General features: G+C 29.3%; 87 protein-coding genes, 3 tRNA genes, 1 rRNA gene and 3 other annotated features. Of the genes, 82 read left to right on the top strand and 9 right to left on the bottom strand.

Annotated elements, in window-relative coordinates:
- Window positions 1–139: 139 nt before the first annotated feature.
- Together pdxS and FYJ27_RS08535 are read left to right on the top strand one after the other, a co-directional pair.
- Window positions 140–1,009 (top strand): pyridoxal 5'-phosphate synthase lyase subunit PdxS, encoded by an 870-nt coding sequence (gene pdxS / locus FYJ27_RS08530; RefSeq protein ID WP_154484432.1) that lies wholly within the window; start codon window positions 140–142, stop codon window positions 1,007–1,009.
- A 151-nt stretch (window positions 1,010–1,160) separates the two neighbouring features.
- Window positions 1,161–1,913, top strand: a complete 753-nt coding sequence (locus FYJ27_RS08535; protein WP_154484433.1) for a YwaF family protein — start codon at window positions 1,161–1,163, stop codon at window positions 1,911–1,913.
- Between the two features lie 41 nt (window positions 1,914–1,954).
- Here FYJ27_RS08535 and FYJ27_RS08540 read toward each other — a convergent pair whose 3' ends face one another.
- Window positions 1,955–2,965: an ABC transporter substrate-binding protein gene (locus FYJ27_RS08540; RefSeq protein ID WP_154484434.1), complete on the bottom strand. Its 1,011-nt coding sequence runs from the start codon at window positions 2,963–2,965 to the stop codon at window positions 1,955–1,957.
- 94 nt (window positions 2,966–3,059) lie between these two features.
- Between FYJ27_RS08540 and pgsA the strand changes: the two genes are divergently transcribed.
- The 5 genes from pgsA to FYJ27_RS08565 all read left to right on the top strand — a co-directional run bounded on the left by pgsA (window position 3,060) and on the right by FYJ27_RS08565 (window position 9,321).
- Entirely contained in the window at window positions 3,060–3,596 is a 537-nt protein-coding gene (gene pgsA / locus FYJ27_RS08545) for a CDP-diacylglycerol--glycerol-3-phosphate 3-phosphatidyltransferase (RefSeq protein WP_154484435.1), read from the top strand.
- 61 nt (window positions 3,597–3,657) lie between these two features.
- Window positions 3,658–3,875, top strand: a binding site (T-box leader).
- Between the two features lie 43 nt (window positions 3,876–3,918).
- Window positions 3,919–6,570 carry a valine--tRNA ligase gene (locus tag FYJ27_RS08550; protein ID WP_326831062.1) on the top strand — a complete coding sequence of 884 codons (2,652 nt, stop codon included), beginning with the start codon at window positions 3,919–3,921 and terminating at the stop codon, window positions 6,568–6,570.
- 151 nt (window positions 6,571–6,721) lie between these two features.
- A complete protein-coding gene (locus FYJ27_RS08555; protein ID WP_154484437.1) occupies window positions 6,722–8,014 on the top strand; it encodes a bifunctional folylpolyglutamate synthase/dihydrofolate synthase in 1,293 nt (430 codons plus the stop codon).
- A 58-nt stretch (window positions 8,015–8,072) separates the two neighbouring features.
- Window positions 8,073–8,294, top strand: coding sequence for a hypothetical protein (locus tag FYJ27_RS08560; protein ID WP_154484438.1), 222 nt, complete (start codon window positions 8,073–8,075; stop codon window positions 8,292–8,294).
- Between the two features lie 91 nt (window positions 8,295–8,385).
- Window positions 8,386–9,321, top strand: a complete 936-nt coding sequence (locus FYJ27_RS08565) for a YncE family protein (protein ID WP_154484439.1) — start codon at window positions 8,386–8,388, stop codon at window positions 9,319–9,321.
- A gap of 3 nt (window positions 9,322–9,324) precedes the next feature.
- Here the strand turns inward: FYJ27_RS08565 and FYJ27_RS08570 are convergent, their stop codons facing one another.
- Both FYJ27_RS08570 and FYJ27_RS08575 read right to left on the bottom strand, forming a co-directional pair.
- Entirely contained in the window at window positions 9,325–9,852 is a 528-nt protein-coding gene (locus tag FYJ27_RS08570) for a DUF4364 family protein (protein WP_154484440.1), read from the bottom strand.
- A 91-nt stretch (window positions 9,853–9,943) separates the two neighbouring features.
- Window positions 9,944–10,150 (bottom strand): alpha/beta-type small acid-soluble spore protein, encoded by a 207-nt coding sequence (locus tag FYJ27_RS08575; RefSeq protein WP_154484441.1) that lies wholly within the window; start codon window positions 10,148–10,150, stop codon window positions 9,944–9,946.
- A gap of 211 nt (window positions 10,151–10,361) precedes the next feature.
- On the opposite strand from FYJ27_RS08575, the gene pdaB reads away from it, so the two are divergent.
- From pdaB to FYJ27_RS08600, 5 genes are all read left to right on the top strand, one after another.
- Window positions 10,362–11,141, top strand: a complete 780-nt coding sequence (gene pdaB, locus FYJ27_RS08580; RefSeq protein WP_229775515.1) for a polysaccharide deacetylase family sporulation protein PdaB — start codon at window positions 10,362–10,364, stop codon at window positions 11,139–11,141.
- 35 nt (window positions 11,142–11,176) lie between these two features.
- Window positions 11,177–12,244, top strand: coding sequence for a Mur ligase domain-containing protein (locus tag FYJ27_RS08585; RefSeq protein WP_154484442.1), 1,068 nt, complete (start codon window positions 11,177–11,179; stop codon window positions 12,242–12,244).
- Between the two features lie 93 nt (window positions 12,245–12,337).
- Window positions 12,338–13,021 carry a single-stranded DNA-binding protein gene (locus FYJ27_RS08590; protein WP_154484443.1) on the top strand — a complete coding sequence of 228 codons (684 nt, stop codon included), beginning with the start codon at window positions 12,338–12,340 and terminating at the stop codon, window positions 13,019–13,021.
- 142 nt (window positions 13,022–13,163) lie between these two features.
- The gene (locus tag FYJ27_RS08595) at window positions 13,164–14,078 is read left to right on the top strand and encodes a tyrosine-type recombinase/integrase (RefSeq protein ID WP_154484444.1); all 915 of its coding nucleotides are present in this window, start codon (window positions 13,164–13,166) and stop codon (window positions 14,076–14,078) included.
- Window positions 14,078–14,791 (top strand): helix-turn-helix domain-containing protein, encoded by a 714-nt coding sequence (locus FYJ27_RS08600; RefSeq protein ID WP_154484445.1) that lies wholly within the window; start codon window positions 14,078–14,080, stop codon window positions 14,789–14,791. The genes FYJ27_RS08595 and FYJ27_RS08600 overlap by 1 nt, the downstream gene beginning before the upstream one ends.
- Window positions 14,792–14,927: 136 nt before the next feature.
- On the opposite strand, the gene FYJ27_RS08605 is transcribed toward FYJ27_RS08600, so the two are convergent.
- Entirely contained in the window at window positions 14,928–15,146 is a 219-nt protein-coding gene (locus FYJ27_RS08605; protein WP_154484446.1) for a helix-turn-helix domain-containing protein, read from the bottom strand.
- A 247-nt stretch (window positions 15,147–15,393) separates the two neighbouring features.
- Between FYJ27_RS08605 and FYJ27_RS08610 the strand changes: the two genes are divergently transcribed.
- The 38 genes from FYJ27_RS08610 (at window position 15,394) to hpt (ending at window position 47,742) form a co-directional block, all read left to right on the top strand.
- Window positions 15,394–15,555, top strand: a complete 162-nt coding sequence (locus FYJ27_RS08610) for a hypothetical protein (protein WP_154484447.1) — start codon at window positions 15,394–15,396, stop codon at window positions 15,553–15,555.
- The gene (locus FYJ27_RS08615) at window positions 15,555–15,776 is read left to right on the top strand and encodes a hypothetical protein (RefSeq protein WP_154484448.1); all 222 of its coding nucleotides are present in this window, start codon (window positions 15,555–15,557) and stop codon (window positions 15,774–15,776) included. Before FYJ27_RS08610 ends, FYJ27_RS08615 begins: the two co-directional genes overlap by 1 nt.
- A 991-nt stretch (window positions 15,777–16,767) precedes the next feature.
- On the top strand, window positions 16,768–19,842 hold the full coding sequence (locus FYJ27_RS08620; RefSeq protein WP_195839107.1) for an RNA dependent RNA polymerase: 3,075 nt from the start codon (window positions 16,768–16,770) through the stop codon (window positions 19,840–19,842).
- 81 nt (window positions 19,843–19,923) lie between these two features.
- Window positions 19,924–20,199: a hypothetical protein gene (locus tag FYJ27_RS08625; RefSeq protein ID WP_154484450.1), complete on the top strand. Its 276-nt coding sequence runs from the start codon at window positions 19,924–19,926 to the stop codon at window positions 20,197–20,199.
- An 80-nt stretch (window positions 20,200–20,279) separates the two neighbouring features.
- Window positions 20,280–20,459 (top strand): hypothetical protein, encoded by a 180-nt coding sequence (locus FYJ27_RS08630; protein WP_154484451.1) that lies wholly within the window; start codon window positions 20,280–20,282, stop codon window positions 20,457–20,459.
- A 370-nt stretch (window positions 20,460–20,829) separates the two neighbouring features.
- Window positions 20,830–21,012, top strand: coding sequence for a hypothetical protein (locus tag FYJ27_RS08635; protein WP_154484452.1), 183 nt, complete (start codon window positions 20,830–20,832; stop codon window positions 21,010–21,012).
- Window positions 21,013–21,445: 433 nt separating this feature from the next.
- Window positions 21,446–22,846, top strand: coding sequence for a hypothetical protein (locus FYJ27_RS08640; protein WP_154484453.1), 1,401 nt, complete (start codon window positions 21,446–21,448; stop codon window positions 22,844–22,846).
- Window positions 22,847–22,940: 94 nt separating this feature from the next.
- Window positions 22,941–23,108 (top strand): hypothetical protein, encoded by a 168-nt coding sequence (locus FYJ27_RS08645; protein ID WP_154484454.1) that lies wholly within the window; start codon window positions 22,941–22,943, stop codon window positions 23,106–23,108.
- A gap of 1 nt (window position 23,109) precedes the next feature.
- A complete protein-coding gene (locus FYJ27_RS08650) occupies window positions 23,110–23,343 on the top strand; it encodes a DUF5659 domain-containing protein (protein ID WP_154484455.1) in 234 nt (77 codons plus the stop codon).
- A 47-nt stretch (window positions 23,344–23,390) separates the two neighbouring features.
- Window positions 23,391–24,290 (top strand): hypothetical protein, encoded by a 900-nt coding sequence (locus tag FYJ27_RS08655; protein WP_154484456.1) that lies wholly within the window; start codon window positions 23,391–23,393, stop codon window positions 24,288–24,290.
- A 108-nt stretch (window positions 24,291–24,398) separates the two neighbouring features.
- Window positions 24,399–25,523, top strand: coding sequence for a hypothetical protein (locus tag FYJ27_RS08660; RefSeq protein WP_154484457.1), 1,125 nt, complete (start codon window positions 24,399–24,401; stop codon window positions 25,521–25,523).
- A gap of 176 nt (window positions 25,524–25,699) precedes the next feature.
- On the top strand, window positions 25,700–25,927 hold the full coding sequence (locus tag FYJ27_RS08665; RefSeq protein ID WP_154484458.1) for a hypothetical protein: 228 nt from the start codon (window positions 25,700–25,702) through the stop codon (window positions 25,925–25,927).
- 83 nt (window positions 25,928–26,010) lie between these two features.
- Window positions 26,011–26,442, top strand: a complete 432-nt coding sequence (locus tag FYJ27_RS08670; protein WP_154484459.1) for a phBC6A51 family helix-turn-helix protein — start codon at window positions 26,011–26,013, stop codon at window positions 26,440–26,442.
- 200 nt (window positions 26,443–26,642) lie between these two features.
- Window positions 26,643–27,248 (top strand): recombinase family protein, encoded by a 606-nt coding sequence (locus tag FYJ27_RS08675; RefSeq protein ID WP_154484460.1) that lies wholly within the window; start codon window positions 26,643–26,645, stop codon window positions 27,246–27,248.
- Window positions 27,249–27,631: 383 nt separating this feature from the next.
- Entirely contained in the window at window positions 27,632–29,368 is a 1,737-nt protein-coding gene (locus FYJ27_RS08680) for a terminase (RefSeq protein ID WP_154484461.1), read from the top strand.
- An 11-nt stretch (window positions 29,369–29,379) separates the two neighbouring features.
- Window positions 29,380–30,663, top strand: coding sequence for a phage portal protein (locus FYJ27_RS08685; RefSeq protein WP_154484462.1), 1,284 nt, complete (start codon window positions 29,380–29,382; stop codon window positions 30,661–30,663).
- Window positions 30,647–31,522: a minor capsid protein gene (locus tag FYJ27_RS08690; RefSeq protein WP_154484463.1), complete on the top strand. Its 876-nt coding sequence runs from the start codon at window positions 30,647–30,649 to the stop codon at window positions 31,520–31,522. Before FYJ27_RS08685 ends, FYJ27_RS08690 begins: the two co-directional genes overlap by 17 nt.
- Before the next feature lie 13 nt (window positions 31,523–31,535).
- On the top strand, window positions 31,536–31,814 hold the full coding sequence (locus tag FYJ27_RS08695; protein ID WP_154484464.1) for a hypothetical protein: 279 nt from the start codon (window positions 31,536–31,538) through the stop codon (window positions 31,812–31,814).
- A gap of 108 nt (window positions 31,815–31,922) precedes the next feature.
- Entirely contained in the window at window positions 31,923–32,465 is a 543-nt protein-coding gene (locus FYJ27_RS08700) for a DUF4355 domain-containing protein (RefSeq protein WP_195839108.1), read from the top strand.
- A gap of 43 nt (window positions 32,466–32,508) precedes the next feature.
- On the top strand, window positions 32,509–33,342 hold the full coding sequence (locus FYJ27_RS08705; RefSeq protein ID WP_154484466.1) for a P22 phage major capsid protein family protein: 834 nt from the start codon (window positions 32,509–32,511) through the stop codon (window positions 33,340–33,342).
- A 60-nt stretch (window positions 33,343–33,402) separates the two neighbouring features.
- The gene (locus FYJ27_RS08710) at window positions 33,403–33,723 is read left to right on the top strand and encodes a head-tail connector protein (protein ID WP_154484467.1); all 321 of its coding nucleotides are present in this window, start codon (window positions 33,403–33,405) and stop codon (window positions 33,721–33,723) included.
- The gene (locus FYJ27_RS08715) at window positions 33,723–34,025 is read left to right on the top strand and encodes a hypothetical protein (RefSeq protein ID WP_154484468.1); all 303 of its coding nucleotides are present in this window, start codon (window positions 33,723–33,725) and stop codon (window positions 34,023–34,025) included. Before FYJ27_RS08710 ends, FYJ27_RS08715 begins: the two co-directional genes overlap by 1 nt.
- Window positions 34,018–34,344: an HK97-gp10 family putative phage morphogenesis protein gene (locus FYJ27_RS08720; protein WP_195839109.1), complete on the top strand. Its 327-nt coding sequence runs from the start codon at window positions 34,018–34,020 to the stop codon at window positions 34,342–34,344. The genes FYJ27_RS08715 and FYJ27_RS08720 overlap by 8 nt, the downstream gene beginning before the upstream one ends.
- A 6-nt stretch (window positions 34,345–34,350) precedes the next feature.
- Entirely contained in the window at window positions 34,351–34,752 is a 402-nt protein-coding gene (locus FYJ27_RS08725) for a hypothetical protein (RefSeq protein WP_154484470.1), read from the top strand.
- 79 nt (window positions 34,753–34,831) lie between these two features.
- The gene (locus tag FYJ27_RS08730) at window positions 34,832–35,374 is read left to right on the top strand and encodes a hypothetical protein (RefSeq protein WP_229775516.1); all 543 of its coding nucleotides are present in this window, start codon (window positions 34,832–34,834) and stop codon (window positions 35,372–35,374) included.
- A 43-nt stretch (window positions 35,375–35,417) separates the two neighbouring features.
- Window positions 35,418–35,795 carry a hypothetical protein gene (locus tag FYJ27_RS08735; RefSeq protein WP_154484472.1) on the top strand — a complete coding sequence of 126 codons (378 nt, stop codon included), beginning with the start codon at window positions 35,418–35,420 and terminating at the stop codon, window positions 35,793–35,795.
- Between the two features lie 65 nt (window positions 35,796–35,860).
- Window positions 35,861–36,115: a peptide methionine sulfoxide reductase gene (locus tag FYJ27_RS08740; RefSeq protein ID WP_154484473.1), complete on the top strand. Its 255-nt coding sequence runs from the start codon at window positions 35,861–35,863 to the stop codon at window positions 36,113–36,115.
- A gap of 11 nt (window positions 36,116–36,126) precedes the next feature.
- Window positions 36,127–36,480 carry a phage tail tape measure protein gene (locus tag FYJ27_RS08745; protein WP_154484474.1) on the top strand — a complete coding sequence of 118 codons (354 nt, stop codon included), beginning with the start codon at window positions 36,127–36,129 and terminating at the stop codon, window positions 36,478–36,480.
- A gap of 225 nt (window positions 36,481–36,705) precedes the next feature.
- Window positions 36,706–38,787 carry a phage tail tape measure protein gene (locus FYJ27_RS08750; protein WP_154484475.1) on the top strand — a complete coding sequence of 694 codons (2,082 nt, stop codon included), beginning with the start codon at window positions 36,706–36,708 and terminating at the stop codon, window positions 38,785–38,787.
- A complete protein-coding gene (locus FYJ27_RS08755; RefSeq protein ID WP_154484476.1) occupies window positions 38,774–39,460 on the top strand; it encodes a hypothetical protein in 687 nt (228 codons plus the stop codon). Before FYJ27_RS08750 ends, FYJ27_RS08755 begins: the two co-directional genes overlap by 14 nt.
- 15 nt (window positions 39,461–39,475) lie before the next feature.
- Complete coding sequence (locus FYJ27_RS08760) at window positions 39,476–41,863, top strand: phage tail spike protein (RefSeq protein ID WP_154484477.1); 2,388 nt, start codon at window positions 39,476–39,478, stop codon at window positions 41,861–41,863.
- 12 nt (window positions 41,864–41,875) lie between these two features.
- Window positions 41,876–42,148 carry a hypothetical protein gene (locus FYJ27_RS08765; RefSeq protein WP_154484478.1) on the top strand — a complete coding sequence of 91 codons (273 nt, stop codon included), beginning with the start codon at window positions 41,876–41,878 and terminating at the stop codon, window positions 42,146–42,148.
- An 11-nt stretch (window positions 42,149–42,159) separates the two neighbouring features.
- Window positions 42,160–44,331 (top strand): BppU family phage baseplate upper protein, encoded by a 2,172-nt coding sequence (locus tag FYJ27_RS08770; protein WP_154484479.1) that lies wholly within the window; start codon window positions 42,160–42,162, stop codon window positions 44,329–44,331.
- Window positions 44,328–44,513, top strand: a complete 186-nt coding sequence (locus FYJ27_RS08775; protein WP_154484480.1) for a hypothetical protein — start codon at window positions 44,328–44,330, stop codon at window positions 44,511–44,513. The genes FYJ27_RS08770 and FYJ27_RS08775 overlap by 4 nt, the downstream gene beginning before the upstream one ends.
- Window positions 44,514–44,592: 79 nt before the next feature.
- Window positions 44,593–45,021 carry a phage holin family protein gene (locus FYJ27_RS08780; RefSeq protein ID WP_154484481.1) on the top strand — a complete coding sequence of 143 codons (429 nt, stop codon included), beginning with the start codon at window positions 44,593–44,595 and terminating at the stop codon, window positions 45,019–45,021.
- A complete protein-coding gene (locus FYJ27_RS08785) occupies window positions 45,021–45,713 on the top strand; it encodes an N-acetylmuramoyl-L-alanine amidase (RefSeq protein ID WP_154484482.1) in 693 nt (230 codons plus the stop codon). Before FYJ27_RS08780 ends, FYJ27_RS08785 begins: the two co-directional genes overlap by 1 nt.
- A gap of 892 nt (window positions 45,714–46,605) precedes the next feature.
- Window positions 46,606–46,836: a hypothetical protein gene (locus FYJ27_RS08790; RefSeq protein ID WP_326831064.1), complete on the top strand. Its 231-nt coding sequence runs from the start codon at window positions 46,606–46,608 to the stop codon at window positions 46,834–46,836.
- Window positions 46,837–47,220: 384 nt separating this feature from the next.
- A complete protein-coding gene (gene hpt, locus FYJ27_RS08795) occupies window positions 47,221–47,742 on the top strand; it encodes a hypoxanthine phosphoribosyltransferase (protein ID WP_154484483.1) in 522 nt (173 codons plus the stop codon).
- 66 nt (window positions 47,743–47,808) lie between these two features.
- Here the strand turns inward: hpt and dapB are convergent, their stop codons facing one another.
- The 3 genes from dapB to FYJ27_RS08810 are packed head-to-tail and all read right to left on the bottom strand — an operon-like array spanning window position 47,809 to window position 50,469.
- On the bottom strand, window positions 47,809–48,567 hold the full coding sequence (dapB, locus tag FYJ27_RS08800; protein WP_154484484.1) for a 4-hydroxy-tetrahydrodipicolinate reductase: 759 nt from the start codon (window positions 48,565–48,567) through the stop codon (window positions 47,809–47,811).
- A gap of 4 nt (window positions 48,568–48,571) precedes the next feature.
- A complete protein-coding gene (gene dapA / locus FYJ27_RS08805; protein ID WP_154484485.1) occupies window positions 48,572–49,459 on the bottom strand; it encodes a 4-hydroxy-tetrahydrodipicolinate synthase in 888 nt (295 codons plus the stop codon).
- Window positions 49,460–49,476: 17 nt separating this feature from the next.
- On the bottom strand, window positions 49,477–50,469 hold the full coding sequence (locus FYJ27_RS08810) for an aspartate-semialdehyde dehydrogenase (protein ID WP_154484486.1): 993 nt from the start codon (window positions 50,467–50,469) through the stop codon (window positions 49,477–49,479).
- Between the two features lie 134 nt (window positions 50,470–50,603).
- Here FYJ27_RS08810 and FYJ27_RS08815 point away from each other — a divergent pair, with 134 nt between their 5' ends.
- The 13 genes from FYJ27_RS08815 (at window position 50,604) to thrS (ending at window position 60,543) form a co-directional block, all read left to right on the top strand.
- Complete coding sequence (locus tag FYJ27_RS08815; RefSeq protein WP_154484487.1) at window positions 50,604–51,527, top strand: type II CAAX endopeptidase family protein; 924 nt, start codon at window positions 50,604–50,606, stop codon at window positions 51,525–51,527.
- 54 nt (window positions 51,528–51,581) lie between these two features.
- The gene (locus tag FYJ27_RS08820; RefSeq protein WP_154484488.1) at window positions 51,582–51,785 is read left to right on the top strand and encodes a small, acid-soluble spore protein, alpha/beta type; all 204 of its coding nucleotides are present in this window, start codon (window positions 51,582–51,584) and stop codon (window positions 51,783–51,785) included.
- A 36-nt stretch (window positions 51,786–51,821) separates the two neighbouring features.
- Window positions 51,822–52,565 carry an SIR2 family NAD-dependent protein deacylase gene (locus tag FYJ27_RS08825; RefSeq protein WP_154484489.1) on the top strand — a complete coding sequence of 248 codons (744 nt, stop codon included), beginning with the start codon at window positions 51,822–51,824 and terminating at the stop codon, window positions 52,563–52,565.
- A 3-nt stretch (window positions 52,566–52,568) separates the two neighbouring features.
- Window positions 52,569–53,309 (top strand): class I SAM-dependent DNA methyltransferase, encoded by a 741-nt coding sequence (locus FYJ27_RS08830; RefSeq protein WP_154484490.1) that lies wholly within the window; start codon window positions 52,569–52,571, stop codon window positions 53,307–53,309.
- 153 nt (window positions 53,310–53,462) lie between these two features.
- Complete coding sequence (locus FYJ27_RS08835) at window positions 53,463–53,663, top strand: cold-shock protein (RefSeq protein ID WP_154484491.1); 201 nt, start codon at window positions 53,463–53,465, stop codon at window positions 53,661–53,663.
- A gap of 101 nt (window positions 53,664–53,764) precedes the next feature.
- Complete coding sequence (gene hslO, locus FYJ27_RS08840; protein ID WP_154484492.1) at window positions 53,765–54,634, top strand: Hsp33 family molecular chaperone HslO; 870 nt, start codon at window positions 53,765–53,767, stop codon at window positions 54,632–54,634.
- A 50-nt stretch (window positions 54,635–54,684) separates the two neighbouring features.
- Window positions 54,685–54,760, top strand: a tRNA-Phe gene (locus FYJ27_RS08845).
- A gap of 147 nt (window positions 54,761–54,907) precedes the next feature.
- Window positions 54,908–54,982: transfer RNA gene (locus FYJ27_RS08850), tRNA-Gly, on the top strand.
- A gap of 137 nt (window positions 54,983–55,119) precedes the next feature.
- Window positions 55,120–55,193, top strand: a tRNA-Cys gene (locus FYJ27_RS08855).
- A 60-nt stretch (window positions 55,194–55,253) separates the two neighbouring features.
- Window positions 55,254–55,997 carry a DUF6873 family GME fold protein gene (locus FYJ27_RS08860; protein ID WP_195839111.1) on the top strand — a complete coding sequence of 248 codons (744 nt, stop codon included), beginning with the start codon at window positions 55,254–55,256 and terminating at the stop codon, window positions 55,995–55,997.
- Window positions 55,998–56,075: 78 nt separating this feature from the next.
- The gene (ytxC, locus tag FYJ27_RS08865; RefSeq protein WP_195839112.1) at window positions 56,076–56,909 is read left to right on the top strand and encodes a putative sporulation protein YtxC; all 834 of its coding nucleotides are present in this window, start codon (window positions 56,076–56,078) and stop codon (window positions 56,907–56,909) included.
- An 89-nt stretch (window positions 56,910–56,998) separates the two neighbouring features.
- Window positions 56,999–58,312, top strand: coding sequence for a histidine--tRNA ligase (hisS, locus tag FYJ27_RS08870; RefSeq protein WP_154484494.1), 1,314 nt, complete (start codon window positions 56,999–57,001; stop codon window positions 58,310–58,312).
- Window positions 58,313–58,374: 62 nt separating this feature from the next.
- Window positions 58,375–58,579 (top strand) — a binding site (T-box leader).
- A gap of 53 nt (window positions 58,580–58,632) precedes the next feature.
- A complete protein-coding gene (gene thrS, locus FYJ27_RS08875; protein ID WP_154484495.1) occupies window positions 58,633–60,543 on the top strand; it encodes a threonine--tRNA ligase in 1,911 nt (636 codons plus the stop codon).
- A gap of 32 nt (window positions 60,544–60,575) precedes the next feature.
- Here thrS and FYJ27_RS08880 read toward each other — a convergent pair whose 3' ends face one another.
- A complete protein-coding gene (locus tag FYJ27_RS08880; RefSeq protein ID WP_154484496.1) occupies window positions 60,576–62,129 on the bottom strand; it encodes an ATP-dependent metallopeptidase FtsH/Yme1/Tma family protein in 1,554 nt (517 codons plus the stop codon).
- 167 nt (window positions 62,130–62,296) lie between these two features.
- Here FYJ27_RS08880 and pepV point away from each other — a divergent pair, with 167 nt between their 5' ends.
- From pepV to FYJ27_RS08950, 14 genes are all read left to right on the top strand, one after another.
- Window positions 62,297–63,694, top strand: a complete 1,398-nt coding sequence (pepV, locus tag FYJ27_RS08885) for a dipeptidase PepV (protein WP_154484497.1) — start codon at window positions 62,297–62,299, stop codon at window positions 63,692–63,694.
- Window positions 63,695–63,911: 217 nt separating this feature from the next.
- Window positions 63,912–64,451 (top strand): translation initiation factor IF-3, encoded by a 540-nt coding sequence (gene infC, locus FYJ27_RS08890; protein WP_154484515.1) that lies wholly within the window; start codon window positions 63,912–63,914, stop codon window positions 64,449–64,451.
- Window positions 64,452–64,469: 18 nt separating this feature from the next.
- Entirely contained in the window at window positions 64,470–64,664 is a 195-nt protein-coding gene (rpmI, locus tag FYJ27_RS08895) for a 50S ribosomal protein L35 (RefSeq protein WP_154484498.1), read from the top strand.
- A 36-nt stretch (window positions 64,665–64,700) separates the two neighbouring features.
- Window positions 64,701–65,051, top strand: a complete 351-nt coding sequence (gene rplT, locus FYJ27_RS08900) for a 50S ribosomal protein L20 (protein WP_154484499.1) — start codon at window positions 64,701–64,703, stop codon at window positions 65,049–65,051.
- Between the two features lie 136 nt (window positions 65,052–65,187).
- Window positions 65,188–66,537, top strand: coding sequence for a TrkH family potassium uptake protein (locus tag FYJ27_RS08905; RefSeq protein WP_154484500.1), 1,350 nt, complete (start codon window positions 65,188–65,190; stop codon window positions 66,535–66,537).
- Between the two features lie 14 nt (window positions 66,538–66,551).
- Entirely contained in the window at window positions 66,552–67,208 is a 657-nt protein-coding gene (locus FYJ27_RS08910; protein ID WP_154484501.1) for a potassium channel family protein, read from the top strand.
- Window positions 67,209–67,212: 4 nt separating this feature from the next.
- Window positions 67,213–68,010: a 23S rRNA (guanosine(2251)-2'-O)-methyltransferase RlmB gene (rlmB, locus tag FYJ27_RS08915; RefSeq protein WP_154484502.1), complete on the top strand. Its 798-nt coding sequence runs from the start codon at window positions 67,213–67,215 to the stop codon at window positions 68,008–68,010.
- A 123-nt stretch (window positions 68,011–68,133) separates the two neighbouring features.
- The gene (gene pheS, locus FYJ27_RS08920) at window positions 68,134–69,156 is read left to right on the top strand and encodes a phenylalanine--tRNA ligase subunit alpha (RefSeq protein WP_154484503.1); all 1,023 of its coding nucleotides are present in this window, start codon (window positions 68,134–68,136) and stop codon (window positions 69,154–69,156) included.
- A gap of 18 nt (window positions 69,157–69,174) precedes the next feature.
- Complete coding sequence (pheT, locus tag FYJ27_RS08925) at window positions 69,175–71,571, top strand: phenylalanine--tRNA ligase subunit beta (RefSeq protein ID WP_154484504.1); 2,397 nt, start codon at window positions 69,175–69,177, stop codon at window positions 71,569–71,571.
- A 105-nt stretch (window positions 71,572–71,676) separates the two neighbouring features.
- Complete coding sequence (gene zapA / locus FYJ27_RS08930) at window positions 71,677–72,246, top strand: cell division protein ZapA (RefSeq protein WP_154484505.1); 570 nt, start codon at window positions 71,677–71,679, stop codon at window positions 72,244–72,246.
- A gap of 5 nt (window positions 72,247–72,251) precedes the next feature.
- Window positions 72,252–74,690 carry a U32 family peptidase gene (locus FYJ27_RS08935; protein WP_326831063.1) on the top strand — a complete coding sequence of 813 codons (2,439 nt, stop codon included), beginning with the start codon at window positions 72,252–72,254 and terminating at the stop codon, window positions 74,688–74,690.
- A gap of 37 nt (window positions 74,691–74,727) precedes the next feature.
- Window positions 74,728–77,106, top strand: coding sequence for an endonuclease MutS2 (locus tag FYJ27_RS08940; protein ID WP_154484506.1), 2,379 nt, complete (start codon window positions 74,728–74,730; stop codon window positions 77,104–77,106).
- A 56-nt stretch (window positions 77,107–77,162) separates the two neighbouring features.
- Window positions 77,163–77,366: a binding site (T-box leader), on the top strand.
- Between the two features lie 44 nt (window positions 77,367–77,410).
- Window positions 77,411–79,111: an arginine--tRNA ligase gene (gene argS, locus FYJ27_RS08945; RefSeq protein ID WP_154484507.1), complete on the top strand. Its 1,701-nt coding sequence runs from the start codon at window positions 77,411–77,413 to the stop codon at window positions 79,109–79,111.
- 12 nt (window positions 79,112–79,123) lie between these two features.
- Complete coding sequence (locus FYJ27_RS08950) at window positions 79,124–80,092, top strand: hypothetical protein (RefSeq protein WP_154484508.1); 969 nt, start codon at window positions 79,124–79,126, stop codon at window positions 80,090–80,092.
- Window positions 80,093–80,113: 21 nt separating this feature from the next.
- On the opposite strand, the gene FYJ27_RS08955 is transcribed toward FYJ27_RS08950, so the two are convergent.
- Complete coding sequence (locus FYJ27_RS08955) at window positions 80,114–80,308, bottom strand: hypothetical protein (protein WP_154484509.1); 195 nt, start codon at window positions 80,306–80,308, stop codon at window positions 80,114–80,116.
- A 176-nt stretch (window positions 80,309–80,484) separates the two neighbouring features.
- Here FYJ27_RS08955 and FYJ27_RS08960 point away from each other — a divergent pair, with 176 nt between their 5' ends.
- The 5 genes from FYJ27_RS08960 to FYJ27_RS08980 form a co-directional block, all read left to right on the top strand.
- Window positions 80,485–82,254, top strand: a complete 1,770-nt coding sequence (locus FYJ27_RS08960; RefSeq protein ID WP_154484510.1) for a B12-binding domain-containing radical SAM protein — start codon at window positions 80,485–80,487, stop codon at window positions 82,252–82,254.
- Between the two features lie 11 nt (window positions 82,255–82,265).
- Window positions 82,266–83,024 (top strand): hypothetical protein, encoded by a 759-nt coding sequence (locus tag FYJ27_RS08965; protein ID WP_154484511.1) that lies wholly within the window; start codon window positions 82,266–82,268, stop codon window positions 83,022–83,024.
- A 13-nt stretch (window positions 83,025–83,037) separates the two neighbouring features.
- Window positions 83,038–84,162 carry a tetratricopeptide repeat protein gene (locus tag FYJ27_RS08970; protein WP_154484512.1) on the top strand — a complete coding sequence of 375 codons (1,125 nt, stop codon included), beginning with the start codon at window positions 83,038–83,040 and terminating at the stop codon, window positions 84,160–84,162.
- 63 nt (window positions 84,163–84,225) lie between these two features.
- On the top strand, window positions 84,226–85,137 hold the full coding sequence (locus tag FYJ27_RS08975; RefSeq protein WP_154484513.1) for a bifunctional enoyl-CoA hydratase/phosphate acetyltransferase: 912 nt from the start codon (window positions 84,226–84,228) through the stop codon (window positions 85,135–85,137).
- Window positions 85,138–85,575: 438 nt separating this feature from the next.
- Window positions 85,576–85,672 (top strand): 16S ribosomal RNA (locus FYJ27_RS08980); the annotation flags it as partial.

Below are 85,672 nucleotides of genomic sequence, written 5' to 3' on the forward strand. Positions count from 1 at the left end.
TATGGCTAAGATAAGAAGCCAAAGAAATGTATTTAATGATTAGAAAAGAAGACTATATTAGTATCTAAGAAATTGATAATTATTACAGTGGAAAACTGTAATTTGATTATAACTATATTGTACAAGGGGGAGTTATTTTATGGATAAGAAAATAATAGAATTGAATGAAAAGTTAAGAGGCGGGGTAATAATGGATGTAGTGAATGTAGAACAAGCCAAAATTGCTGAAGAAGCTGGTGCAGTAGCAGTTATGGCACTAGAAAGGGTTCCTGCAGATATTAGAAAAGATGGCGGAGTAGCAAGAATGTCTGATCCAAAGTTAATAGAAGAAATACTAGAAGCTGTTTCAATTCCTGTAATGGCAAAGGTGAGAATAGGTCATTTTGTAGAATCACAAATTCTTGAAGCTATAGGTGTAGATTACATAGATGAAAGTGAAGTGTTAACACCTGCAGATGATAATTATCATATTGATAAAAAAGAGTTTGAAACACCTTTTGTATGTGGTGCAAGAAATTTAGGAGAGGCTTTAAGAAGGATTGGAGAAGGGGCATCAATGATAAGAACAAAAGGAGAGGCTGGAACAGGAAATGTAGTAGAAGCAGTAAGACATATGAGAACTGTTATGTCACAAATTAGAAAGTTAGAAAATATGCCTAAAGAGGAACTTATGACTGCTGCAAAGGAAATGGGTGCTCCTTATGATTTGGTTTTATATGTAGCTGAAAATGGAAAATTACCTGTAGTTAATTTTGCAGCAGGAGGTATAGCTACACCTGCAGACGCGGCTCTTATGATGCAACTTGGTTGTGATGGAGTATTTGTAGGTTCAGGTATTTTTAAATCCTCAAATCCAGAAAAAAGAGCTAAAGCTATTGTAGAGGCTGTAAGAAATTATGATGATCCTAAAAAATTAGTTGAAGTATCAAAAAATTTGGGAGAAGCAATGGTAGGATTAGAAATAAGTGAAATTGCAGAAGAAAATTTATATGCTAAAAGAGGTATATAGATTTTTCTAATATATAAAATGCTTAGTGAAAAATATAATATTTTGTAGTATAATTTTTATAGGAATTTATCCAATTATAAATTTAGGATAAATTCCTATACTTTTTTATAAATAATATTTACATATGAATTAGGATATAGGGAGGTTGTATATGATAAAATATTTTTTTAGAGGTACACCAGATGGATATATTTTTCCAAATGGTTCAAGAATACATTGGATTATGATGGCGTTTATTTTAATGGGAGTAGAATTGATAATAAAATATAGAAATGAATTGAGAGAAGATAAGTATAATAAGATATTTAAAGTTTTTATGATTACAATGCTGTCCATACAGCAAATCATTCTATATTTATGGTATGAGTTTTCAGGATATTTTACAATTCATGAAAGTTTACCCTTATATAATTGTAGGGTGGCGATTATTTTTACTATTTTCGCACTTATTAGTAATAAGGATTTTTATAAAAACATTTGCTGTTATTGGGGAATCATTGGTGCAATATCGGCCCTTGCTTTTCCAACGGTAGATCCTTTTAAATTTCCTCACTACACCGGGTTATCATTTTTCTTAGGACATGCATTGTTATTATGGTCGGGAATATATTTATTGGTAGTTGAAAGACATGATATAGGTAAAGAAAGTTTATTTTCCGTACTAATCTTTACAAATGTCTATCATTCAATAATATTTATTTTCAATATATTGACTAGTTCTAATTATTGCTATTTAAATAGTCCACCTTTTTCTATTGGAATTATAGATAATATGAATCAATTAATATATACTTTTACTGCTTTTAATGGATTCAATATATTTTTTATGATATTTTATTTAATGTATAAAATATTGCGTATGTATCGTTTAAAGAGGAAAGATGTTATGAAATGTAGCAAATAAAGACAGTTAAATTGTTTTTATTTGCTACATTTTTTATTCAATTACTTAGTTATTTCTTTCATAGCCTTTTTAGCAAATTTATCTGTAACAATCTTATTATAGTCTGCCCTTTCTTCTAGTTCTCCTGCCATTTCCATAATATCCATCATATGATTTAGTCCATCTTCTGTAAGAAGCAGATCTGGTTTCCAAGTATCTTGTTCTTTGTATCTAGTGATAAGGGCAATTAAAACCTCATCATCAGTATCAGGAAATTGTGGCTTTACAGCTTCAGCTATTTCTTCTACACTATGGGATTGCACCCAAAGCATGCCCTTATATATGGCATTAGTAAATTTTTGAATTGTATCTTCATTTTTTTCTATATAGTCTTTTGTTGCTGAATAGCAGGTATAAGGAATATATCCAGCTTCTTTCCCTATAGATGCAACTACATATCCTTTTCCTTCTTTTTCTAAAGTAGCAGCGACAGGTTCAAAAAGTGCTACATAATCTCCTTCTCCTCCGGTAAAAGCTCCTGCCATAACATCAAATTGAATGTCAGTTCTTACATTTACATCAACGCCTGGTTCTAATCCATGTTTTTTAAGTACATATTCTAAAGTCATTTCAGGCATTCCACCTTTTCTTCCTCCAATAATAGTTTTTCCTTTTAAGTTTTTGAAATCGAAGTCTTCTTCTTTTTCTCTTCCTACAAGGAAAGAACCATCTTTTTGTGTTAATTGTGCAAAGTTAATAGCATAGTTTGTTTTACCTTGGTTATAAACATAGACGGAGGCTTCAGGTCCCATAAACCCAATATCTGCTTCTCCACTTAGTAGAGCAGTCATACATTTATCTGCTCCTTTTCCATTAATAAGTTCAATGTCGAGACCTTCATCTTCAAAAAATCCTTGGGTTATAGCTACATATTGAGGGGTATAAAATAAAGAATGTGTTACTTCTATTAGTTTAACAGTTTTTAAATTATTTTTTTTACATCCAGTTAAACTAAAACTTATTAAAATTGTCAATACTAATACCAAGGAAAAGAGTTTAAGCTTTTTATTCATTAAAATCCCTCCTAAAAATTTATGGAGACTAGACTATTTTTATTATATGATTATAATAGATAAAGGGTTACAAAATAATAGAAAGGGGAATTATATGAATTTAGCAAATGGTCTTACTTTAACTAGAATTTTCTTAATACCTATTTACTTATTGTTTTTTTATTCTACACTTGAAAAGAGGATAGTTTATGCAGGGATAGTACTTATAGTTTCAGGAATAACAGATATGTTAGATGGTTATGTTGCAAGAAAATATAATATGGTTACAAAACTCGGAACAGTGTTAGACCCTATAGCAGATAAACTGACTACTTTTGCAGTTCTTGCAAGTTTTACTTCCTATGAATTAATTTCTCCTTGGGTTCTAATTGTGCTAGGTATTAAAGAGTTAGCACTTATAGTAGGAGGAGGAATATTATATTGTTCTGATGATAAGAAGGTTATACCTGCAAATAAGTTTGGAAAAGTAGCTACTGTTTCTTTTTATATAGCAATAATTTCTGTAATATTATCTTTACATCAAACAGCAATAAACACTTTATTCTATATTACTATATTTTTTCACCTCCTAGCTTTTTTAAATTATCTATCTATATTTAAAGGTGTTATGGCAGATAAAGATGAAGCTTAAATTGTTGACAAATGAGAATTGTTTTTTATATAATAACTATTAAATAGTTAAATAACATTATATTTATACTGTGAAGAAGAGGAGTAGGTAAATATCCTATATAGAGAGAAAAGTCCATAGGCTGAAAGACTTTTTTAGGCAATGTTTACTGAAGGTAGCTTCTGAGTATTCAAATTGAAATCCAGTAAATTTGAACGGCAAATACCGTTATATATTTAAGAGCCATAGTGTTAGCTATGGAATTAGGGTGGTACCGCGAGAATTTCCTTCGTCCTTATATTTTGGATGAAGGTTTTTTTATATATAAAAGGAGGAAATGAAAATGATTGAGAATTTGCCTAAGACTTATAATCCAAAAGATTTTGAAGAAAGAATATATAAGTTTTGGAATGAGGAAAGATATTTTGAAGCCAATGTAAATAAGGAAAAAGAGCCTTTTACAATTATGATGCCTCCGCCAAATGTTACCGGAAATCTTCATATGGGTCATGCTCTAAATAATACAATACAAGATATATTAATAAGATGGAAGAGGATGGAAGGATATGAAGCATTATGGCTTCCAGGTACAGATCATGCCAGTATATCTACTGAAGCTAAGGTAGTAGAGAAGTTAAAAAAAGAAGGAAAAAGCAAGGAAGAATTAGGAAGAGAGAAGTTTTTAGAAGCAGCATGGGATTGGACTAGAGAGTATGGGGGCAATATAAATAACCAATTGAGAAAGCTAGGTATTTCTTGTGATTGGTCTAAAGAAAGATTTACATTAGACGAAGGTCTTAGTAATGCTGTAGAAGAAGTATTTATAAGACTTTATGAAAAAGGCCTTATCTATAGGGGAGATAGAATAATAAATTGGTGTCCAAATTGTAAGACAGCTATCTCGGATGCAGAAGTAGATCATGAGGATTCTCATGGACATTTTTGGCATATAAAATATCCTATAAAGAATAGTGATGATTTTATAATAATTGCAACTACTAGGCCAGAAACTATGTTGGGAGACCTAGCTATAGCAGTTCATCCAGAAGATGAAAGATATACTAATCTAATTGGAAAGTATGCTATACTTCCATTGGTAAACAGAGAAATTCCTATAGTTGCAGATGAATATGTAGACATGGAGTTTGGTACTGGTGCTGTTAAAATAACACCATCTCATGATCCAAATGACTTTGAAGTTGGATACAGACATAATTTAGGTCAATGTAAAATTATGAATGATGATGCTACAATAAATGAAAATGGTGGAAAATATGAAGGCCTCGATAGGTATGAAGCCAGAGAAAGAATAGTTGAAGATTTAGATAAGGAAGGATATCTATTAAAAACAGAAGATCATGAAAACAGTGTAGGTCATTGTGAAAGATGTAAAACTGTAGTTGAACCTATAATATCTAAGCAATGGTTTGTAAAAATGGAGCCATTAGCAAAGCCAGCTCTTGAAGCTTATAGAAATGGAGAATTGGATTTCATTCCTGAAAGATTTGGAAAGATTTATTCCCATTGGTTAGAGAATATTAGGGACTGGTGTATATCAAGACAACTTTGGTGGGGACATAGACTGCCAGTATATTATTGCAGAGATTGTAATGAAATAATGGTTTCAAAAGAAGCTCCAGAAAAGTGTAATAAATGTAATAGTACTAATATTTATCAAGATGAAGACACTCTTGATACTTGGTTTTCCTCAGCATTATGGCCATTTTCAACTTTAGGTTGGCCAGAAAACACAGAGGAATTAGAATATTTTTATCCTACTAATGTATTAGTAACTGGATATGATATTATATTTTTCTGGATTGTTAGAATGGTTTTTTCTGGTATAGAACAAATGGGAGAAGTTCCATTTAAAGATGTATTTTTAACTGGTCTTGTAAGGGATGAACAAGGTAGAAAAATGAGTAAATCTTTAGGAAATGGAATCGATCCATTAGATGTTATAGATGAATATGGTGCAGATGCCTTGAGGTTCACATTGATAACAGGTAACTCTCCTGGTAATGATATGAGATTTTATATGGAGAGGGTAGAAGCTAATAGAAATTTTGCAAATAAACTTTGGAATGCTACTAGGTTTGTTCTTATGAATTTAGATGAAAATATAATAAGTGAAAAATTAAATTTAGAAAACTTAGAAGAGGAAGATAGATGGATATTATCTAGAATGAATAATGTAACTAAGGAAATTACAGAAAATCTATCTAAATATGAAATAGGGATTGCTGGACAAAAGTTATATGATTTTATTTGGGATGAATACTGTGATTGGTATATAGAAATGGTTAAACCAAGGCTATACGGAGATAATGAAGAAAGCAATAAGGTAGCTCAGAAAGTTCTTTTAATTGTATTGAAGGATATTTTAAAATTGCTCCATCCTTTTATGCCATTTATAACAGAAGAAATATGGAGCCATTTACCTGAAAATAATGAAGTACTAATTGTTAGTTCTTGGCCTGTATATGACGAGAAATACAATTTTAAAGAATCAGAAGAAAGAATAATATATATAATGAAAGCAATAAAAGGCATTAGAAATGCAAGAGCAGAAATGAATATAGCTCCTTCAAGAAAATCTAAGATTATATTTGTTACCAAAGATGAAAAAGTTAAATCTATATTGGAATATGGGGAAAGATATTTTATAAATTTAGCTTATGCTCAAGATATAGAAATAGAAGAAGATAAAGAAAAAATAGGTGATGACAATATACAAGTAGTAATTGATAGGGCTGAAATATTTTTACCATTGAAGGATTTAATTGATTTTGAAAAGGAACTAGAAAGATTAGAGAAGGAAAAAGATAAACTAGAAGGTGAATTAAAAAGGGTTAGAGGAAAGCTTTCAAATAAAGGATTTGTAAATAAAGCTCCTGAAAATATAGTGGAAGCCGAACGACAAAAAGAGGTTAAATATAGTGATATGATGGATAAAGTGCTGGAAAGAATTAAATATGTAAAAGAAAATATGTAAATATTATTTAACAAATAGCTGGGTCATATGACCCAGCTATTTGTTAAATAAGTTAAATATATCTTAAACTAAATATTCTATTATAGTAGTGGGACTTCTAATATGGTAAAATTATATTTAGGTAAAATATGTACTTAGGAGGAAATTGAAGATGAACTATGAAGAGGCTTTGGATTTTATTAATGGAGCAGAAGGGCTAGGTTCTAAATTAGGATTAAAAACCATAGAAAAACTAATGAATGAGTTAGGAAATCCTCAAAAAAATTTAAAATATATTCATATTGCAGGCACTAATGGAAAAGGGTCTACGGCCTCCTATATTTCTAAGATATTGGAGGAATCAGGTTATAGAGTAGGCATATTTACATCTCCTTATTTAGAAAGATTCAATGAAAGGATACAAATAAATGGAAAAGATATACCTGATGAAACTTTTGCTAAAATCACTGAAAATGTTAAAGAAAAAACCGAAAAAATAGTTAGTGAAGGTTTTCCTCATCCTACTGTATTTGAGCTTATTACTGCTATTTCTTTTTTGTATTTTAAAGAAGAGAATGTAGATTTTGTAGTGTTGGAAGTAGGATTAGGTGGAAGATTAGATTCTACAAATGTTATAGATGGCTCTTTACTTTCAGTGATAACTACTGTTGACTATGACCATATGAATGTATTAGGAGATAGCTTGGATAAAATAGCTAGAGAAAAGGCTGGTATTATTAAAGAAAATGGAACAGTCTTATCTTATCCACAAAAAGATGAAGTGTTTAAAACTTTAAAGGAAGTATCAAAGGATAAGAATGCAGATTTTTCAGTATGTCCAATAGAAAATATAAATGTGAAAGAATTAAATGAATATGGAGCAGTATTTGATTTTAAATATAAGAATGATATTTTCGAAGATATGAAAATTAATCTTCTAGGTCTACATCAGGTATATAATGCATCATTAGCAATATCTGCAATAGCTATATTAAGAAATAAAGGGCTTATAAAAACAAGTAATGAAGAGATAAAAAGAGGTTTGACAAATACTTTTTGGAAGGGCAGACTTGAAGTATTGAGAAGGAAACCTATATTTTTAATAGATGGAGCACATAATTTGCAAGGCATAAAAACTTTAGTAAAATCATTAGAGCTTTTCAAATACAATAGATTGATATTAGGTATGAGTATTTTGAAGGATAAAGACTTTAGCCATATGGTAGAAAATATAGCTCCTTTAGCAGATGAAATAATAATTACTGAAATAAATAATCCTAGAAAAATGGATGCCGAAAATTTAGCTAAAGAGGTTGGAAAGGCTAATAAGAACATGATAATAGAAAAAGATATTAAAAAAGCTATAGAAAAATCTTTGAATATAGCCAATAAAGATGATTTAATTGTATTTGCAGGCTCTATATATCTAATAGGAGATGTAAGAAAGATACTATTAAATAATTAGTAATTAGTAGGACTTTTTAGGAATATATATTAATATATATCGTTCCTAGGAGGTCCATATGAATGTAATAGAATTTCCAGCTTTTAAAAAATGGAAAGATGAAGAATTAGTAGAAGTTACTTGTAGAAAAATGGCTAGATTAAAATCTTTATTAGAAAAAGAAAACAATGAAGACTATTGGGAAGAAGTTATGATAATAAACTCTATGATAATAGAAATAAAAAAGAGAAACCTAAAGATAAATGAAGAGAAGTTAATTGAAAATATATTAAAAAAATAGATGCAATTTTGCATCTATTTTTTTAATAATCACCTTCATTTCAACTAATGCATAGATTGTATATATAGGAGTTGGAGGTGAAAAATTAGCAATGGAATGGAAAGTAGTTGTTGCAAATACAGGAGAAGGTTCTATTACAATTATTGATTTTAAAAATGATTATGAAATAAAAGATATATCTTTTATTTCTTTATTAGATAAAGCAAAAGGCATTGATATATGTTTAGATAACCAACCTATTGGACCTTGGGATATAGCTTTAGATAGAGAAAAAAACAAAATATATTTAGCCAATGCTTATAATAACTCAATTTCTAAAATTGATATGAATAAAATGAATATAGAATCTATATTAGCTGTAGGAAAATTTCCCTCTACTATAAAAATTTATGATGGATTTATATTTGTATTGAATGAAGATTCAAATTCAATTTCTATAGTAGATAAAAAAAGTTTTAATCTTATTGGAAATATATCTGTAGGAGATAAACCAGAGGATATGGAAATATATAATTTTTCCAAAAAAATATTTATAGCCAATGGTAATGGACATAGTGTAGACATAATAGATCTAGAAAACAATAAAAAGGAGAAACTTATACTGAGTAATAATCCCATTAGATTATGTTTGGAAAAAGAGTATATGTATATACTTTCTCATTCCAATGAAAGCTTTTCAGAACATAGCAATATCTCTATAGTTAGATTAGACAATTTAAGTATTGTTAAAAGTTTAGATATTGAAGGAGTCTGCAATAATATGTTAAAACTTAGGGAAAAAGACATATTATTTTTGACAAGCCTTCAAGATGGACATTTATATAAAGTAGATTTGAAGGCTAACAAAATAATTAAAAAAATTTATTTGGAAGGAATGCCAAATAAAATTTTTTGGGATGGGAATAAATCCTTGCTTATAACTAATACGTCAAAGGACATCTTAACTATTTTTAATATATTTAATAATAAAGTGATAAAGAATATAAAAGTAGGCTCAGAACCAAATGGCTTGATCATAATTAAGTAAACTTTATTTTATTAGAGTGTTCAATATCTCTTGATAAATTTTATCTGGATTCGATTTCCAATTATTGCAAATCATTTTTGCTTGTTCGCTAGATACAACGTTTAGATAGAGACTAAATAATGTAGAATCTTTTTCTACTAATTTTAAATTTACCACATACTCATTTTTATTTTTTTTAAAATAGTCTCCAATTATTTGTGTTTCTCTTTTTAGTTCTTCTTTTTTTACTTCGAATTTTTTGTCTATATCATTTTTTATTTCATCAGGTATCTTATGAATAAAATAATTTAGAGTAAGTTTTCCTTTTTTCAATATAGTATATCGTTCTTTTTCTTCTTTCCTAGAATATTCAATGAATTTAGATCTTGTTAACTCACTTAAAAACTGTTGAACTAAAAAATAATTCATATAGTTATTTTCCAATACGAATTCAGTTATTTGTCCATTTGTAAGAGGAATCTCAGACTTATCTATTATATAGAGTAAGAGAAGTTTATTTTGAGCAAGTTCTTCGGTACTATCAATAAACATTCTAACACCTTCTTTTAAAAAATAATATTATTTTAAATTATATCATATTAAAAGGAGAAGTGAAAACTCACTTCTCCTTTTATAAGGAATTTTATTTTCCAGTCATTTGTCTTTGTGCATCTTCAACAAGTTTTTTTACCATGTATCCTCCTACATATCCATTTTCCCTGGAAGTTAAATTCCCTTTATCTATACTATTATAATTTTCAATTCCCAATTCATTTGCAATCTCAACTTTTAGTTCATCTAAGGCTGTTCTTGCTTCTGGAACGACTATTTTATTATTTCCTCTTGCCATTTTTCATCCTCCTTTGAAATCTTTTTTAGGAGTTGCAGTATTAATTTAACCTTTATTAATAAATATATCCTAGTATTATGTGGGCGTTTTTTTATTTTAACACTTAAAAGTAAAAAAATATAATATTTTCATATTCTACAATCATATTATGTAGTATATAGTGAAGTAATATTTAAAATTATAAAATAGATTTTGGATAGGAGTGAATAAATTGCATAATTCTAATATGAACAAAAATATGACTGCGAGAATTTTTATAGTTGTTATTATTTTATGTATTTCAATTGTCTATACTAGTTTTACCAATAAGATGAATATTGTAGAGGTTTTTTCTAACAAAAAAGAAGTACCAATATATTCAGTTGAGACTGAAGAGAAAAAAATTGCTATTAGTTTTGATGCTGCATGGGGCGATGAATACACTAATGACATATTAGACATACTAGATAAATACGAGGTAAAAACTACTTTTTTCTTAGTTGGGTTTTGGGTAGACAAATTTCCAGAAAAGGTTAAAGAAATTGATGAAAGAGGTCATGATGTAGGAAATCATTCTACAAGCCATCCTTATATGAGTAAACTTTCAGAGGAGCAAATATTAAAAGAATTAAATAAGACAGGGAATAAGATCAAAGAATTAACTGGAAAAGAGCCAACGCTTTTCAGACCGCCTTTTGGAGATTATAATGATAGACTTATAAAGGTTTGTAGGAAAAATAATTATCATGTTATACAGTGGGATGTAGATTCTTTAGATTGGAAAGAATTAGGTGTTCAACCAGTAGTAGATAGGGTAACTAGAAATGTGCAAAATGGTTCTATTGTCTTATTTCACAATAATGCGAAGTATGTGAAGGAATATCTACCATTAGTAATAGAAGAGCTTCAAAAAGATGGATATGAAATAGTACCTATTTCTGAGCTTATATATAAAGAAGATTATTATATGGATAATACAGGCAGGCAACACAAGGAAAAGAATAAAAACTAGAAGTTAACAATGAAAAACTAGAAGGAGTGTGGAACATGAAAAATCAAAAGATGAGTTTAATTGGAGTAGCTGAAGAGAAGAGAGGCAATATAACTTTTGGTATGATAAGAGATATTTTTATAAATTCTGGTTTTTCCTTAGTATATGAAAATAAAAATATAGTTTTTTTAAGCTTTAATGAAAACAATTATATAGGAATAATAAATTTTTCACTTAAAAATTTAAAAGATCTTTCTAGTTTAGGATTAAAATTTAATGTTATTGTATATGCAGATATTGGATATGAAACTTTGCTATCTAAGGAAGTAAAAAAAAGTTTTGCTTCTTTAGATAGTATTATTGTATTGAATATAGATGATGAAAATAATATTAAATTATTGGAGGGAAATAATAAAGCTTTAGTTATAACCTATGGTTTAAATAATAAGGCTACAGTTACTGCTTCTAGTTTAGATATAAATAATTTAATAGAGTTTAATTTTTGTCTTCAAAGAGAAATTAAAACGTTAAAAGGAGATGTTATAGAACCCTTAGATTTTCCTGTGGAAATAAATTTTTTTGGAAAGGAATATATATATAGTGCCTTAGCCTCAATAATTGTAGGATTATGCTATGGCTTGTACATAGAAAATATTAGAGATGGATTATTGAATATTAAAGGTTTTGATAGGAAGATGGAAAAAGTATACGAGGGAAGTTTTACAATTATAGATAATTTTTGTTTAAATCCAGTAGACTATAGCATTGCTTTTGAAAATATTCAACATTTAAAATATAAAGATATAGTACTTTTAAAAGGTATCGAGATAGATCAAGGAATTTATACAATTAAAAAAAACTTAGAGATAGTGTTGAATTGGGCTCCTATACTTGGAATTAGAAGAGTTGTTTTTTTTGTAGATAAGAAAGATAGTTTGATAGAAAAAAATATAGAACATCTATTTATTAAAAATGGAATTCCCTATAATATATATTATAATTTGAAACATTGTTTAGAATGTGAACTTAAATCTATAGAAAAAGATGATATTTTCCTATTATTAGGTAGTGACTTATTAAATAACTCTAAAGATATATTGCTAAATCAATTAAATAGCCAGTAAATCTTAAAATAATTCATATTATGGAAGCTTTTTGAATAGATATAAAAATAGGTTATCCAAAAAAACACAAGAATAAGGGGGAATGGAGACTCAATGGTTGATAAGATAACAGATACAAATAAAGTTATAATTGTTGGAAAAGTAGTTTCTGAAAAAGAGTTTAGTCATGAGATGTATGGTGAGGGTTTTTACAATTTTGAATTAGGAGTACCAAGACTTAGCGATTATATTGATATTCTTCCTGTAACTATCTCAGAAAGGTTGCTTGTAAATATTGACTTGGTGAATGGAAAATACGTTTTAATTGAAGGACAATTAAGATCTTATAATAGATACGTAAATAATTCTAATCGATTGGTCTTAACTGTATTTGCTAGAGATATATATGAACCTAAAGATGAAGAAATTGATGAACTACTAAAAAAGCCAAATGAAATTTTCATTGATGGATATATATGTAAACCTCCAGTTTATAGGACCACACCTTTTGGCAGGGAGATAACAGATTTACTTATAGCTGTTAATAGGCCTTATAACAAGTCTGATTATATACCATGTATATCCTGGGGTAGAAATGCTAGGTTTTGTGAAAAATTATTAGTAGGGGATCATGTGAGATTGTGGGGAAGAATTCAAAGTAGAGATTATCAGAAACGGCTTTCCAATGGAGAAGTAATTACAAGAACTGCTTATGAAGTATCTATATCTAAGTTTGAATACATAGAAAATGATAATAATAGGCAGAAAGAAGAAGAGGAAGCAGTAGAAACGAATTAATATTGTTATGTTGAATTTATTAAAATCCTATTTTAATCTAACAATACTCAAAGGGTTGAAAGCAATAATCTAGTATTTTACAATGTTTTAGGTAGCCATGCTTTTCTATATGTATTGTTTGAAATAGAAAGGTGTGGTTATTTTGTTGTTTAAAGAAGCAATGATGGAATTTATCTTTGACTGTGAAGTTGAAGGATTAGCAAAAGAAACTTTAAAAAATTATAGTTATAATGTTAAAAAATTCTTACAGTTTGCAGAAGAGAACGGTGTGTGTGCAGTAGAAGACCTGAATCAACAACTGTGTAAAAAATATGTAATATATCTAAGAAGAGAAGGCTATGAAGAAAGTTATATTAACACTACAATTACAATTAGCAATTTGTTTTTAGCATACTTGTATCAAGAAGAATATATTGATGTGCCATTAGGTATGAACCTAATCAAAGAAAAAGATAAAGTTATTAAAACTTTTACAGACGAAGAGGTACATGATATGTTGCAAACATTCAAGAAAAAGAGAAGTTATATAGATATGAGAGATAAAACTATGATGATGATGCTTGTTGATACAGGAATTAGAAATAGTGAAGTATGCAAATTAAGAACAACAGATATAAAAGATGATATGACTTTATTTATAAGAGGAAAAGGTAAAAAAGAAAGATATGTACCATTTTCTCCTGCACTAAAAAAACAAATGATGAAATATGAAAGAATTAAAGATAGTTATTTCCTTGACCACTTTGATTTACCTGAATATTATTTTTTAAGTAAAAGTGGAGAACAGATCACAAGATTTGTCCTCCAATGGATGGTTGCCAAAGCAGGAGAAAAAGCGGGAGTAGATAAGGAAAAATGTTTTCCTCATAATTTCCGACATTATTTTGCAATATCATCATTAAAAAATGGATTAGATTTATATAGTTTATCACGTGTTTTAGGTCATAGTGATATACAAACAACAACTGTATATGCGTCTAGTATACGAGATGAAGAAATACAAGAACTAACTGTTAAATCAAGTCCCCTTATGAACTTGAAAGGGGGTAGAAGATAATGACCACCTACAATATAACTAATCATAATGTATTAGATATGCTGACAGGCTATGAGGTGACCGTATACGAGAAAATTAAACGCTTTATGGACTTTACTACTCTAAAAGCGGAAGTAAGCATTAGACGACTAGCAGATGAGTGTAAACTAAGTAAGAATACTGTTATAAAGTATATTAAAAAATTAATCGATAAAGGGTTATTATTAAAAAGGAAAGAATGGGATGATAAAGAAAATCAATACAAAACTAATCAGTATTATTTTATAGCAGAATTAGGAAAAAGTTATGCACATGTGGTTCAAAAGAAAAAGAAGGTAGTTCAAGAGAAAGGACAATACAAGAAAACTAATAGAACTGATGTGATTGACCCTCAAACAATCAAGGAAGAATTGATAGAAAAATTTGGACAAAACATAGTTAATCAAGCATTATTACAAATGAAGTATGCACTTGAAAGAGGAACTCATATTATTAATATAAAAGCCTATTTAAGCAAGATATGTGCTAATATACAAGCACAACGAGAGATGTGTAAGGGTATTAGTCAAATAAGCAATAAAAAGTCCGCCAACAAAGGAATTAAAGCAAAGAAAAACTCCCCCAAACTTGGTGGATGGGGAAGTTCTTCAATAAGTCATGTTTCTTCTAACTATTCTAATGATGAATTAGAAGATATTATGCTTAAAAAACGATTTAAAAAATATGGATTTTAAGTAAATTCCTTAAAGGAAATTACACCATATAAACATTGTTAGACCAGTTATTACCATTTACAAAAATATGGTAGTGAGTGGTCTATTAGTGTTTATATTTTTATTATATAATAACTAAATAAAAAAGACAAGGATATTATTCCTTGCCTTCTGGAATGTATTCAATTAAATCTGACAAATTACAATTAAAAGTATCACACAGTTTTAATAATGTGCGTAATTCTACTTTCTCTACTTCATTTTCCTTATATAATCTATTAATAGCGTTTCTACTTAGCCCAGACAATTCCATTAATTCTGCTACTGTATCTATTTTATGTTTTGCCATCTGCATCCTTAACTTTACCTCTAGCATATATACACCTCCTTATATATTATATTACCATGAAGAATCATTAATTACAACTATAAGACATACAATTAACCCCATAAGGTTAAAAATGGCTTGACATAACTTTATAAGGTGTGATATATTATAGATAAGGACACTTAATATATGTATATCTAAATTAGTTACCCTTACAAGGTTAATAAGTAACTTGACAAAGACATAAGATTATGATATACTAGAATTAGAAGGTAAGAAAAAGGAGGAGAAGGGAATGAGGGTTCAAGAGTTTCTAGACATTATGCAGAAGGTTAAATCTTTCAAACAAAAAATGGATAGGGAAAATATAAATAAACAACATCAAAAAATAATATTGAAGATATACATTACAGAATTAACAGATCGAATTAATGTTGATATGTTAGAGGTGATTTAATGTTAAAAATAAATAATTACATGGAAAATGAAAAACCGCATTGGATTCTTGAAACAGATGATGCAGTAATAAAAGTTGCTTTAGAAGAAAAATTAAAAGAAATGATAGAAAGAAATGAACGTATTATAGCAAGTGATTTTGAAACAGATATAGAATATAAAAGAAAATTAGCAGAAGAGGTAAAAAGATATAAGGAGTATTTAATAGAGTTGTCCAGATAAGGGCAACTTTATTTTTTATGTAAATAGTTCTAAAAACACTAAACAGATGTACATAATATAGTGAAAGCGAGATATTTTAACAAAACGCAACAAAGTGCTTAGCAAGCATAGATATATTAATAGGGGGGTATTTTTAACAGGACAATAGTAACAAAACATCAAGCAGAATCACTATATAGTAATAGGAAGGGGTGCATTTTACATCTATGAGAGACGATGAAAATTTAACATGACAATAGTGTAAAAACACTAAGCAGAAGTAGTATAACTTTATAGAGGGGGATAGTATTTTAACAAAAAGAATAGATATAAACCCCGAGCAGATGTACATAATATATTGAAAGCGAGATATTTAACAGGACAATAGTAACAAAACACCGAGCAGATGTAGTATATATTAATAGAGAGGGTATATTTAACATGACAATACTACATAAACACCGAGCAGATGTAGTATATATTAATAGAGAGGGTATATTTAACATGACAATACTACATAAACACCGAGCAAGCATAGATGAACTATAGGGGAGGTAGTATTTTAACATGACAATACTACATAAACACCTAGCAGAATCACTATATACTATAGGGAAGGGGTGTATTTTACATCTATGTGAGACGATGAAAATTTAAGATGTATAGAAAAAGACTTTTAGGGGGTAAAATGACTACTTTCCGACAAATATAGTGAAGGTAGGAAAATTTAACATAATTTGCTTGACAAAGTGCTTAGCAGAACTACAATCTTATATATAGAGGGGATAGTATTTAGCATAAAACACTAAAGTTTTATTTTATTATGCCGATAATATTAGTGAAGGCAACACAAAATCACTTGACAAATTGTGCCAAGCGTGATACTATAGAATTATATGCAGTTCAAATATCTAATCTTACTACATTCATATCTACTATATATTATACTCAGATTTGTGAAATTGTCAAGTGTTATTTAAAAATAAATATTAATTTAAAGGGGGAATTAGTTATGTGTCAATTAAAAAGTTATAAATTATATGCATTTACAAATGAGGATATAAAAGGTGACAAGATAGTAACAGATACATCTGCACAATTAAAAGCAAGAGAAGTAAGATTAACAGAAAATATCATGATTAAAGCGTTTAAGAGATATAAAAATGAAAAATTTAATGATAATGAAGTCGACACAGATTTAATTAAAGTTATGTTATCTAGTGATTTTGATACAGCGATGAAACAATGCAAATCACTCAAATTAAAAAATAAAGAGTACGTTGCATGGTTTGCGACACCTAGTATGATGAAAAAAGAAGATAAAGACAGTAATAGTAAATGCGAGATGTACTTCATCAATAAAAAATATGAAGATTTTGCCGCTGAATTTGAATATCTTATCAGTTTAGGTAAAATAGAAGATTATTACGGAACAGATCAGGTAATTAACAAAGAATTATCCCGTATAGCACTTGCAACAAGTTCAAGTTATGAAACTAGTTTAATACCAAATATCGTGATATTACCAGAATGCTCACACAAAATTATTTCTGATATTGTAACTATTGAGAATGATGAAGTAGTTACAAAGAAGGATTATGAGATAGAATCAACAATTTTTGATGGGTGTGGGGTAATGAACATGGAGTTTGCGGAGCAGATTAAGAAAGAATTAGGGGCTGAACATGATGTATCACTTGCAGGAATTAGAATGTACAATGGGTTAGCAGTCAAAGGACTTGTTACATCTATAGACTTCAATAAATACTTCAATGAATTTTACACACATGACACAGATTACTTCAAGAAAGAAAACGGTAAATTCTACATCAAAGATATGTACGGGTACTGGCAATGTACAGAAGATGTGGACATGATACTAAATGAAAGTCAATGCAAATGGGCTAAAAACTTCGATAGTATGACAGAAATAGAAGAATTACTTAATAATGACGAGTTTAAAGGGTATAAAGACCTATTAAGCCACTTATACATAACAAAAATTAATAAAGCGGATGATGAAATAAAAGAATATACACGAAGCAATTATCAATTATTAGCAAATTTAGCAATCACAGAGAAAGAAATTGATAAGTTATCTGCTGAAACAGAAAGAATATACCGAGAAATCCTTGCAGGTAATGAGGATATAATCCGTATTTTTTGGGGCGACATTATTGAAGAGATTGAGAACGCTAAAGATATGAGTATGAGTACAAAAGCACAAGAATTACTTACATTTAATCCAGAATTTATCAAGTTAGGTTATGTAAAAAGGGCAATTGGTCGAGTTGTTACGAAAAAAATAGAAGAATTGTGTGCAGGAAAATTCTACATAAGAGGAGATTATAAGACGCTGACTCAAGATCCTATTAGTTTTCTTGATTGGATTATGAATCGTACAGATAATACACTCACAAAATGCAAAAATGGACTTCAAGCAAATAAATTCTATTGTAGCAGTATCCCTAAAGGCGAAATTAGAACAATATCAAGAAATCCACTTAACTCATTCTCAGAAATATTGAATGTAGAACATGATACAAATGACGTGATAGACAAGTACATATCACATTACAGCAAAGAAATATATGTATTTAATGCTTATGACCTTACACCTCATATCATGTCAGGTTGTGACTTTGACCTCGATATAGCATTTGTAGTTGATGAAGAGATAATAAGAAATAGTGTTGTTGAGGATTTGCCTTTCGTGAACTTAGATGATGTAGAACAAGAAGAAAATAAAGGATTAATGAAGTTTACCCCATATAATCGACTGTATGCGACTTTAAAGGCGTCAGGTAACCTGATAGGTAGTCTAGCATTAAGCGGTGCAGGAGTAAGTAATTATGCGACTAATGCGGGATATAAGATGTATGAGTATGAAGACACTACTATTGACTATGATTCATTATTAGAACGATATTTTAACAGTGATAAAGTGCCAGAAAAACATAAGAATTGGGACAAGTTTCAAGAATTAATGTCACACTTTACATATGTAGAAAATTATTATGATGAAGAAGAATTAAAAGAACAAATTCGAGAAGGTTTATATTACTACCGAAAAGAAAGTTATCAACTACGAAATTTACAAATGATTGCAATAGATGCTCCAAAGACTCTTATTCTTCCAAAAATTCCTCAAGAATTAAGATTTAAAAGACCTCGTTATTTAAAATATATTAAAAAAAATTATCTGAACAATAAAAATACAAAGAATATTGCAAATGCACTAAATATTCATGCGACTAGAATTGCACATGAGTTATTAAGAGATGACATAAAATTAATAAAATCAAGCGATAATAAGAGATTAATTAAGAAATATTTAGCGAATCCAGATTTTGCGGCAGAAAATAAACGAGAATATGAAGAATGTAAAGAAATAATAACTAAACTATACGAAAAATATAAAGAAAAGAAAATGATTAATAAGAAATTTAATGATGCATTGATACAAATTTCAGATGAACAGAAGAAGAATAAGGTTAAGAAAGCAAGATTAAAGAAAATGCTGGAGATAGAAGCGGCAGTAATGCTTATTGCTGATAGGATCATAGAAAAGTATGACATAAAATTAATTAGTCACGCTTTAGCCATGCTAGAGTGTTCAGAATCGTTTATATTCAACTTTTTCTATAGTACTGTTGCAACAGTATTAAAAGAAAAAAGTAAGCACTGTAATCGTGTATCATACATAGAAAGCGAAGATGGAGATATTAATTATTTACATAAGAGATATAAGAAAGTTGTTATTAATAGTACTGACAATATAGAAGAATTGCATAGAGAGAATAGAGAAAAAACTAAAGAAAAATTAGCGAAATTAGACGATAGTTTTGAACATCAAGTAAGAGTATGTATTACTCACGATATAGATGAGATACCAAAAAAGGCAACAATTAAAACACAGATATATCGTAATGTAGTACAGCCTGTATTGGACAATATTGGCTTTATATATCAAGAATATAATGCTATAGATGATTATAGAGAATTGACCGATTTTGAAGGTACGGAAGTTAATATTAGTGTTATAGATAAGAAGAATAATAACGCTACATTGGTATTGAGTGTTTAGTATATTGGCGTGCTAAGCCGCACGCCTACTGTGGTGAGAGATAGGATATTACACTCTCAAAATATATAAGGGGGAATTTTAATGGACAATAAAGAAATTAAATTTGATGATGAGTTATTAATAGAATTAGAAGAAGATGAGATAGTTTCAATTGATTTTACTCTGGATGAGGTTGACAGTTTAATTGAAGAACTGTTAAAAATTGAGAAATTATTAAAGAATGGAACAAAATACATAAAAGAAAAATATGAAGATACAGAAGATGGAGATTTCTATATTAGACTACACAAAAACAGAATTGAATTAATAGAAGATACAATTGTAAAGTTTATGAAAGAAAGTCAATCATGGGGATAATAATTAAATAGATATTTACATGGTTGGGTGTATGATATAAGTAATACACCTAACCCAAAATATATAAGGGGGACGATAGCATGGATAAAGTTTATATATACAACTTAAAACAAGCATTCTATTACATACAGCAAGGATTGTTACCAATTGCGATAAATAAACATAACAAAACAGGAAAAATATTCTTTGTATTTGATAAAGAAAAATCGAGTGATTTATACGGCGAATGGTTAAATGATGCAGAAATTAAAACAATATAAAAGACGATTACAGTTTTGTCAGTTGTAGGTGACAAAATCGTATTCGAGTCGATTACAGTTTTGTCAGTCCTAACTGACAATTCTGAGGAAGTCGATTACACTTCTGTCAGTTGGAGGTGACAAAACTGTATTGTATAATTAATACTATAATATAATATTACTATAATATATAACGAGTAACTATCAATAGTCGAAATGTCTATACGACATTTGCGATTGTGAGAGAATTTTTTGTTCAATATTTATATTTATTTTTCTGTTTTCTATCTAGTAGCAAAGGGGTAAACCCCTTTACAAATCCCCACTTTTTCAACATGAATGTTTGTTTGTGAGGGGAAAATATTAATTATTAAATTTTTGGAGGATGATAATGATGGATAAGGATATAGTTATTTTTAGTGCAAGAGTAGCAAAAGATTTAATTAGAAACAATTTTCATGTAATAGATATACAACAAAATAAACAATGTAAATTAAAAACTGTATTTTATTTTAAAGATACAGAAAAAACAAGAAACTATCTTGAGCGTAAGCATAATATTAAGATAAAATAATATTTATTTGACTATGATAAGTATAGTAAAATTATGTACTTAAATAAACCACTTAATTATATTACATATAATAAATATAGACCGACTATGATAAGTATAGTAAAATTATGTACTTAAATATAGTCGACTATATTTAAGTATAGTAAAATTATGTACTTTCAATAGTATAGTAATAGATACTAATAAATAATAGATACTAAGTAATATACACACTCTTTCGAGATGTGTTTGTTAATAATATTTTTTATACATAGATAACTATAAGTAAGGGGAAACCCCTTACCAACCCCCACTCTTACATCATACAAATTTTGTTTGTTATGGGGGAATTTAAACAACAAATAAACAGGAGGTAATATTTATGTTTGCTATTGTTAATAATATTTTTAGACATGATTTAGAGCAATATGATAAAAAATTTACAGAGAATCATTTGTTAGTGTTAGTGTATATGCAAAAGTTTAAAAATTATAATGAAGAAATAAATTTTACATTTGGATGGTTATTTGATGATTTAGAAATTAATTCTTATAAATTGCAAAAAGATTTAATTAATTGTTTTGATGATTTAGTAGAATTAAACTTAATAACTCTTATAAAAAATGTTAATAAGATTAATAAAAATACTAGATTGCAAGTCAAGTTATCAATTTATAATGATAGATTTACACAAATACAAATAAATGAAATTGATAAAATATTGAATCTTGATGAGGACATAAGGACTAAAAAAACAATGTTATTTTTATATACAGATATTGCTAGTTGGATTGATTCAAAAGGTTACTGTTATGTTCCTTATGAGTATATGAAAAAAGATCTAAATACTACAAGTGATAATAGAATTAGTGATGCTTTGCAAAAATTAAAAGATAATAAATTAATTGATTATGACCGAATAGGACAAGTTTTAATCGATGGAAAAATACAAGAAGGAAACAGTATATATGTATTATGTTGTCAAGAAAAATATAAAGATATATTACAACGTGGTTTAAATAATAGAAGGCGACAATTAGAAGAAGGTAAGGCAAAAATATATCGTAGTAAAAACGGTCAATTAAAACGGAAATTGATGGGACTAATTAATCATCGTAGAGCAAAATATCATGACAATACAATTACAAATAAAGAGTTCAAAGAACTAGAAAAATATGAGAGAGAATATTTTAAATTAATTAAAGATAATAAAAATTTACTTGAAGAGAAAAAAGATGATTTTATAACCATTGAAATTGTTGAAGATAGTGAGATTGAAAATGAAGTAGTCGACGAAGTATCGACTACTGAAGATGATAATAAAAATAATACTGATTGGGATGAAGAAGTCAGTATTAACGATATGATTAATGATTTGTTTGGTGTTGATGAAGATGAAAGTATTGAGATTACTGAAAATTATATTGAAAAAGAAGATTCAATTTGTGATGATGATGTTGTTGTTGTTGAAGAGAATGAATCAGATGAAGAAATTATTAAGCATGAAATAGATAATTTTAGAAGTTTTTATAAACATATTAGTGAAGAAGCGTGTGAGAAGTTGTTTAATGAAGATGAAGAAATAGTACATATATTGAATAGTTCAGAATTTACAGATGCGACAATAGAAAGTAAGCACGAGCAATGTCAAAATATGTTAGTTAATTCTCTTAATCAATTGCAACAAATACAAAGCAAATTAGATATGCAAGAAGAAATAGAAAAATATAATGATATGTTTGTTGACGTTGTTGTTGAAGAAGATGTAAGTGAAGTAGATAGTAGAGAGCAACAGTATTACGATATGATGTCATGCGACGTTGAACTTGATGATATAGACGAATTATTCGCTTAGTATATTTTCAACTCGGGTTGAAGTAATAGAGGGCTAGATATATTTTGTGTCTAGTCCTTTTTAGCGTGTCTAATAAAAAGGAGGAATGATGAAGATGGACAAGTATCTAGAACAAATTAACATTAATTGTACAGAAAGAATCAAGGAAATGGAGAAAATGGCTAAAAAAATGAAGGAATATAAGAGAAAAGAAGAAACAAAACAGATAATAAGAGATTGTCAAAATAGAAGTATGTTACTAAGACAGATGAGGAGGGGATAGAATGAATAAGGAAGAAAATAGAATATATAGTATCAATAAAGCGGTTTGGTTAATCAGTCAAGGTGCTAAATACACTATACATAAAGATGAGGAAAGAAAGGATATAGTATATTTTGTATTTCCTCATCAGGATTTGAGTAAAGAAATAAAGGAATACTATGATAATAAAGATTTACAAGACTTTATTAAGTGTTTTAGGGAAATTAAAAAGGAAATGCACAATCACATGGGCTAGTTAGTACTAGTCTTTTTTAATGCAAAAAATTAAAGGGGGAAGTTATGATGAGTAGGGAAAAATTTGAGAAAATAATAGAGGGAAAAGAATATAGTGTTATGCAAGATGATATAGATAGTTATTTATCTTCAGCACTATTACAGAAGTATAGAGGTATCAGGAATGTGGGAATATATGATTTTAGTAAATTAATGTTAGATAAGCATACATACATAAATAATAAAAATAAGATTGTCGGTGTTGATGTAGATTTTGCGAATTATATTAATATACCTTCAGTGTCTAATCACGTGTTAAAGGTCAGAGAAGGTCAAGAAGTTAATAGTTTAAGTGTAAATAACCACATTACATACAATTATTACGATAAGAGTTTGTTTAGCACGACATTATATCTATATTATTTGCTTGCTATACCTTTACCAAAATCGGAATTAGGAAAAATGATATTATTGGCGATAGATAGTACATATTTGAGTTGGTATAAGTATACTAGTCCTTATAACTTGGCGATAAATGAATTAAGTTATTATACAATACAAAATAGGAAAACGTTAACAGGATATTTAGAGCAATATGGTATGACAGAAATGATTGATGTGTTGAATAGACGTACAGAAAAAGACTTTCAGAAGTTGCAAAATATATTAGGTATTAAGAGACAAATAGAAGTAATAGAGATGTTACCTGGTTGGTGTCACTTTGTAGATGAGAAGAAACTTTATCAAAGTGGAAAATGGGACAAGGTATTGGAGATACTGGGGCTTGATAGAGTTGAGTTTGTACCCGTATATGACAAAGTAGTATATGCAGAAGCAAAGCAGTGTAGTACAAACTTTTTCAAAGAGAATAGGCTGAATGACAGTCGATTGTTGAGTTATGCGAGGACAGGCAAGGATAAAGTAAAGTATTCATTGATATGTGATGATGTTGATGAGGAAATAGCATAATAGATATTATCATAAATGATAGTAAGGTGGATTGGAATAGCGTGTCGTGATGATACCCTCCATGCAATCCTCCTTTTTTTTATTAATAAATTAGGAGGTTATAGTTTTATGTGTAAAGAAAAAGAAATATTAAATGTGACAAAAGAGGGCTTTACAATTAAGTCTGTTGATTTAGTAGATATTATCAATAAATTTAGAAAAGAGGAAGGTGGAAAGGCCGAATTAAAACATAGTGACTTCATGAAGAAAATCAGAAAAGAGTTAGAAGTATTGGAATCACTAGGGTTGGAAGGTCAAGGAAATTTTTCCTCGGCTAATTATCGTGATAAACAAGGTAAAACTAGAGATTGTTTTGAATTAAATCGTGATGGGATGTTGCAAATGCTAAATAGTGAAAGTACATATTGTAGATATAAGACAATAGAATATATCAATGAATTAGAAAATGCACTAAATAACTTAACCAAGAAAAATTATTCTTTAAGAATGTATAATTTAACTAGATTATTTTTAAGAGTATATCCAATGGAATATGAGTCAATTGCGAAAGAGATAGTAGAGTATCACGCTAATTTACCTAAAAAGTTAAGGATGGATAAGCGACATAAGAAAATGGATAAAACAGAATATAAGCAATTTGTTAGGGATAAATTGGTACAAGCATTAGAATTAATTCAAGAAGATATAGACAATAAAGATATAGTATCAATTCGACTATATGCAAAAGAATTAATAATTAAGTTAAAAAATGGACAAATAGAGACAACAAATAGGTCTACAGCACAAATATTAAGTAATCGAGAAAGGGAATTAAATAGGCTTAATCCTTCTCTTAAAGAGATGTATTGCGTTCAGTATCATCCATTCACCTGGAATAGTGCTATAAAGAATGGACGCAGGACATGGGCATATAATAACTGGATAAATAACTTTCCCGCCGATGAAGTGCCTGATAGGGAAATGTGGGAGATTGATTATGGTGTGAATTTTAATAAACCAATTAAGATATTTTTGAGATATATTAATATGCCACGTTTCGATATGGACAACTTGTCAAAATCGTTTATCGATATGTTGTTTAACGAATATCGAGGAGTTTATCATGTAGATGATAGTATTGTACATGCATTAGATGAAAAAACAATAGGACATTGCGACAATTATGAAGATGGGAGAGTTTATTTCTTTTTGCAGAATATGAGTGATGAGGAAATAAAGAATATTAAATGTTAAAGGCTAATCTTTGTGAAGGATGGTGTAGATATAATAGATTTATTAGGGGTCGATTTGACCGACACCGAAATAAAATCTTTTGGATTTACACAACAGGCAATAAATTCGTAAGAAACATAAAAGAGTAGGCATGTTGAGTCGTGCTTACTCTTTATTATTAATAAGGGGTGAGAAAGGTGAAAGATATTACAGAAGAGGTTACAAAAGCAGCGGAATTGACAGATGTGGAAGAAGAAATATATAAAATGATGGTGGAGAATAGAGAAGTATATATTGATAGTGTGAGTTGGGGGAAGACATTAAGTAAGGAGGAAAAGAAAAATGAAGGCGATAAAGAAAGCGATAATAATGAATCGTCAGTTGATTTTTGGGTTTGGTATGATGGGGTTGATGTATTTAGTTAGATAAGAAGGAGTCTATTAGAGCCTATAATGGCTCTTTTTTAATGTGTAAATTATGAACAATATGAAGCGATGGAGGTGGTGACATGCTAACAGAACAGCAATTACAATGTATAGAGTTATTAGCACAAGGAACGTTGACAAATGCGGAAATAGCAAAGAAAATAGGTTACAGTGAGAGAGTAATATATGATTGGAAAAAGAAAGATGAGTTTAAGGACGCACTTCACAAAAGAACACAGGAATTTAAACAAGCAATGGCAGAAGAAGGACAACTGAGAATGGCTGCAAAAGGGCAAATGGCACTAGATAACATCGTAATGCTTGCAAATAATGCTAATAGTGAGAAGGTAATGTTGGATGCAAATGTATTCATCTGGGAAAATGTGTTTGGTAAGGCTACAACTAAAGTAGATATTACTAAAGATAAAGAGGATAAAGGTAAAGATAACTTTGAAGATATTGACAATATAATTGACAATGTAATAGACATTGAAGGCAAGAAGAAAGCAAAGTAGATTGCAAAGTGTAACATGTCCTCTATTCTACATAATATGTATTATGCAGAGTTAATAAGTAAATAAAAGATTTGTTTTAAGTAGATAATAACCATATAACAGTATCATAACTTAATAGTATTGACACCGATTAATTAGTCGTGTATAATAGACATATAGAACGGTGTCAATACTTATGGTCATAATAGGAGGTTATGATAATGGGGAAAATATATGGTTATACACGTGTGAGTACTAAGAAACAATTAGATAATAATAGTTTAGAGCAACAAGAAAAAGAAATACTACAAAGATATGCAGATGCAGAAATATATAAAGAACAATTTACAGGAACAAGTATAGATAGACCAGTTTTTAATACTATTATAAAAGAACTAGACGATAGTGATACATTAGTTTGTACTAAGTTGGATAGGTTCTGTAGAACTACAAAAGAAGGATTAGAACTAATAGATGTATTAATGAATAGAGGTGTAAGAGTACATATACTAAATATGGGATTAATAGAAGACACAGCAATGGGAAGGTTGATAGTAACTAATCTACTTGCTTTTGCAGAGTTTGAAAGAAATATGATAGTAGAGAGGACACAAGCAGGTAAGGCTATTGCAAAACAAAGAGAAGGTTTTACAGAAGGTAGACCTAGAAGATATAGTAAGGTGCAAATCAATCACGCATTAGATATGTTGCAGGTAAATGGTGGAGAATATAGTTACACAGAAGTAGAAGAGATAACGGGGATAAGTAAGAGTACATTAATAAGAAGACAAAGAGAAAGAGGTTTAAAATGTAAGGCTAGAAACTAAATAGATAAAAATGTAGGATTGCAAAACTGCAGTCCTTTTTTTGTTTGTAGAAATACCCCGCCCATATTCTATTTTTGAAATTGGGGGAAGTGTGTTGTTAAGTCATACAATTTTTTCTATCATTTTTTAACTTGAGTATAAGGATTGTTATAACTTACAGTTATTTCAATGTTTAACTATCACATCTACACACACAAGCCACACAAGCCTTTATAAATAATCACTAGACCAATTATCCATCAACAAAAATATCGGCTTTCTAATCGACTACTATAGAGAAATAACAAAATTACAAATCACCCTGTAAGCATTGATACTACTATGTTACAGCGATTATTAATTATTGGTCAAATAACACTAAAAATAGGGGGTAGGAGGGATAAATGGATATAAAAGTATATTATGACAATAAAGAATTCACACAAGCAGAATACAATACATATATATTATATAAATATCTTACTAAACATTATGATAAAGATATAGCACGTAAAGTTATAGAAAATAGTAAAGACTTAAATATTGTTGCAAAGGCATTAGGTAAAGAAGATATAGCATTTTTCTGTTTATATTTTCTCCAGGACATTTTTGTTGTGAAAGATAATAATGAGGCAAGAAACTTATCCCCTACACATTATGAAATATGGGATTTATTTAATGTAACTTTTGTAAAAGATAAAATAGATAAGATAAACATAATTTGTCCACGTGGTATGGCAAAAACAACAATGGGAACATTAGCATTGACCGTATGGTTAGTATGTTATCAATTAAGTCAATTCACATTAATTGGTGCTAAGAAGGACAGTGACGCACAACAATTCATCGATAGTATCAAGAAGGTGTTTCAAGAGAATGAAAAGATAATAGATAATTTTGGTAAACTGATTGATAAGAAAAAGAAGAATAATGCTAATGAAGTTGAATTCTCGAATGGTATGTATATTAGAGCAGTAGGAAGTGCTAGTAGTGTTAGAGGTGCTAACTTTAAAGGTATTAGACCAACTGTTGTTATTGCTGATGATTATCAAGATGAGAGAGATATTTTAACAGAAGATGCAAGAGAAAAGAAGTATAATAAATGGACTAAAGAAATTGAAAATGTAGGAGATACAGCCGTATATCGTAATGGCAAAAAGGTTAAAAGTGCTACTAAAATAGTTAGTATTGGGACAGTATTACATAGTTCATGTTTAATTTCTCAAATAGCACGTAATAAAGATTACTATACATTATATAAACAAGCAGTAATACTTGAAGAAGGACAAACTATAGAAGATATCTTTGAAACTGATAAATGGCTTGAATGTAAGAATATATATTTTGATGATAAGATAGATAATCCTAAAATAGATGCAAAACAATTCTATGAAGAACATAAAGACGATATGAAATTCCCTATTTTGTGGGAAGAGAAATGGGATTGTTTTGATGATATTGCAGTACCATATTGGGAAAATAGAGAGGCATTTATGTCGGAAAAAATGAACGACAGTTCTTCAATTATGGAGAAATGGATAAGAAGTAACAGGACACAAAGCAAAGAAGATGTTGAAAATCATAATTTCAATAAGACTATGTTATGTGTTGACCCCGCTGGAATTAAGAATAAACGTAAAGGGGATTATTTTGCTTTTGTTGTTGTATCATTAGCAGATAATGAATTTAAATATGTGAGAAAGGGAGAGATATTAAGATTTAGTACGTTCAGTCAATATATTCAACATATAATAGATATTCTACATGAATTTGATGATATAACACACGTATATATAGAAAAGAATACATATATGGGATTAGATGCTGATAAATTAAAAGATAGTATAGTACAAGATGAAAAGTTAAAAGATAGAGATATAGAAATAATAAATAAAATGGAACATAGAAATAAAGATGAAAAAATATCTACTATAACAGATGATGTGAATAATGGTAGAATTATTTTCTGTGAGGAAAGAGTTATGAAAGAGGCAATAGAACAGATGATGGAATTTCAGGGTGAAAAATATACACAGAATGACGACTTTATAGACTGTTTGGCAATTGGTGCAATAGAAATAGATAATATTGAAGAATATGGTGAACTACAAATATACGACATTAGAAAGTTAGGCTTATAGGGGGTGGAATAATGAATAAGAAAATATTAGAGCAATGTTATGAGGATTATCTAAATAAAAAATCTACATATGATAAGATGTATCAATACTACTGTGGTGAATCAGATGCAATTAAGAGATATACAGCACAAGAATATCAAGAAAGTCATAAAATGAACTTAAATTACCTCAAGAAATTAATCAAAGAAGAAATATCATACTCAATCGGAAATCAACCGTCTTACATATCAAAAACAAATGATGATGATATAGTACAAGAAATTGATTATTACACATATCACTGGAATAGAAATCATGATGTTGAAGTGCTAAAAAATATGCTACTCTACAGCACCGTATATGAACTTTATTATGTTGATAGAGAGGGACAATTTAGTGCAAAAGTAATTAGTCCTCGTGGTGGTTATGCTTATATGGATGATTTTGGGAATATATTACTATTCTTTCATATGTTTAAACTAAAATTTGATGATACTGTATATATAGATGTATATGATAATAAGTATATATATCATTTTGATGAGGATTTTAATGAGGTAAAGGCAAAAGACAAACATATATTCGGACAAGTACCTGTTAGCATTGGTATATTATCTGCAGAAAAGGAAAAAGATACTCTATTCAATGATGTAAAAGATATACAGGATGGATTAAGTATTATTAAATCAGATGGTGTGAATGAGATAACAAATACAAGAGCAGCGATACTAAAAGGGAAAGGATTTAAACTTGACAAAGAACAGGTTGATAACTTGAAAAGATATAGGTTTGCCAATTTACCTAATACGAAAGAAGCCGACTTAGATTGGTTGTTGAAGAATCTTAATGCTGACTATCAGGAACTAATGATGGAAAGTTTACAAAAAGATATGTACACTTTGAGTATGCACATCGATAATCAAGAGAAATTACAAAGTAATACAAGTTCATTAACATTGAGGAATCGACTTATTAATCTTGAAATGAAGGTAAAATTAAACAACAGGGCAATGATGAATGTATTGATAAGTAGGATTCGATTCTTGTTTATATATCTGAAAATAATCAAGAATAAGGATTATGACTACAGGAATATAAGTGTTAAATTCAATAGTATCATACCTTCTGATGATTTAATAATCAGTCAAATTATTTCACAAATGGGTGATAAGTTATCATTAAGAACTGCATTAAGTCAATTATCATTCATTGATAATGCAGATGCAGAAATAAAACAACTACAAGAGGAAAATAAAGAAATATGGGAAGGCGAGAAGTTACTTGATATAGGTGATACAAATGAAGAAGAAGTATAAGGAAATGTATCTTGAACATGAAAAAGAAGGGTATGAGATAGCAGAGGAGAAAAGTAAAGAGATATACAAGAAACAAAAAGAAGATAGGGAAAAATTATTAGATGAAATAGGTAGAGTAGTGTTAACCTATGCAGTAATTGATGGCGTAATAGACTTAACAACGAAACAAAAAAGGAAACTCAACAAGAAATTTAATAAGACAATAAAAAATCTCACTCGTAATCAAAGTACGAGTGAAGAAAAAGTAATAAATGATATACTTGAAACAGTAACAAAAGAAAGATATAACAAGAATGGTTACTTGATGAGTATTGGCATGAAGTTTGATATGAAAAGATTTAGTGATAGTAAAATGAAGGAAATAGTTAATAATACTATTGATGGCAAAACATGGAGTGATAGGAACTGGACTAACAAGAAGAAGTTAGAGAGGACACTAAAAAGGGAAGTAAATCGTCTATTTCAGGGTGAAACTAATATAAACGATATAGACAAGGTGATAAGAGATAAATTCAGTCAAAATGCTTATAACAGTAAAAGATTAATTGAAACAGAGGTTGCAAGATGTCAGGCAGAAGCAAATGACTTATTTGCACGTGAACATGATGTAGAAAAACAAATGTATGTTGCGACATTAGATGAACGTACTACAGAACAATGTCAAAATTTAGATTCAAATATATATGATATAGATGATACAGATAAGCCAATACCCCCTTTGCACCCACTCTGTAGATCAACACTTGTAAATTTACCCTCTGTAGATTGGGACTTTGATACAAGGAAAGATAACGAAACAAAAGGATATATTGACTTCATGACTTATGAAGAGTGGAAGGAACAAAATAATATAGATTAAAGGGGGAAGTATGATGTTTAAAAGACGTAAGCAACAAATGGTATATTGTGATGAATGTGGAGGTAGGTTTAAGTTACGCCCTCAAGTAGAAAAAATAAAAGATGATATAGAAAGAGTACACTTTGTTTGTAAGCATTGCAAACATGACTATACAGCGTACTATACTAACAACTATATCAAACAAAAACAAAAGGAGATAAGGGAGGTTGGTATGAGGGATATTAAGAAGAGAATGGAAATAGAAAAAGAAATTAAGGCTGAAATGAATAATTTAAGAAGGAAATATGAATAACACTCTTGATTGAGTGTTTTTATTATGCCCTTTTTACTTGCTTGCAGGGCTAAAAGAACAACTCGGAAAATATATAGTCGTACGGACTTTAAACGGGAGGTAATAGTAATGGAAAATAAAGAAACGATAGATAAAAAAGAAGAAATAAAAGATATAGATACAGAGAAAACTGGTGACAAATCAAAAGATAAACAAGAGTCTAGTGCAGTAGATTCTACTAAAAAGGAAAAATTATTTACACAAGAGGAAATCAATGACATAATTTCTAAACGTTTAGAACGAGAAAAGAAGAAGGCAGAAGAAGAAAGACAAGAAGCAGAAAGACTTGCAAAAATGTCTGAAGCAGAAAGACAACAAGCAATTTTTGATAAAGAAAAGGCAAAATTTGAAAAAGAAAGACAAGAATTTAAAAGGCAACAAATGGAACTACAAGTAATAAAAGAATTAAACACAAAAGGACTACCTACAGAGTTTGCAAGTTATTTAATCGCGGATGATGCAGAGGCATGTATGGATAATATTAAGACATTTGAAGAGAAATGGACAAATGCTCTTGAAGAAGCAGTAAAAGAAAGAATAAAAGGTGGATATGAACCACCAACAAGTGAAACAGATGATATTGATCCATTCTTGAAGGGGTTAATGGGTTAAGAAATAATAAAAATAATAATAAATTAGAGGAGAGTGTTTAATAATGGCTATTAATTATGCAGAAAAATATGATTTACAAAAGTTAGTTGATGAGAAATTTATGGAAGGAAGTAAGACAGAACAATTAGTTAACAAGGATTTTGATTTTGTAGGTGCACAAACAGTAAAGGTATATAATATAGGAACTGTACCATTAACAGATTATGCAAGAACAGGAGTAAATCGATTTGGTTCTCCAGATGAATTAGATACAACAGTACAAGAAATGACAATGACACAAGATAAGTCTTTTACATTTACAATTGACAAGATGAATGAAGATGAAACAATGGGAGCATTAAATGCAGGGAAGGCATTAGATAGACAAATTAGAGAAAGAGTTATACCTGAAGTAGATACTTATAGATTAGATGTAATGGCTACTAACGCAGGCAAAACTGCAACTGCTAATCTTACAGCAACTAATATCTATGACAAAATAACAGAAGCAACAGAAGTATTAGATGATGCAGAAGTACCTTTTGAGGGAAGATACCTTGTTGTAACACCTGCAACTTATACATTAATGAAGAAAAATAAAGATATTGTGATGGAAACTGAAATAGGGCAAGAGATGAGAGCAAGAGGTGTAGTAGCATTGGTAGATGGTATGGAAGTAGTTAAAGTACCTTCTAGTAGATTACCAGAAAACTTTGGTTTCATGGTATGTCATAATGTGGCAACTACAGCACCTGTTAAATTGGCAGAATATAGAATACACGAAGATGCTCCTGGAATTTCAGGTTCATTAGTTGAAGGTAGAGTTTACTTTGATGCTTTTGTATTAGATAATAAGAAAGACGCTATCTTTGTACACAATAATTCTACAGGTGCATAATAAACATAACTAGAGGGGTAATATTCCCCTCTTTTATTTTGTTAAGGAGGGGATAAATAAATGATATTAGAAGATATAAAAATATTATTAGGTATAAGAGATGATAAAGAAGATAATATATTGCGTATATATATAAGAAAGGCAATAACAGCAATAAGGTATTACTTGAACAATGATAAATTTACTGACGAATATATCAAAGATAACTTTCAAGATGCAATAATCGAGTTAGTATCAACTGCATACAGAAATAAAGATAATAAGAATATAAAAGCATACACAGAAGGAAAACAAAGTATAACATATAAAGATAATACTAACTTTACTATAACAGAAGATGTGGCAAACTTACTCCCTATGCCATATGGGAGGTTTTTCTAATGTTTAGAAATAAAGTAATTGAAATATGGAAGAAGGGTGAGAAAAAAGAAGGATCATTTGGACAAGCAGTAGAAGGTAAACCAAAATTGATAAAGACAATTAAAGTAAATGTACAGCCTTATTTTTCCGAGGAAGCACTTAAAGATTATGGATTTACTGTTGATTGTGAAAAAGTAATATTCATGGATGTTGAAGATATTAATATAGATACTCATTTTATAGTTTATCGTGGCAAGAAATATGAGATAAAGAAAATAATTGAGTGGAATGAGTATCAAGAGGTGTTGGTACATCATGTTTAAGGACAATAGTAAAGAAGTTAAAAAGGCATTAGAAAATGCTATTAATAACAGCCTTGAAGATATAGGTAAAGTAGGGATGGCAGAAAGTCAATTAAGGACTCCTGTTGATACAGGCAAATTACGTAGAAGTCAAACGTATCAAGTAGACAATAAAAATAAACATGTTGATATAGGGGTAACTCAAGAAGCACCATATGGTGTGTTTGTGGAATTGGGGACAAGTAGGCAACAGAGCCAGCCATTCTTGAGAGATGGAATAATGAATAACATAGACAAATTTCAAAATATAATCGATAAACACCTTAGGAAATTGAGGTGATAAAGTATGATAGAGATTTATGAATATATTTATAACAAATTAAAAAAATGTTGTAATAGCGTTGATTATGAGGACTTAAAAAGGAACGAGGAAGGTATTGCCCTTATCAATGATGTAAAAGTCGTCTATAGCCTTCCTGAAGCCTTACAGGACAATATGACAAAAAATAGAAGTAATATTCCCTTAATAATTGATATTTGGGCTAAAAAAGAACAAATTATAGAGGTTGAGGAGATAATAACAAAAATAAATAAAGAATTAAGAGGAGAGGTGTATAGAAGTAATAATATACCTTTTTTTAATGTTGAGAAAGCAATAAATTGGCGTAACAATATTCAAGACGAAGATAAAACAATAAGAAGAACACAGTTAAATTATGTAATAAGAATTTATGAGGAGGTAATATAAAATGGCTTTACAAACAACTGGTTATACAAAAAGTACACCTTTGCACTATATGGTTGACGCAGGGGCAATATATAAAGATTTGGAATATGACTCATTAACTAAAACGTGGAAGGGTGAACTTCTAGGTGCTACACATGATGGTAATAAAATAACTATCGAACAAGAATATAGAAAAATAGAAGTTGATGGTGTATTTGTCGATGCAGTTGGACAAAAGGTTTTACAAACATCTAAAGCAATGCTCGAGGTTAACGTGAAAGAAATAACAGCGGAAAACTTGAGACTTGCGATTAATGGTACTGTAAGAGAAGCGGGAGAAGATGAAGCACCAGAAGGCTATCAGGTAATAGAAGGAAAGGGAAAACTTGAAAATACTGACTATATCAAGAATTTAGGACTTGTAGGAACATTAACAGGTTCAGAACAACCAATCATTATTATTTTGGATAATGCTTTATGTACTTCTGGATTAGAAGGCGAAACAAAAGATGACGATGAATTAGTTATTACGATGGAATTTGAAGCACACGCTGATGCAGAAAATGTATCAAATAGAAAGTTACCATGTCGAATATATTTTCCACCAGTGGCAACTGAACCAGAAACACCAGTAGAGGGATAATTTCCCTCTATTTTTTTACTTTATTAATACAGGAGGATGATAGATGATGGCTAAATTAGAAATGAGAGAACTTAATGGACAAGATACTTTTTTATTATTACCCATAGTGGCTAAACTAGGGATTAGTGATGCAATAAAATATGTAGAAAAACAAAGAGGTAAATATGCCGATGAAGAACTATCTCAAGAAGAAATAGATATGGTAGGTGCTGAATTATTTGCAAAGGCACTAGAAGTAATACTTGTAAATATTGACAAAGTACAGAATGATATAAATAAATTACTTGCAAATATGTGTAATACTACTCAAAAGGAAATTAAGGAGTTAGATTTTGCGGAATATAATATGTTGATTATTGAATTGTTCTCACAAGAAGGTTTTAAGGCTTTTTTCAAGCATCTATACTCATCGCTGAAATAGGTGAGTATAGGTTTAGGGACATTCTTTATCAAAGATATAGTAACCCTTTAGGGCTATTATCGACTATGACAGCAATTGAATTTGTTGAATATATACAATACTTATCAGATGAATTATTACGTGAACAAGAAGAAAAGCAAGAGGAACAATTGTTTAATGTTTGGTTGCACAAAGTTTATGATAAGACATATCCAGAATGGAAAAAAGAAATAATGAAGAGTGTCAATAAAAATAATAAAAAAATTAAAAATAATAAAAAAATGACTAAAGAAATGGAGGAGAAGGCAATTAAAAAGGCGGAAAAAATTCTAGGTAAATAGGAGGTGGATATATGAATTTATTCACCCTTTTTGGACGTATTGCAATAGATGATAAAGGTGCAACAAGTAAAATAGATAGTATAACAAATACAGCAAGAAGATCAGAAGGAATAATAGGTAGTAGTTTTAAAAAGATAGGAAAATATATTGGTGCTGCTTTTACAGTAAAAAAAATGATTGAATTTGAAAAGAAAATAATATCGACTTATGCAACATACGATGACCAAATGAGAAAAGTACAAGCGGTATCGGGTGCAACTGGTGCAGAATGGGATAAGTTACGGAATAAAGCAAGAGAATTAGGTAAGGGAACCCGCTATAGTGCTAGAGTGAGTTGGCACACTACACAGAAATGTGTAGCATAAATAAGTGAGCAAAATCGGGGAAATCTAAGGTCATAAACTATGATAACCCCGAGGTAAGTTGTTAGATTGCGAAAGGCTAATAACCACCGTAGAGCGTAGAGGGTGAATAAATATAATCCCTCCAAGAGTGTTCACTACCCTAACAAGTGAAGTTGAGGGTAAAAAGGTACGCCGATACTTAGAGGAAACTCTAAGAATATGAGATAAAAAACTCATATATAACAAATGACAGAAGCGGGACAAGCAATGGAAAATTTAGCACGAAGTGGCTGGACAGTAGAAGATATATATAACAAAACAGGTGATGTACTTGCGTATGCTAGTGCAAATGCTATTGATTTAGATACAGCGTCAAGAATTGCAGCGGGTGGACTTAATCAATTTGGACTAACAGCAGACGAACTAAATAGATATCTTGATGTAACTTCCGCAACTTCGGCATCTAGTGCAGCAAATGTTGAAGGACTCAGTGAAGCATTTGAAGCATCTACCCCTATGGTGAAGACACTTAATTATTCTCTTGAGGATATGTCTTTGGCTTTTGGAGTTTTGGCTGATAATGAAATACAAGGTGCTAAAGCAGGAACACAACTTAATAGTGCTTTTATGAGAATGTCAAGTGGTGGCGATGCGGTCAATGCTGCAATTGCATCACTTAATGAACAAACAGGAATAAATGTATCGCTGTTTGATAAAGCAACAGGACAAGCAAGACCTCTTAATGATGTACTAGGAGATTTAAGACAAGCGTTTTCAGGCTTAACAGAAGAGGAAAAAATGTATTATGCTAATCAGTTATTTGGTCAAGCGGGAGCAAAGGCAATGTTACCCTTACTTGAAGCAACAGATGAACAATACAATAAAGTTGCAGATGCAATAGGTAATGCAGACGGAAAAACAAAAGAAATGCAAGAAACGATGGATGGTGGTATGGGTGGAGCATTGGCAAGAGTTAAATCAGCATGGGAAGAATTCTTATTGGCTATGGGAGAAACACAAGAAGGTGTAGTCATAGACGCTTTAGGCTTAATCGAACAAGCATTATTAAAGTTGCCTGATGTAATAGGGAGGATAAACGAAGGTTGGCAAAACATGAAAGAGTTTGTTAGCGAACATGCGACATTGTTTAAGGTGTTAGGCATTGTAGTAGGAGTGTTGGCTGGTGCATTTGGTATTGTTATACCTGTAATCGAATTATTGACAGGTGTATTTGGTTTATTATTTACACCTGTTGGACTAGTAGTAGGGATAATATCTGTATTAGCAGGACTAGCATATCTTGTTAAAGAAAATTGGGAGCCAATTAGTGAATTTTTCTCTGGTTTGTGGGAAGGAATAAAGAATATTTTCTCTACATCACTAAACTTTATAAAGACATTAATTACAACAATCTGGAATGCAATCAAATCTGTAACTTCAACCGTTTGGAATTCTATAAAAAATGTAATAACGAAAGTAATTAACTCTATTAAGACTGTAATTACTACAGTATTTAATGCAATTAAAAATGTAGTAACAAAGATATGGAACTCAATCAAAACTGTAACATCAAGTGTATGGAATAGTATCAAGGCGGTAATAACAAGCATAGTTAATGCAATTAAGTCAGTAATCACTTCTGTATTCAATGCAATAAAAAGTGTAGTAACGAGAGTGTGGAATGGAATTAAAACGGTAACGAGTACGGTTTGGAATGGAATTAAGTCAACTATAACTAGAATAGTCAATGGAATAAAATCAACTGTAACAAGTGTATTTAATGCAATTAAGTCGACTACAACAAGAATATGGAATAATGTTAAAACAGCAATGATAAAGCCTGTAGAAACAGCAAAGAATAAAATAAAATCTGCACTAGATAAGATAAAAGGTTTCTTTAGTAATTTAAAATTAAAATTTCCTAAGATTGAGATGCCTAAACTACCACATTTTAGACTTGATGGTAAATTCTCATTGAAACCTCCAAGCGTACCAAAATTACGTGTAGATTGGTATAAAGAAGGTGGAATCCTTACGGAGCCAACTATATTTGGTATGGCGGGTAACAATTTACTTGGTGGTGGAGAAGCAGGACACGAAGCAGTATTGCCTATAGAAAAATTAAGCGACATTATGGCTAATACAATGGAAAACATGGGCTATGACAATAGACAAAATAAACAAGATATTAATGTAGAAGTTAAACTTAATATAGAAAACTTTAACAATGATAGTGATTTAGATATACAAGATTTAATAGAGCAAATTCAATTCGAAATAGAGAGAAAACTTAAATCTAGAGGAGGGACAGTAAATGCATTGGTTTAAATTTAAAGATAACTATAGTGTGGACTATAACCTCCTCATTAGTGATTTAGGGAGGAGACAAAGAGCAGAAGAACAAATAGAAGAGTATGAAATTCCTTACAGAAATGAGAATTTAATTATTCATACTAATAGATATAAACCTTATTTGAGAGAGATGACAGTAGTCGCAAAAGATATAAGGCAAATAGACAGAATAAATGCATGGTTAAGAGGTAGAGGAAAATTGAGAACTAGCATAGATGAAGGAGGATTTTTCTATGCTAGTATTTTTTCTGGTTTAGATTATGAAGAAATTGCAAGAGATACACAAGATTTTAGGGTCTCTTTCAAAGTTGACCCTTTTTTCTACCTTGATAGTGGACAAGAAATAATAACAATAACAGAACCAATTAAATTAATTAATCCTGGAACATATTATGCCGAGCCGACTATAAAAATTTATGGTACTGGAAACATAACACTTAATATTAATAGTGATTTTTATGAGTTTAGGAATGTGGAAGATGAGATAACAATAGATAGTAATTTGCAAGTAATATATCGTGATACTTTAAATCAATCTAATAAATTCTATAGTAAAGATTTTCCCACTTTCGATATAGGAGATATTAATATCACATGGGAAGGTAATGTAAGCAAAATAGAGATAATGCCACGTTGGAGAATGTTATAAGGGGGGTGAATATATTTGATTAGTTTATATGATGAATTTGAAACGAATTTCGACCATATAGGAATACCATTAAAAGATGTAATAAGTGCTAAAGTAGTTGAAGAAGCAAATGGAATGTTTGAGTTAGAGTTGGAATACCCTAGGGATAAAGTTAAAGAATTAGTAGAAGGCAATATAATTAAGTGTAATACTCACAGAGGAAAACAATTATTTCGTATCTATAGACCTGTAAAAACATTAAAAGGAATAAAAGTTTACGCTAGACATATTACTTATGATTTGCTTGATAATTTCATAGAGGACATTAGACCAACTAAGACATCTGGGGCTAACGCTATACAAGCAATATTAAATAATACTCAATATAAACACCCCTTTATAGGTTCAAGTGATATAGAAAACACTGCTACAGCATACTATATTAGAAAAAATCCTATTCAATGTTTAATAGGAGATGAAGACAATAGTTTCATCAACAGATGGGGTGGAGAAATAGTAAGAAATAATTTTTCTATCAAGATGAAAGCACGAGGTGGGGTTGATAGAGGATATGAGATTAGACTTGGCAAGAACCTTATCGGTATAGAGGAAGATATAGATACTACAGAAGTGGTAACAAGGTTATATCCTACAACGGTAATTGATCAGGTTGTTTACTCATTACCCGAGAAATATATAGATAGTCCTCTCATTAATAAATACAGAAATCCTGTTGTAAAAGAAACACGTATGAATTTACCTCAAGAATATCAATCGAATGAAGATGAAGATACAGAGATAAATATGGAAGAAATATACGACTTGATGAGAGAACATTGTAAGAACTTATATGAAGTGGAGAAAATAGATAAACCTCAAGTGAATTACAAGGTTGACTTCATTGAATTAAGCAAAACAGAGCAATATAAGGACTTAAAACTATTAGAACAGGTTGATTTATATGATATTGTTCATGTTAACGTATTAGAATTAGATATTAATATAGATGCTAAAATTATAAAAGTTGAATATGACGTACTCAAAGACAAATATGAAAAACTTGAATTAGGTAGTTTTAAGAAAAAACTAACAGATAACAGTAACAAAATAAAAGAATACGTTGACAATAAGACTTCTGACGTTGCAAAGTCAGTTAATCACTTAAAAAACGATATAGGTAAACAAGTTGTTGAGTTAGATAATTCAATCGATAATTTAAAGAGCAGTATTAATGAACTTGGAGAAGATTTAATTCTTACAGCAACAGAAGCAGAAACACTAAAGATAGATTTAGAAAGAGTTACTTATGAAAGTACAGATTTAGTTAATATCTCAAAGTCTTTAGGAATTACAACAGAAAAAAATAATTACATTGCAGCGTTAAATACTTTAACTAATTATCTTAATATGAACTGGTTAAATGCAACTTATCCTCTTCCTATAACTCAAGATCAAGCGAATAATGTTGCAACACATTTTAAATATTTAGAGGATAGAAAAACTAAATTAATAAACAAAATAGCAGAAGTTAGAGAACAAAATGCAATAAATTATACAGATAATAAAATAATAGAAACAGAAGATAGTTTAAATAAGGCTATAGATAATGCAACTAGCCTCATAACAGGAAATCAAGGCGGATATAGAGTAGATAGACTTAATGCAGAAGGAAAACCATACGAGACGTTATATATGGACACAGATGATATTCAAACTGCTACAAATGTAATAAGGATAAATCAAAATGGAATTGGATTTAGTAACAGTGGCTACAATGGGCCTTATGAAACTGCTATGACAATTGATGGAAAGATAGTTGCTGACTTTATTACAACTGGAACATTAGATGCTAACTTAATAAAAGCAGGAACATTGTCAAGTAAAAGTGGTCGAATTTATGCTGATTTAGATTATGAAACATTTCGGTTAGGTGGTCTTAGTGGTGATATAGTCGAACATGATAATACTAAATCAAAGTATATACATGAGGATGGCTCTTATACAGAAATAAGTAATAGAGGTTTAAGACGGCGTACCGCAACTGGTAGTTTTGATTATAATTATTTGGTTTATGTAGGCGAAGTGGAAATAGATATTACAGGAAATATTCTAGGTGATGATGTAATAATTCAGTTGCCTGATGAATTTAAAGGAAAAATGTTTAAGGCGTTTTCTTCATTAAAAACTTTTAGATTACCTGGTGGGTACGTATTAGATAGTATAACCGTAGATGCTTGGGCAAAAAATTACAATGAAGGTACGGTTATAGTGAATTCAAGTATGTGGTCTAGACGTGTAAAAACTAAAACAGGATACATTAAAGCAGCAGACGGGTCACAGGTTTGGGGTAGTTTCCTTGACTCTGATCTAAATTCTTTCACTAATAAAGGTACGGTAGAAGTTCAATATATGGTTATAGCATAAGGGGGCGATAAAATGGCATCAATGGCTGAACATCAAAATAGTATGACAATATTCTATAGAAAAAGAGATGGCGAGATAAGAGGGTATGCAACAGGTATACAAGATATGTCTTTTTATGGAGATAATGCAGAAGATTTTTCTTTAATTTGGGATTATGTAGTACTAGAAAGAGACAGACAAGTGCTTGATAATATAGAGAAATTTAAAATAAATACAGAAACAAAAGAAATTGAGTTGCTTCCAGAACATGTTTTTCAACCAGACAAATATAAGATAGCAGATTAGGAGGCGATAGCATGACAGAATTAAAAGATTTAGGTTTGCAATCATTAAAATTAAATATAAATGATACTATTATAGAACCTATCTTTGCAAAAGAAGGAGACAAGAAGTCAAGAGGGCTTGATATTCAAATACTAAATAATAATACAGTAATAGATACTACTGATATTGATGTTGAAATGTACGCAGTAGGGAATGACAAACAACCATACCTGGTTAAAGCAACTGCTATAGACACTTCTAAAGGGAAATATCAGATTATATACCCGAGTCAAATATTACAATCTGGTACTGTATTAGCAGAGTTAGCATTAAGAAAAGACGATGCTGTTATCTCTAGTAAAAAATTTAAAATAGAAGTTGAATCTGGGATTATATCCGATAGTGCAATAGAAGGGCATGATGCATACCCTTTATTTGAAAAATTATTAGAGTCTGCTGAAATAATAAAAGATATAGACGTTGCAATAGAGGAAGATAAACGTAAAAGAAATGAGAAAATACGTGTTGAAAATGAAGTTATAAGGCAATCGCAGGAGCAACAAAGGCAAGAGTCTATGACGGATATAGAAAATAGATTTACAAATTTGACTACATCTCAACAACAGGATTCAGAAGTAATGAACGCACGTACATCTACAATAAAAAATAAAACATTTAACAGCCTAAACGATAGATTAGAGGAAGCAGAAAAAGATATTAATAAAGCAGAACAAAACGCCAAACAATATACTAACACAGAAATAGAAAAAATAAACAATAAAATAGACAAGCATCTATACTCAACGCCTGCGGAAACATATGACAATGTTATTTCCTTGCCAGACAACACAACTAATGGGCAAGTTAGTTTAAATATTTTTGGTAATACAGAGGCTAATGAAGAAGGGGATACTAAATCTACAATTAGTGCTACTAGAATAAAGAGTGTTGGGAAGAATTTGTTTGATGGGAACAATACACATATAGGTTATACTAATACAAATACTGGATTGCCCCAAGAACCGAATGATGGGATAACTGGTGATTTTATCAAAGTTACACCAGGAAGATATGTTGCTTCATTTAAAAACATGGATAATTCAAGGAATATATTGATTGGTTTTAATTCGAATAAAGAAAAAATAATTTCTACGTCATGGAAAAAGAACTCAATTAATACTATAAAAATGCCTGAAAATGGGTACGTTGTGCTGTCCGTTATTGATGACATGAAAACAAAAAAAGATTTAAATAGTTATTTAAGCATATATAAACCTCAACTAGAAAAAGGCGACACACCAACAGAATACGAACCTTACAAAGAATCCATAGCATACATTACAGCAAAAGATAAAGACAATAAAATAGTAAATTTAAAGCGAATTAATGATGGAATATATGATGAAATTAGGGTGAGTGGGAATAAGGCTGAATTGGTTAAGAGGGTTAGTGATGAGGTTACTTTAGATGGTAGTGAAAGTTGGGGCATAGTATCTACATGGGAAACTACTAATACTCTTGCATTCACTTTGCACATTGACAGTAAAAAAAGCGGGTATTATGTTTATAATAACAGAGGTTTAGTTCCTGTATATCCAAGCTTTGATAATGAAGGGTATGTTCTTGGCGGAGCTGTAGCAAATATTGCTATAAAAATCAATAAAAGCAAATTAGCAACTCAAGACTTGAATGGGTTTAAACAGTATTTATCCGAAAACCCAATCACACTAACTTATAAATTAGCCGAGCCTGAACATATTCCAATTGAGATAGAAGGCGAGTTACAAGGCTATGAAAATGGAACAGTATATTTTACACCTTATATAAAAGATGAATTTATAGTAGATGATACTAAATTAATTACATTACAATATCCTATCAAAGCAATAGACAAACTATTAAAATTAGATACAGCAAACGCTAAATGGGTGGAGGTAGAAGGCACATTAAGTGAAGATGGACAAACTATTACAGTAGCAGATGAAGGCACATATAAAATTTATGGAGAGATACAAGAAGGTTACTACGCAAACGGACTAAAATCAATAACTACACCTATAAATCTAAATGCACAAATCAATAGTAATACAACAGCAATAGAAAAAATAAATAATAAAATCTATACCGATGCTGATTTATTTACTGCTATGTTACTACAGCAAGAAGTTAGAATTACTGCCTTAGAAGGGGGTATGACAGTATGATATACGAATTACTAGAGACAGCAATAGAGCAACAGAACAGTTTTATGACAAGAGATATGGTGATGTTACAAATTGAATTCTTTTATACAGCAGGAAGAATTACAGAAGAAGAAAGGAATAGATTATTAGAAAAGTTAAATCCAGTTGTAGAAGAGGAAATAAAAAATATTATAGAGGGTTAAGTTGCCCCTCTATTTTTATTGTCTTTTTTAATTTTATATCTAGTTAATACGAGGCTTATTTGGAAAGGAGGCGATAGAGATGGAAAACAATATAGACGGAATTGGGAAAGCAATATCAATCGCAATAGGTGGACTGTTGTCTTATTTTGCAGGATTAAATTGGGAATTGGTAATCATTTGGTTTGCACTATCAATGTTTGATGTTGTTATAGGTGTTATAGCAGCAAATAAGGCTGGAGAATTTAGAAGTAGATTAATGAGAAATGGATTGATAGATAAGGTTTCGGAGTTCTTTTTATTATTTGCCTTAGCACTTATACAAAGAGCAGCACAAATCGCAGGTTTAAAGTTACCTTTATCTGGCATGTTTTCAGTCGCTTTTTGTTTTAAAGAATTTGGAAGTATACTCGAGACTCTTTCAAAATCAGGTCATAACATTCCAGAAGTAATTAAAAAATGGTTTGATATTAGCCAAGAACAGATTAATAATAGAGGAGAGGATAATTAATGGCAACAATATGTATAGACCCTGGACATGGTGGTAATGATCCAGGAGCAGTTGGAAATGGTATTAAGGAAAAAGATTATACACTTAAAATATCACAATATCAAGCAAAAAGATTAAGAGAACATGGATTTAAGGTGGTCATGACTAGAACAGCGGATACAACTTTGTCTAACTCTACAAGAACAGCAAGAGTTAAGAATAGTGGTGCTAAGATATGTGTGTCGAATCACGTAAATGCAGCAAGTCCATCTGCGAATGGTGTTGAAACTATACACTCTATATACTCAAACGGCAAATTGGCAAATATGATACTAGATGAATTAGTAAAAGAAGGATTTAAGAGAAGAAGAGCATTTAGCAAAAAAGGCAAGAGTGGTAGGGATTATTATTTTATGCATAGGCAAACTGGAAGTGTTGAAACGGTTATAGTTGAGCATGGTTTTATTACTAATGCAGGAGATGTTCAAAAACTCAAAAACAACTGGGAGAAATTCGCTGAAGCAGATGTTAAAGCAATATGCAAATATATGGGGGTTAAATATATACCAGAAAAGAATCCAACAGCACCAACACAAAATAGTAAAGGATTATATAAAGTTCAAGTAGGAGCATTTAGTAACAAGTCAAACGCAGACAAACTAGCACAAGAATTAAAGAAAAAAGGATATAGTACATACATTGTAAGAGAATAAAAGCGGGGGATATTATTCCCTCGTTACTTACATCTTGTAATGTAATGTTCTCAAAGAACAGAACGTTCTATTCAAAATGAAGAAAACAAAAAAAACAACATTCACACCTCATTGTTTTTTAATGAGTGTGATAGTACTTTATCTATATTATTTATATATTTATCTATATTATTTATCAGTCCATATTTTTATAAGATTTTATAAATCTATTCTAGTACTACTAATATATTTTTATAAAATCTTATAAAAATATACACATGACTATCTCAAGAACAAAAAATAATATACAAGTGCTATCACTGAAAATGATAACGGTCTTATCCCTCAGAAGGATATGGTTTATTTTGATGATTTTATTACCGAACTAAACTTCGGAAATAAAGTACATAAACAAGCAAAAATAGGGGTAGTGGTATATGCTTGTAAATAACTACCCCTTACAAACGTGTCAACCATGCCATTTGTAGAGGGTAACATCTCAACATCAATAAAACCCTTGTAAATGTGTATTTCAAGCCATTTGCTAGGGGTACAAATAATATTATTCACCATAGAAAGCCACAGAATCAATTTAAAATAAGAGGGCATATAATTGGTCTATGGATAAATTATAACCTCTTAAAACGCCTCTCTGTGTGAAATGGATACTAAGTGACATCTTGTAACTTAGTTAAACATTCAAAATGAATGTTTAGAAAATGTTGTAGAAGATTCAATGCAATAATACTTAATATTTATTGCAATGTATGATATAATATCTATAATAATAAATAATATAAACAATACTTTAGTTTATATTAAATAATCAAACAATATTCATATAGAAAAGTATTAAAAACATACATCTTAAACATTGTAATATAGACATTCCTCATAAAATCCGTCTGATTATATACCATGTATATCCTGGGGTAGAAATGCTAGGTTTTGTGAAAAATTATTAGTAGGGGATCATGTGAGATTGTGGGGAAGAATTCAAAGTAGAGATTATCAGAAACGGCTTTCCAATGGAGAAGTAATTACAAGAACTGCTTATGAAGTATCTATATCTAAGCTTGAATACATAGAAAATGATAATAATAGGCAGAAAGAAGAAGAGGAAGCAGTAGAAACGAATATTTAAGTTATAATAATTATTTTTTATGATTTTAATAACCATATATTTTCTTCGTATTTTTTAATTACAAGAAAATATATGGTTATTTCGTTGTTTGAATTTTTATTTAAAGGAACATGTTGACCAATTATTATATGTTAGGTTATAATTTATCTAATATAGCCCTTAAAAATATAGGTTTTTCTGTTATTATATATTATCAATAAGGGGTGTTTAAATGTACTTTAAAATAATTGTTGGAGTTATTTTTTTTATAGTTTTAATAAGCATACAATATTCTTTAAATAAGATATTGTTTGAATTAAGAGAAATTAAAAAAATATTGTATATGAAAAAGGACCGTGATTAAACAAAGTTTTTAATTAGAAACCTGGAAGGGAGAGAAACATATTGGCAAATAAAGAAAAAAGAATACTTTTTAGTTCTGAAGAGATTGATAAAAGGAATATAGAATTAGGAGAGGAAATATCTAAAGATTATGAAGGGAAAAAGTTGGTAGCTATTTCTCTTTTAAGAGGTAGTTTTATATTTGCTTCCGATTTAGTAAGAAATATAAGCATCCCTGTTGAGATTGATTTTTTGACTACATCAAGCTATGGGGATCAAGAAGAAACTTCAGGAAATGTAGAAATTGTTACTGATATTAGGAGCGATATAGAGGGAAGAGATGTATTAATTATTGACGATATAATGGATTCTGGGTATACTATGCAATATGTAATAGAACATTTGAAGAAAAAGAATCCTAGCAGTATAAAAACTGCTGTTATGTTGGATAAGCCTAGTAGGAGAAAAGTAGACTTAAAACCTGACTATATAGGTTTTTCTATACCAGATGTATTTATAGTTGGTTATGGACTTAATTATGGGGATTATTATAGAAATATTCCTTACATTTTTACCTTTGATTAAAGATAAATAGCCCTGTATATTTATTGTAATATACAAGGCTATTTTTTTATATATTTAATCTAAGTTTTACTTTTTAATTAAATTTTCCATATTATATAGACCGTTTTCTTGATTGTATAGGAATTTAGCTGCTTTAATAGCTCCTTGTGCAAATATTTTTTTAGAGGAAGCACTATGCTTTATTTCTATAACTTCATCACATCCAGCAAACATTACGGAATGCTCTCCAACTATAGTTCCACCTCTTATGGCATGTATGCCGATTTCCTTTTTTTCTCGCTTATTAGTTTTTGTATTTCTTCCGAAAACATACTCTTTAGAATTGTTCAATTCTTTATTTATTTCATCTGCAATCATATAAGCTGTTCCGCTAGGAGCATCAATCTTTTTATTGTGATGTTTTTCAATTATTTCAATATCAAAAGAGTCTTCTAATACTGGAGCAATATCTTTAACTATTGAAACTAATACATTTATACCTAAAGACATATTTGCAGAATAGAATATAGGTATTTTTTTAGAAGTATTTTCGATTTTTTCTATGTCTTCATTACTAAGACCAGTAGTTCCTATAACCAAAGGTATATTTTTTTCCATACTATATTTTAAAAGGTTAGGTAAGGAACTAGGGTGAGAAAAATCTATTATTATGTCAATATCTTCATTACAATCAAATATATTATTGTATATATTAAAATCATCACAATTATTTGATTTATTTTTATCTACACCAGCTACTAATTCCATTTCTGTATCTTTTTTTATTTCTTGAGATATTACTTGACCCATCTGGCCATAATAACCGTTAATGAGAACTTTAATCATATATTTACCCCCTTACATTTAATCCATAAGCCTTCATTTCTTCTATTAAATGTTCACGATTTTTAGTTTCCATAGTTGTAAGTGGAAGCCTTGCTGGACCTACATCTATACCGAGGGAATTCATAGCTTCCTTTACTGGTATAGGATTTACTTCTATAAACAATGAATCGATTAAAGCCTTCATATTTAACTGTAACTCTCTACTCTTTTCTAAATCCCCTTCAAGATAAGAGCTCACCATATTATGAGTGTCTTTTGGAATGATATTAGCTACTACGGATATAACACCAACTCCTCCTAATGAAAGAAGAGGTACTACCATATCATCGTTTCCAGAATAAATATCAAAATTGTCCTTGCATAGTCTAGCAATTTCTGCTACTTGTGCAATATTTCCACTAGCCTCTTTTACTCCGCGAATATTAGGATGTTTAGATAATGTTTTTAGTGTCTCAGGTAAAATATTAAGTCCAGTCCTTCCAGGTACATTATAAACAATGATAGGAATATTTACATTGTCTGCAATGGCCAAATAATGATCTATAAGACCTTTCTGAGTAGTTTTATTATAGTATGGTGTTACAATTAATAGAGCATCGGCTCCAATTTTTTCTGCATATTTACTGAGTTCTATTGAATCTTTAGTATTATTGCTACCTGTTCCAGCTATTACAGGAATTCGTTTATTTACTTTTTTTACTGCAAACCTAATGACTTCTTTTTTTTCTTCACTAGATAGAGTAGCAGATTCTCCAGTAGTTCCACAAATAATTATGGCATCTGTTTGTTCGCTTATATGCCACTCAAGTAGTTCCCCTAATTTTTCATAATTTACCTTATCGCCTTTAAATGGCGTCACTATAGCAACACCTGAACCTTTAAAAATACTCATTATAAAACCTCCTGTTTTTATTTATTTTTTAATAAAAGTTCGGCAATTTGAACAGTATTTGTAGCTGCGCCTTTTCTAGTATTGTCAGCTACTATCCAGATATTAATTCCATTCTCAACACTAAAATCTCTTCTTATTCTACCTACATATACTTCATCTTTGCCTTCTACATTTATAGGCATTGGATAGGTATCTTTTTCTACATCATCTAGTACTACAATTCCATTATAATTATTTAAAACATCATAAATTTCTTCTATATCAAAGCTATTTTCAAATTCAATATTAGCAGAGACACAGTGACCAAAATAAACAGGAACTCTTACTGCAGTAGAAGTAATTTTTAGTTTATCATCATGTAGTATTTTTTTAGTTTCTTCAATCATCTTTATTTCTTCTTTTGTATATCCATTATTCATAAAAGAATCAATATGTGGAAGGCAATTAAAAGCAATAGGATGTGGATAATTTTTAGGTTCTAAATATTCTAATCCATTTTCCAAATCATTCATACCGGCTACACCAGAACCTGATACTGCTTGATAAGTAGAGAATATGATTCTTTTTATTTTAAAATTTTCATGAAGTGGTTTCAATGGAACTACAGATTGAATTGTAGAGCAATTAGGATTAGCAATTATACCATTATGCCATTTTATATCCTCAGGATTTACTTCAGGAACTATCAATGGCACATCTTCATCCATTCTCCAAGCACTACTATTATCGATTACAGTGATTCCATGTTCTTTTGCAATAGGAGCAAATTTTTTACTAATTTCTCCCCCAGCAGAAAAAAGCAAAAGATCTATGGTTTTATTAAAAGAGTTTTTTGTTAATTCTTCTACTTCGTATTCTTTTTCTCTAAATAATATTTTTTTTCCACTTGACTTACTGGAGGCAAATAAATAGAGATTTTTTACAGGAAAATTCCTTTCTTCCATTAATTTAAGAAAGTTTCTTCCAACCATACCAGTTGCACCAACTATTCCGACATTTATTTTTTTCATATTTTCACCTCTAAATTTAGAATTATTATAATATATTATACTATAATATATTTAATTTTGTGTAATTAGAATAATCTATTTGATTTGGGATAAGAAAAAAGATACAATTAAATAAAAGGGTTTAGGAGGTTATTATGGATAATAAAAAAAAGAATCCTAGTATTTTGGAGACAAATATTTTTTATCTTGTTTTAGGAACTTTGTTAATATTCTTAGGGGGATTTGTACAATCTAGAGAGATATATTCTGGATTATTAATAACTCAATATTTAATAATTTTGCTTCCTACTATATCATATTTAAAAATAAGAGGTTATAGTTTAAAAAATACTCTTAAATTAAATAAAATATCTATAAAACAGATAGTACTTATACCATTAATAGTTATCTTTGCTTATCCAGTAGGAGCATTTTTAAATTATATATTTATTCTTTTTTTAAGTAATTTTATAAAAATAAGGCCAGCGCCTATTCCTATACCTAGTAGTTCACCAGAATTCATCTTAGGTCTAATAGTTATTTCACTATCACCAGGAATATGTGAGGAAATATTATTTAGAGGCATGGTTATGTCTTCTTATGATAAATTAGGAAAGAAAAAAGCCATAATAATATCTTCAGTATTATTTGGAGTGTACCATTTCAATCTTCAGAATCTTTTAGGACCTATTTTTTTAGGAGCAATTTTTGGATCAATAGTGTATAAGACAAAATCAATATATTCTTCTATGATTGCTCATGGCTTTAACAATGCTATAGCCTTAACTATTGGTTATTTTTTATTAGGAAAGATGGATAAAATACAAATTCAAAGTGAGGCTATTGATATATCAGCCAATTCTTTTGCTACTATATTATCTATAATTGTTGGTCTTATATTTTCAATAGTTTGTGCAAGTATATCATATAGTTTATATAAAGCATTGCCTGAAAGCAAAGAGGAAATTGAAGAAGAATTAATAGAAGATTATAATTTTAGGAAATTAGATTATATTCCATTAGTAGGTGTATTGATAATATTTATATTTTATAATTATATGTTTCTATTTAATCAATAATGAATTGAATAAAAAAAGCCTTCTCAACCATACTAAATGGAGGGAGGGGTTCGAATGGCAAAGAAGAAAAAAAAGAAAATCGAAACACTGGAAGATAAATTAAAATATGAAATTGCTGAAGAATTAGGACTTATGGATAAGATAAAAGAAGTAGGATGGGGTGGGCTTACTGCAAAAGAGTCAGGAAGAATAGGAGGACTTATAACTGTAAAGAAAAGAGAAATGGCAAAAAAAGAAGCCTCAAAGAATAAAGAATAGTATTTTAATATTTGAACATAACGGGGGTGCTTGATCATGGATATTGATAAAATTAAAAGAGCAAGTGAACTGATAAAAAAATCTTCTAAAACTATGGTGTTGACTGGGGCAGGCATTTCTACAGAAAGTGGAATACCAGATTTTAGAAGCCCTGGTACAGGTCTTTGGGAAAATACAGATCCTATGGAAGCACTATCTACTACAGTTTTATATAATGATCCAGAGAAGTTTTACAGTGAAGGTTATAAAATGCTTTTAGGAATGAAAGATGCAAAACCTAATAGGGCTCATTTAGTATTAGCAGAAATGGAAAAGCGAGGATTTATTAAAGGAATAATAACTCAAAATATAGATAATTTACATCACAAGGCTGGCTCAAAATATGTTTTGGAGGTTCATGGAAACACAAGAGAAGGCAGTTGTATGGACTGTGGTAAAAAAGTCCCATTAGATGTAATGACACAAAAAATAAATGAAGGCCAAATACCACCAAAATGTAATAGCTGTCAGGGAACATTAAGACCCGATGTAATAATGTTTGGTGATATGCTTCCAGAGGATTTTAGTATAGCTTCTAATGAAGTAAGTACCAGTGATTTACTTATAGTAGTAGGTTCTAGTTTAGTAGTATCACCAGTTAACTATTTGCCTCAAATGGCTAAGAATTTAATAATCATAAATAAAGGACGCTCTGCAATGGACCATTATAGTGATATATTATTAAACGGTTCAGCTAGTGATATATTGGAATCTATACTAGAAGAGTTAGTAGAGGAATAAAATATGAATTGTTATGAAGAGTTTGCTCTATATTATGATGAGCTTATGGATGATGTAGATTATAAAGGTTGGTTTTTATATATTAAAGATATATTTACAAGATTTGATGTAGAACCTAAAGAAGTATTAGAAATGGCATGTGGTACTGGAAATTTAACTTATTATCTATGTAAAGAAGGATACAATGTAACTGGCTTTGATATGTCAGAAGAGATGCTTTCTATAGCTTATAATAAATTGTTGCATTTTAAGAATTTAAAATTATTAAAACAGAATATGAACGATTTCAAGATGAGCAAACAATTTGATAGCATAGTATCTATTTGTGATAGTATAAATTATATTCTTAATAAAGATGAGCTTTTAAAAATATTTAAAAATGTATATGAGCATCTGAAAGAAGATGGTTTATTTATATTCGATATTAATTCCTATTATAAGTTGAGTGAAATTATAGGAGATAATACTTTTGTTGAAGATAGAGATGATATATACTATGTTTGGCAAAATTATTTCGATAAAGCTAGTAGTTTAGCTCAATTTAATTTAGATTTTTTTATTAAAGATGAAGATGGAAGCTATATGAGATTTGATGAAGAGCATATAGAGCGTGCTTATCAAATTGAAGAAATTGAAAGTATTCTTAAAGAGGCAGGATTTAAGGGAATAAAAAAATATGAGGCATTTACATTTAATACTCCTAAAAATAATAGTGAAAGAATTAATTTTGTTGCTAAAAAGTAGTAAAAAATTATCTGAAAGTTTATTGAATAATTTGTTATTTTTGAGGAATACTATTTGACAACAGTATTTAACTGTGATAATATTAGGGAAAGTAGAGGGTATTACATACATACTCATCTATATTAAATTAGTTGTATTGGAGGAATGTTTTAAATGGTTAATGGAACAGTAAAGTGGTTTAATGCTACAAAAGGTTACGGATTTATTTCTACTGAAGATGGCGAAGATGTATTCGTACATTATTCAGCAATTGAAGAAGATGGATTCAAAACTTTAGAAGAAGGACAACAAGTTGAATTTGAAATAGTTGAAGGAGAAAAAGGTCCTCAAGCTACAAGTGTTAAAAAACTATAATTAAATATAAAAACTTGTAGATAGTTTTAAATTGTAGCAAATCAGCCCCTAACATTAGGGGCTTTAAATATCTCTAAAACAATATAGAAAAGGAGTTAACTATGAAAGATTACGTTATTAGAGCTATTGATGAAAAAGGAACTATTAGAGTATTTGTTGCCAGTACTACTAATTTAGTAGAAGAGGCTAGAAAAACTCACAATACCATGCCTACAGGAACAGCTGCCTTAGGTAGGACTTTAACAGCAGCTAGCATTATGGGAACAATGATGAAGAATGAAAAAGAAAGTATATCTATTCAATTTCGTGGAGATGGGCCTATTAAGAACATAGCTGTTGTATCTAATTCAAAAGGTGAGGTTAAAGGCTATTTAGGTGACCCTACAGTGGATTTACCATTGAAAAGTAATGGTAAATTAGATGTAGGTGGAGCAGTAGGAAGGAATGGAAGGGTTATTGTGATAAAGGATTTTGGTCTTAAGGATCCTTATATTGGGCAGTCTAGTATAGTTTCGGGAGAAATAGCAGAAGATTTAACATATTATTTTGCGAATTCTGAGCAACAGCCATCAGCAGTTAATTTAGGTGTATTAGTAGATAGGGATTTATCTGTAAAAGCAGCTGGAGGCTATATAGTTCAATTACTTCCAGGAACTTTAGATGAAGATATAGATAAACTGGAAGAATGTATAAAAAATTCTGAACCTATATCTACATTAATAGATAAGGGATTAACTCCAGAAGAAATACTTGAAAATGTATTTGGAAAATTTAATATGAATATTTTAGATAGAAAAGAAGTTTCATTTAAGTGTAATTGCTCTAGAGATAAAATAGAAACAACTCTCAGAAGTTTAGGTGAAAAAGAGATAAAAAGCATGATAGAGGAAGATGGAAAGGCAGAAGTTATATGCCATTTTTGCAATGAAAAATATAATTTTTCAAAAGAAGATTTAAAATCTTTGCTTTAAGTGTTGACTTTAACTTATAATTGTTGTATACTATCAAATGTGGTTAAGTTGCCCAGATAGCTCAGTCGGTAGAGCAGGGGACTGAAAATCCCCGTGTCGGTGGTTCGATTCCGCCTCTGGGCACCATTACATTAAAACTATGTACTAGAAATTTTGCGGAAGTGGCTCAGTGGTATAAGCAGAGAACCCAAATCTATGATTTGGTGTGAATCGCTTAGTGGACGCAGTTAGATGCAGCATAAAATTTTGTTAAATTTCAAAATCAAATAATTTGCGGAAGTGGCTCAGTGGTAGAGCATCGCCTTGCCAAGGCGAGGGTCGCGGGTTCGAATCCCGTCTTCCGCTCCAGGAAATTAAATATGGCGGCATAGCCAAGTGGTAAGGCATAAGTAGAGAACCAAAACATGTTTTTCGTTTTGTGTGAATCACTTAGTCGGGGGAGTTCTTTAGAATTACTATTTCAAAACAATCATAAAATTAAATATGGCGGCATAGCCAAGTGGTAAGGCAGAGGTCTGCAAAACCTTTATCCCCAGTTCAAATCTGGGTGCCGCCTCCAAGAAAACCTTCTATATCTTATAGAAGGTTTATTTTTTTAGCTTTAAAAGGAGGAATATATGTGAAAAACAATCCTTTTATACCATATAAAAAAGGAAATTTAGTTATTATAGATGGAAGGGTAGATGAAAAAGTAATAAAGTTTTTAGAAAAGTTAAATATAAAAGTAATAAAAACTGTCAAATGTGAAGATGTTCATGAGGCTATAGCTTATCATCCAGATATAGTGCTACATCCTATAAATTATAAAACTTTAATTGTAGCTCCAAATGTTTTTGAATATTATGAAGAAAAATTCTTTGGAACGGGTATAGAACTTATAAGAGGAGAAAAACAATTAGTAAGAGACTATCCAGGAGATATAGCATATAATGTAGGAAGAGTTTATGGATATGCAATTCATAATTTTAAGTATACAGATGAAAAACTTCTTTTCTATTTAAAAAAAGAAGGATTGGAATTAATTCATGTGAATCAAGGTTATACAAAATGTTCTATGGCAGTAGTAGATAAAAAAGCTATTATTACTGCTGATCGTCCTATATACGAGGCAATGGTTAAATGTGACATAGATACCTTATTAATAGAACCAGGATATATAGAACTAGAAGGATTTGACTATGGATTTATAGGTGGTTGTTTTGGTAGTATATGCAAAAATGACATATTTATTTCAGGAAAATTGGATGATCATCCAGATAAAGATAAAATTAATAACTTCCTAAAAAAACATAAAAAAAATCTAATTTTTTTAAGTAATGATAAAATTGTTGATCTTGGTACAATAATTACTTTATATTGTTAATATTGTAATCTTATAAATAGTATATACTTATGCCAAAAACGTATACTACTAATGTCATCAAAGAGAGGAGGATTGAAATTGTTATCTATTGGGGTAAAAGAAACCAAAAGTCAAATAAATGATATATTTAATAAATATGATTTTGGAAATAATGTTGAAGTTAAAGAAGAAAAAATTAATGACAGATTTTTTCTAATATTTTATTTTGAAGGTAAAGAAGAAGAATTTTATAATATTATATCTTTATTTATTAGTGAAATAATATTTGAATATTATTTAAAAGAGATAATATTAAAAGATGTTTTTATGAAATATAAGAATTTCAATAGAGATGAAAAGGTTGAAATTGTTCAATTAGCTTATAAAAACTTATATAATGAAAATGAATTTGTAAAAGAGAAGGAATTAATATTTAAGGAAGTATATGACTATATCTCTATTAATGATTTAATGATAATAGATGGATTTGTAAGCTTTAGATTGAAATCTAGAGATAAGATTATAAATGAAATTATAAAAAGAAGTATAGATGAATTTTCAGCTGTTAAGGAATATAGGGAATTTATAAATATACTTCAATATTTTATAGACATTCAAGAACCTAAAATTGATTTAATAAATGTGGTTATAGATGATGAATATAAATTATATGATAAGGAAAACAATTTAATAGATAATGATTTTTTTAGTGATATTATTAGTGAATTATCAGATGATGGTATTAATGAAGATGATATTTTAATTAGTTCTATAATTACAATAGCTCCTCAGAGATTAATTATTCATGTTAATGAAGAAAATAAGGATAAAGAAATTGTAGATATACTTCAAAGTGTTTTTATAGATAAGGTTGAGTTTTGTAAAGGTTGTAATTTATGTAATATAAAAGTCCCATTAAATAAAGAAAAATAAAGAAAGTCTTACTTTCGTTTTTATACTTTGAAAGATTTTAAAAAAATGATATTATAAGTATTAGTATAATGTATTTTAGGGGGGATATAATGGATAAAGAAAGAGTTAAACCTTCAATATTACCAGGATTTATGGAATTGTTGCCTTCAGATCAAGTATTATTTAATAAAATGTTAGATATTATAAGAGAAAATTATGAGAAATTTGGATTTTTACCAATAGATACGCCAGTAATTGAAAAATCAGAAATATTATTGGCAAAAGGTGGAGGAGAAACAGAAAAACAGATATATAGATTTAAAAAGGGAAGTAATGATATGTCTTTACGTTTTGATTTAACAGTACCTTTAGCAAGATATGTTGCTCAATACTTCCCTGATTTAAATTTTCCATTTAAGAGATATCATATAGGAAAAGTTTATAGAGGAGAAAGGAATCAAAGAGGAAGATTTAAAGAATTTTATCAATGTGATATAGATATTGTAGGAAATGGGAAGTTGGGTATCATAAATGATGCAGAGATTCCAAGTGTTATATACTCTACTTTTAAAGGATTAGGTTTTGAAAATTTCACTATTAAAATAAATAATAGGAAGATATTAAATGGTTTCTTTAACTACCTTGGTATAGAAGATAGAGTTGGTACATTAAGATCTATAGATAAAATTGATAAAATAGGAATTAATGGTGTAAAAAAAGAATTAGACAAAATTGGTTTAAGTATAGAAGCTGTTGAAAAGATAATTCAATTTATGAACATAGAAGGCACCAATGAAGAAATATTACATAATTTAGAAGATATGAATATTGATAACGAAGAATTTCAATTAGGTTTAGAAGAACTTTCTTTAGTTATAGATTATGTAAAATACTTTGGAGTTCCAAATGAAAATATAGCTATAGACTTGACTATTGCAAGAGGATTAGACTATTATACAGGAACTATATATGAAACATTTTTAGACGATTATCCAGACATAGGAAGTGTTTGTTCTGGGGGTAGATATGACGATTTAGCTAAACATTATACAAATCAAAAATTACCTGGTGTAGGGATGTCTATAGGACTTACTAGACTTTTTTATCAATTCAAAGAAGCAAATATTATTGAAAGCAATGAAGATAGTTTAATAAAAGCTATTATAATACCTATGGAAGGTTGTTTAGAAGAATCAATAGAAGTTGGCAATAGATTAAGAAATGAAGGAATTAATATTCAAGTATATTTAGAGAAAAATAAAATGGGTAAAAAGTTTAACTATGCAAACAAATTGGGAGTTCCCTATGTAATAATATTAGGTCCTGATGAATTAAAAGATGAAAAAATGACTATAAAAAATATGGGATCAGGAGAACAAAAAATGTTTGAAATAGAAGAAGGTATAAAACTTTTAAAAAGATAGAAAATAATATTGACAAGGCATAAAATAAAAGCTATAATATTTGACTAAGTAAAATTATATATTTAAAAGCTATGAAGGGAAGAGTAAGTTAATTAATCCTTCAAGAGAGGGATTGTCTTGGCTGGAAACAATCCTAAGGTATTGTTAACTGAAAACCAACCCGAAGCTGAATCCTAACTTTTTTAGGGAAGGATTTCCGCAATTTGCGTTATTTGACTCAAGCACCAATTAGGGTGGAACCACGAGATATAAACTCTCGTCCCTATGTTTCATGGGATGAGGGTTTTTTTGTATTTAAAAATAGAAATAGGAGGGAAATTATGGATAAGATAATTATTACTTTACCAGATGGTTCAAAAAAAGAGTATGAAAAAGGCGTAACTGTATATAAAATAGCTAGTGATATAAGTCAAGGCTTAGCAAGGGTTTCTTTAGGAGCAGTAGTGAATGGAAAGACATTAGGCCTTAATGATGCTATAGAAGAAGATGCTGAAGTGAAAATTGTGAAATTTGAAGATAAGGAAGGAAAGGAAATTTTTAGGCATACTAGTTCTCATATATTAGCTCAGGCTGTGAAGAGATTGTATCCAGATACTAAATTAGCTATAGGCCCAGCTATAGATGATGGATTTTATTATGATTTTGATACAGAACATAGATTTACTCCAGAAGATTTGGAAAAAATAGAAAAAGAGATGAAGAAAATAGTTAAAGAAGATTATGAATTAGAAAGGTTTGTTCTTCCTAGAGATGAGGCTATTGAATTTTTAAAAGAAAAAGATGAGCCATATAAAGTTGAATTAGTAGAAGATTTGCCAGAAGATGCAACTATTTCTTTTTATAAACAAGGTGACTTTGTAGATCTTTGTGCAGGGCCCCATTTAACTAGGACAAAGCCAGTAAAAGCCTTTAAGCTTCTAAATATAGCAGGTGCATATTGGCGTGGAGACGAAAAGAATAAAATGTTACAAAGAATTTATGGAACTAGTTTTATGAAAAAGAAAGATTTGGATGAATATCTAGATAGATTGGAAGAGGCGAAGAAAAGGGATCATAGGAAGTTAGGAAGAGAACTAGATTTATTTAGTATTCATGAGGAAGGACCTGGATTTCCATTTTTCCATCCAAAGGGAATGCTTCTTAGAAATATATTAGAAGATTTTTGGAGAGAAGAACACAGAAAAAGAGGTTATGGAGAGATTAAAACACCTTTAATATTAAATGAAGAACTATGGCATAGATCAGGTCACTGGGATCATTATAGAGAGAATATGTATTTTACAGAAATAGATAATAATGACTATGCTATAAAACCTATGAATTGTCCTGGTTCAATGCTTGTATATAAAACAAAAATGTTTAGTTATAGAGATTTTCCTTTTAGATGGGCTGAGTTAGGTTTAGTTCATAGACATGAGCTTTCTGGTACATTACATGGTCTTATGAGAGTAAGAAGCTTTACTCAAGATGATGCTCATTTATTTATGCTACCTAGCCAAGTTAAGGATGAATTAGTTGGTGTAATGGATTTAGCAGACTATATTTATGATGTATTTGGATTTAAATATCATGTTGAGCTTTCTACTAGACCAGAAAATTCTATGGGGACAGATGAACAATGGGAAATGGCAACAAATAATTTAATAGAAGCTTTGAATGAAAAAAATATAGATTATATAGTTAATGAGGGAGACGGAGCATTTTATGGACCAAAAATAGACTACCATTTAGAAGATGCTATAGGTAGAACTTGGCAATGTGGTACAATACAATTGGATTTCCAAATGCCAGAAAGATTTGACTTAACTTATATAGATAAAGACAATGAAAAGAAACGTCCAGTTATGATTCATAGAACTATACTTGGTAGTATAGAAAGATTTATGGGAATTCTTATAGAACATTATGCTGGAAAGTTCCCTGCATGGTTGGCTCCAGTCCAAGTATCTATTCTTCCTATATCTGATAAATTTAATGAATATGCTTATGAACTTGAGAAAATATTTAAAGAAAATAATTTAAGAGTTGAGGTAGATGATAGAACTGAAAAAATAGGATATAAAATAAGAGAAGCTCAACTACAAAAGATTCCTTATATGTTAGTAGTAGGGGAAAAAGAGGTAGAAGAAAAAGCTGTATCTGTAAGAAAGAGAGATGAAGGAGATCTTGGACAAATAGGAGTAGAAGATTTCATAGAAAAAATAAAAAAAGAAATAGAAAATAAGAGATAAATAAAATGAGACCTTTTTTAAGGTCTCGTTTATTATGTGGCATAGTCTAAATCAGTTTTATATTCTTGAAATATCTTATCCAATTCTTCACTAGTTATGGTTTCTTGTTTCATAAGCAAATCAGATATATGGAATAATATTATTTTATTATCCTCTACTATCTTTAGAGCGTTTTCAAAACATTTATCTATTATTTTTTTCATTTCTCGTCTAATTATATCGTAATTGTTTTTTATATAATACTCATCTATAGAAATATTACCTAATGTGCTCATTCCATAACTACAAACCATTTCTTGTGCAATTTGAGTTGCTTTAGTTAAGTCGTCTTTTGCTCCTGTGGTTATTTCATTAAAAATTACTTGCTCTGCAGCTCTTCCTGCAAGAAGACCAGTAATCTTTCCCATTAATTCTTTTTCAGTGAGTAGGTATCTTTCTTCTTCTGGAAATTTTAAAACATATCCTAATGCTTGCCCTCTAGGTACTATAGATATTTTTTGTACCATATCAGTTTTAAGTATTTTGCTAACTAAAGCATGACCTGCTTCATGAATAGATACAGTTTTTTTCTCTTTTAATAAAATAGATGGGTTTTTAATTTCTAGTCCTGCTAATACCCTTTCGATTGCTTGATTAAAGTCTTCACAGTCAACCTTGCTTTTATTCTTTCTTACTGCAATTATCGCAGCTTCGTTGGCTATATTTGCAAGTTGAGCTCCAGAAAGTCCATGAGTTTTATTTGCTATATCTTCTATAGAAACACCATTATGAAGAGGTTTATTTTTAGTGTGTACTTCTAGTATTTTTTTCCTTGCTTTTATATTGGGATTGCCAACATAAATATGTCTGTCAAATCTACCTGGGCGTAGCAATGCTTCGTCTAGTAAATCTAATCTATTGGTTGCTCCAATGACTACTACTGTTTCACTAGTATTAAATCCATCCATTTCTGATAAAAGTTGATTTAGTGTTTGATCTTTTTCATTGTTTGAATCTAAATTTCTTCTGGCTCCTATAGCATCTATTTCATCAATAAAAATAATACTAGGAGCATCTTTTTTTGCTTTTTCAAACATACTTCTTACCCTTTTTGCACCTACTCCTACATATTTTTCAACAAATTCAGAACCACTAGCATATAGAAATGTAGAATTGGTTTCTCCAGCTACAGCTTTTGCAAGGAGCGTCTTTCCAGTTCCTGGTGGGCCGTGAAAAAGGATTCCTTTTGGAATCTTTGCACCCATTTTTGTGTATTTATGCGAGTTATTAATAAAGTCAATGGTTTCTTTAAGTTCTTCTTTAATTTCCTCTAGTCCTGCTACATTTTTAAAAGAAACATCTGGTTTGTTATTATTTTTCTTATTTCCTTCTTTATCACTACTTAATGCTAAAGGGGCTAACTGTGGGTCTGAATCTAGTTTTATATAGTAAACAACAAAAATAATTGTAACTATCCATACTATAAATCTATCTGCATTTGTAATTTTTTCGAATCCAGATGTAGAAAAATATTTATCGTAAAAAAGTAGTGATGAAAAAATTACACTTAAAATAGTTATTAGAAGAATTATTTTTTTCTTTCTCAAATGATCCCCACCTTTTTATATTTTACTAATAATAGTTTAACCATTTAGTTTTTTTATATAAAAATAATTGGAGGATTGTTGAAGGAAATATTTTGAAAAGGTATAATGTAAATAAGAAGTTTAAATTATAAGATAATAGACAAAATAAAGAATAAGGAGGGGTTTTTTTGGATTTTATTGAATTAGTAGAAAGCTATAAAGATGATATAGTCAAATCAACACAGGAAATAGTTAGAATAAAAAGTGTTGAAGGTGAAGGTAAACCGGGTATGCCTTTTGGTGAAGGGCCATATAATGCACTTAAATATGCACTAGATATAGCTGAAGATATGGGATTTAAAACAAAAAACCTAGATGGATATGCAGGACATGCAGATTTTGGTGAAGGTGATGAAACTATAGGAATATTAGTCCATTTAGATGTAGTACCAGAAGGGGATGGATGGACATACCCACCTTATAGTGGAGAGATTCATGATGGAAAAATCTTTGGCAGAGGAACATTAGATGATAAAGGACCTGCTATAGCAAGTTTATATGCTATGAAAGCTTTAAAAGAAGCTAATGTGTCTTTAAATAAAAAAATCAGGATAATATTTGGTACCAATGAAGAAACAGGATGGGGATGTATGAAATATTATTTTGAACATGAAAAAGCTCCAGATATGGCTTTCACACCAGATGCGGATTTTCCAGTAATACATGGGGAAAAAGGTATAATAGCTTTTGATCTTGTAAAGAAGATAGAGAATAATAGTTGCGGAGATATTTCTATAAAAAGTATAAAAGGTGGAAATGCAGTTAATATGGTTCCAGATTATTGTGAAGCAATACTTGAAGTGAAAGATATGGATTATATAGAAAATAAGCTTAAAAATTTTAAAGAAAAGAACGATTATGATATTTCTATAGAAGAAAAAGATGGAATAGTTAAAGTAATTGCCAAGGGATCTTCTGCTCATGGAAGCACTCCTGAAAAAGGAGAAAATGCTATTACCTATCTTATGTTGTTTTTAGGAGAAATACTTGATTGCAATTGTGATATTTGCGATTTTATAAAGATTTATAATGAAAAGATAGCATTAAAACATAATGGAGAAGGAATAGGCTGTGGTTTTGAAGATGAGGTTTCAGGAAAACTGAATTTTAATCCAGGAGTTATAAAAACTGAAGATGGTAAAATTACTTTATCAATTAATATTAGATATCCTATAAAATCCAGTTCAGAAGAAGTATATAATGGTATTAGAAAAGAACTAGAAGGGACTGGAATAGAGCTTATAGAAGATGATGATGAAATGAAGCCTATATATGTTCCTAAAAATGATCCATTAGTTGAAAAGCTTATGAAGGTATATAAAGAAGAAACTGGTGATTTAGATAGTGAACCTATTACTATTGGCGGTGGAACTTATGCAAGGGCAATGGACAATGCAGTAGCTTTTGGACCAGTATTTCCAGGACAAGAGGAAGTTGCCCATCAAAAAGATGAATATATTTCAATAGAACATTTGATGAAAATGGCTAAAATATATGCAAAGGCACTATATGAATTAGCAAAATAATATATAAACATATTGACAAGTTAAATTAACTAGCATATAATGTATAAAGAAACTTAATATTGGATAGGTTCAAGTAGAAGTGTCCGCTTCTCACCTTATAGCTAAAGCTCATAAGGTTTTATAATTGTTATATAATAAGTATTTTTTTACTTATTATATACATTAGTGTTTTTCTATTTTGAGAGAAAAGCGGATAGTTTTATCCGCTTTTTTATTTTTGTTTAAAAATTTTGGGAGGTGGCGTAATATTAAAGAGCTTCAAATTAATGAACAAATAAGAGAGAGAGAAGTTAGGCTTATTGATGTAGATGGTGAGCAGGTGGGAGTAGTTCCAAGTAAAAAGGCTTTAGAAATGGCCTATGACAAAAAGCTGGATTTAGTAAAAGTAGCCCCTAATGCAAAACCACCAGTATGTAGAATAATGGATTATGGCAAGTATAAGTATGAAATGGCTAAGAAAGAAAAAGAAGCCAGAAAGAATCAAAAGGTAATTAATATAAAAGAAATAAGATTGACTCCAAATATAGAGGATCATGATTTAAATGTAAAAGCGAATAAAGCAATAGGATTTTTAAAAGATGGAGATAAAGTAAAAGTAAGTGTTAGATTCAGAGGAAGACAAATGGGCCATACAGACATGGGAAGGGAAGTTTTAGGTAAGTTTATAGAAATAACTTCAGAAGTTGGAACTGTAGACAAAAGACCTAAAATGGAAGGCAGAAATATGGTCATGTATTTAGTTCCAAAGACAGAATAGATAAAGGAGGTAATTTATATGCCAAAAATGAAAACTCATAGAGGAGCAGCAAAAAGATTTAAAAAAACTGGAACAGGTAAATTGAGAAGATATAAAGCTTATAAAAGCCATAAGACTGGAAAGAAATCACCAAAAAGAGTAAGAAACTTAAGAAAAGGTGCAGTAGTTAGTGAAAGTGATTACAAGAGAATTAAAAACTTATTACCTTACTAGAATAAATTTATATAGGAAGCGAAGGAGGTAGCTCATATGGCAAGAGTGAAAAGAGCAGTAAATGCAAAAAAGAAACATAAAAAGGTATTAAAGCAAGCAAAAGGATACTATGGTGCTAAAAGCAAATTATATAGACCAGCTAATCAAGCGGTAATGAAATCATTGGATTATGCATATACAGGAAGAAAGCTAAGAAAAAGAGATTTTAGAAAAATGTGGATATCAAGAATAAATGCAGCTGCAAGATTAAATGGAATGAATTATAGTACATTTATAAGCGGTTTAAAGAAAGCTAATATAGATATAAACAGAAAAATGTTATCCGAAATGGCTATAAACGATCCAGAAGGTTTCTCAAAATTAGTAGAAATTGCAAAAGGTATGTAAAGTAAAAGTTCCGATTTCGGAGCTTTTATTTTTTCCTTCTTTACTCTGAAAGAATTTGTACATATTGGGATAAATTAATAACTATCTGCTATATTTGAAACACTATTTTTAGTACCATGTTTTAGGAGATGATTTAATGGATTTTTTAAAAAGAAGATTAAGACAATTGGAGCTTAATCCTCCTAGAGTTTTGGCATTAGGGTTTGCTGGATTGATTTTAATTGGAGCTATACTATTAAATCTGCCTATAGCTTCAAAAAGTGGAGAAAGTATCGGGTTTATAAATGCACTGTTTACATCAGCTTCGTCTGTATGTGTAACAGGCCTTGTAGTAGTTAATACAGGTGAGTATTGGTCTTTGTTTGGACATATTGTTATTATATGCTTAATTCAAATGGGTGGATTAGGTTTTATGACTTTAGCTACACTAGTTGCTTTAATCTTGGGTAAAAAAATAACTCTAAAGGAAAGACTTATAATAAAAGAACAATTGAATCAAGAAACAATGTCTGGTTTAGTTAAACTTACTAAGTATGTAATCCTTTCGACATTTGCAATAGAGGGATTAGGAGCTCTTTTTCTTTCTACTAGGTTTATTCCTAGATATGGATTCATCAAGGGATTATGGTTTTCAATCTTTCATTCAATTTCGGCATTTTGTAATGCGGGATTTGATATTACAGGAAATAGTATAGTTCCTTTTAAGGGCGATATTGTAGTAAATTTAACTATAGCTTTTCTCATAATAATAGGAGGTTTAGGTTTTTCAGTATATATTGATATATCTAGGCACAAAAGGTTTAATAGATTATCTTTACATTCAAAACTTGTTTTAGTGATTACCCTAATACTTATAATAGTAGGAATGATATTATTTTATATAATAGAATGGGATAATCTAGGAACTTTAGAGCCATTAAATACAAAAGAAAGGATTGTAGCATCTTTTTTTCAATCGGTAGTTACAAGAACTGCAGGATTTAATTCTATAGATATGTCAAAGATGAAAGATACTACAACGTTTATTATGATAATATTAATGTTTATTGGAGGTTCTCCTGGTTCTACAGCTGGAGGAATAAAAACTACAACTTTTGGAGCAATACTTTTAACTACTTTTACAGTTATAAGAGGAGGTAGAGATGTAGTAGCCTATAAAAGGAGAATTCCTCAAGAAATAATATATAGGGCTTTAACTATAGCTAGTATAGGAATATTTTTAGTAACTGTTATTTCAATGATATTGACTATTTCTGAAGGTGCAAATTTCTTAGATCTATTATTTGAAACTACATCTGCATTTGCTACTGTAGGACTTACAAGAGGAGTAACACCAGATTTAACTGATTTCGGAAAAATACTAATAGCGATTACCATGTATTTAGGTAGGGTAGGACCTTTGACTATGGCATTTGCTTTTGCTAAAAGGCAAAAGAATTCAATTAAAAATTATAGATATTCAGAAGGCAATATACTTGTTGGCTAGAAAGGAGATAGAGTATGAAACAATATGTAGTTATTGGATGTGGGCGTTTTGGTTCAAGTGTGGCAAAAACATTATATGAACTTGGAAATGATGTATTGGCTATAGATAGGAATGAAGAAATAGTTCAGGAAATATCTGAATATGTAACCCATGCTGTTCAAGCAGATGTAATGGATGAAAATGTATTGAAAGAATTAGGAATTAGGAATTTTGATGTTGTAATTGTAAGTATTGGCTCTGATTTAGAGGCTTCTATATTAGCAACTTTAATTGCAAAAGAATTAGGGGTAAAAGTTGTTATAGCAAAAGCTCAAAGTGAATTACATGGAAAAGTATTATCAAAAATAGGAGCAGATAAAGTAATTTTTCCAGAAAGAGATATGGGTGTAAGGGTTGGACATAATTTAGTGTCATCAAATATCTTAGATTTTATAGAGCTTTCTCCAGATTTTAGCATTGTAGAAATAACTGCTATCCCTGAATGGGAGAATAAGACATTAAAAGAATTGAAATTGCCTACTAATTATGGAATAAATATTATGGCAGTAAAAAGTGGAGACTATATAAATGTTTCTCCTTATGCAGATGATAAAATTTTAGAAGGGGATATATTAGTGGTTATTGGAAATACAGAGGATATTAAGAAACTAGAAAAAAGTTCAGGTGAATAATGAAATGAAAAAGATAAATAGTCCCTCTAATCCAATTATTAAAGTGGTAAAGGGACTTTATAAGAAAAAGGAAAGATGGAAAAAAAGACTTTTCCTGATAGAAGGGGTAAAAATAGTTGAAGAATGTATAAGGTGGGATATTGAACCTGTATATATTTTATTTTCAAATGATTTATTTAAGACTACTGGAGGAGAAAAATTATTTAATAATATAAAAAAATATGATGATAAACTAATAAATCTTCCTAGTAGATTACTTAAAGATATTTCAGATACAGAAAATCCTCAAGGTATATTAGCTGTTTTAAATTTTAATAATATAGACTTTAAAGTGCTCCTTGAAAAAAAAGATAAATTTATTGTTATATTGGATGAACTTCAAGACCCAGGTAATATGGGTACAATAATAAGGACTGCCGATGCTTTTGGAGCAAGCGGAGTGGTTTTGACTCCAAATTGTGTAGATTTATATAATCCAAAAGTTGTTCGTTCAACTATGGGATCTTTATTTCATATTCCTATAGCTCAAGTAGAAGATAAAATCCAGCTAATAGAAGAGTTAAAAAATGAACATATAAAAATATATGCCACGTCTTTAGAGTCTGCAAATTATATTTATGATGTAGACTTTAAAAGAGATTTTGCTTTAGTAATTGGTAATGAATCTAAAGGTATATCACAAGAAATATTAGATTTAGCAGATAATACTATTAAAATTCCTATAATAGGAAATGCAGAATCTTTAAATGCAGCTATAGCATCATCTATAATAATGTATGAAACTGTTAGGCAGAGAAGCTAATATTTCTTGTATTTTATCTTTGCTAGTGCTATAATTTAATAAAATAGTTTTGAGATTTGCGACCTTACCTCTATGGGATAGGTCTTATTTTTTATATAGTCAGGAATGAAAGGAGTTTGGAAGATGAAGGATGAGATAAATAAGATTAAAGAAGAGGCAATGGGAGAAATAAAAACTTTAAACAATATGGAAGAATTAGAAGAGTTGAGAATTAAATTTTTAGGTAAAAAAGGCAAATTAACTAAGGTACTTAGAGGTATGGGCAAATTGTCTAATGATGAAAGGCCTGTAATTGGGCAAATGGCTAATGAGGTAAGACGGGATATTGAAAAAGAAATAAATAATACAAGAAAAAGATTAAAAAGGGAAATTCAAAAAAAGAAATTAGAAAAGGAAAGAATAGATATATCAATTCCTGGTAAAAACTTTATCTTGGGACACAGACATCCCTTAGTTAAAACTATAGAAGAGCTAGAAAATATATTTATGAATATGGGGTTTAGTGTAGTTTATGGTCCGGAAGTAGAGACGGTTGAGAATAATTTTGATGAATTAAACTCTCCGGAGAATCATCCATCAAGAGATTTAACAGATACGTTTTATATAACTGAGGATATACTTTTAAGAACTCATACATCACCTGTTCAAATAAGGGTTATGAAAGAAAACAAACCTCCACTAAGAATAGTATCAGCAGGTAGAACTTTTAGATTTGATGATGTAGATGATACTCATTCTCCTATGTTCCATCAATTAGAAGGACTTGTAGTTGATGAAAATGTGACTATGGCTAATTTAAAGGAGACAATCGATATTTTTATAAAAGAGTTATTTGGAGAGGATATGAGGACGAGATTTAGACCACATTATTTTCCGTTTACTGAACCAAGTGCAGAAGTTGATGTATCTTGTCTTAACTGTAAAGGAAAAGGATGTGAAGAATGTAATGGAACAGGGTGGAGTATGGAACTTTTAGGATGCGGAATGGTAAATCCAAAAGTACTTAAGAACTGTGGTATAGATCCAGAAAAATATAGTGGTTTTGCTTTTGGATTAGGAATAGACAGAATAGCTATGGTAAAATATGAAATAGATAATATTAGGTTATTATTTGAAAATGATATAAGATTTTTAGAACAATTTTAAGAATTGGAGGAAGAAAAAATGTTATTACCTATGAAATGGTTGAAAGATTATATAGATATAGATATAGACTCAAAAGAACTTTCTGATAAACTAACTTTAACTGGTTCTCATGTAGAATCTATTATACCTTTAGACAAAGGTATCAAGAAGGTAGTGGTAGGAAAAATATTAAGTATAGAAAAGCATCCTAATGCAGATAAGCTAGTAATAACCACTACAGATGTAGGAGATGAGAAGCTTAAAATAATAACAGGAGCTTCAAATATAAAAGAAGGAGATTATGTACCAGTAGCACTAGTTGGTGCAAGACTTCCAGGTGGAATTAAAATAAAGAAAAGTAAATTAAGAGGCGAAGAGTCTTTTGGAATGCTTTGTTCATTAGATGAGTTAGGTATAAATGATAATGTTGTACCTAAAGAACAGAGAGATGGGATATTTATTTTAGATAAAGAATACCCTCTAGGCATGGATATAAAAGACATATTGGGACTTAATGGGGATGTGATAGAGCTTGAAATAACCCCAAACAGACCAGATTGTTTAAGCATTATAGGAATGGCAAGGGAAACCTGTGCTACATTTGATAAGAAAATAAAGTATCCAGAAATTTCAATTAGAAAAGAAGAAGAAAGTATAAATAATTATGTTAAAGATGTAGAAATATTAGATAAAGATTTGTGCAATAGATATTATGCTAAAGTTATAAAAGATGTAAAGATAGAAAGCTCACCACTATGGTTACAGACTAGGCTTATGGAAGCAGGAGTACGTCCTATAAATAACATTGTAGATGTGACCAATTATGTAATGTTAGAATTTGGAGAACCTATCCATGCTTTTGATTTAAATAAGATAAAAGATGAAAAAATTATTGTAAGAAGAGCATTAGATTCAGAAAAAATTACTACTATTGATGGTGTTGAAAGAAAGTTAAATCCTTCAAATCTAGTTATAGCAGACAGTGAAAAGCCAATAGCTATAGCTGGAATAATGGGAGGATTGGATTCAGAAGTTACAAGTGAAACAAAAACTATTTTAATAGAGACAGCTAATTTTAATGATAAAAATGTAAGGCTTACGTCAAAATCATTGAATCTTAGAACTGAAGCTTCAGCAAGGTTTGAAAAGGGAATAGATCCAAATCTATGTGAAATTGCTTGTAATAGGGTTTGTCAATTAATAGAAGAAATAGGTGCTGGAAAAGTAGTTGGCGAATACATAGATGACTATATAGAAAAATCCATAGAAAAAGTTATTACTTTACGAACTGATAAGGTTAATAGACTTCTTGGAACTAATATAGATAAAAATGATATGATTGATATACTAGAGAGATTAGAATTAAAAGTAGAAGAAAAAGAAGAGTGTTTAGAAGTTACAGTTCCTACTTTTAGATTGGATTTGGAAGCAGAAGTAGATTTAATTGAAGAAATAGGAAGAATATATGGTTTTCATAATATAAAAAATGAGCCTTTGAGAGGGGCTTTAATTAGAGGTGAAAAGCCTTATGATAAGGCTATTGAAGATAAAGCGAAGTTAATACTCGAAGGTTTAGGAATGAATGAAATATTAACTTATTCATTTGTAAGTCCTAAAGCATATGATAAAATAAAATTAAGTGAAGATAGTGAAAAAAGGAAATATATAAAGATAATGAATCCTTTAGGGGAAGATTATAGTGTTATGAGAACTACCCTTATTCCAAATGCTATGGACGTTTTAGCAAGAAATTATAACTATGGGGTAGAAAGAGCCTTTATATATGAGATAGGAAATATATTCATACCGAAAGAATTACCAATTAAAAATCTACCAATTGAAAGGAAAATATTATCTTTAGGCATGTATGGTGATGTGGATTATTTTTATATAAAGGGAGTTGTAGATACACTTCTTGAAAGATTAGGAATATTAAAATGTAAATACTTAAGAGAAGAAAATCATCCTTCTTTCCATCCAGGTAGAACTGCTAATATTATTTATAAAGATAAAGTTTTAGGTGTTATTGGAGAAATTCATCCAGATATTTTAGAAAATTATCATATAAAAGAGAGAGTTTATATATCAGAACTAGATTTTGATACAATAATAGAGATTGCAAACTTGGAAAGACAATATAAGCCTTTAGCTAAATATCCAGCTATTATAAGAGATTTAGCTATAGTACTTGATAGAGAGATATTAGTAAAAGATATTGAAGAAAAGATTTTAGAGAATGGAGAAGGATTAATAGAAAAAGTAGATTTATTCGATGTATATATGGGTAAACAGATTCCAGAGGACAAAAAAAGTATTGCTTTTTCAGTTACTTATAGATCTAGTGAGAGAACATTAAAAGATGAAGAAGTAACTAAAGTTCATAATAATATAATTAATAAATTAGAGGAAACTTTCAAAGCCAATCTTAGAAGTTAGAGGGGTAGATATATTCTACTCCTTTAATTAAATCTTTAAATAAAGGAAAAACAATATTTAAGAAGAATACTTATATATGAACTAAATAAAGGGAGAGGGTAAGTTATGACAGATAAAAAGAAAGTAGAAGTTAATATAGTTGGTCGTAACTTTACAGTTGTAGGAAATGAATCTGAAGAATATATAAAAGGTATTGCAGCCTTTGTAGATGAGAAAATAAAAGAAGTGAGTTCCAAAAATGAAAAATTGAATGATTTAATGGCAACTATTCTTGCAACATTTAATATGGCTGATGAGTACTATAGAACCTATAAAGAATTGGAAAATTTAAAAATGGAAGTTAAGGAACCTATGGAAAATTATGATGGGCTTATTAAGGAATTAGAAACAAGCAAAATAAGGATTAAAGAATTAGAAGAAGAATGTAATATCTATAAAAATGAGCTATTGGAAGCTAAAAGAAATCATGAAAGTGTAAATAAATCTGTTACAAAATATGAACAGGCTATATATCTTAAAGAAAATGAATTGAAACAGAATCAGAAGATTATAAAAGATTTACAAGACAAATTATATCAAAATCAAATGGAACTGATTCAAACTAAGAAAGAGTTAGATGAGGTAGTAAAAGATCTTGATAAAAATAATAGCATATTTAATAAGGAGGAATTGTAATACAGGTGGAAAAAAAGAATAAAAAAGTTGAGTTATTGGCTCCTGTAGGAAGTATGGAATCACTATATGCTGCAGTACAAAATGGTGCACAGGCAGTTTATTTAGGAGGAAAACTTTTTAGTGCTAGACAATATGCTTCTAATTTTGATTTAGAAGAGTTGAAAGTTGCAGTAAGATATGCACATTTAAGAGGAGTAAAGGTTTATGTAACTGCAAATATTTTATTGAGAGATGATGAAATAGAAGAAGCTATTGATTATATAAAATCATTATATGAAATAGATATAGATGCTTTAATTATACAAGATATTGGATTAGCATCTTTAGTAAAAAACATATTTCCTGAGTTTGAGATTCACGGAAGCACTCAAATGACTATAAATAATTTAGAAGGAACTATTTTTTTAGAAAATATGGGTTTTCAAAGGGTAGTTTTAGCAAGAGAACTTTCCGTTGAAGAAATTAAATATATTAATGACAGAAGTAATATTGAATTAGAAGCTTTTGTACATGGAGCACTTTGCGTATGTTATTCTGGTCAATGTCTTATGAGTAGTATTATAGGTGGCAGAAGTGGTAATAGAGGGAGATGTGCTCAGCCTTGTAGAATGCCTTATTCTATTGTAAGTTTAAAAGATGGAAATCATGTTTTTAAAGATTATGAAAAAAAGTATGTTTTAAGTCCGAAGGATTTAAATACTATAGAAAAATTAGAGGAAATAATAGAAAGTGGAATTATGTCTTTAAAGATAGAAGGAAGAATGAAGAGGCCAGAATACGTAGCTACTGTAGTCAATAAGTACAGAAAAGCTCTAGATTTAGGTAGTAATAAAATATCGGAAATTGATAAAAGAGAGATTGAAGAAATATTTAATAGAGGTTTTACTAAAGGTTATTTATTTGGAGATTTTGGGGATAGAATAATATCTTTAGATAAACCTAATAATAGAGGGATTTGTATAGGTAAAGTTGTAAAGGTAGATAGAAATAAAATATATATTCGATTAAAGGAAGATGTTCAAGTTAAAGATGGAATTCAACTTGTTACAAATAAAGGTGAAGAGGTAGGATTGGTATTGGACAATTCTGCTAGAAAAGGTACTATATTAAAAATAGATAAGATAAAGGGAGTGGATATAAATTCCTTAGTATATAGGACATCTAACAATCTTTTACTAGAAAAAGCGAAAGAGTCTTTTGAAAACATAGAAAATATAAAGTATCCTATAGATATTGATGTATTTATATCCATAGGGAAGATACCAGTCCTTATAATAAGAGATGATGAACATACTATAAAAGTAGAAGGAAGCAGATTGGTAGAAAAAGCAAAAAAGGTGTCTTTAACAGAAGAAAGGGTAAAGAATCAATTAAATAAGTTGACAAATGAACCATATTATATAGAAAATATAAAGATTTATTTAGATGAGAATTCTTTCCTTCCTTTAAGCGAACTAAATAGTTTGAGAAGGAGAGGAATAGAATTATTGAATGAAAAAAAAGCGGTGTTTAATAATAGAGAAAAAGTATCTAATACTGTATTTGAATCAAGAGTTAGAAATTGTTTTGAATTTGAAAAGAGAGAGAAAGTACAAATTCAAAATAGGAAATTGAGTGTAAAGGTATCTAATATTGAACAATTTCAAAAGTTGGATTTAGAAAAGTTGGATAGAATATATATAGGATTTAATGAGGATTTATTAAATTGCGTAAAAGAAGTAAGTAATAAAGGAAAAGAGGTTTATATTGATACTGGAAAAATACTTAGTGAATTAGAGTTAAAAAACTTAGAGAAAAAAGTAAAAACGGTTATAAATTATATAAACGGAATATCTGTGTCTAATTTAGGGACTTTTCAATTTGTAAAAGACAAATTTAATTTAAATATCCATGGAGATATAGGACTGAATGTGTTTAATAGTTTTACTTCAAGAGCATTGTGGAATATGGGTGCTAGTAGTATATCCCTCTCTCCTGAGTTGAATTTAAAACAAATAGAAGAAATTTGTAAAAAAGGAAATATAGTTTATGAAACTATAGGCTATGGCTATTTACCTACTATGGTAACTAAACACTGCCCTATGTCATTAATTAAAAAATGCAATAATAATTTAAATTGCAATGAATGTTCTTTTAGAGAAGGATATGGTTTAAAAGATAGAAAAAATAAAATATTTGCATTTATAAGAAAAAACAAGATAACCACTATATACAATAGTGTTCCTCTTATGGTTTTAGAAGAATTAGAAGAGATATATAATAGTGGTGTTAATATAATAAAATTAGATTTTTCATTTGAAAGAGAAGGGATAGAAACTATTCAGAAGGCTTTTTATGATTATATAAATGGGAATTTAGGAAAAAAAGAAATAGAAGAAATAACAGATTATTGTAAAGAAAAAACTGGAATAACCAAAGGACATTATTTTAGAGGAGTTTTATAATATTGTATAAACTTCAAGATTTTGAGGTGACGATTGTATGAATGAAAGAACATTGAAAGTATTGGAATATTATAAGATAATTGATAAATTAAAAGAGAAAACAGAATCATCTTTAGGAAGAAAATTAGTAGAAAAATTGAAACCTTCTACTAATATTAAAGATATAGAATATATGCAAAGAGAAACTAGTGAATCTATAGCCCTTCTTATAAAAAGAGGAGAACCACCACTATATGGAATAAAAGATATATCAACAGAAATTAAAAGAGCAGAAATGGGTGGGATATTATCACCAGGAAGTTTACTTAAAATTTCAGATACTTTAAGGGTGTCTAGAAATCTTAAAAATTATATAAAAAAGACTAGGGAAGATAAGGATTCTAATTATCCAATTTTAGAAAAATTAATTGGGTTTTTAGAAGTATTTAAAAGTATAGAAAATAGTATAAACGAAGCTATAATAAGTGAAGAAGAAATTTCTGACAATGCAAGTTCCACTCTTAGGAATATTAGAAGACAAATAAATGCTAAAAATGACTCTGTAAGGAATAGATTAAATTCTATAGTTAATTCTTCTACTCATAAAAAGTATTTACAAGATGCCATTGTTACTATCAGAGATGGAAGATATGTTGTACCTATAAAACAAGAATATAGGTCTAAGTTTCCAGGGTTAGTACATGATCAATCTGCAAGTGGAGCTACATTGTTTATAGAGCCTATGGCTGTTGTAGAGTTAAATAATGAATTAAAAGAGCTCCAGATAAAAGAAAAGAAGGAAATAGAAAAGATACTTTTAGAATTAACCCAAATTGTAGCAGAAGAAGGGGAAAGAATAGTTCAAAATCAAAAAATATTAGAGAAAGTAGATTTTATATTTGCAAAGGGAAAGTTAGCTCTTGAGATGAAGGCTTCAAAACCTATTTTGAACAATAATGGCTATATAAATATTAAAAATGGAAGACATCCTCTTTTAAAGGTAGATAAGGTGGTTCCTATTAATATATATATAGGGAAGGACTTCAATACTTTGGTTATCACCGGTCCTAATACTGGAGGCAAAACAGTAACATTAAAAACCACAGGTTTATTGACTTTAATGGCCCAATCAGGTCTTCATATACCTGCTGATTATAATTCAGAAATAGCTGTTTTTGATAATGTTTTTTCTGATATAGGTGATGAACAGAGTATTGAGCAAAGTTTAAGTACTTTTTCTTCTCATATGACTAATATTGTAAATATATTGGAAAATGTGGATGAAAATAGTTTAGTACTATTTGACGAATTGGGAGCTGGAACAGATCCAACTGAAGGGGCAGCTTTAGCCATGTCTATCTTAGATCATTTACATGGGATGAATATAAGGACTATTGCTACTACCCATTATAGCGAACTTAAGATTTATGCATTAACTAAAGAAGGGGTTAAAAATGCTTCCGTAGAGTTTAATGTGGAAACTTTGAGCCCAACATATAAACTTTCAATTGGAGTTCCTGGTAAGTCCAATGCTTTTGAAATATCTAAACGTTTAGGATTAAGTGAAGATATAATAGAACATGCAAGAAATTTTATTTCAAAAGAAAATGTAGAGTTTGAAGATGTACTTCAAACTATTGAAGAAGATAGAAAAAGGATAGCAGAGAATAAAGAAGAAACTGAAAGGTTAAAAGATGAGATAAAAAGATTAAGAGAAGAATTAGATAGAGAAAAAGAAAAAACTTCAGAAAGAAGAGAAAAAATAATACAAAGTGCAAAGGAAGAAGCAAGGAGTATTTTAAAGGACGCAAAAGAAGAATCTGATGCTATTATATCTGAGTTAAGAAAAATTTCATCAGAAATAGAAAAAGAGAAGAATAGAAAAATTCAACAAGCACAAGATAAGTTAAAGAAAAGTATCAAGAATGTAGAAGGTGATTTATCTAGTGCTATATTAAATGTAAAGAACAATAAGCCGCCAAAGAACCTTAAGGTAGGAGAAATAGTGGAGATTCTTTCATTAGAACAACAGGGAACAGTTTTGTCTTCTCCAGATGAAAATGGAAATGTAAATGTTCAGGTAGGAATAATGAAAGTAAATGTTCATGTATCGACTCTTAAGAGGGCTAATCACAAAAAGATAGAACAATCTCAAGTTAGTGCAAAAAATATAATTAAGAGTAAAGCTAAAACTGTAAGAAAAGAGCTGGATTTAAGGGGAAAAACATTAGATGAAGCTTTATTAGATCTAGATAAATACTTAGATGATGCATATATAGCTGGACTTAAAGAAGTGTTGATAATACATGGCAAAGGTACAGGTGTTTTAAGATCTGGTATATCCAGTGTCTTAAAAAGTCATAGACATGTAAAATCACATAGGCTAGGTAATTATGGCGAAGGTGGAACTGGAGTAACAGTAGTAGAATTAAAATAAGTTCTTGAAATAATAAGAGTTATATTATATATTAGTAATTAAACAAATTAATAAAGAGAAATTCTATGAAGAGGAGAGTAGAATATATTTTTTGTTAAAGCGAGCTAAGGATGGTGGAAGCTTAGTACAAAATTATATTTGAAAAGAGCCTTGGAGAATACATCTGAAACAAGTAGGATGATACGTTTATAACGTTATAAAAATGAGTGGGCATTTTGCCAACAAGAGTGGTAACACGGAGTTTAACCTTCGTCTCTTTAATTAGAGATGAGGGTTTTTTAAATATGGAGGGAGGATTTTTAATATGATTGATTTTAAAAATGAAGTAGTAAAAATAATTTCAGGATTAGATGAAAAACTAGATGAAAAAGAAATAATGTCTTTAATTGAAGTACCCCCATCTTATGAAATGGGAGACTATGCTTTTCCTTGTTTTAAGCTAGCTAAAATATTTAGGAAGGCACCTAATCTTATTGCAGAAGAGATATCTAATAAGATACAAGAAAATTCTTATTTTGAAAAGATAGAAAATGCAGGTCCTTATGTTAACTTTTTTATAGATAGGGCAGTTCTTGCAGAAACTGTTCTTGAAGAAATAAAAGATGAAAAAGAAAGATATGGCTCCTCAAATATAGGCAAAGGTAAAACCGTTATAGTAGAATATTCATCACCTAATATAGCTAAGCCTTTCCATATAGGTCATATAAGGACTACAATTATAGGTCACGCATTATATAGAATATACAGCTTTTTAGGCTATGATACAGTGGCTATTAATCATTTAGGAGATTATGGCACCCAATTTGGAAAGTTAATTGTAGCATATAAAAAATGGGGTGATAGGTCTGTTATTGAGAAAGATCCTATTAATGAATTATTAAAATTATATATTAAATTCCATGAAGAAGTAGAAAAAGAGCCTAGCCTTGATAATGAAGCTAGAAAATGGTTTAAAAAACTAGAAGATGGTGACAATGAAGCTACAGAATTATGGAAATGGATGAGAGAAATAAGTTTAGAAGAATTTAACAAAGTATATGATATGTTAGGAATTGAATTCGACTCTTTCACTGGAGAAAGTTTTTATTCAGATAAGATGCCAAAAGTAGTTGAGGAGCTTCAAAATAAGGGACTTTTAGTTAAATCAGAAGGGGCTGATATTGTAGATTTAGAACCTTATAATATGCCACCAGCTTTAATTAGAAAAAGTGATGGTTCAACATTATATATAACTAGGGATATAGCTGCAGCTATTTATAGAAAAGAGCATTATGATTTTTATAAAAACATATATGTAGTAGGTTCAGAACAAAAACTTCATTTTGACCAATGGAGAAAAATAATAGATTTAATGGGTTACGATTGGGCAGAAGATTGTATCCATGTAACTTTTGGAATGGTAAGGTTAGAAGAGGGTACTATGTCTACTAGAAAAGGTAGAGTGGTATTTTTAGAGGATGTACTTAAAAAGGCAGTAGAAAAAACAACAGGTATTATAGAAGAAAGAAATCCAAAATTAGAAAATAAAGAAGAGGTAGCTAAACAAGTGGGAATAGGAGCTATTGTATTCCAAGAATTGTTTAATAGTAGAATAAAAGACTATGTTTTCTCTTGGGATAAAACTTTAAGCTTTGAGGGGGAAACAGGACCTTATGTACAATATGCTCATGCTAGAGCAAATAGTTTGCTGAAAAAAGGAGAGTTTTCAGTAGAAGATAAAATTGATTATTCACTATTGAAAAGGGAAGAGGAAATAGATATTATAAGACTTCTATATGATTTTCCGAATATAATAGTAAATAGTTCAGAGAAAAATGAGCCATCTTTTATAACAAGGCATATAACAGAAATTGCAAAAAACTTTAATAGGTTCTATCATAACTGTCCAATACTTAATGAAGAAGAAGATTTGAGAAAAGCAAGACTTCATTTAGTTTATGCTACAAAACTAGTATTAAATACAGGGCTTTTATTACTAGGAATAGAAGCTCCTGATAAGATGTAGAGGAGAATATAGATGGAAGAAAGGAAGATTAACAACTTTCTTTTAAATATATTTAATGTACTTAATGAAGAAAAAGAAAGAAACTATGTATCGGAAATAACAATTTTAACTATAAAAAGTCTTATGCCTTCAAGACAAGAAATAGGAACTAGAATAGATTATGAAAGATTTAAAAAAGAAATTGAATTGTGGTATCTTTATAGAAGTGGAGAGAATTTTTCTCTTTTAAACAGTATAGATTTATCTAGTAAAGATGTTTATTTAAATAGTATAGATGATAGCCTTTATATAAGAATAGCTCCCATAGTATTTTCAAATAAAAATTGGGATATTATAAAGAAAGAAGTATTAAAGAACATACTTTATACTACAGGAAATATAGAGGCTATATTAGAAGGATTATTAATTTCTAAAATACTATTTTTAATTGCATATAATGATGAAAATATTATTTCAAAATTAAAAGATGATATAATTTCTTTTTCTCAAGTAGGGTTTTTAGAGAAATATTCTGGATTTTTCAGAGTTTCAGTAGAGGAATATTCTAAGAAATTTATTGTAGATTTTGAAAGAAACAGAATAGAAATAATCAATCTACTTAATGGCATAAGTTCGAATAAATTTAAAGTTTTAAAACAGTCTTTAATGGTTGTAGAAAAAAACATATTGAAAGATGATTTTCATATATTTTCTAAGGGATTATACTGGATGAAAAATAACATTTATCTTGATAAGAAGGATAGTTTAAAATTTCATAAGGACTTATGCCATTATATTTGGAGCTTAAATAGAGGAAGAATAGATCCCAATATTTTAACCATTGAAAAATACTATTTACCTGATATATTTTCTTTTAATGAAGGAGATGAATTTTATCACTCTTTATTAAATAAATGTAAAGTATTGAAGAAAGAAAATATATCAGAAGGTATAAAAGTCTATTTAGCAACTAAATCTGGTATATATATTTTTAAAAAATAAAGACCCTCACATATAGGGGGTCTATTTTTCTAGATAGTTTAAAAACTCTTCTTCACTACTATCTGCAAGTAAACTAAGTTCTTTTACTATATTATTTTTTAAGACTATGAAGTCCTTTATATTAGTATTTTTCCCGGTGTAATCAAGTGCTTCAAGAATTATTAGCATATCTTTTTTGGACATTTCGGCAATGGAGATTTTATCAAATTTATGCATATAATCTATTCCTCCCTAAATTTTATCTAATTATCTAACTACTATAATTCTATATAGTTATATAAAACCCTTCTTTATAGTAAAAAAATCTACAAAAATACTTTTGTTTTTAGGTTATAGTTTATAAAAATCTTGTGCTATAATGTAATTAATTAAAAGAAAAGGAAGGATAAACAATGAAAGTATTAATAACTACTTTGAATTCTAAATTTATACACTCATCATTATCAATTAGATATTTGAAAAGTTTTTGCAAAGATATTCCCAATATAGAAATATGTGAATTTACTATAAATCAAAATAAAGATTATATAGCTGGAGAAATCTATAAAATGAATCCTGATATAATAGCATTTTCTTGCTATATATGGAACTTAGAAGAGACTTTAGATATATGTAATATTTTAAAAATTGTAAATCCAAACATAAAAATAATATTAGGAGGGCCTGAAGTTTCTTTTGATGGAGAAGAAACACTTAAAAAATATGATTTTGTAGATTTTATAATATATGGAGAAGGAGAAATAACCTTTAGAGAGCTTATTATTAAACTTATAAGCGAAAATAGAGAGTATATAGATGTAAAGGGTTTAATATATAGAGAAGAGGGGAAAATAGTAAAAAATGAGCCTAGACCATTTATTGAGGATTTAGATATTATCCCATCCCCTTATGAGGATTTATCTGGGCTAAAAAATAAAATAGTATATTACGAAAGTTCAAGAGGCTGTCCATTTAATTGTCAATTTTGTTTATCTTCAACTATAAAAGGTGTAAGGTTTTTTAGTTTAGATAGGGTAAAAGAAGATTTAGAAAAGCTTATAGATGCCCAAGTAAGACAGGTTAAATTTGTAGATAGGACTTTTAATACCAAGAAAGAATATGCTATGGAAATAATGAAATTTATAATGGATAAAAATCCTGAAAATATGAATTTTCATTTTGAAGTAACTGCCCACTTACTAGATAAGGAAATGTTAGACTTTTTAAGTGAAGCTGGGGAAGGACTTTTTCAGTTTGAAATTGGAATTCAATCAACAAATCCAAAAACTATAGAAGCTATAGGTAGAACTACAGATATAGAGAAGGCAAAAAAGGTTACCAAGATTATAAAAGGGTATCAAAACATACATCAACATTTAGATTTAATTGCAGGACTTCCATATGAAGATTATAATTCTTTTAAAGATTCATTTAATGAAATATATGAATTAAGGCCAGAAAAACTTCAGTTAGGATTTCTAAAATTACTTAAAGGATCTGGACTAAGAGAAAATATAGAAAGGTATGGATTTAAGTTTTTAAATAAATCTCCTTATGAAGTTTTAGAAACTAAATATATATCCTATTCTGAAATGTTAAAGTTAAAGACAATAGAAGACTTGTTGGAGAAATATGGGAATGAAAGTGTTTTTGAAAATTCTCTTCAATACATTATAACTAATTATTATGATACACCTTTTGATTTCTATGAGGATTTTAGTTCTTATTGGGAAGAAAAACAATATCATAAATTATCCCATAGCAAAAAAGGGCTTTATAAAATATTATACAATTTCTATAAAGATATAGTTAGAGAAAACTTGCAAGTATTTAATGAGATATTGAAATTTGATTATATTTTAAATAATAGGGATTCAAATATTCCACCTTATCTTAAAAGAAGAGATGTAGAAGAACTAATAAATAAAAGACATGATTTTTTAAAGGATGAAGAGAATCTAATAAAATATTTACCTGAATACAAAGATTTACCTACAAGGAAGCTTATCAATAAAGTACATTTTGAAGCTTTTGATTTTAATATTATCGATTTTATTAATGAGAATTATTCACTAAAAGAATTAAATGGAGATAAAATAATCTTATTATTTATTTATAAAAATAATAAGGTTTTAAATAAATGTGAAGTAAAAGATATTACAGAAAAAATTAATAAAATATAGGAGGAAAGATATTGGACTTATTTAAAGATTTATTTTTTATAAATTCTACAACAAGCAAGAAAGCTTTAAGAAGTTTTTCTAAAAATTGGACTATTGTATTTACAGGTTTTGCATACACCCTTTTGAATATAGTTATATTCAATCTAATAAACTTATTATTTAGAGGTGTATTAGGTATATTGGCTGGTTTTGCAGCAGCAATTGTAACTAGCAGTTTAATTTCTAATTATCTTTATTTACTATACAATATAATTAAATATGATAATTTTACTTTTGAAGATTTTAAAGAAGGATTTAGTCATTTCTTATGGAAAGTATATGGTGTATTTTTCATAGCTTGGTTACTAAGTTTCTTTTTTGGAGGACTGGGAGATTTATTTTCTGAATCTGTTACTAGGATAAATATGATTATAAATATTTTAATAATTATAATTTTTAATCCATTACCAGAAATAATTTACCAAAAAGGACTTTCTCCCTGGGAATCTATAACATATTCTTTTAATTTTATGAAAGAGAATTGGTTTAATTGGTTATTACCTAATGCAATATTCTTTTTTATAATTTATAAATTTACTGGCAATATGCTAACAAATATATTTGCAACCCATTTAAGTTATAATTTTGATATTAGTTTAATTGGAATACTAAAGTATTTAATAGGACAAGTGTTATTTTCATTTATAATGATATATAGGGGATTTTTATTTGAAATATTGAGTACTAGCACTAGAAGAAAAAGATCTTATATGAAAAAATTTTATGATTAGTAGGTGATGAATTATGGGATTAAATGATTATTTCAAAGAAAAGACTGAAAACTTGTCTTTTATTGAGTTAAAGGATAATTCTTATGTACAAATCAATGATTATAAAATTGACAGTAGTCTGCCATTACCAATTCTTATAGATACTCTTATTGATGAAGTCAAGTCGGGAGATATGAAAGATGATATAAAGGTATCTTATTTGATTGAGGGCATAATATATACTTTAGGAGTTGATCCAGAATTTGAATATGTGGATCAATATAAAGATATACTTTTTGCTTATAGTACTAAAATTGATAATTATATATTTCATATAGGCATGAAATATATGATAGAAGAAAAAATAGAAGAAGCAATGATTTATTTTAGAGCATTATTGGTTATTGACAAGACTAATGTAGAAGCCTTATTTAACTATGGTATTTGTTTAGAAAATAAGGCTAAAGAATTTTTAAATTCAGGTAATGAAGAAAAAGGAAATATGTTTTTAAGAGAAGCAATGGAAAATATAGAAACTATATTGGATATTTCTCCAAAGTACTCTTTAGCTTATTATAAATTAGGATATTATTATAGATATTATGGACAATTTTTAAAAGCTAGACTTATTTGGGAAAAGTTTCTGCTTCTAGATGAAGATAAGGAAAGAAAGCAAGAAATAAGAGAGGTATTAGATGCTATAGAAGATGATTCAAATTATGAAGAAGGATGCAATTTACTTTTTTCAGGAAGATATTCTGAAGCAATTGAAAAGTTTATTAATATAAAGGATAGGTATGAAGATTGGTGGAATTTAAATTATATGCTTGGCCTTTCTTATAAAGGCATTGGAGAAATAGATAAAGCCATAAAATATTTTATGGCTGCATTAGAGTTAAATGAAAATGAGGTAAATATATACAATGAACTAGGTATATGCTTATTTTCTATTGGGAATTTTGAAGATGCTATAGAAATATTTACAAAGGGAATTAAAAAAGATAATAAGGATTATAAAATAATCTGTAATAGGGGTATTGCTTATCTCCAATTAGGAATGTTAAAAGAGGCTATTAATGATATTGATAAAGCTTATGAAATTAATCCCTATGATGAAGTTGTAAAGAAATTCAAAAAAGAATTAGAGATTGGAATATAAAGGTTAATTTTTAAAAAATATATGATAATATATTAATGAGATATAAATATAAGGGGGAATTTTATGCCTATAAATAGTTTAAATGAACTTTTAAAGGTTAATAATGGGAATAACATGAAATTAGCTGTAGTAGTAGCTCAAGATGCAGAGGTATTGGAAGCTGTTTCAGAAGCAAGAGAACTTAAAATTGCAGAACCCATCCTAATTGGTGACGAAGAAAAAATAAAAACAATCATAGCAGATAGAGAATTGGATCTAGAAGATGTTGAGATAATTAATGAAAAAGATTATGAAAAATGTGCAGAAATAGGTGTTAAATCTGTAAATAATGGAAAAGCTAATTTTATTATGAAGGGGTTAGTAGATACTTCGATACTTCTAAAAGAAGTATTGAATAAAGATTATGGTTTAAGGACTAATAGTTTATTAAGCCATGTTATGGTTTATGAAGCGCCTAGTTATCATAAGTTAATTTATTTAACAGATGGTGGTATGAATTTAGTTCCCAATTTAAAAGAAAAAATTAAAATTATTAATAATGCTGTAAAAGTTTGTAAGGCTTTTGGAAAAGAAGAAATAAAAGTTGGATGTCTTGCAGCTAAAGAAAAAGTTAATCCAAAGATGGAAGCTACAATAGATGCAGATAAACTAAAAAAAGTATATGAAGAAGGAAAGTTTGAAGAAGGTATAATTGTAGATGGGCCTATGGCACTAGATCTTGCTATTTCTAAAGAAGCAGCTGAAATAAAAAGCTTTAAAAGTAAGGTTGCAGGGGATGCAGATATTTTATTAGTACCAAATATCGAAATGGGAAATGGAATAGGGAAAAGTATAACTTATTTTGGAAATGGAAAATCAGCTGGAGTTATCATGGGAGCTAAGGTACCAGTAGTATTGGTTTCGAGAGCAGATACCCATGAATCAAAGCTTTATTCAATAGCGTTGGGAAGTTTAGTTTCTAAAAATATATTTTGATGAAAAAGTGCAAAAAAAGGCGAAAGAAAAAGATAAAGCTATAAAAACGGATAAAATACATTAAAAATCATTGTATACAGAGTTGAACTACATTAAAAAATATGTTAAGTTATTAACTGTCCTTGAAACACAGGAAAATATGAAATGCAAACAAACAAGAAATTTTTTCAAAAAAACTATTGACAAAGATTAGAAAAGATGATAACATTTCATATTGTTGCTTGAAAAACTAAAACAAACACAGCAAACAAATAAAATTAAAAAAGAGTTGACAAACATTTTAGAATATGCTATATTAGATAAGCAACTCAAAAGAACCTAGAAAATTAAACAGTGTAAAAAAGTCCTTAAGTTAATAACTTTGATTTAAATATAATTCATAACTTAAGTCTGTATGTTTAACATACGGAAGTAATTAGTTCTGAAGGATAAAACTTTTATTATGAGAGTTTGATCCTGGCTCAGGATGAACGCTGGCGGCGTGCCTAACACATGCAAGTCGAGCGAAGGATATATAGTGAAATCTTCGGATTGA

This window comes from Anaerosalibacter bizertensis (genome assembly GCF_009696605.1).
In the GTDB taxonomy this organism is placed as follows: domain Bacteria; phylum Bacillota; class Clostridia; order Tissierellales; family Sporanaerobacteraceae; genus Anaerosalibacter; species Anaerosalibacter bizertensis.

What these genes read in the sequence shown, in the direction of transcription:
- rpmI (WP_154484498.1), top strand. Translation starts at nt 64,470, where the DNA reads ATGCCAAAAATGAAAACTCATAGAGGAGCAGCAAAAAGATTTAAAAAA.
- FYJ27_RS08590 (WP_154484443.1), top strand. Translation starts at nt 12,338, where the DNA reads ATGGTTGATAAGATAACAGATACAAATAAAGTTATAATTGTTGGAAAA.
- FYJ27_RS08570 (WP_154484440.1), bottom strand. Translation starts at nt 9,852, where the DNA reads ATGTTTATTGATAGTACCGAAGAACTTGCTCAAAATAAACTTCTCTTA.
- hslO (WP_154484492.1), top strand. Translation starts at nt 53,765, where the DNA reads ATGAAAGATTACGTTATTAGAGCTATTGATGAAAAAGGAACTATTAGA.
- FYJ27_RS08725 (WP_154484470.1), top strand. Translation starts at nt 34,351, where the DNA reads ATGATAGAGATTTATGAATATATTTATAACAAATTAAAAAAATGTTGT.
- FYJ27_RS08630 (WP_154484451.1), top strand. Translation starts at nt 20,280, where the DNA reads ATGGATAAAGTTTATATATACAACTTAAAACAAGCATTCTATTACATA.
- hisS (WP_154484494.1), top strand. Translation starts at nt 56,999, where the DNA reads ATGGATAAAGAAAGAGTTAAACCTTCAATATTACCAGGATTTATGGAA.
- pgsA (WP_154484435.1), top strand. Translation starts at nt 3,060, where the DNA reads ATGAATTTAGCAAATGGTCTTACTTTAACTAGAATTTTCTTAATACCT.
- FYJ27_RS08705 (WP_154484466.1), top strand. Translation starts at nt 32,509, where the DNA reads ATGGCTATTAATTATGCAGAAAAATATGATTTACAAAAGTTAGTTGAT.
- FYJ27_RS08785 (WP_154484482.1), top strand. Translation starts at nt 45,021, where the DNA reads ATGGCAACAATATGTATAGACCCTGGACATGGTGGTAATGATCCAGGA.
- FYJ27_RS08535 (WP_154484433.1), top strand. Translation starts at nt 1,161, where the DNA reads ATGATAAAATATTTTTTTAGAGGTACACCAGATGGATATATTTTTCCA.
- FYJ27_RS08960 (WP_154484510.1), top strand. Translation starts at nt 80,485, where the DNA reads ATGAAAGTATTAATAACTACTTTGAATTCTAAATTTATACACTCATCA.
- pheT (WP_154484504.1), top strand. Translation starts at nt 69,175, where the DNA reads ATGTTATTACCTATGAAATGGTTGAAAGATTATATAGATATAGATATA.
- FYJ27_RS08685 (WP_154484462.1), top strand. Translation starts at nt 29,380, where the DNA reads ATGAATAAGAAAATATTAGAGCAATGTTATGAGGATTATCTAAATAAA.
- FYJ27_RS08600 (WP_154484445.1), top strand. Translation starts at nt 14,078, where the DNA reads ATGACCACCTACAATATAACTAATCATAATGTATTAGATATGCTGACA.
- argS (WP_154484507.1), top strand. Translation starts at nt 77,411, where the DNA reads ATGATTGATTTTAAAAATGAAGTAGTAAAAATAATTTCAGGATTAGAT.
- FYJ27_RS08645 (WP_154484454.1), top strand. Translation starts at nt 22,941, where the DNA reads ATGGACAAGTATCTAGAACAAATTAACATTAATTGTACAGAAAGAATC.
- FYJ27_RS08695 (WP_154484464.1), top strand. Translation starts at nt 31,536, where the DNA reads ATGTTTAAAAGACGTAAGCAACAAATGGTATATTGTGATGAATGTGGA.
- FYJ27_RS08720 (WP_195839109.1), top strand. Translation starts at nt 34,018, where the DNA reads ATGTTTAAGGACAATAGTAAAGAAGTTAAAAAGGCATTAGAAAATGCT.
- FYJ27_RS08680 (WP_154484461.1), top strand. Translation starts at nt 27,632, where the DNA reads ATGGATATAAAAGTATATTATGACAATAAAGAATTCACACAAGCAGAA.
- FYJ27_RS08625 (WP_154484450.1), top strand. Translation starts at nt 19,924, where the DNA reads ATGGACAATAAAGAAATTAAATTTGATGATGAGTTATTAATAGAATTA.
- FYJ27_RS08950 (WP_154484508.1), top strand. Translation starts at nt 79,124, where the DNA reads ATGGAAGAAAGGAAGATTAACAACTTTCTTTTAAATATATTTAATGTA.
- FYJ27_RS08780 (WP_154484481.1), top strand. Translation starts at nt 44,593, where the DNA reads ATGGAAAACAATATAGACGGAATTGGGAAAGCAATATCAATCGCAATA.
- FYJ27_RS08810 (WP_154484486.1), bottom strand. Translation starts at nt 50,469, where the DNA reads ATGAAAAAAATAAATGTCGGAATAGTTGGTGCAACTGGTATGGTTGGA.
- FYJ27_RS08820 (WP_154484488.1), top strand. Translation starts at nt 51,582, where the DNA reads ATGGCAAAGAAGAAAAAAAAGAAAATCGAAACACTGGAAGATAAATTA.
- FYJ27_RS08750 (WP_154484475.1), top strand. Translation starts at nt 36,706, where the DNA reads ATGACAGAAGCGGGACAAGCAATGGAAAATTTAGCACGAAGTGGCTGG.
- zapA (WP_154484505.1), top strand. Translation starts at nt 71,677, where the DNA reads ATGACAGATAAAAAGAAAGTAGAAGTTAATATAGTTGGTCGTAACTTT.
- FYJ27_RS08655 (WP_154484456.1), top strand. Translation starts at nt 23,391, where the DNA reads ATGAGTAGGGAAAAATTTGAGAAAATAATAGAGGGAAAAGAATATAGT.
- FYJ27_RS08775 (WP_154484480.1), top strand. Translation starts at nt 44,328, where the DNA reads ATGATATACGAATTACTAGAGACAGCAATAGAGCAACAGAACAGTTTT.
- rlmB (WP_154484502.1), top strand. Translation starts at nt 67,213, where the DNA reads ATGAAAAAGATAAATAGTCCCTCTAATCCAATTATTAAAGTGGTAAAG.
- FYJ27_RS08565 (WP_154484439.1), top strand. Translation starts at nt 8,386, where the DNA reads ATGGAATGGAAAGTAGTTGTTGCAAATACAGGAGAAGGTTCTATTACA.
- FYJ27_RS08550 (WP_326831062.1), top strand. Translation starts at nt 3,919, where the DNA reads ATGATTGAGAATTTGCCTAAGACTTATAATCCAAAAGATTTTGAAGAA.
- FYJ27_RS08555 (WP_154484437.1), top strand. Translation starts at nt 6,722, where the DNA reads ATGAACTATGAAGAGGCTTTGGATTTTATTAATGGAGCAGAAGGGCTA.
- FYJ27_RS08970 (WP_154484512.1), top strand. Translation starts at nt 83,038, where the DNA reads ATGGGATTAAATGATTATTTCAAAGAAAAGACTGAAAACTTGTCTTTT.
- FYJ27_RS08585 (WP_154484442.1), top strand. Translation starts at nt 11,177, where the DNA reads ATGAAAAATCAAAAGATGAGTTTAATTGGAGTAGCTGAAGAGAAGAGA.
- dapA (WP_154484485.1), bottom strand. Translation starts at nt 49,459, where the DNA reads ATGAGTATTTTTAAAGGTTCAGGTGTTGCTATAGTGACGCCATTTAAA.
- FYJ27_RS08770 (WP_154484479.1), top strand. Translation starts at nt 42,160, where the DNA reads ATGACAGAATTAAAAGATTTAGGTTTGCAATCATTAAAATTAAATATA.
- FYJ27_RS08830 (WP_154484490.1), top strand. Translation starts at nt 52,569, where the DNA reads ATGAATTGTTATGAAGAGTTTGCTCTATATTATGATGAGCTTATGGAT.
- FYJ27_RS08735 (WP_154484472.1), top strand. Translation starts at nt 35,418, where the DNA reads ATGATGGCTAAATTAGAAATGAGAGAACTTAATGGACAAGATACTTTT.
- FYJ27_RS08955 (WP_154484509.1), bottom strand. Translation starts at nt 80,308, where the DNA reads ATGCATAAATTTGATAAAATCTCCATTGCCGAAATGTCCAAAAAAGAT.
- FYJ27_RS08615 (WP_154484448.1), top strand. Translation starts at nt 15,555, where the DNA reads ATGTTAAAAATAAATAATTACATGGAAAATGAAAAACCGCATTGGATT.
- FYJ27_RS08540 (WP_154484434.1), bottom strand. Translation starts at nt 2,965, where the DNA reads ATGAATAAAAAGCTTAAACTCTTTTCCTTGGTATTAGTATTGACAATT.
- FYJ27_RS08635 (WP_154484452.1), top strand. Translation starts at nt 20,830, where the DNA reads ATGATGGATAAGGATATAGTTATTTTTAGTGCAAGAGTAGCAAAAGAT.
- FYJ27_RS08765 (WP_154484478.1), top strand. Translation starts at nt 41,876, where the DNA reads ATGGCATCAATGGCTGAACATCAAAATAGTATGACAATATTCTATAGA.
- pdxS (WP_154484432.1), top strand. Translation starts at nt 140, where the DNA reads ATGGATAAGAAAATAATAGAATTGAATGAAAAGTTAAGAGGCGGGGTA.
- dapB (WP_154484484.1), bottom strand. Translation starts at nt 48,567, where the DNA reads ATGATTAAAGTTCTCATTAACGGTTATTATGGCCAGATGGGTCAAGTA.
- FYJ27_RS08755 (WP_154484476.1), top strand. Translation starts at nt 38,774, where the DNA reads ATGCATTGGTTTAAATTTAAAGATAACTATAGTGTGGACTATAACCTC.
- FYJ27_RS08710 (WP_154484467.1), top strand. Translation starts at nt 33,403, where the DNA reads ATGATATTAGAAGATATAAAAATATTATTAGGTATAAGAGATGATAAA.
- FYJ27_RS08835 (WP_154484491.1), top strand. Translation starts at nt 53,463, where the DNA reads ATGGTTAATGGAACAGTAAAGTGGTTTAATGCTACAAAAGGTTACGGA.
- FYJ27_RS08660 (WP_154484457.1), top strand. Translation starts at nt 24,399, where the DNA reads ATGTGTAAAGAAAAAGAAATATTAAATGTGACAAAAGAGGGCTTTACA.
- FYJ27_RS08815 (WP_154484487.1), top strand. Translation starts at nt 50,604, where the DNA reads ATGGATAATAAAAAAAAGAATCCTAGTATTTTGGAGACAAATATTTTT.
- FYJ27_RS08825 (WP_154484489.1), top strand. Translation starts at nt 51,822, where the DNA reads ATGGATATTGATAAAATTAAAAGAGCAAGTGAACTGATAAAAAAATCT.
- FYJ27_RS08560 (WP_154484438.1), top strand. Translation starts at nt 8,073, where the DNA reads ATGAATGTAATAGAATTTCCAGCTTTTAAAAAATGGAAAGATGAAGAA.
- FYJ27_RS08910 (WP_154484501.1), top strand. Translation starts at nt 66,552, where the DNA reads ATGAAACAATATGTAGTTATTGGATGTGGGCGTTTTGGTTCAAGTGTG.
- FYJ27_RS08610 (WP_154484447.1), top strand. Translation starts at nt 15,394, where the DNA reads ATGAGGGTTCAAGAGTTTCTAGACATTATGCAGAAGGTTAAATCTTTC.
- FYJ27_RS08620 (WP_195839107.1), top strand. Translation starts at nt 16,768, where the DNA reads ATGTGTCAATTAAAAAGTTATAAATTATATGCATTTACAAATGAGGAT.
- FYJ27_RS08670 (WP_154484459.1), top strand. Translation starts at nt 26,011, where the DNA reads ATGCTAACAGAACAGCAATTACAATGTATAGAGTTATTAGCACAAGGA.
- pheS (WP_154484503.1), top strand. Translation starts at nt 68,134, where the DNA reads ATGAAGGATGAGATAAATAAGATTAAAGAAGAGGCAATGGGAGAAATA.
- rplT (WP_154484499.1), top strand. Translation starts at nt 64,701, where the DNA reads ATGGCAAGAGTGAAAAGAGCAGTAAATGCAAAAAAGAAACATAAAAAG.
- FYJ27_RS08715 (WP_154484468.1), top strand. Translation starts at nt 33,723, where the DNA reads ATGTTTAGAAATAAAGTAATTGAAATATGGAAGAAGGGTGAGAAAAAA.
- FYJ27_RS08575 (WP_154484441.1), bottom strand. Translation starts at nt 10,150, where the DNA reads ATGGCAAGAGGAAATAATAAAATAGTCGTTCCAGAAGCAAGAACAGCC.
- FYJ27_RS08675 (WP_154484460.1), top strand. Translation starts at nt 26,643, where the DNA reads ATGGGGAAAATATATGGTTATACACGTGTGAGTACTAAGAAACAATTA.
- FYJ27_RS08690 (WP_154484463.1), top strand. Translation starts at nt 30,647, where the DNA reads ATGAAGAAGAAGTATAAGGAAATGTATCTTGAACATGAAAAAGAAGGG.
- FYJ27_RS08740 (WP_154484473.1), top strand. Translation starts at nt 35,861, where the DNA reads ATGACAGCAATTGAATTTGTTGAATATATACAATACTTATCAGATGAA.
- FYJ27_RS08650 (WP_154484455.1), top strand. Translation starts at nt 23,110, where the DNA reads ATGAATAAGGAAGAAAATAGAATATATAGTATCAATAAAGCGGTTTGG.
- FYJ27_RS08700 (WP_195839108.1), top strand. Translation starts at nt 31,923, where the DNA reads ATGGAAAATAAAGAAACGATAGATAAAAAAGAAGAAATAAAAGATATA.
- FYJ27_RS08940 (WP_154484506.1), top strand. Translation starts at nt 74,728, where the DNA reads ATGAATGAAAGAACATTGAAAGTATTGGAATATTATAAGATAATTGAT.
- FYJ27_RS08905 (WP_154484500.1), top strand. Translation starts at nt 65,188, where the DNA reads ATGGATTTTTTAAAAAGAAGATTAAGACAATTGGAGCTTAATCCTCCT.
- FYJ27_RS08975 (WP_154484513.1), top strand. Translation starts at nt 84,226, where the DNA reads ATGCCTATAAATAGTTTAAATGAACTTTTAAAGGTTAATAATGGGAAT.
- FYJ27_RS08745 (WP_154484474.1), top strand. Translation starts at nt 36,127, where the DNA reads ATGAATTTATTCACCCTTTTTGGACGTATTGCAATAGATGATAAAGGT.
- FYJ27_RS08605 (WP_154484446.1), bottom strand. Translation starts at nt 15,146, where the DNA reads ATGCTAGAGGTAAAGTTAAGGATGCAGATGGCAAAACATAAAATAGAT.
- thrS (WP_154484495.1), top strand. Translation starts at nt 58,633, where the DNA reads ATGGATAAGATAATTATTACTTTACCAGATGGTTCAAAAAAAGAGTAT.